The sequence below is a fragment of the Enterocloster sp. genome (assembly GCF_057861365.1).
The window spans coordinates 1-115,343 of record NZ_DBMACH010000008.1 but is presented as its reverse complement, the minus strand read 5'-3'; the positions used below and the strand labels follow the sequence as shown (position 1 = coordinate 115,343).

General features: G+C 47.4%; 111 protein-coding genes and 2 pseudogenes (1 of these 113 running past the window's edge). 41 read left to right on the top strand and 72 right to left on the bottom strand.

Translation table 11 applies throughout. From position 1 onward, the window contains the following. The 13 genes from ACZM6M_RS10475 to ACZM6M_RS10415 form a co-directional block, all read right to left on the bottom strand. Nucleotides 1-130 carry the beginning of a methylglyoxal synthase gene (locus ACZM6M_RS10475; protein ID WP_066544843.1) on the bottom strand. Its footprint begins 335 nt before the window's first position, so 130 of the gene's 465 nt are visible here — the first part of the coding sequence; its start codon is at nt 128-130; its stop codon lies off the left edge, out of view. 37 nt (nt 131-167) lie between these two features. Further along, on the bottom strand, nt 168-1,064 hold the full coding sequence (locus ACZM6M_RS10470; protein ID WP_066544845.1) for a fumarylacetoacetate hydrolase family protein: 897 nt from the start codon (nt 1,062-1,064) through the stop codon (nt 168-170). Nucleotides 1,065-1,162: 98 nt separating this feature from the next. Then, nucleotides 1,163-3,793: a cation-translocating P-type ATPase gene (locus ACZM6M_RS10465; RefSeq protein WP_489490356.1), complete on the bottom strand. Its 2,631-nt coding sequence runs from the start codon at nt 3,791-3,793 to the stop codon at nt 1,163-1,165. 137 nt (nt 3,794-3,930) lie between these two features. Further along, nucleotides 3,931-5,079: a M20/M25/M40 family metallo-hydrolase gene (locus ACZM6M_RS10460; RefSeq protein ID WP_489490354.1), complete on the bottom strand. Its 1,149-nt coding sequence runs from the start codon at nt 5,077-5,079 to the stop codon at nt 3,931-3,933. After that, the gene (locus tag ACZM6M_RS10455) at nt 5,069-6,991 is read right to left on the bottom strand and encodes an alpha-amylase (RefSeq protein WP_489490353.1); all 1,923 of its coding nucleotides are present in this window, start codon (nt 6,989-6,991) and stop codon (nt 5,069-5,071) included. Before ACZM6M_RS10455 ends, ACZM6M_RS10460 begins: the two co-directional genes overlap by 11 nt. Before the next feature lie 30 nt (nt 6,992-7,021). Then, nucleotides 7,022-8,845: an ABC-F family ATP-binding cassette domain-containing protein gene (locus ACZM6M_RS10450; protein ID WP_417300971.1), complete on the bottom strand. Its 1,824-nt coding sequence runs from the start codon at nt 8,843-8,845 to the stop codon at nt 7,022-7,024. 25 nt (nt 8,846-8,870) lie between these two features. After that, nucleotides 8,871-9,626 carry an exodeoxyribonuclease III gene (locus ACZM6M_RS10445; RefSeq protein ID WP_340275042.1) on the bottom strand — a complete coding sequence of 252 codons (756 nt, stop codon included), beginning with the start codon at nt 9,624-9,626 and terminating at the stop codon, nt 8,871-8,873. A gap of 29 nt (nt 9,627-9,655) precedes the next feature. Next, complete coding sequence (locus tag ACZM6M_RS10440; protein WP_337434163.1) at nt 9,656-10,141, bottom strand: S-ribosylhomocysteine lyase; 486 nt, start codon at nt 10,139-10,141, stop codon at nt 9,656-9,658. Between the two features lie 191 nt (nt 10,142-10,332). Next, a complete protein-coding gene (locus ACZM6M_RS10435) occupies nt 10,333-11,970 on the bottom strand; it encodes an ABC-F family ATP-binding cassette domain-containing protein (protein ID WP_337434164.1) in 1,638 nt (545 codons plus the stop codon). Nucleotides 11,971-12,131: 161 nt separating this feature from the next. Next, a complete protein-coding gene (locus ACZM6M_RS10430; protein WP_407408498.1) occupies nt 12,132-12,758 on the bottom strand; it encodes a hypothetical protein in 627 nt (208 codons plus the stop codon). Between the two features lie 201 nt (nt 12,759-12,959). Further along, nucleotides 12,960-13,721, bottom strand: a complete 762-nt coding sequence (locus ACZM6M_RS10425) for an amino acid ABC transporter ATP-binding protein (protein ID WP_066544856.1) — start codon at nt 13,719-13,721, stop codon at nt 12,960-12,962. 19 nt (nt 13,722-13,740) lie between these two features. Next, the gene (locus ACZM6M_RS10420; RefSeq protein WP_066544862.1) at nt 13,741-14,400 is read right to left on the bottom strand and encodes an amino acid ABC transporter permease; all 660 of its coding nucleotides are present in this window, start codon (nt 14,398-14,400) and stop codon (nt 13,741-13,743) included. A 16-nt stretch (nt 14,401-14,416) separates the two neighbouring features. Beyond that, entirely contained in the window at nt 14,417-15,292 is an 876-nt protein-coding gene (locus tag ACZM6M_RS10415) for an amino acid ABC transporter substrate-binding protein (RefSeq protein ID WP_419043311.1), read from the bottom strand. A gap of 228 nt (nt 15,293-15,520) precedes the next feature. On the opposite strand from ACZM6M_RS10415, the gene ACZM6M_RS10410 reads away from it, so the two are divergent. From ACZM6M_RS10410 to ACZM6M_RS10390, 5 genes are all read left to right on the top strand, one after another. Further along, the gene (locus tag ACZM6M_RS10410; protein ID WP_418494373.1) at nt 15,521-16,303 is read left to right on the top strand and encodes a hypothetical protein; all 783 of its coding nucleotides are present in this window, start codon (nt 15,521-15,523) and stop codon (nt 16,301-16,303) included. 53 nt (nt 16,304-16,356) lie between these two features. Then, nucleotides 16,357-16,953, top strand: a complete 597-nt coding sequence (locus ACZM6M_RS10405) for a sugar O-acetyltransferase (RefSeq protein WP_418494372.1) — start codon at nt 16,357-16,359, stop codon at nt 16,951-16,953. A 90-nt stretch (nt 16,954-17,043) separates the two neighbouring features. Continuing rightward, nucleotides 17,044-17,262: a DUF6578 domain-containing protein gene (locus ACZM6M_RS10400; RefSeq protein ID WP_066544879.1), complete on the top strand. Its 219-nt coding sequence runs from the start codon at nt 17,044-17,046 to the stop codon at nt 17,260-17,262. Between the two features lie 214 nt (nt 17,263-17,476). After that, complete coding sequence (locus tag ACZM6M_RS10395) at nt 17,477-17,758, top strand: hypothetical protein (RefSeq protein ID WP_066544881.1); 282 nt, start codon at nt 17,477-17,479, stop codon at nt 17,756-17,758. A 107-nt stretch (nt 17,759-17,865) separates the two neighbouring features. Further along, nucleotides 17,866-18,408 (top strand): flavodoxin family protein, encoded by a 543-nt coding sequence (locus ACZM6M_RS10390; protein ID WP_337434171.1) that lies wholly within the window; start codon nt 17,866-17,868, stop codon nt 18,406-18,408. An 80-nt stretch (nt 18,409-18,488) separates the two neighbouring features. Here the strand turns inward: ACZM6M_RS10390 and ACZM6M_RS10385 are convergent, their stop codons facing one another. The 9 genes from ACZM6M_RS10385 to ACZM6M_RS10345 form a co-directional block, all read right to left on the bottom strand. Then, the gene (locus tag ACZM6M_RS10385) at nt 18,489-19,769 is read right to left on the bottom strand and encodes a dihydroorotase (RefSeq protein WP_489490350.1); all 1,281 of its coding nucleotides are present in this window, start codon (nt 19,767-19,769) and stop codon (nt 18,489-18,491) included. A 35-nt stretch (nt 19,770-19,804) separates the two neighbouring features. Then, nucleotides 19,805-20,521, bottom strand: a complete 717-nt coding sequence (locus tag ACZM6M_RS10380) for an MBL fold metallo-hydrolase (protein WP_417300964.1) — start codon at nt 20,519-20,521, stop codon at nt 19,805-19,807. A 94-nt stretch (nt 20,522-20,615) separates the two neighbouring features. Next, a complete protein-coding gene (locus ACZM6M_RS10375; protein ID WP_418763308.1) occupies nt 20,616-22,295 on the bottom strand; it encodes an FAD-dependent oxidoreductase in 1,680 nt (559 codons plus the stop codon). A 17-nt stretch (nt 22,296-22,312) separates the two neighbouring features. Then, nucleotides 22,313-23,821, bottom strand: a complete 1,509-nt coding sequence (locus ACZM6M_RS10370; protein WP_418496851.1) for an AAA family ATPase — start codon at nt 23,819-23,821, stop codon at nt 22,313-22,315. Continuing rightward, nucleotides 23,818-25,260: a vWA domain-containing protein gene (locus ACZM6M_RS10365; RefSeq protein ID WP_418496849.1), complete on the bottom strand. Its 1,443-nt coding sequence runs from the start codon at nt 25,258-25,260 to the stop codon at nt 23,818-23,820. The genes ACZM6M_RS10370 and ACZM6M_RS10365 overlap by 4 nt, the downstream gene beginning before the upstream one ends. Further along, nucleotides 25,257-25,655, bottom strand: a complete 399-nt coding sequence (locus ACZM6M_RS10360; protein ID WP_489490415.1) for a DUF3783 domain-containing protein — start codon at nt 25,653-25,655, stop codon at nt 25,257-25,259. Before ACZM6M_RS10360 ends, ACZM6M_RS10365 begins: the two co-directional genes overlap by 4 nt. Nucleotides 25,656-25,962: 307 nt before the next feature. Beyond that, nucleotides 25,963-26,415 (bottom strand): D-aminoacyl-tRNA deacylase, encoded by a 453-nt coding sequence (gene dtd, locus ACZM6M_RS10355; protein ID WP_296036542.1) that lies wholly within the window; start codon nt 26,413-26,415, stop codon nt 25,963-25,965. Between the two features lie 146 nt (nt 26,416-26,561). Beyond that, nucleotides 26,562-27,209 (bottom strand): GTP pyrophosphokinase, encoded by a 648-nt coding sequence (locus ACZM6M_RS10350; RefSeq protein WP_296036545.1) that lies wholly within the window; start codon nt 27,207-27,209, stop codon nt 26,562-26,564. Nucleotides 27,210-27,226: 17 nt separating this feature from the next. Continuing rightward, nucleotides 27,227-27,988: a S1 RNA-binding domain-containing protein gene (locus ACZM6M_RS10345; protein ID WP_418926453.1), complete on the bottom strand. Its 762-nt coding sequence runs from the start codon at nt 27,986-27,988 to the stop codon at nt 27,227-27,229. A 236-nt stretch (nt 27,989-28,224) separates the two neighbouring features. On the opposite strand from ACZM6M_RS10345, the gene ACZM6M_RS10340 reads away from it, so the two are divergent. From ACZM6M_RS10340 to ACZM6M_RS10315, 6 genes are all read left to right on the top strand, one after another. Next, nucleotides 28,225-29,016, top strand: a complete 792-nt coding sequence (locus ACZM6M_RS10340) for a phosphatase (protein ID WP_143331326.1) — start codon at nt 28,225-28,227, stop codon at nt 29,014-29,016. Continuing rightward, entirely contained in the window at nt 29,013-29,975 is a 963-nt protein-coding gene (locus ACZM6M_RS10335) for a LysR family transcriptional regulator (protein ID WP_066544903.1), read from the top strand. The genes ACZM6M_RS10340 and ACZM6M_RS10335 overlap by 4 nt, the downstream gene beginning before the upstream one ends. A gap of 98 nt (nt 29,976-30,073) precedes the next feature. Continuing rightward, nucleotides 30,074-30,502 carry a Fur family transcriptional regulator gene (locus ACZM6M_RS10330; protein ID WP_066544904.1) on the top strand — a complete coding sequence of 143 codons (429 nt, stop codon included), beginning with the start codon at nt 30,074-30,076 and terminating at the stop codon, nt 30,500-30,502. A gap of 109 nt (nt 30,503-30,611) precedes the next feature. Beyond that, entirely contained in the window at nt 30,612-31,157 is a 546-nt protein-coding gene (locus tag ACZM6M_RS10325) for an NADH peroxidase (RefSeq protein ID WP_066544905.1), read from the top strand. A 240-nt stretch (nt 31,158-31,397) separates the two neighbouring features. Beyond that, complete coding sequence (locus ACZM6M_RS10320) at nt 31,398-32,738, top strand: sodium-dependent transporter (protein ID WP_066544916.1); 1,341 nt, start codon at nt 31,398-31,400, stop codon at nt 32,736-32,738. A 21-nt stretch (nt 32,739-32,759) separates the two neighbouring features. Then, complete coding sequence (locus tag ACZM6M_RS10315) at nt 32,760-34,175, top strand: MATE family efflux transporter (RefSeq protein WP_489490345.1); 1,416 nt, start codon at nt 32,760-32,762, stop codon at nt 34,173-34,175. Nucleotides 34,176-34,242: 67 nt separating this feature from the next. Here the strand turns inward: ACZM6M_RS10315 and ACZM6M_RS10310 are convergent, their stop codons facing one another. Together ACZM6M_RS10310 and ACZM6M_RS10305 are read right to left on the bottom strand one after the other, a co-directional pair. Continuing rightward, nucleotides 34,243-34,980 carry a hypothetical protein gene (locus ACZM6M_RS10310; protein ID WP_418926456.1) on the bottom strand — a complete coding sequence of 246 codons (738 nt, stop codon included), beginning with the start codon at nt 34,978-34,980 and terminating at the stop codon, nt 34,243-34,245. Nucleotides 34,981-35,024: 44 nt separating this feature from the next. Then, nucleotides 35,025-35,231 carry a hypothetical protein gene (locus ACZM6M_RS10305; RefSeq protein WP_489490343.1) on the bottom strand — a complete coding sequence of 69 codons (207 nt, stop codon included), beginning with the start codon at nt 35,229-35,231 and terminating at the stop codon, nt 35,025-35,027. A 230-nt stretch (nt 35,232-35,461) separates the two neighbouring features. Here ACZM6M_RS10305 and ACZM6M_RS10300 point away from each other — a divergent pair, with 230 nt between their 5' ends. Then, nucleotides 35,462-36,007, top strand: a complete 546-nt coding sequence (locus tag ACZM6M_RS10300; protein WP_066544923.1) for an NADH peroxidase — start codon at nt 35,462-35,464, stop codon at nt 36,005-36,007. A gap of 170 nt (nt 36,008-36,177) precedes the next feature. Here ACZM6M_RS10300 and ACZM6M_RS10295 read toward each other — a convergent pair whose 3' ends face one another. From ACZM6M_RS10295 to ACZM6M_RS10265, 7 genes are all read right to left on the bottom strand, one after another. After that, nucleotides 36,178-38,826, bottom strand: a complete 2,649-nt coding sequence (locus tag ACZM6M_RS10295) for a cation-translocating P-type ATPase (RefSeq protein ID WP_317438066.1) — start codon at nt 38,824-38,826, stop codon at nt 36,178-36,180. A gap of 400 nt (nt 38,827-39,226) precedes the next feature. Next, entirely contained in the window at nt 39,227-39,727 is a 501-nt protein-coding gene (locus ACZM6M_RS10290) for an ECF transporter S component (protein ID WP_337434212.1), read from the bottom strand. 109 nt (nt 39,728-39,836) lie between these two features. Further along, nucleotides 39,837-40,955 carry an anaerobic sulfatase maturase gene (locus ACZM6M_RS10285; RefSeq protein ID WP_489490341.1) on the bottom strand — a complete coding sequence of 373 codons (1,119 nt, stop codon included), beginning with the start codon at nt 40,953-40,955 and terminating at the stop codon, nt 39,837-39,839. 18 nt (nt 40,956-40,973) lie between these two features. Continuing rightward, complete coding sequence (locus ACZM6M_RS10280; RefSeq protein ID WP_489490340.1) at nt 40,974-41,804, bottom strand: purine-nucleoside phosphorylase; 831 nt, start codon at nt 41,802-41,804, stop codon at nt 40,974-40,976. Nucleotides 41,805-41,820: 16 nt separating this feature from the next. Then, the gene (rpiB, locus tag ACZM6M_RS10275; RefSeq protein ID WP_066544961.1) at nt 41,821-42,261 is read right to left on the bottom strand and encodes a ribose 5-phosphate isomerase B; all 441 of its coding nucleotides are present in this window, start codon (nt 42,259-42,261) and stop codon (nt 41,821-41,823) included. 2 nt (nt 42,262-42,263) lie between these two features. After that, nucleotides 42,264-43,379 carry a chorismate synthase gene (gene aroC, locus ACZM6M_RS10270; RefSeq protein ID WP_417045501.1) on the bottom strand — a complete coding sequence of 372 codons (1,116 nt, stop codon included), beginning with the start codon at nt 43,377-43,379 and terminating at the stop codon, nt 42,264-42,266. 2 nt (nt 43,380-43,381) lie between these two features. Beyond that, entirely contained in the window at nt 43,382-44,440 is a 1,059-nt protein-coding gene (locus tag ACZM6M_RS10265; protein ID WP_317438058.1) for a lactonase family protein, read from the bottom strand. Between the two features lie 228 nt (nt 44,441-44,668). Here ACZM6M_RS10265 and ACZM6M_RS10260 point away from each other — a divergent pair, with 228 nt between their 5' ends. The 8 genes from ACZM6M_RS10260 (at nt 44,669) to ACZM6M_RS10225 (ending at nt 51,399) form a co-directional block, all read left to right on the top strand. Next, the gene (locus ACZM6M_RS10260; protein WP_317438057.1) at nt 44,669-45,202 is read left to right on the top strand and encodes a helix-turn-helix domain-containing protein; all 534 of its coding nucleotides are present in this window, start codon (nt 44,669-44,671) and stop codon (nt 45,200-45,202) included. Between the two features lie 65 nt (nt 45,203-45,267). Then, entirely contained in the window at nt 45,268-46,344 is a 1,077-nt protein-coding gene (locus ACZM6M_RS10255; protein WP_337434184.1) for an ABC transporter ATP-binding protein, read from the top strand. Then, the gene (locus ACZM6M_RS10250) at nt 46,337-47,176 is read left to right on the top strand and encodes an ABC transporter permease (RefSeq protein ID WP_066544971.1); all 840 of its coding nucleotides are present in this window, start codon (nt 46,337-46,339) and stop codon (nt 47,174-47,176) included. Before ACZM6M_RS10255 ends, ACZM6M_RS10250 begins: the two co-directional genes overlap by 8 nt. Then, nucleotides 47,176-47,967 carry an ABC transporter permease gene (locus ACZM6M_RS10245; RefSeq protein ID WP_418926907.1) on the top strand — a complete coding sequence of 264 codons (792 nt, stop codon included), beginning with the start codon at nt 47,176-47,178 and terminating at the stop codon, nt 47,965-47,967. The genes ACZM6M_RS10250 and ACZM6M_RS10245 overlap by 1 nt, the downstream gene beginning before the upstream one ends. Before the next feature lie 34 nt (nt 47,968-48,001). Then, a complete protein-coding gene (locus tag ACZM6M_RS10240) occupies nt 48,002-49,111 on the top strand; it encodes an ABC transporter substrate-binding protein (protein ID WP_317438054.1) in 1,110 nt (369 codons plus the stop codon). Between the two features lie 49 nt (nt 49,112-49,160). Continuing rightward, nucleotides 49,161-50,276 carry an ABC transporter substrate-binding protein gene (locus tag ACZM6M_RS10235; RefSeq protein WP_066544977.1) on the top strand — a complete coding sequence of 372 codons (1,116 nt, stop codon included), beginning with the start codon at nt 49,161-49,163 and terminating at the stop codon, nt 50,274-50,276. A 153-nt stretch (nt 50,277-50,429) separates the two neighbouring features. Beyond that, nucleotides 50,430-50,837 (top strand): metal-dependent transcriptional regulator, encoded by a 408-nt coding sequence (locus ACZM6M_RS10230; RefSeq protein ID WP_179297077.1) that lies wholly within the window; start codon nt 50,430-50,432, stop codon nt 50,835-50,837. Beyond that, nucleotides 50,830-51,399 carry a nitroreductase family protein gene (locus ACZM6M_RS10225; protein WP_340275096.1) on the top strand — a complete coding sequence of 190 codons (570 nt, stop codon included), beginning with the start codon at nt 50,830-50,832 and terminating at the stop codon, nt 51,397-51,399. The genes ACZM6M_RS10230 and ACZM6M_RS10225 overlap by 8 nt, the downstream gene beginning before the upstream one ends. Nucleotides 51,400-51,557: 158 nt before the next feature. On the opposite strand, the gene ACZM6M_RS10220 is transcribed toward ACZM6M_RS10225, so the two are convergent. The 18 genes from ACZM6M_RS10220 to ACZM6M_RS10135 form a co-directional block, all read right to left on the bottom strand. After that, complete coding sequence (locus tag ACZM6M_RS10220) at nt 51,558-53,483, bottom strand: heavy metal translocating P-type ATPase (RefSeq protein ID WP_340275098.1); 1,926 nt, start codon at nt 53,481-53,483, stop codon at nt 51,558-51,560. 38 nt (nt 53,484-53,521) lie between these two features. Beyond that, a complete protein-coding gene (locus tag ACZM6M_RS10215; protein WP_066544984.1) occupies nt 53,522-53,740 on the bottom strand; it encodes a cation transporter in 219 nt (72 codons plus the stop codon). A gap of 28 nt (nt 53,741-53,768) precedes the next feature. After that, nucleotides 53,769-54,128, bottom strand: a complete 360-nt coding sequence (locus ACZM6M_RS10210) for an ArsR/SmtB family transcription factor (RefSeq protein ID WP_066544985.1) — start codon at nt 54,126-54,128, stop codon at nt 53,769-53,771. A gap of 167 nt (nt 54,129-54,295) precedes the next feature. Beyond that, nucleotides 54,296-56,089: an aspartate--tRNA ligase gene (aspS, locus tag ACZM6M_RS10205; protein WP_066544987.1), complete on the bottom strand. Its 1,794-nt coding sequence runs from the start codon at nt 56,087-56,089 to the stop codon at nt 54,296-54,298. 283 nt (nt 56,090-56,372) lie between these two features. After that, on the bottom strand, nt 56,373-57,638 hold the full coding sequence (gene hisS, locus ACZM6M_RS10200; RefSeq protein ID WP_066544988.1) for a histidine--tRNA ligase: 1,266 nt from the start codon (nt 57,636-57,638) through the stop codon (nt 56,373-56,375). A 113-nt stretch (nt 57,639-57,751) separates the two neighbouring features. Next, on the bottom strand, nt 57,752-59,299 hold the full coding sequence (gene hemZ, locus ACZM6M_RS10195; protein WP_418926910.1) for a coproporphyrinogen dehydrogenase HemZ: 1,548 nt from the start codon (nt 59,297-59,299) through the stop codon (nt 57,752-57,754). A 21-nt stretch (nt 59,300-59,320) separates the two neighbouring features. Next, nucleotides 59,321-59,962, bottom strand: a complete 642-nt coding sequence (locus ACZM6M_RS10190; protein ID WP_066544994.1) for an MBL fold metallo-hydrolase — start codon at nt 59,960-59,962, stop codon at nt 59,321-59,323. 12 nt (nt 59,963-59,974) lie between these two features. After that, nucleotides 59,975-62,260, bottom strand: coding sequence for a RelA/SpoT family protein (locus tag ACZM6M_RS10185; protein ID WP_337933792.1), 2,286 nt, complete (start codon nt 62,258-62,260; stop codon nt 59,975-59,977). 197 nt (nt 62,261-62,457) lie between these two features. Continuing rightward, nucleotides 62,458-64,341, bottom strand: a complete 1,884-nt coding sequence (locus ACZM6M_RS10180) for an ABC transporter ATP-binding protein (RefSeq protein WP_337933791.1) — start codon at nt 64,339-64,341, stop codon at nt 62,458-62,460. Further along, the gene (locus tag ACZM6M_RS10175) at nt 64,331-66,067 is read right to left on the bottom strand and encodes an ABC transporter ATP-binding protein (protein ID WP_337933789.1); all 1,737 of its coding nucleotides are present in this window, start codon (nt 66,065-66,067) and stop codon (nt 64,331-64,333) included. The genes ACZM6M_RS10180 and ACZM6M_RS10175 overlap by 11 nt, the downstream gene beginning before the upstream one ends. Continuing rightward, complete coding sequence (locus ACZM6M_RS10170; protein WP_337933787.1) at nt 66,060-66,551, bottom strand: MarR family winged helix-turn-helix transcriptional regulator; 492 nt, start codon at nt 66,549-66,551, stop codon at nt 66,060-66,062. Before ACZM6M_RS10170 ends, ACZM6M_RS10175 begins: the two co-directional genes overlap by 8 nt. Before the next feature lie 195 nt (nt 66,552-66,746). Further along, nucleotides 66,747-67,271: an adenine phosphoribosyltransferase gene (locus ACZM6M_RS10165; protein WP_066545009.1), complete on the bottom strand. Its 525-nt coding sequence runs from the start codon at nt 67,269-67,271 to the stop codon at nt 66,747-66,749. 42 nt (nt 67,272-67,313) lie between these two features. Further along, nucleotides 67,314-68,306, bottom strand: a complete 993-nt coding sequence (locus ACZM6M_RS10160) for a LacI family DNA-binding transcriptional regulator (RefSeq protein ID WP_337933784.1) — start codon at nt 68,304-68,306, stop codon at nt 67,314-67,316. Nucleotides 68,307-68,321: 15 nt separating this feature from the next. Then, on the bottom strand, nt 68,322-69,872 hold the full coding sequence (locus ACZM6M_RS10155) for a glycoside hydrolase family 28 protein (protein ID WP_066545011.1): 1,551 nt from the start codon (nt 69,870-69,872) through the stop codon (nt 68,322-68,324). Nucleotides 69,873-69,949: 77 nt separating this feature from the next. After that, nucleotides 69,950-70,801: a carbohydrate ABC transporter permease gene (locus ACZM6M_RS10150; protein ID WP_066545013.1), complete on the bottom strand. Its 852-nt coding sequence runs from the start codon at nt 70,799-70,801 to the stop codon at nt 69,950-69,952. Nucleotides 70,802-70,807: 6 nt separating this feature from the next. After that, nucleotides 70,808-71,701, bottom strand: a complete 894-nt coding sequence (locus tag ACZM6M_RS10145; protein ID WP_066545017.1) for a carbohydrate ABC transporter permease — start codon at nt 71,699-71,701, stop codon at nt 70,808-70,810. A gap of 28 nt (nt 71,702-71,729) precedes the next feature. Beyond that, entirely contained in the window at nt 71,730-72,032 is a 303-nt protein-coding gene (locus ACZM6M_RS10140; RefSeq protein WP_337933782.1) for a hypothetical protein, read from the bottom strand. A gap of 64 nt (nt 72,033-72,096) precedes the next feature. After that, complete coding sequence (locus ACZM6M_RS10135; RefSeq protein WP_337933780.1) at nt 72,097-73,455, bottom strand: ABC transporter substrate-binding protein; 1,359 nt, start codon at nt 73,453-73,455, stop codon at nt 72,097-72,099. A 455-nt stretch (nt 73,456-73,910) separates the two neighbouring features. Here ACZM6M_RS10135 and ACZM6M_RS10130 point away from each other — a divergent pair, with 455 nt between their 5' ends. From ACZM6M_RS10130 to fsa, 3 genes are all read left to right on the top strand, one after another. Beyond that, nucleotides 73,911-75,053: a glycoside hydrolase family 88/105 protein gene (locus tag ACZM6M_RS10130; protein WP_337434213.1), complete on the top strand. Its 1,143-nt coding sequence runs from the start codon at nt 73,911-73,913 to the stop codon at nt 75,051-75,053. A 5-nt stretch (nt 75,054-75,058) separates the two neighbouring features. Beyond that, complete coding sequence (locus tag ACZM6M_RS10125; protein ID WP_337933778.1) at nt 75,059-75,808, top strand: DeoR/GlpR family DNA-binding transcription regulator; 750 nt, start codon at nt 75,059-75,061, stop codon at nt 75,806-75,808. Between the two features lie 227 nt (nt 75,809-76,035). Beyond that, nucleotides 76,036-76,689 (top strand): fructose-6-phosphate aldolase, encoded by a 654-nt coding sequence (gene fsa, locus ACZM6M_RS10120; RefSeq protein ID WP_066545026.1) that lies wholly within the window; start codon nt 76,036-76,038, stop codon nt 76,687-76,689. A 68-nt stretch (nt 76,690-76,757) separates the two neighbouring features. Here the strand turns inward: fsa and phoU are convergent, their stop codons facing one another. The 7 genes from phoU to ACZM6M_RS10085 form a co-directional block, all read right to left on the bottom strand. Next, nucleotides 76,758-77,420, bottom strand: a complete 663-nt coding sequence (gene phoU / locus ACZM6M_RS10115; protein ID WP_066545028.1) for a phosphate signaling complex protein PhoU — start codon at nt 77,418-77,420, stop codon at nt 76,758-76,760. Nucleotides 77,421-77,453: 33 nt separating this feature from the next. Next, nucleotides 77,454-78,215, bottom strand: a complete 762-nt coding sequence (gene pstB / locus ACZM6M_RS10110; RefSeq protein WP_296036642.1) for a phosphate ABC transporter ATP-binding protein PstB — start codon at nt 78,213-78,215, stop codon at nt 77,454-77,456. Nucleotides 78,216-78,245: 30 nt separating this feature from the next. Then, nucleotides 78,246-79,148, bottom strand: a complete 903-nt coding sequence (gene pstA / locus ACZM6M_RS10105) for a phosphate ABC transporter permease PstA (protein ID WP_066545032.1) — start codon at nt 79,146-79,148, stop codon at nt 78,246-78,248. After that, nucleotides 79,138-80,073 (bottom strand): phosphate ABC transporter permease subunit PstC, encoded by a 936-nt coding sequence (gene pstC / locus ACZM6M_RS10100; protein ID WP_337933772.1) that lies wholly within the window; start codon nt 80,071-80,073, stop codon nt 79,138-79,140. Before pstC ends, pstA begins: the two co-directional genes overlap by 11 nt. A 27-nt stretch (nt 80,074-80,100) precedes the next feature. After that, complete coding sequence (locus ACZM6M_RS10095) at nt 80,101-81,027, bottom strand: phosphate ABC transporter substrate-binding protein (protein ID WP_418926911.1); 927 nt, start codon at nt 81,025-81,027, stop codon at nt 80,101-80,103. Nucleotides 81,028-81,233: 206 nt separating this feature from the next. Then, on the bottom strand, nt 81,234-81,662 hold the full coding sequence (locus ACZM6M_RS10090) for a zinc ribbon domain-containing protein (protein WP_337434200.1): 429 nt from the start codon (nt 81,660-81,662) through the stop codon (nt 81,234-81,236). Nucleotides 81,663-81,696: 34 nt separating this feature from the next. Beyond that, nucleotides 81,697-81,915, bottom strand: coding sequence for a hypothetical protein (locus tag ACZM6M_RS10085; protein WP_337434201.1), 219 nt, complete (start codon nt 81,913-81,915; stop codon nt 81,697-81,699). Nucleotides 81,916-82,050: 135 nt separating this feature from the next. On the opposite strand from ACZM6M_RS10085, the gene murG reads away from it, so the two are divergent. Further along, nucleotides 82,051-83,121, top strand: coding sequence for an undecaprenyldiphospho-muramoylpentapeptide beta-N-acetylglucosaminyltransferase (gene murG / locus ACZM6M_RS10080; protein WP_418763709.1), 1,071 nt, complete (start codon nt 82,051-82,053; stop codon nt 83,119-83,121). A gap of 6 nt (nt 83,122-83,127) precedes the next feature. Here murG and ACZM6M_RS10075 read toward each other — a convergent pair whose 3' ends face one another. The 9 genes from ACZM6M_RS10075 to ACZM6M_RS10035 form a co-directional block, all read right to left on the bottom strand. Further along, nucleotides 83,128-83,676, bottom strand: a complete 549-nt coding sequence (locus ACZM6M_RS10075; RefSeq protein WP_337434203.1) for an RNA polymerase sigma factor — start codon at nt 83,674-83,676, stop codon at nt 83,128-83,130. Beyond that, complete coding sequence (locus ACZM6M_RS10070; RefSeq protein WP_418493922.1) at nt 83,673-84,101, bottom strand: HIT family protein; 429 nt, start codon at nt 84,099-84,101, stop codon at nt 83,673-83,675. Before ACZM6M_RS10070 ends, ACZM6M_RS10075 begins: the two co-directional genes overlap by 4 nt. 210 nt (nt 84,102-84,311) lie before the next feature. Continuing rightward, nucleotides 84,312-85,100, bottom strand: coding sequence for a hypothetical protein (locus tag ACZM6M_RS10065; protein WP_489490329.1), 789 nt, complete (start codon nt 85,098-85,100; stop codon nt 84,312-84,314). 15 nt (nt 85,101-85,115) lie between these two features. Next, complete coding sequence (locus tag ACZM6M_RS10060; protein WP_489490328.1) at nt 85,116-85,328, bottom strand: hypothetical protein; 213 nt, start codon at nt 85,326-85,328, stop codon at nt 85,116-85,118. Nucleotides 85,329-85,384: 56 nt separating this feature from the next. Further along, the gene (gene gnpA / locus ACZM6M_RS10055; RefSeq protein ID WP_489490326.1) at nt 85,385-87,610 is read right to left on the bottom strand and encodes a 1,3-beta-galactosyl-N-acetylhexosamine phosphorylase; all 2,226 of its coding nucleotides are present in this window, start codon (nt 87,608-87,610) and stop codon (nt 85,385-85,387) included. A 31-nt stretch (nt 87,611-87,641) separates the two neighbouring features. Next, the gene (locus ACZM6M_RS10050) at nt 87,642-88,688 is read right to left on the bottom strand and encodes a glycoside hydrolase family 88/105 protein (RefSeq protein ID WP_489490324.1); all 1,047 of its coding nucleotides are present in this window, start codon (nt 88,686-88,688) and stop codon (nt 87,642-87,644) included. A 102-nt stretch (nt 88,689-88,790) separates the two neighbouring features. Further along, a complete protein-coding gene (locus ACZM6M_RS10045) occupies nt 88,791-89,636 on the bottom strand; it encodes a carbohydrate ABC transporter permease (protein WP_066545055.1) in 846 nt (281 codons plus the stop codon). Nucleotides 89,637-89,639: 3 nt separating this feature from the next. Then, complete coding sequence (locus ACZM6M_RS10040) at nt 89,640-90,530, bottom strand: carbohydrate ABC transporter permease (RefSeq protein WP_066545056.1); 891 nt, start codon at nt 90,528-90,530, stop codon at nt 89,640-89,642. A gap of 102 nt (nt 90,531-90,632) precedes the next feature. Beyond that, the gene (locus tag ACZM6M_RS10035) at nt 90,633-91,991 is read right to left on the bottom strand and encodes an ABC transporter substrate-binding protein (RefSeq protein WP_066545058.1); all 1,359 of its coding nucleotides are present in this window, start codon (nt 91,989-91,991) and stop codon (nt 90,633-90,635) included. Nucleotides 91,992-92,219: 228 nt separating this feature from the next. Here ACZM6M_RS10035 and ACZM6M_RS10030 point away from each other — a divergent pair, with 228 nt between their 5' ends. The 16 genes and pseudogenes from ACZM6M_RS10030 (at nt 92,220) to ACZM6M_RS09955 (ending at nt 107,165) form a co-directional block, all read left to right on the top strand. Continuing rightward, a complete protein-coding gene (locus ACZM6M_RS10030; RefSeq protein WP_489490321.1) occupies nt 92,220-93,287 on the top strand; it encodes a hypothetical protein in 1,068 nt (355 codons plus the stop codon). 806 nt (nt 93,288-94,093) lie between these two features. After that, nucleotides 94,094-96,013, top strand: coding sequence for a tetracycline resistance ribosomal protection protein Tet(32) (tet(32), locus tag ACZM6M_RS10025; RefSeq protein WP_002602099.1), 1,920 nt, complete (start codon nt 94,094-94,096; stop codon nt 96,011-96,013). Between the two features lie 81 nt (nt 96,014-96,094). Further along, a pseudogene (locus tag ACZM6M_RS10020) lies at nt 96,095-96,549 on the top strand (helix-turn-helix domain-containing protein). 213 nt (nt 96,550-96,762) lie between these two features. Beyond that, nucleotides 96,763-97,530 (top strand): class I SAM-dependent methyltransferase, encoded by a 768-nt coding sequence (locus ACZM6M_RS10015; RefSeq protein WP_002602097.1) that lies wholly within the window; start codon nt 96,763-96,765, stop codon nt 97,528-97,530. Between the two features lie 204 nt (nt 97,531-97,734). Then, entirely contained in the window at nt 97,735-98,181 is a 447-nt protein-coding gene (locus tag ACZM6M_RS10010; protein WP_002602096.1) for an RNA polymerase sigma factor, read from the top strand. Beyond that, entirely contained in the window at nt 98,171-98,374 is a 204-nt protein-coding gene (locus ACZM6M_RS10005; protein ID WP_002602095.1) for a helix-turn-helix domain-containing protein, read from the top strand. Before ACZM6M_RS10010 ends, ACZM6M_RS10005 begins: the two co-directional genes overlap by 11 nt. A 533-nt stretch (nt 98,375-98,907) precedes the next feature. Beyond that, nucleotides 98,908-99,306 (top strand): plasmid mobilization protein, encoded by a 399-nt coding sequence (locus tag ACZM6M_RS10000; protein ID WP_002602094.1) that lies wholly within the window; start codon nt 98,908-98,910, stop codon nt 99,304-99,306. Beyond that, nucleotides 99,278-100,900 (top strand): relaxase/mobilization nuclease domain-containing protein, encoded by a 1,623-nt coding sequence (locus ACZM6M_RS09995; RefSeq protein ID WP_002602093.1) that lies wholly within the window; start codon nt 99,278-99,280, stop codon nt 100,898-100,900. The genes ACZM6M_RS10000 and ACZM6M_RS09995 overlap by 29 nt, the downstream gene beginning before the upstream one ends. A 186-nt stretch (nt 100,901-101,086) precedes the next feature. After that, nucleotides 101,087-101,278, top strand: a complete 192-nt coding sequence (locus tag ACZM6M_RS09990; protein ID WP_006058351.1) for a hypothetical protein — start codon at nt 101,087-101,089, stop codon at nt 101,276-101,278. Beyond that, the gene (locus ACZM6M_RS09985; protein WP_002605636.1) at nt 101,268-102,026 is read left to right on the top strand and encodes a phage replisome organizer N-terminal domain-containing protein; all 759 of its coding nucleotides are present in this window, start codon (nt 101,268-101,270) and stop codon (nt 102,024-102,026) included. Before ACZM6M_RS09990 ends, ACZM6M_RS09985 begins: the two co-directional genes overlap by 11 nt. After that, a complete protein-coding gene (locus tag ACZM6M_RS09980) occupies nt 102,023-102,880 on the top strand; it encodes an ATP-binding protein (RefSeq protein ID WP_002605635.1) in 858 nt (285 codons plus the stop codon). The genes ACZM6M_RS09985 and ACZM6M_RS09980 overlap by 4 nt, the downstream gene beginning before the upstream one ends. After that, on the top strand, nt 102,877-103,059 hold the full coding sequence (locus ACZM6M_RS09975; protein ID WP_002605634.1) for a transposon-encoded TnpW family protein: 183 nt from the start codon (nt 102,877-102,879) through the stop codon (nt 103,057-103,059). The genes ACZM6M_RS09980 and ACZM6M_RS09975 overlap by 4 nt, the downstream gene beginning before the upstream one ends. Before the next feature lie 100 nt (nt 103,060-103,159). Next, the gene (locus tag ACZM6M_RS09970; protein ID WP_489490316.1) at nt 103,160-104,770 is read left to right on the top strand and encodes a recombinase family protein; all 1,611 of its coding nucleotides are present in this window, start codon (nt 103,160-103,162) and stop codon (nt 104,768-104,770) included. A 21-nt stretch (nt 104,771-104,791) separates the two neighbouring features. Beyond that, nucleotides 104,792-104,881, top strand: a pseudogene (locus tag ACZM6M_RS09965) (Maff2 family mobile element protein); the annotation flags it as partial. 80 nt (nt 104,882-104,961) lie between these two features. Next, nucleotides 104,962-105,669, top strand: coding sequence for a sensor histidine kinase (locus ACZM6M_RS09960; protein ID WP_489490314.1), 708 nt, complete (start codon nt 104,962-104,964; stop codon nt 105,667-105,669). Further along, entirely contained in the window at nt 105,663-107,165 is a 1,503-nt protein-coding gene (locus tag ACZM6M_RS09955) for a response regulator transcription factor (RefSeq protein ID WP_337434215.1), read from the top strand. Before ACZM6M_RS09960 ends, ACZM6M_RS09955 begins: the two co-directional genes overlap by 7 nt. Here ACZM6M_RS09955 and ACZM6M_RS09950 read toward each other — a convergent pair. Continuing rightward, nucleotides 107,150-108,112, bottom strand: coding sequence for an AraC family transcriptional regulator (locus ACZM6M_RS09950; RefSeq protein ID WP_066545066.1), 963 nt, complete (start codon nt 108,110-108,112; stop codon nt 107,150-107,152). The genes ACZM6M_RS09955 and ACZM6M_RS09950 overlap by 16 nt on opposite strands. Before the next feature lie 195 nt (nt 108,113-108,307). Between ACZM6M_RS09950 and ACZM6M_RS09945 the strand changes: the two genes are divergently transcribed. Beyond that, nucleotides 108,308-109,711, top strand: a complete 1,404-nt coding sequence (locus ACZM6M_RS09945) for a family 4 glycosyl hydrolase (RefSeq protein WP_317438019.1) — start codon at nt 108,308-108,310, stop codon at nt 109,709-109,711. 8 nt (nt 109,712-109,719) lie between these two features. On the opposite strand, the gene ACZM6M_RS09940 is transcribed toward ACZM6M_RS09945, so the two are convergent. The 6 genes from ACZM6M_RS09940 to ACZM6M_RS09915 form a co-directional block, all read right to left on the bottom strand. Next, nucleotides 109,720-111,171: a DUF6382 domain-containing protein gene (locus ACZM6M_RS09940; RefSeq protein WP_489490310.1), complete on the bottom strand. Its 1,452-nt coding sequence runs from the start codon at nt 111,169-111,171 to the stop codon at nt 109,720-109,722. Beyond that, a complete protein-coding gene (locus ACZM6M_RS09935) occupies nt 111,149-111,550 on the bottom strand; it encodes a hypothetical protein (protein WP_066545069.1) in 402 nt (133 codons plus the stop codon). The genes ACZM6M_RS09940 and ACZM6M_RS09935 overlap by 23 nt, the downstream gene beginning before the upstream one ends. Before the next feature lie 18 nt (nt 111,551-111,568). Further along, nucleotides 111,569-112,072, bottom strand: a complete 504-nt coding sequence (locus ACZM6M_RS09930) for an A24 family peptidase (RefSeq protein WP_066545070.1) — start codon at nt 112,070-112,072, stop codon at nt 111,569-111,571. Then, nucleotides 112,072-112,932, bottom strand: a complete 861-nt coding sequence (locus tag ACZM6M_RS09925; protein WP_407407803.1) for a TadE/TadG family type IV pilus assembly protein — start codon at nt 112,930-112,932, stop codon at nt 112,072-112,074. The genes ACZM6M_RS09930 and ACZM6M_RS09925 overlap by 1 nt, the downstream gene beginning before the upstream one ends. A gap of 232 nt (nt 112,933-113,164) precedes the next feature. Continuing rightward, nucleotides 113,165-115,102 carry a DUF5702 domain-containing protein gene (locus ACZM6M_RS09920; protein ID WP_489490307.1) on the bottom strand — a complete coding sequence of 646 codons (1,938 nt, stop codon included), beginning with the start codon at nt 115,100-115,102 and terminating at the stop codon, nt 113,165-113,167. After that, on the bottom strand, nt 115,102-115,251 hold the full coding sequence (locus ACZM6M_RS09915; RefSeq protein WP_418497060.1) for a Flp1 family type IVb pilin: 150 nt from the start codon (nt 115,249-115,251) through the stop codon (nt 115,102-115,104). Before ACZM6M_RS09915 ends, ACZM6M_RS09920 begins: the two co-directional genes overlap by 1 nt. Nucleotides 115,252-115,343: the final 92 nt, after the last annotated feature.

Here is a 115,343-nt window from a genome sequence, read left to right as displayed (position 1 = left end):
CGCACAGAAAATGCTTTGACAGTGCTTCCTTATGCTCCAGACACCAGTCCATCAGTTCATGCTTTTTCTGGTCGTGTGCAATCAACGCAATGTTTTTCTGTTTTCCAATGGTCATTGATAAGTAATCCATTTTCCCGGCCTCCTTTTATGCTGTGCCTGTTTCTTTTCTACTCTGAAACCCGGTTTACCAGGGTTCCTATTCCCTCAATGGAGCACTCCACCACATCCCCGGGCTTTAAAAAACGGGGCGGATCAAAGCCCATTCCCACACCGGCCGGCGTTCCTGTAGCGATAATGGTGCCTGCCTTCAGGGTCATTCCGGCAGAAAGCTCGCTTACCACATGGTCAATGCCAAATATCATAAGCTCTGTACTGCTGTCCTGGCGAAGCTCTCCGTTTACCCTGGACTGAATGGAAAGCCTGGGCGGATAGGGAAATTCCTCCGCGGTAACAATACAAGGCCCCATGGGAAGAAATCCATCCAGGCTTTTGCCGAAATACCACTGCTTATGACGGGTCTGAAGGGTTCTGGCGCTCACATCATTGATCACCGTATAACCGAAAATATAATTTTTCACCTCGGAGACAGGCACATTTTTTGCGTCCTTTCCAATAATAACCGCCAGTTCAGCTTCGTAATCCAAATCCTGCACTAACTCCTTATGACTGGGGATTTCAGCGCCTGTACCCGTAGCTTCGCTGACCCGTTTTGAGAAATATACGGCAAAGGGGCGCTCTCCGCCAAAGGCCTCCTTCTTATAGCGGGCCGATTCCTCTGCATGGGCCATATAATTGATGCCCAGGCAGATCACATCCTGCACAGGATGAGGAATAGGCGCAAGAAGGATAGCCTCCTCTGCGGGAACTGCCCCTTTGATTTTATAAGGATCCTGTCCTGACACATACTCCAGAAGCTGCTTTTCAGACTCACTGATGCCCTCGATCAGCTCCTGCATGGTTTTATAATCCATATCCAGAGAGCGCAACGGATAGATCCATGTTCCATCCCTGTTTATAACGCCCAGTCTTCTCTTATGTTCAATCTCATATGTAACAAATTTCATTGACGGCCTCCTGTATTCTGCACTCACTTATTGTCTACTGTACCACATTTTTCCGATTTTTTCTACTTTTCGGCTCTGATTTCTATTTTTTCAGTCTCTTACTGCTGCGCATCCCTGAAAATCCTTCCCAGCTGTATCACCACTGTAGGAAGAAATGCAGCCATTCCTACAGCCGCCGCCTGAACTGGCATGAGATCGGATGCAGCAAAAAACATCTGCAGCCCCGGCACAAAAAGAACCGCTGCCAAAAGAATGCTCCCAAGCATAAATGCCGCCAGACTGCCCGGATTGCTGAGAAGGCCAAGCTGTATGATCGAATAGCTGCTGCGGCAGTTAAAGCCGTGAAACAGACGCGCCAGTGTAAGCGCAGAAAATGCCATGGTACAGGCCAGAGCTTCTCCCCCCTGTCTCATTCCCAGGCTCCAGGCCCACATGGTTGCTCCCGCCATCAGGCCGCCCTGAAAAAAGATCTGTCCGACAAAGCTGGGAGTCAAAATCCCTTCCTTCGGGTCTCTGGGCGGTTTCTTAAGCAGTCCATCCTCTGCCGGCTCCATCCCAATGGCGATTGCCGGGAGAGAATCGGTGATCAGGTTGATAAACAGCAGATGAACCGGAGCAAAGGGAAGGGGAAGCCCCAAAAGCGAAGTGTAAAGGACGCACAGAATCCCTGCCATATTTCCAGACAAAAGAAACTGGATGGCATTTTTAATATTGCGGTATACGTTTCTTCCATTGGCAGCAGCCTTGATAATCGTAGCAAAATTGTCATCCGCCAGAATCATGGAGGCGGCATCCTTTGACACCTCTGTTCCTCCCAGACCCATAGCAATGCCGATATCTGCTTTTTTCAGGGCGGGAGCATCATTTACCCCGTCGCCCGTCATGGCTACGATATGCCCCCGGTTCTGCCATGCTTTTACAATGCGTATTTTATGCTCCGGAGATACGCGGGCATAAACAGAAATCTGCGGCAGCTTTTTTTCCAGTTCTTCTTCTGTCATCTGATCCAGCCGGGCTCCTGTAAGCGCCAGATCTCCGGGCAAAAAAATGCCGATCCGGCCTGCTACAGCCATTGCCGTTGTCCGGTGATCTCCTGTGATCATCACCGTGCGTATTCCGGCCTGACGGGCCGCAGCCACTGCCGGGCGTGACTCCGGCCGGGGCGGATCCATCATTGCCGCAAGCCCCAGAAACACAAGGTCTGTTTCCGGATCCTCCTGCCATTTGGCTCCGGACCGGCAGGCAAATGCCAAAATTCTGAGCCCCCGTAAGGACCATTCCTGATTCTGATTTAAAATCGCCGCCCGGTCGGAAGCAGAAAGCTGTCGTGACGGAACAAGATCTGCTCCGGCAGGATTTATGATCCGTGTGCAACGCTCCAGCAGCACATCCGGAGCACCCTTAACAAACATGATTTCTTCCCCCTGCACCTCATGGATGGTCGTCATTCTCTTTCTTGCAGAATCAAAGGGAATCTCCCCTTTTCTTGGACAGCACAGGCGCAGCTGTTCCGGGACTGCTCCGGCAGCCTGAACCATATGAAACAGGGCCAGCTCCACCGGATCCCCCTCCTTATCCCCGGCAGATGGAGATGTATTATTATTTAAAGCGGCTGCCATTAAAAAGAGCTTCGCATCCTTTTTTCCTGATCCCGCATACTCTTTCAGCTGATCCGTCTCCATTTCTCTTCCATTGATGTAGACCGCCTCTGTTTCCATACGGTTCTGAGTCAGCGTTCCCGTCTTATCAGAGCAGATCACAGATACGCAGCCAAGGCTTTCCACTGCCTTTAAATCCTTGATGATCGCGTGCTCCCTTGCCATTTTCTGGGTTCCCATGGCCTGGACAATGGTAACAATGGAGCTTAATGCTTCCGGGATTGCCGCCACAGCCAGAGCCACAGCAAACATCAACGCGTCCAGTACAGGTTCCTTCCGGTAAACACTGAGTCCAAAAACCAAAACACAGATTCCCATAATGCCAAGCGCCAGATGACCGGAAAAATGGTCCAGGCTGATCTGCAGGGGTGTTTTCTGTACCTCTGCCCGGTTCATCAAAGAAGCGATCGAACCGATCTCCGTATTCATTCCTGTGGCTGTAACTACTGCGGCAGCCCGCCCGGAGGTAACCAGAGAACCGGAAAATACCATATTGACCTGATCTCCGGGAGACAGCCGCTCTCCTTCCGTTCTCAGACACCCGGTATGTTTTTCTGCGCTGAGCGATTCTCCGGTAAGAGAGCTTTCATTCATCGTAAGTCCATAAACTTCCAGCAGCCGGCCATCTGCCGGTACCAGGCTTCCGGCCTCTAAAATCATCAGGTCTCCAGGCACTACGTTCGAGGAAGGAATGGTAACCGACTGTCCCTCTCTCACTACCCTGGCCTCAGGAGAGGACAGCTTTTGAAGGCTTTCCAGGGATTTTTCCGCCTTCCTGTGCTGGATCGTTCCCAACAGGGCATTTAAAAACAAAACCGTAAAAATAACCAGAGCGCTCTCCGGATCTCCTGTAGCCATGGATATCCCGGCAGCGATCATTAAGATCACTACCAGAAGATCCTTAAACTGACTTAGAAAAATCTGCCACCAGGGTACAGCCTCCCGCTCATATAGAACATTTTTCCCATATTTTTCCAGCCTGGAATGGGCCTCTGCATCGGTCAGCCCCCGGCGGCAGGAGGAAAGCTCCCTTAAAACCTCTTCCTCTGATCTGCTGTACCATTCTGTCATTCCGGCTCCCCCTTTTATACTCTGGATCTGTAAAAACCGCAACGAAAAATGCTCCCGGGACCATCCTTGAGCGGCCCCGGAAGCATCCGGTCTGTACACTCTGTTTAATTTATGAAAAAGGGAGGTCTGTTATGACATCAGCCAAATATCATGCCAAATACGACCTTCATCCCCTCGGATATGGAGGATTTTTCAATGTATTCCTCTCTGGTATGAGCGCCTTTGCCCCGGTAGCAGCCCGCGCAGACGCTGGGGATTCCCAACGACATGGGGATATTGCAGTCTGTGGAACCGGAGCCTGTCTGGGGGCGCTGCCCTGTAACCTGCGCTGCAGCCATGCAGGCCCGCTCTAAAAGAGTCCTCTGGCGCTCCGGGTCAATGCTGCCGGAGCAGGGACGAATCCCTAAAACCTCCGTTTCGATCTCCATCCCCTGCGCTCTGGCCTGTTCGATCACTTTATCAAACTGATCCTGCATATAGTCCAGATGTTCCCTCCGGTCTGAACGGAACTCATAAAGCATATGAGCCTCCTGAGCAATGGTATTAACCGATGTTCCGCCCTGGATCTGGCCTACATTAAAAGTCGTTTTTCCCTGCTTAGGAATCTGGATCCGGTACAGCGCTCCAATGATGCCTGCCAGCCTTTCAATGGCATTTTCCCGGCCGAAATCATTAAAGGAGTGTCCTCCTTTCGTGCGCACTGTGACCTTAAATCGCTTAGATCCCACAGCCTGGTCTACGATCTTATCCAGCTGGCTGTCAAAGGTACAAAAAGCTGTGATCCGACCGGCATAATCCTCGCATATGTTCCGGACGCCCTTTAGATTTCCCAGCCCTTCTTCCCCGGAATTGCATACAAACAAAAGCCCCGGGCGGTCAGAGGGATACACCTCCTCAAGGCGCCCTTCCCGGATGGCCTCTGCCAGATACTTTGCCCCAAGGAGCAGGCAGACAAGACAGGCTGTATCATCCCCAATGCCCGGACAGAAGATACGGTCTCCTTCCTCTTTTAAAGGCAGCTCCTCCTCATCAGGAAATACCACATCCGTATGGGCCATATAGACCTCCAGGCCATTTTTTTCACGGATCACGGCCGGCCAGACAACATTTAATGCCTCATCTATATATACCCCTTCTGCCCCCTGCTCTTTTAACCACCGGGAACAGAATTCCGCCCGTTTTTCCTCATGGTTTGAGGGCGCAGGAATCCTGGAAATAGTTCTTAAAAGTTCCAGGGCCTCCTCCTCATGTTCTCTGATAAACACTTCCATTGACTCACTGAGCATCTTTTTTTCCTTCTTTCTCCCGGACCGTTTTTTCAGGCAGAACCTCCGGGTTCTCCATAAATACACAGACTGCCCGCGCTCCGATCATAACCTTTTTCTGATCCTTTAATACAGGGCCTTTTCCCTCCGGCCAGAAACCGTTTACACTGTCCTCGGCTGTATTGAAAACCATCTGCCATGCCCTTCCTTTGGGGAGATTCGGCAGCGCAAATTCATGTGGCTCCCAGTGCATATTATAGGCTGTATAAAAGCTGGTTTTTTCTGTATCCTCTGAATAATCTCCGCAGTAAAATGCGCCGAACTGACGGCTGCACCGGTCAAATTCCGGCTGCCATGCCTTCTCTCCGTGATAGGACAGATCCGGCAGTCCCAGCCCCCGGTAATCCATCAGTCTGGGTTCTTTCGCCATATGGAACAAATCATGGGACTTTCTGAATGAGATCACCTGTTTTACAAAGGCAAATAGATCCTTATTACGCCGTATAAGCCCCCAGTTCAGCCAGGAAATTTCATTGTCCTGACAGTAGGAATTGTTATTTCCCTGTTTGGTCTGCCCAAACTCATCACCAGATAGAAGAAGGGGCGTTCCCTGGCTTAAAAACAGAAGAAGCAGGGCATTCTTTAACTGACGAAGCCGCAGACTGAGAACTTTTTTCTTTCTCACCGGCCCCTCTGCCCCGCAGTTCCAGGACTGATTCTGGTCTGAGCCGTCCTGATTATCTTCCCCATTGTCCTCATTATGCTTTTCGTTATAGGAAACCATGTCCATCATGGTAAAGCCGTTTACATTTGCCATGTAATTGATGACTCCCATATGATCCGGATTGTGGCGGATATGGTAGGACAGCGCACTTAACATCCCCTCATCGCCCTTTAAAAAGCGTCTCATATCCATCATAAAGCCGGAATTATACTCACAGATGCGGCGGGAATCCCCCTCCTTCCAGCCTTCTCCCCACAGCTTTAAATCCTTTAAATAAGGGTCTTCCGCCAGCAGGGAAAGAGGTGCAAAACCTACCAGATGAACGCCGTCTACATGGTATTCCATCGCCCAGAAGCGCACCACATCCAGCACATATCCCGGCGCTTCACTTCCGTCAAAATACAGTTCGATCACCAGTTCAATCCCTGCATGGTGAAGAGCCTTTACCATCCGTTTAAACTCTGCCGACGGATCCACGGATGAACAATAGGAGGCCTTGGGAGCAAAATAAAAGCCGCTGCAGTAGCCCCAGTAATTAAGCTTTACAGGCTCTGTATGAGAATGCCTTTCTTCCTGATCTTCTCTCCGCATCCCCTGGGGAAGACCGAAAATTTCGGATTTTTCCGGAAAGATAATTTCATTAAATTCCACCGGAGGCATCATTTCCAACGTGGTAATCCCCAGCTCTTTAAGATAGGAAATCTTTTCAATTACTCCTTCAAAGGTTCCCCTCTTTTCCGGACTCAGACCAGAAGAAGCATGCTTTGTAAAACCTCTGGGATGGATCTTGTAAATGATGCAGTCCTGAGCAGGAACAGCCGGAAGACGGTCATCTTCCCAGTCAAAATCCGCACCTTTTTTCGGAAATACTGTATGGATCCCGCCTGTTCCCCGTTCTTTATGGCCCCAGCGTCCGCAGCCTGCAAACTGCCGTCCAAACGGATCTGCTGCCTCCTTTCCATCCTCCTCAAAGGCGTATTCCAGACCCTCAAACTCTCCCTTTACGGTCATAAAGTGTACATTTCCCATCCGTCCCTCATGGGGGAAGGGGATTCTGGCGACAGGCTGCCTGCTCCCTTTTTTGAAGAGAAGCAGCCCGCAGCTTTCTGCCTCCGAAATAAAACACACATCAAAGCCATCCCCATTCGCCGCCACACCAGGCGGATAGATCCGGCTTTTGTCTGCCACCGCAATATAATCCTGTTTCATCTATATACCGCCTTTCACTGAATTCATACTCTACTGCTCTGCAATCTTTGCAGCCAGCTCTTCCAGATACATCCACCGCTCCATCTTCTCCTCTAAAGCGGCTTCCGCCTCCTCCTTCTCTGCCATGAGCTGGTTCAATTTTACAAAATCATGGGCTGAAGCCTGGATTTCCTGTTCCAGAGAGGAAATCCTCTCCTCCAGGTCTGCCATCTCACCTTCGATGGTTTCATAGTCCCTCTGCTCCTTATAGCTGAATTTCAGCTTCTGGGGGCCGCGGGTGCGCTGGGTTTTTCCGTTTGTACGGACTTCGGTTTTCCCTTCCTGTCCGCCTCCCGGCTGTCCTCCTTCTGCTTCTGCCCTTTTTAGGCAGGCATTCTGATAATCCGTATACCCGCCTTCATACTGCTGTACCCTTCCATCGCCCTCAAAGGCAAATATCCTGTTTACAACGCGGTCCAGGAAATACCGGTCATGGGATACGGTAATCACAATCCCCGGGAAGGTGTCCAGATAATCCTCCAGGATCACCAGCGTCTGAATGTCCAGGTCATTGGTAGGCTCGTCCAGAAGGATCACATTGGGCGCTTCCATCAGGATACGGAGCAGGTACAGCCTGCGCTTCTCTCCTCCGGAAAGCTTCCCGATCACCGTATACTGAACACTGGACGGAAATAAAAACCGCTCCAGCATCTGGCTGGCGCTGATGCTTCCATCTTTTGTTTTCACATATTCTGCAGCGTTTTTAATATAATCAATGACGCGCAGGCTCTCGTCCATGGCTTCATTTTCCTGGGAAAAATAACCCAGCTTTACCGTCTGTCCGATTTCTGTTGTACCGGAATCCGGCTGTACCCAGCCTGCAATGATCTTCATCAGAGTAGACTTTCCGCTTCCGTTGGGGCCGATAATACCCACACGGTCATTTTTCAGGAAAATATAGGTGAAATCCTTTAAGAGCACCTTATCTCCGTAGGACTTGGAAATATCCTTCAGCTCTACCGTAGTCCGTCCCAGACGGCTGGCAATGGACTCTAACTGTACATTTCTGTCATACTGGGGCCCCTCCTGGTCACGCAATGCCTCATAGCGCTGGATATGGGCCTTCTGCTTGGTTGAACGGGCTCTGGCCCCTCTCTGCATCCAGGCGATCTCTGTCCTTAAAATGGACTGGCGCTTGCGCTCTGTGGCCTCTGCCATCTCTATCCGCTCTGCTTTAAGTTCCAGGTATTTTTCGTATCCTCCCTGATAGCTGTAGAGCTTTCCCTTGTCCAGCTCCACGATCCGGCTGGTTACACTGTCCAGAAAATACCGGTCATGGGTGATCATCAAAAGAGCGCCCTTAAAGGCCTTTAAATATGCCTCCAGCCACTCTGCCATGCCGCTGTCCAGATGGTTGGTCGGCTCGTCCAGAATCAGCAGATCTGCCGTACTTAAAAGAACACTGGCTAAAGCTACCCTCTTTCTCTGTCCGCCGGAAAGAGTATCTATCTTTGCCTCGCAGTCCGGCACCTCCAGACGGTTTAACATAGAGCGGGCCGCTGCCTTTAACTCCTCCTTTGAGGAAAAATGAGGCTCATTTTCATTTTCACGCACAATGGCCTCCAGCACGGTTTCTCCATCCTGAAATTCCGGGATCTGGGGCAGATACCGGATATACAGGCTGCGCCCCTTTACCACCGATCCCTCATCCGGCTGCTCCAAGCCTGCTGCAATCCGAAGGAGCGTGGACTTTCCGGTTCCGTTGATTCCGATCAGGCCGACCTTTTCCCCCTCATTGATGGAAAATGCCGTATCGTCAAACAGCAGACGTTCGGTATATGATTTCGTTAAATGCTCAATGGTAAGAAGATTCATGGATCCGTTTCCTTTCCCTCATTTGCTATTCAATCACCAGTTCTACCGGACAATGGTCCGAGCCAAATACCTCTGTATGGATTCCTGCGCTTACCAGACGGTCCTTTAAGGCCTCGCTGGTACAGAAATAGTCGATGCGCCACCCGGCATTCTTCTCTCTGGCCTTAAAACGGTAGGACCACCAGGAATACACGCCCTCTGTATCCGGATTAAAATAACGCCAGGTATCAATAAAGCCGGCATCCAGAAGCTCTGTAAATTTTCCCCGCTCCTCATCGGTAAAACCGGCATTTTTCCGGTTAGTTTTGGGATTTTTCAGGTCAATCTCTTTGTGGGCCACATTCAGATCCCCGCAGAAAATCACCGGCTTTTTCTCCTCCAGCTGCTTCAGATAGGCTAAAAATGCTGCTTCCCATTCCATGCGGTAATCCAGCCTTGCAAGGCCGTCCTGAGAATTGGGAGTATAGCAGGTGACAACGTAATAATCGCCAAATTCAGCCGTGATCACACGGCCCTCATGGTCATGCTCCTCAATCCCCAGTCCGTATGATACAGAAACCGGCTCCTCCTTACAGAATAAAGCCGTTCCGGAATACCCCTTCTTCTCTGCATAATTCCAATACTGAAAATACCCCGGAAGCTCAAGGTCAATCTGTCCCTCCTGAAGCTTGCTCTCCTGAATACAGAATACATCTGCATCCGCCTCCTTAAAAAAGTCCAGGAACCCTTTTCCCACACAGGCCCGCAGGCCGTTTACATTCCATGAAATCAGTTTTTTCATACAGAACTCCTTTCCTGATCCAAAAAGCCCTACTGCGGATACTCCAGTCTGGATTCCGGATAGCTGTCAATCTGTTCCAGCACCTTTAAGTATCTTGCAGCCAGATACTTTGCCATCCCCAGATTCATATCCAGATAATTGCCGCAGTCCCTTGCAGAAGCCCCAGGCACCTCACCCTCAAAATCCCGGATAAAGGCAAATAGCTCCACCATCAGAGGCAGAATCTCCCTTGAAGCCAGATTGCCTGCCAGAAGCAGATAAAAACCGGTACGGCAGCCCATAGGACCAAAGTAAATGGTACGGCTTCCATACTCCTTATGGTTTCTTAAAAAGGTAGCTGCCAGATGCTCAATGGTATGCATCTCCGCCGTATTCATCACCGGTTCCTCATTGGGAGAGGTCATACGCAGGTCAAAGGTCGTAATCACCTGATCCCCTACCTGATCCTTTCTTGAAACATATACCCCCGGCTGAAGCCGGATATGGTCGATGGTAAAACTTGCAATTTTTTCCATTTTGACTCTTCTCCTTTTCTTCGTTATCTCGCTGCCTGCGGTGTGCACTGCGGTTTGGGCCTGAGGGTGAAAACCGGAGCCCTCAGGGCCAAACCGCAGTGCACACCACAAACCGCCTCTTCTTCCATCCGAAAAGGCAGGACCCTTTGTCCAGATCCTGCCTCCATCTTGTGCCAAAACGCACCTTATAATCAATCATCCTGCTCGTCGCTTTCAGCAACGGTAAATGTAAATCTCTTTCTAGCCATCTCATCGCTTTCCAGATACTCATCATATGTGGTGATCTTGTCAATGAGCTTTCCATTGATGATTTCCATGATGCGGTTGGCTGTTGTCTGTACGATCTGATGGTCACGGGAGGAGAAGATCATCACACCCGGGAACTTGATCATACCACGGTTTAACGCATCAATAGACTCCATATCCAGGTGGTCTGTAGGCTCGTCAAGCATCAGTACATTTGCACCGGAAATCATCAGCTTGGACAGCATACAGCGAACCTTCTCGCCTCCAGAAAGAACCTTTACCTTCTTTACACCATCCTCGCCCGCAAAAAGCATACGGCCCAGGAAACCACGCACATATGTTACATCCTTTTCAGGAGAATACTGGGTCAGCCACTCTACGATAGTATCGTCATTTGCAAACTCAGCGGAGTTGTCCTTGGGAAAATAAGACTGGGTAGTTGTCAGACCCCACTTATAGCTTCCCTCGTCGGGTTCCATCTCACCTGCAAGAATCTTAAAGAGAACGGTCTTTGCACGCTCGTTTGGCCCTACCAGAGCAACCTTGTCCTCTCTTCCCAGAATAAAGGAAATGTCGTCAAGAATCTTCTCGCCGTCAATGGTCTTGCTTAAATGCTCTACGGTCAGAACCTCATTTCCGATCTCACGGGAGGGACGGAAGTCAATGTAAGGATACTTTCTGCTGGATGGCTTAATATCGTCCAGCTCGATCTTTTCCAGGGCGCGCTTACGGGAGGTTGCCTGCTTGGACTTGGAAGCATTTGCAGAGAAACGCTGGATGAACTCCTGCAGCTCCTTAATTTTCTCTTCCTTCTTCCGGTTGGCTTCCTTCATCTGCTTGATGATCAGCTGGCTGGACTCTACCCAGAAATCGTAGTTTCCGGCATACAGCTGAATCTTGCCATAGTCGATATCTGCAATCTGTGTGCAGACCTTATTTAAGAAATAACGGTCATGGGATACCACGATAACGGTATTTTCAAAGTTAATCAGAAACTCTTCCAGCCATGCAATGGCGTCCAGATCCAGGTGGTTGGTAGGCTCGTCCAGAAGCAGGATGTCAGGATTTCCGAATAATGCCTGTGCAAGAAGCACCTTTACCTTCTGTGCGCCCAGAAGATTTCCCATCTGGGAATAGTGGAACTCAGGGCCGATGCCAAGGCCGTTTAACAGGCTCTCTGCATCAGACTCTGCTTCCCAGCCGTTCATGGTGGCAAACTCGCCTTCCAGCTCTGCCGCCTTGATGCCGTCCTCGTCTGTGAAGTCCTCCTTCATGTAGATGGCTTCTTTTTCCTTCATAATCTGGTACAGTCTGGCATTTCCCATGATAACCGTATCAAGCACTGTATACTCGTCATATTTGAAATGATCCTGCTGTAAGAAGGAAAGTCTCTGTCCCGGTGTAATGGCAATCTCACCGCTGGTCGGCTCTAACTGGCCGGACAGAATCTTTAAAAATGTAGACTTTCCCGCACCGTTTGCACCGATCAGTCCATAGCAGTTACCCTCGGTGAATTTGATATTCACTTCCTCAAACAATGCCTTCTTGCCTACGCGAAGGGAGATATTATTTGCACTAATCATGTCTCTTACCTTTCTTTGGAATCTTATTTTTATCGTTCCTCGTCAAAAGAGGGGTCAGAATCTGGCCCCTCTTTTTATGTTTCTCTCAATATCAGATTGTACAGGGAAAACAGGGTTTTTGCAAGGGGATTTTCGGAAAAAATAGGACATTTTGCATCTCCCTACTGTCCCTTCACAATCTCCACTGGAAAATTCATCCCCTCAGAGGTCACATACGTCACCCAGATCGAATCTCCGCTGTCCTCTGACAGCGCACCGTCCTCTATGGGGCAGTTATCCTTTAAAAAGCTCAGTTCTCTTCCGTCCGCTGTTTTCATCGCAAAGGAACTCATGGCATTAGCCGTGGTGGTTCCTTCCTCTGTGGAAATCGTCCACTCTTCCTGCTCCGGCAGGGCCACTACCAGATCCACATCCTCCAGTTTTCCAAGCGGCTCGCCGATATAGGCAATGGCAATCTGGACATCCTCTGCAATCTCCGTCTCTACATCCCGGATATCGCTTAGGGAAATCTCATACTCTTTCCCATCATCTGCCAGAAGCGTAAAGGCAGAACCATCTTCTTTTTCCTCAATCACTGTTCCCTGAAGCATATGATAGCGCCCGGCTTCTGCTGGTTCCTCTGTCTGTGCCGGGGTTGTCTCTGTCTCAGAGGATGCCTCCGATTCTGTGGCTGTCTCTGTCTGCGGAACCGATGAAGACGGCATCTCATCCTGATTTTTGCTGCATCCCGAAGCAAGAAGAACTCCTGCCATCACTGCCACAGCTGTCATATATACCTGTTTTCTCATATTTTTACCTCCGATCTTCCGTCAAAAAACAGAATTTCCATACTTTTACCCAGATGTTACCATCCCTGTCTGAAAAATACAAGAAGTTTTCCCTTACAGTTTCTTAATATTATGCACGGAACGCGCCTATTCCTCAACAAAAACAGACAGCGCCGGAGGATGCTTTTCTCCTCAGGCACTGCCTGCCATTTATTTTCTCTATCAAATCGTTCCATATCTCCCCAGAAAGCTCTGCGTCCGCTCATTATCTGAGGAAAATACCTCCTCTGGTGTTCCCTCTTCCACGATCACCCCTCCGGCCATAAAGACGACCCTGTGGGAAATATCTCTGGCAAAGGCCATCTCATGTGTTACGATCACCATGGCAATATGGAGATCTGCCAGGGAGCGGATCACCTTCAACACCTCTCCCGTAAGCTCCGGATCGAGAGCTGAGGTAGGCTCATCAAAAAACAGGATCCTGGGCTTTAAGGCCAGGGCTCTTGCGATAGCAACCCTCTGGCACTGACCGCCGGAAAGCTGGTATGGATAGGCGTCTTCTTTATCTTCAAGTCCCATCTTTTTTAACAGCTCTCTGGCTTCTGAATAGACCTCCTCCTTATTGCGCTTCTGTACATGGATCGGCGCATCTGTGATATTTTTCATCACCGAAAAATGAGGAAACAGATTAAAATTCTGAAATACCAGACCATACTGGCTGCGGATTTCCTTTAATTCTGCAGGAGATGCATACTGAATGGAGCCGGAATCATTTCCCCATACCGCCTTTTTTCCCAGATAAACCACCTCGCCCCGATCCATGGTTTCCAGCATGGTGGCACAGCGCAGGAGGGTTGATTTGCCGGAGCCTGAAGGGCCGATGATGGAAACGATCTCCCCGTCCTCCACGCTCATTGATATATCCTTTAATACCTTCAGATCGCCGAAGGACTTTTCCACATGATTCAATTCCAAAAGCTTCATTTTCCACATCCTCCTGTTTCTAACGGTAATACTCCAGCTTTTTTTCCATCCATTCCATGGTGCAGGCCACAATCAGATTGAAGATGTAATAGAAAAGGCCGGCTGCCACAAAGGGAATCATACTGGTCTGAGAGGATGCCAGCGCCTTTGCAACTGAAAACATCTCCACTACGCTTAGGGTAAACGCCAGCGACGTGTCTTTTACCAAGGTAATCACCTCATTGGTAATCGAGGGGAGGATCCGCTTGATCACCTGAGGCAGAATGATCTTAAAAAAGGTCTGGAACCGGCTGTAGCCCAGGATATAGGCCGCCTCATACTGTCCCTGAGGCATAGACTGAATGCCGCTGCGGTAAATTTCCGCAAAATAGGCGGCATAGTTAATCACAAACCCGATAAAGGTAGCCCAGAGACGGTAGCCGCTTCCTACACGGATGCCGAAAAGATAGTAAGGGCCAAAATAAACCACCATGAGCTGCAGCATCAGGGGCGTTCCCCTCATAATAGAAATGTAAACCTTAACCAGATTTCTAAGGAAACCGTTTTTCGTCATACGGCCAAAAGCCACTATGAGACCCAAAGGCAGAGAAAATACAAGCGTAACCACAAATATCTGTATGCTGGTTCCCATGCCTCCTGCTAACTGTGCAACCATCTGGGAAAGTGTCATTTTACCCATTTTAAACTACCTGCTTTCATTTTCCAATTGTCGTAATGTCCTTGCCAAACCATTTTTCAGAGATGGTCTTTAAGGTGCCGTCCGCAGCCATCTCCTCCAATGCGCCCTGGACTTTATCCTTTAACTCTGTGTTTCCCTTCTTAAAGCCGATCGCATACTCCTCTGCCGCCAGCGAATCCTCCAGTATAACAAAATCTGCGTTTCTCTGGCTGATCTGATATCCGGCCACAACTACATCCATGGCAATGGCGTCTACTGCGCCCTGCTCCAGATCCATAAAGGCTGTGTTGTAATCTGCGGTAGTAAGAAGCTGTGCAAAGGTGGCTGTCAGATCAGGAACCTCCTTTAAGGCTGCTTCCGCGGAGGAATCCACCTGACACTCCACTACCTTTCCTGCAAGGTCTGCCTGGCTTTTAATTCCGGAATCCCCTGCCACTACAAACACCTGAGAATTTTCCATGTAGGGCTCGCTCCATGTATATCCGTCCTCCCGGCCGGTCATGGTAAAGCCATTCCAGATACAGTCAATATTTCCCGACTCCAGTTCCATATCCTTTGCATCCCATGCGATAGGCTGGGGCTTATACTCCAGACCCAGGCGCTTTGCAGCCTCCTGTGCCAGCTCCAGGTCAAAGCCTGTATACTCGCCATCATCTCCCATAAATCCCATCGGCGGGAAATCCTGATCAAATCCCACGATCAGGGTACCGCCTTCTACCTTTGTTTCTCCTTCTGCTTCAGCGGCTTTTTCTGTGGTCTCTGCTGCCTCTGTTTTTGCTTCTGTGGATTCAGCCTTTGTCTCAGCCGGTGCAGATACGGCTCCACCGGAGCAGGCTGCCAGTGACATGGTCATTATAGATACAAGTGCGGCACATACAACTCTTTTTTTCATAATCGTTTCCTCCTCGATGGCGAGCCTTTGGCTTCCTGCTTTTAATCTCCATAAATCGTGTCGGCTCTTATTTGCTAATGTGTTATCATATTAGCATACTAAAGTATTTTTGTAAAGGAGAAAATGAAAATTATTTCCGCTTCCGTACTTCCGAAGTTATTTTCCCGCAGCCTTTCCATGGTGGTGGAAGTGTGGTATCATGGTTTTTAGAAGAATGGAGTGAACGTAATGAAAATAGTAAGTCCTAAAACATTTATCGTTTCATTACTGCTTGGAATACTTGTTCTCTATAAAGTGTTGTCCATTGATGGCTTTACCGACATACTGTGGATTAGTCTGATGGGATATTGGACCATAAGGGGAATGCGGGTTGCATTTTCACAGGAGTCGGCTGTTTTAATCTTTGCAGCGGGCTATGCAGTGTGGATTGCTCTGTATATTTCAAAGCATAAGAAAAAAGCGGTTGAAACCGGAAGTTGGGAAACTGGAAAATTAAATGCCGATAATGAACGGGCATGGAAGCTCTCAGATCTTTGTCATAATGTTATATATTTTATTGCCGCTGTGTTTCTGATCTTTTATTTTATTTTCGGGGATCCGATGATTTATATAAATAATTACAGGCTGAGGACAGCAATGACAAAGATACAGAATGACCGGGTTACACTGGAAGAAACCGTACCATTTCAATGGACCAGAGTATACTCCTTTGGACCCTATTTCCCTTTAAAGGATATCGAACGAATTACCAGATCAAAAAGCCCTGCGCTTGATGACAGCATTAGTGAAGGAATGGTAAGCCTGATATTTATGAATCACAGCAGAGTCGTTTCCAGTGTATGCAGATATCCTTCGTCTACAGGGTATTCATTAAATCTTGCTGTTAATGCTGCTTCTGATTTTGATCAATATGATAACTATTCAAGGATAGATTATGGAGATTTAATCGAGTTTGAAGTAACCCTGGAAGATGGAATTGTTAATCTGACAGCTGCTAAACCGGATATTTAGAGGGGATCTGCTGCGTATGAACCGTGGTAAAAATTTAAGGATGAGGGAATGAAATGAACGAATGGAATAAAGCTCAGGCAGGCTATTTATATGACGCCAACTATGACAGGGAAGTTGTGGAAAACAGAACGAAATGCGCTGATCTGTGCTATGAATTTAATCAGTGCAAACCATCGGATACAAAAAAACAGGCGGAAATTATAAAGAAAATAATTGGATGTATTAAAGGAGACTTTGTAATTACAGCGCCCTTTTACTGCGACTATGGGAGCAATATAACGATTGGGAATAATTTCTACACAAATCACAACTGCACAATATTGGATGGGGCTAAGGTTACCTTTGGCGATAACGTATTTATTGCTCCTAATGTTGTTTTTTCAACAGCTGGTCATGCCATAGATGCAGGGCAAAGAGCAAAGGGACTGGAAATCGCACTTCCAATTACTGTCGGTGACAATGTATGGATTGGTGCAAATGTATCTGTGCTGCCGGGAGTTTCGATCGGAAGCAATACAATAATAGGTGCTGGAAGCGTTGTTAATAAAGATATACCTGATGGAGTAATTGCCGCAGGCGTTCCCTGCAGGGTAATTCGCAGAATAACGGAGAAAGACAAGCAAAAATATCCAGAGTATATAGAAATATAGCGAATTTTCTGGTTTACGGAATTGGGAATTGACTGGGCTGAAAGCTAAAATAGAAACAGGAAAGTCGAAAGCTGTAAGGTGACAGTGAAAATGAAATGTACAGTATTTTATGAGAGTTGGCAGCTGGAATGCTGTGGTAAAGCTTTTTCTATAGGTGATATAGTGAAGTGGTTCGTTTATAAAATAGAACGTGAACAGATACTTGCCCCTGTAGACCTCGGAACGATTGACTATTGTTATGAAGCTCATGATGAAAATTGGGAAAAATTATTTGTTCGAAAGGCTTTGAAAAGAAAATCGAAGATATGAGAGCAACAGGGTATATTGTTGAGTTAAATGAATGTTCAATCAGACATTCCAAACAGGAAGAAGTTACATTCAAATAGCTTCCGTTTTTGAAGCTGCCTTTTGGGTGCAGTATAGTCTGTAATATCTTAGCGTTTCTTGATGTTATTATGTGGTATGATTTATAAGTAAAAAACAACAAATTGGAATTTTCACATATAAAATAGGAGTGGACAAAATGAGAATAAGTGGCATAAAGTTTAGAGAGACTTTATTAAGTCAAATGAAGGACTATCTGGATGGAAGAATCACGAAAGAAGAATATTACAATCAAGCAGAACCCTTTTATACTGAATACGCAAATACTTATGAAAATCCACTGTTTCACAAGTGCTTTATGGATAAAGTTCCAGACGCTTGTTTGCTTTATATTGATGAGCCTGGGCTTACTCCAGAAATAAAAGAATCGAGATTCCATGAAGCATTGCAGGAAGCGTATGTGACCTTGGAGAAACTGTGATGTGGCGTAGAGATTTTAATATAGTTGATTAAAATAATAAGGGACAGATGATACAAGAGGACATCATATTCCAGCTTATCAAATAATCAATCAAAGGAGAAAACCGTATGCCCAAACACATTTTAGTAATCTCTACAAGCCCAAGAAAAGGCGGCAACTCAGAGACTCTTGCAAACGAATTTATCCGAGGAGCAGAGGAGTCAGGAAACCAGGTAGAAAAGGTATGCTTATACGATAAAACCATCAGCTTCTGCAAAGGCTGTCTGACCTGCCTGAAAACCAGAACGTGTATCATCCATGATGATGCAGAAATCATTGCACAGAAAATGAAAACAGCAGATGTGCTGGTATTTGCCACTCCGGTTTACTATTATGAAATGAGCGGACAGATGAAGACCATGCTGGATCGTGCAAATCCGCTGTATGATTCTGATTATCAGTTCCGGGATGTTTATCTTTTGGCAGCGGCCGCGGAGGATGAGGATACCGCAGTTGAGGGAGCCGTACACGGACTTTCCGGTTGGATTGCCTGCTTCCCCAAATCCCGTCTGGCAGGAGTCGTATTCGGCGGCGGCGTTGGTGCAGTTGGTGAAATTGCAGGAAATCCAGCTCTTGAAAAGGCCTATGAAATGGGAAAAGCAGTCTGCTAGAATCTACGGAATATACATAGAAAAATGGATGCCGCAAAGTCCGGGCGGCATCCTCTTTTTCTTATATAGCGGTATTTATGCTAATCCTGATACACTACCTTTCCCTCACAGATGGTATACTTCACCTTTCCTGTCATAGACCGGCCCAAAAATGGGGTGTTGGATGCCTTTGATGCAAACTGATCTGCCGTCCATGTTTCATTTTCATCAAAAATAACAAGATCCGCAGGTGCGCCCTCGCAGATCCGGCCACAGTCCAGCTTGTATAATCTGGCCGGGTTTAAGCTCATCTTTTCCATCAGCTCCAGCAGGCTCAAATGGCCAGGCTTCACCAGTTGTTCAATTCCCAGAGAAAGGGCTGTTTCCAGTCCGATAATGCCGCTGGGAGCTTCTGTAAGGGGCTTATCCTTCTCCTCCTTACTGTGAGGCGCATGGTCTGTAGCGATCAGGTCAATGGTTCCGTCCTTTAAGCCGGCAATCAGCATCTGGCGGTCCAATTCCGTACGCAGAGGAGGATTCATCTTCGCAAGAGTTCCGTGTTCCAGCACTGCTTCCTCGGTGAGCGTAAAGTGATGAGGCGTTACCTCAGCCCACACATCTGCCCCCAGCTTCTTTGCCAGACGCACCAGCTCTACGGAATAGCCAGAGCTGATATGCTGAACATCGATCCTGGCTCCTGTTTCCAGAGCGATCATACAGTCTCTTGCTACCAGGGAATCCTCTGCCAGAGAAGGGGAACCATAAATCCCGAGCTGATCGGATACAACGCCATGGTTGATGCCATTTTCACGGATAAATGATTTATCTTCCTCATGGAAGCTGATCACTGTATCCAGTCTGGCGGCCTCCTCCATAGCCTTAAGCACAAAGGGGCCGTCCATTAAGGGGATTCCGTCATCTGTAAAGCCGGCGGCTCCTGCAGCCAGCAGGCCCTCCATATCGGTCAGTTCTTCGCCCTTAAATCCCTTTGACACAGCGGCACAGCTGAGTACATGGATTCCTGTCTTTTTCCCCTCTTCAAGAACATAGCGCAGCGTTTCCTCATTATCAACTAACGGCTTTGTATTTGCCATACATACTACAGTAGTAAAGCCTCCTTTGGCAGCTGCAGCCGCTCCTGTATGAATATCCTCTTTATAGGTCAGGCCCGGATCTCTGAAATGGACATGAACATCCACCAGACCCGGAGCCGTCACCAGACCCGTTCCATCGATTATCTGTTCATATTCCGCTTCTGTTCTTCCTCCCAGCGTATCCGGAGGGCAGATTTCTCTGATGATTCCATCCTCAATCACAAGATCTGCTCTGCTGTCTGTCTTTCCCGCCGGATCCAGTACCCGGCTTCCCTTGATAAGTATCATATAACTGTTTCTTCCTTTCTTTTCCGCAATTTATACTATAACTGAAAGCTTTCCCCCTGACAACGAATTTCCATAATCTTTTCTGCATAGTCAGCTGCACAGGGCAGAGTCTTAAAACGCTCTGTCACGCCAAAATCTCCCCAGAAATGCATGGGAAACACAATATCAGCTCCCACCATATGCATAAAATCATCCATTCCCAGATAAAAGTCCTTTCCTTGCCGGGGATCCAGCAGCATAAAAGCCACATCAATATGATTTCCAGCTATTTTCAGAAGTTCACTGTGAAATGCTTCGCTCATTCGGCAGTTATATTCCTCCGGTTCACCCTCCCAGACCCAGTTATTCAGATCTCCTGCGTGATAAAGAACCTTTCCCTCTGCTTCAATCAGAAAGGCTACTCCCTCATCTGTAGATTTAAATGCTTTGACCGTTACAGGCACCTTTTCTCCTGTCTCCTTCTGAAAAGAAAATTCCTCTCCCGACCCCAAAAAACTGGTCCGACACAAAAATTCCTCCGGAACTCTTTTTCTCCAGATATCGTCCGAAAGGACAAACCAGATTTTGGGATGATTCTCTGCCAGATCAAAAATTCCAGGCGAGAAATGATCTCCATGACGATGGCTGGCAAACACAATCAGCAGCTGATCTTGTCGGATTTCAGGGATCTCTCCCTCAAAATAATCAAAGAGCAACGCAATCTGCTCCATTTCCACCAGAAAACTGCTGTGGTGGATATAGGTAATCTTCATATTCTGCCTTCTCCTTTCGGATTATTTCACATAAAAACGCGGAATGTGTCTCATTACAAGCCTACCGCAACACACATTCCGCGTCAATACTTTATTACAGTTCCTTTCCGCACTCCGTACACATGCCGGCTACTGCCGCCATAGCTGCCTCATCCTTCTTTACCATTTCATAAAGCCGGTAACCGCCGCTTAAATTCCAGGTCTTAAACCCAGCCTGATCCAGAATTCTCTGGGCCAGATAACCTCTTAAGCCGATCTGGCAGGTGATATATATATCCTTTTCCCGATCAAGCTCACCCATGCGTTCTCTTAAGGAATCCAGAGGAATATTGATAAACCCTGGTATCATACCTCTCTGGCACTCTTCCGGGGTACGCACATCCAGGCGCACTGCATCTTCCGGGATCTGATCCAGATCTTCCACATAGAACGGTTTCATAAGGCTCTCTATTACGTTTCCAATTACATATCCAGCCATATTTACCGGATCCTTTGCTGATGAGAATGGCGGAGCATACGCTAACTCCATCTCCTGCAGATCAAAGCCTGTAAGGCCAAAGCGAACTGCATTTGCCATATCATCAATACGTTTGTCTACACCCTTTCCGCCTACAATCTGTGCACCCAGAATACGGCCTGTATCCGGCTCAAACAAGGTCTTTACTGTCATCATCTCACCGCCGGGATAATATCCAGCCTGAGAAGCAGAAGTGGTGATTACCTTACAGAAAGCACGTCCCTGAGCCTGCAGGTTTTCTTCCTTTTCACCTGTCACAGCCACCGTAAGACCGAAAAATTTCATGATGGAGGTACCCTGACTGCCCCTATAAGCCGTTTTTCTTCCACAGAGATTATCTCCAACAATACGCCCCTGCTTATTGGCCGGGGAAGCCAGAGGAATCAGGACCTGTTTTCCGCTTACGATATGACGTACACTGGCTGCATCACCCAGAGCATAGACATCAGGCGCACTGGTTTCCATGTAGGAATTTACCAGGATTTCCCCTCTGGCTCCCAATTCAATTCCGCTGTCCTTTAAAAATCCGGTATCAGGACGTACTCCTATACTTAAGATAACCATATCAGCCGGGATTTTCCTTCCGTCCTTTAAGATTACTCCATCCTTGTCCATAGCAGTACAGGTCTGGCCCAGATAGAGGTCAATTCCCTGCGCGCGGATATAATTATGCACCTGATGAGCCATATCCATATCAATGGGGGGCATCACATGAGAAGCACCCTCTACAACTGTTACATGCACACCTCGTTCTGCAAGATTTTCTGCCATTTCCAGACCGATAAAGCCTGCTCCGATCACCGCACAGCTTCTGGGCGCAGTTTCCTTTATGTGGTCGTAGATACGATAGGTATCGGGAATATTTCTCAGGGTAAATACCTTATTTTCCTCGATTCCGGGAATTGCAGGACGGATGGGAGCTGCACCGGGAGACAGCACCAAACGGTCATAGCTTTCCTTATAGGTTTCCTCCCCATGACGTACTGTTACCGTCTTACCTGCTGTATCTACCGCTGTAACCTCACTCTCTGTCCTCACGTCCACATTAAATCTCTGATGAAAACGCTCCGGTGTCTGCAGCTGCAAAGCCCCCTTATCTGTGATCACTCCTCCCACATAGTAAGGAAGGCCACAGTTTGCATAGGAAATATACTGCCCCCGTTCAAACATGATAATCTGTGCGTTTTCATCATTTCTGCGAAGTCTGGCTGCTGTGCCTGCTCCTCCTGCCACGCCTCCTACGATCAATACCTTCATATAGAATACCTCCTTTTTTATTTTTTCTCCAAAAGCCGTCTCACGTCTGCCTCCTGTTCATCAAACAACAGTTCTTTATTATAATGGTAATACCGTTCGCACTCATATTCCTTTAAAAACTCTATGCTGCAAGGACCTGTATTTAATGAGGTAATAAAAATAACCATCTCCTGACCATTTCCAAAGGCCGTTTCCATAAAGTCAAATGCGTGTTCCAATGCTTTCGCGCAGGCCTCCTTCTGATTCTCATAGCTGTCGCTGCGCTCCATAAACTGCTCTCTGGTCCACTGCCAGGCCGCTTCTGCCTCATTTAAAGAAGCTCCCTTCATCTCCTGAACCCAGCTTTCTAACCGGGCAGCCACTCTGCGGTACCGCCTGTCCTCTCTCCGGTCTGACAGCCCGCTGTCCTTTCTGTGGATTCTGGTAAGCTCTGTCTCTTCCGCCACACTGGCCAGACGCACAGCCGGGACTACATCCTGAGAACAATCCAACTCCCGTTTAAATTCCTTTAAACGGGCCATCAAAAGTTCCATTTCCGCCTTATTTTCATAAAGCTCCCGGAAACCGTCCGTCAGCTTTGCAAGGAGCAGATCCACAACGCTGAGGCGCTCATCAAAAGGCGCCCGCTCCAGCCTTGTACATACCTCTTCCCGGATCACTCCTTTTAAGATTTCCTCTACCTGATACTCATTCTGATATTTATAATACAGTTCCAGGTAATTGGCAAAATCCTTTGCAACCGCCGGATGCTGGAGATACTGCCCTGCCACTTCCCGATCTGCCCTTTTATCCAGATTTTCATAGACTGTAATGAACTGGGACAGATCTTCCCAGCCTCTGGGCGTAACAAACCGCTTTCCATCCACGGTGGTCTCTACCTGGCAGAAATACTGGGGACGGATGTCCAGATAGGATAAAACGGCCGGATGGAGATTCTGCGCATAGGCATATTCCTTCCATACCTTCAGATCCGGCTCTACGGTAATTTTTTTGATTCGATCCAGTGTTACCACGTCAAATTCCCGGACAGATTTATTGTACTCCGGCGGGTTTCCCGCTGCCACGATGATCCATCCCTCCGGTATCTTATGGGTTCCGAAGGTTTTGCACTGAAGAAACTGCAGCATGGCAGGAGCCAATGTCTCCGATACGCAGTTGATCTCGTCGATAAAAAGGATCCCTTCCTTAAGCCCTGTATCGCGGATCCTGTCATACACCGAAGCCACAATTTCGCTCATTGTGTACTCCGTCACCGCATATTCCTTTCCTCCGTAAACCTTATGTTCAATAAACGGAAGACCCACGGCGCTCTGCCTTGTATGGTGAGTAATGGTATAGGCAACCAGACCCAAACCGCATTCTCTGGCAATCTGCTCCATAATCTGGGTTTTTCCCACTCCCGGCGGGCCGATCAAAAGCACCGGCCGCTGGCGGATGGAGGGGATCACATATTCTCCGCAGTCATCCTTTAAAAGATAGGCTGCTGCGGTATCCTTTATCTCTTCCTTGGCTCGTTTAATATTCACTCTCTGTCCTTCTTTCTCTTCGAATCTCCCCCCGAAATCTCCATAAGCTGCTCCTCCTCCAGAACCACCTTCATCGCCCAGGCAGGCACTGATTCATCGGAATATAAATGTTCAATAAATACAAAGGCAGCATCATAAACCGGAGCCTGAACCGGATAGATTCCTTTTCCATCCGTAAAGTAGATCAGTCCCCGAAGCCTGTCTACCTCTCTTTTGGCCCGAAGCTCATTTACATATTCAAAGGCCGGGCGGAAATCCGTTCCTCCAAAGCCAGTGATCTGAAAATGCTCCATATAAGCCTTTAGATCCTCTGCACATTCAATCAGCACATCCGACTGCACCTTATCGTCACACTGCAAAATATGAATCCGTATCTTTCTGAAATAAGTATCTGACTCAGAAAGCACATCATATGTCTCCTCTAAAAACCTCTGAACCAGTTCCCCGGAACAGGACATACTGGTGTCAATAACAATCACAAAATCCTCAATCCGAAATACCTCTTTTGTTTCCAGAGGCTCGATCAAAGGCATATTTCCATAAAGGGACATTCCATAGGAATAAAAAACCGGATCAAAAGAGTCCGGATCCACCTCAATTTCCTCTTTAAGCACAGAAAAACGCCGGAGAAACTGACGGTAATCGTACCGCTCCCTGTTTTCTGCCTGAAGCATATCCTGAAGACTTTCATTTTCCTGTGACTCATCCTGAGAACCCATAGTTTCCATCTGAGTCTGCATTTTTTCCCGTTTATCATTCCACTGGTTCTGGCGTGTAATGGCCTGACGGGAATTCTCATCCTGTTCCCAGAGATCATGGTCGTCCACCTTAAATTCTGCCTGAAGCTGTCCCAGTCTCCGTTCAGAAAGCTCCATCCGGCTTAAGGCCCGGTAAATGCGCTCTGCCGTAAGAACCTTGCTGCCGGTTCTTCCCTGTTTGGGAATACCATCTCTGCCATCCAGCCTTTCTGTCTGAATTTTGTTTTTCTCCTCCGGCTCCTCCATCTGACGTTTCAGGCGCAGGTAGGTTTCGCGGCGAAGAGGGCTTTGAGGCACATGGACGCATTTCTGGTACAGGCCGTCGATCACCGCTTCCATCGCAATATCGCAGGCCAGATCCCACAGCTCCTTCTTTCGCCCCTTTCTTGTATACATATGGCAGAACAGGCAGTGAAACACCATATGCAGATAGGCACGGTTGACGCATACACGGCCCTTTTTATAGAGGTTTAAAAGAAATTCCGGATCATAAAAGATCACCGCCCCATCTGTGGATATACCATTCCGGCCCCAATCTGCCTCAAAACCCAAGCTGCTTAAGGACACATCCAGAAAGTGCATATTTACATACAGCTCGCTTCTGGCCTGATACAAGATCCGGGTACAGATTCCAACCGTATCCAGTTCCTGAAGCTGTCTCTCTCTTACGGGATCAATCATAAAGGACCTTCTCCATCAGACGCTCCGGCCTCCATCTGCGACGCCCGGGCCTGCTCTGTCATCAGCCGGTGCTCCTCCTTAAGCTCCTCATACAGCTTATAAAAGCTCCATCCGCAGTTGTGCTCCGTCACAATGGCTTTTAAATCGATCTTAGGCACCCCGGCTTTTCTTAACTGGTATAACAGGGTGTCGATCCGGCTGCCGGTAAAATCCTTCATCACCAGCATCTGTTCCGGGATCACAGGAAGAGGCTCATCCACGTTCTTTCGCTCCTGAAAGCCCGGCATGCCAGCCAGACAGCCTATGGTTTCCATAACCTGCTCCGGTTTTACATTGCGGATTTTCACACCCATACGCACCAGAACGCTCTTCATCATCATTTCATGCTTTTTCATTCCGGGATCATTCGTCCCATAATATAATACAAGCTCCACTGTCTTTCTCCTTTCCTGAGTTTCCTCATTTTACGCTGTGCTCTGGCAGTTGGTGTACAGGGCGACTTTGGAGGTCATTAGAAAATCTTAGAGGATTAAATTTTTCGTTAAGAGTCATATCAAACCTGTTTGAGCGCAGCGAGTTTTTGATATGGCTCTTGTTTTTAGAAAAATTTCAGCCTCTTAGTTTTTCTTATGACCGGAAACCGGAGCCCGGAACACCAGACTCCAGAGCACGGTGTAAAATGAGGAAACTCAAACCTTCGATTTATTTAAACAGCTCCTCACTGTCCAGCATCAGCGTAAAGGGACCGTCATTTAAAAGCTCCACCTTCATATCAGCGCCAAACTGCCCTTTTTCCACCACGTCCGCCTGTTCCCGGCACCGGGCCAGAAAATGCTCGTAGAGCTTTTCCGCCATCTGAGGTGCTCCTGCCTTTACAAAGCTGGGGCGGTTGCCCTTGCGGCAGTCTGCATAAAGGGTAAACTGGCTGATTACAAGAAGCTCTCCTCCCACATCCGCCAGACTTAAATTGGTTTTTCCATTCTCATCCTCAAAAATACGCAGGCGGCAGATTTTGTCTGCCATCTTTTCCGTCAGCTCTCTGGTATCCCCATCAGCCACGCCCAGAAGAATCAGAAGGCCTTTTCCAATTCTTCCCAAAAGTTCTCCGTCTACTGTAACACTTGCCTGGGTCACTCTCTGAACAACTGCTCTCATTTTCTCTCGTCCTCCTGTGTGTGATACATTCTCATCCTCTCCTGCACTTCTCCCGCGTTTTGCAAAGCACCGGAAAAAGAAAGAGCCAGCCGGTTCCATAAGGCCGCCGGCTGGCGCAGGTTTTATTTTTCTCCCGGAGCTCCGGGCTATTCTTCCTGCTGGTTTTTCGCAAAGGCTATGATGGCCTCATTTAACGAAAACATCTTTTTATCCAGCATATCTACCATATCCGCACAGTCTTTTAATTCCATCAGAAGGTTCTCCGGAGCGTTTCCTTCAAATTTGTAAGCAATTTTGTGCTCTAAACTGGCCCAGAAATCCATGGCAACGGAGCGGATCTGGATCTCCACTTTTGTTTCCACGGCTCCGTCTGAAAGGTAAACCGGCACAGTTACCACCATATGGTAGCTCTTATATCCGTTGGGCTTTGGATATTTGATATAGTCCTTTACATGAAGAACTGTAACATCCCTCTGCCCCGCAATAATCTGAGCGATCTGATAAATATCAGATGTAAAGGAGCAGATAATGCGGATACCCGCAATATCGCTCAGATACTCCTGCATATTTTCAATGCTTACCTCACGCCCGTCCTTTTTCAGTTTATTTACAATACTGTCCGCTGTCTTCAGCCTTGATTTAATATGCTCAATCGGATTGTAATCATACCTGTTTATGAACTCATTATTTAGGATTTCAATCTTTGTATTCATCTTTTTTAAGGCTGAATCATAGAGAAACATCACAGAACGCCACTGGTCGATCTGTTCGTTCGTTTTGGGGATATTGATCATTCCTATCCCTTCCTCTCCTACAGCTTCAGTCCCTTTAACAGATCCCCCAGGCCTGTGGTGGCTGAAGCGGTCTCTTTATAGTTGAAGGTTTCATGCTCTTCACGCGCAGTCTCCTGCTCGGCCAGAACCTTCATGCTCAGGCTGATCTTTCCGTCTGCAATGGAAAGGATCTTTACCTTTACGGTCTGTCCTTCCTTGAGAACAGCTCCCGGATGCTTGATGCGCTGGGTACTGATCTGGGAAATATGCACAAGTCCGTCTACGCCCTCTGCCAGCTTCACAAAAGCGCCGTAATCCTTTAAGCTGTCTACGGTGCCCTCTACTACATCACCCGGCTTAAACTGAGCCAGACGCTCTTTGCGGGTCTCTTCCCTCTTCTGGCGTTCCACCTGACGGCCAGACAGAACCAGTCTCTTCTTTTCCGGATCTACTGTAATGATCACAGCCTCCACATGCTTGCCCTGCCAGTCCTCCAGCTTTTCTACATAATCCGCTGACAGCTGAGACGCCGGGATAAATGCTCTTACCTCATCTACAAAGGCAACAACCCCGCCCTTTACAGCCTCGGAAATCTTTACCTTGAGAACGGTCTTATCCTCCATCATCTGAGCAAACTCAGCCCACTTCTGTCCTTCAGCGCTGTCGTCTTCCGGCATATCTCTTCTCTGATCCAGAGCCGCATAGGAAGCCTCCAGTTCAGCCGCATAATCCTCCATGGTTTCAACAGGCTCCTCTGCCTTAACCTCTGTCTCCAATTCCTTATTCATGTCTTCGCTCATGTTCTTCTCCTCACCTTCCGCTTTTCATTCCCTGTCTCAGTCTGTTTTGATCCTTTCAGACTGTCTGGATATTCAGCTTTTTACATTATATCAGCAAACCACCTGATATTTCTATACTTTTTCAGAAAAATTATTCCTGTTTTTTATTTTTGCTGTTTTTTCCTTTGTACCGGAAAGTTTCCTGTGCTATATTTTAGGAAGAACACTTGCATTTATTTCATAAGGAGGATATTTTCATGATCGATCTTTTAGATCTTCATACACATACCATCGCCAGCGGCCATGCCTACAACACGCTTTATGAAATGGCCCAGTCCGCTGCCGAAAAAGGACTGGCCCTTTACGGCTGTTCCGAACACGCTCCCGCTATGCCCGGAAGCTGCCACAAATTCTATTTCAGTAATTTTGACGTGATCCCCAGAGTGATCCGTGGAATCCCGGTTTTAATGGGAACCGAGCTGAACATTCTTGATCATACAGGACGAGTAGACTTAGAGGATCATTACCTGCAAAAAATAGATTACGCGATTGCCAGCCTCCACACCCCCTGTATCGACAATCACGGCACTGTATCCGACTATACAAATGCCTATCTGGGCGTCATGGAGAACCCTCTGATCCACATCATCGGCCATCCCGATGATTCCCGCCTGCCTGCCGACTGGACCGCAGTAGCTGCTGCGGCTGCAAAGCATCATAAACTCCTGGAACTCAACAGCCACTCTCTTGCTCCCAACTCTTCCAGAAAAGGTGCCAGAGAAAATTATGAACAGCTGCTGACTGCCTGTATGCGCTATGGGACCTCTATCATTATAGACAGCGACGCACACTGTGAAAATGATGTGGGAAACCACGAAATGGCCCACAGGCTTTTAGCTGATCTCCATTTTCCCGAGGAACTGGTAGTAAATACCTCTCTCTCAAAAGCCGCAGCCTTTATCCCGTCTCTGGACCGGCTTTTAAAGGAAGAACCGGAGCTTTTTTATAACGCATTATCTCATCCTCAGGGAGGAAACAACCGAACATGATCAACTTTTTAAATCTGGAATACTTTCTGGCAGCTGCCGAAGAGCTGAATTTTACGCGGGCCGCCAAACGGCTCTATATTTCCCAGCAGTCCTTAAGCAATCACATTTCCAATATGGAAAAGGAATTTGACGTTGTCCTTTTTAACCGCACCTCCCCGCTGACTTTGACCTATGCGGGGCAGGCCCTAAAGGTTCGGGCCAGAGAACTTTTGGATTTAAAGGATGAAACCTACCGGGAAATCGCTGATATCAAGGATTTCTCCACCGGCCAGCTTTCCATCGGCGTTTCGCACACAAGAGGCCGTTTTATCCTGCCGGAAATCCTTCCTACCTACCAGTCTGAATTTCCGGGCATCGAACTTCATCTGATCGAAGGCAATTCAAGCGAACTGGCAAATGACCTCCTCCATGGAACCATCGACCTGATGATCGATCTGCTTCCCTTTACGGCAGAAAATGTAGACACCGTACCCATCTGCCAGGAGGAGATCCTTCTGGTGGTTCCGGATGAAGTCCTGAAAAAAGCCCATCCCGATGGGTGGGATGAGCTTCGCAAAAAGATGGAGCAGGGCGCCGATGTACGTCTCCTTGAAAACTGCCCCTTTGTACTTTTAAATAAGGGAAATCGGGTGCGCACCATTGCAGATGAAATTTTTGAAGATGCTCAGGTAACTCCCCATATCGCTCTGGAGACGGAAAACATAGAAACGGCACTTGCACTCAGCGTCAAGGGAATGGGGATCACCTTTTATCCCCGGATGTTCATGTCCCCGGATCATGCCGCAAATACCAACAAAAATCCCCTGACCCATCAGACGGGGCTGAATCTCTATCCATTAAACTACTCCCGGGCCCACGGCACTCTGGGGCTGGGCTACCACAAGGGACACTATATGTCCAGGGCAACCCATGAGTTTATCAGGATTGCGTTGGAGAGGATTCCTTACAAGAATGACTGAAGCTGATGTTTTTATCTGTTTTGCCTTGACATCAAAAGCAGAACTCCTTATAATATAAACAGTAATTATTATCATTATTATATTAGAAGGAGACGCCTATGAAAGTTTTAAAGTATAGCCGTCAGAGGGAAGCCATCAAAGCCAGCTTGATGAACCGGTGCGATCATCCAACGGCAGACGCCCTATACGCCAGCATTCGGGAGGAATTTCCCAATATCAGCCTGGGAACCGTTTATCGGAACTTAAATCTGCTGGTGGAGACGGGCGAGATCCGTAAATTAAGCTGCGGAAGCGGAGCAGACCACTATGACGGCGATGTATCGCCCCACTACCATTTTGTATGCAGAGAATGCGGCCATGTCTATGATATGGATATTCAGGAAATGGATGAATTAAATGCAGCAGTCCAGAGCCATGCGCCGGGACATATTGATTCTCATTCCATTCTGTTTTTTGGCCAGTGCCAGTCCTGTATGGATATGGAAAATCCAAAAAAAGATCAAAAAACTATTGACAAAACAGCATAAATCATTTATATTGATATCAGTAATCATTACTATTATCGATTCGCAATGTTAACAGGGTTCCGGGGCATCCCCGGTTCCCACACACTATATAATAAAGGAGATCAAGACTATGAAGAAATGGGTTTGTACAGTTTGCGGTTACGTTTATGAGGGTGAGCAGGCTCCTGAGAAATGTCCTCAGTGCGGCGTTCCTGCTTCCAAGTTCAAGGAGCAGGCTGCTGATCAGATGGCTTGGGCTTGCGAGCATGAGGTTGGCGTTGCTCAGGGTTCCCCTGAGGATATCATGGCTGACTTAAGAGCTAACTTTGAGGGTGAGTGCTCTGAGGTTGGTATGTACCTGGCTATGTCCAGAGTCGCTCACAGAGAGGGCTATCCTGAGATTGGCCTGTACTGGGAGAAGGCTGCTCTGGAAGAGGCTGAGCATGCTGCTAAGTTTGCTGAACTCTTAGGCGAGGTTGTTACAAGCTCCACCAAGAAGAACCTGGAGATGAGAGTTGCTGCTGAGAACGGCGCTACTGCCGGCAAGTTCGATCTGGCTAAGAGAGCTAAGGCTGCTAACCTGGATGCAATCCATGACACTGTTCATGAGATGGCTAAGGATGAGGCTAGACACGGCAGAGCATTTGAGGGTCTGTTAAAGAGATACTTTGGCTAATTAAAATTCGATAAACCTGATATCTGAGAGGGAAAGGATTCGTCTTTTCCCTCTTTCTTCATTTTCCAGCATCCATGCTGTATACTGTTATTTCCCTCCTCTTCGCCTTCCATCACCTGATAGACAAACGTTCTGTTTGGGGTTACAATAGAATTGGTGGATCGTGATATATGCGTTTTCACTGAACATATCATTTTTCAGCGCCTCATCACTCCTTTATGGCGCTACAGGAGGTTTTTTGTGAGTCACTCAAGTACAACCCATCGGGATTCCTGGAAGTCCAACTGGGGGTTCGTCCTGGCCTGCATCGGCTCTGCAGTAGGCATGGGCAATATCTGGATGTTCCCCACCAGGGTCTCAAAGTACGGAGGCGGCACCTTCTTGCTGCCCTATTTTCTTTTTGTAATCATCATTGGTCTTTCCGGCGTCATCGGTGAAATGGCATTCGGGCGGGCCACCCGTTCCGGCCCCATCGGAGCCTTTGGCCAGGCCATAGCAAGCCGCGGGAAAAATCCCAAGATCGGACAGGCGATCGGCTATCTTCCCGTGATCGGATCTCTGGCTCTGGCGATTGGTTATTCTGTCATCGTTGGCTGGATCCTCAAATACGCTGCAGGTTCCCTTACCGGCTCGGTGCTGGCCCAAGCAGATATTGAAGGCTTCGGACAAGCCTTTGGGCAGATGGCAGCTCCCTTTGGCAATAACTTCTGGCAGACTGTAGGCATCGTAATAACCTTTATCATCATGGTCTGTGGTATTTCAGGAGGGATTGAAAAAATCAATAAGGTTATTATGCCCCTGTTCTTTTTCCTGTTTTTGGGGCTGGCTGTATATATGGCTTTCCAGCCGGGGGCGGCAGAAGGATATCGTTACATCTTTCGTATTGAACCGGAAGGACTGGCAGATCCCATGACCTGGGTTTTTGCCCTTGGACAGGCATTTTTCTCCCTGTCTCTGGCAGGAAACGGCACTCTGATCTACGGCTCCTATTTAAAAGACAGCGAGGATGTTACCAGTGCAGCCCGCAAAGTGGCCTTCTTTGACACCATGGCCGCTCTTCTTGCAGCCCTTGTTATCATTCCCGCCATGGCTACCACCGGTTCTCAGTTAAATGAAGGCGGTCCCGGACTTATCTTTATTTATCTGCCCAACCTGTTTAAATCCATGCCCGGGAGCCGCATCCTGGTAATCGTTTTCTTTACAGCCGTATTTTTTGCCGGTATTTCATCCATTATCAACCTGTTTGAAGCTCCTATTGCCACTTTGGAACAGCATTTTAAACTGAGCCGCCGTGTATCTGTCACTATTGCTGCGTCGCTGGCTCTCGCAGTAGGCCTTTGCATCCAGGGAATCGTATCCGGCTGGATGGACTTCGTTTCTATCTATATCTGTCCATTGGGCGCCGGCCTGGCAGGAATCATGTTTTTCTGGGTATATGGCAGCGATTTTGCAAAAAAAGAAGCGGAAAAGGGCCGCCCAAAACCCCTTGGTCCCTGGTTCCGCTTTATGACCGCCTATGTCTTCTGCGGACTTACCATCGCAGTATTTATACTGGGAATTATCTTCGGAGGCATTGGCTGATACAAAAGAGAGGTATCTAAAATGAATCAATTTCCATCACAGGGACAGACGGGATCAGCTTCCAGTGTCCCTGCAAATCCCCTGGGCACTCTGCCTATTAACCAGCTTTTAGCCCGCTTTGCCATTCCCAGCATCATAGCCATGCTGGTCAGTGCCCTGTATAATATCGTAGATCAGTTTTTTATCGGCCGCAGTGTGGGAATGCTTGGAAATGCTGCTACCAATGTTGCATTTCCTCTAACCATCACCTGTACCGCCCTTTCCCTGATGTTTGGCATCGGCGGCGCAGCTAACTTTAATCTTTCCATGGGCCATGGCGAACGGGAAGATGCTGCCCGTTATGCGGGAAATGCTGTTTTTATGCTGTTTTTTACAGGATTGATCCTCTGTCTGGGAGTACGCTTATTTTTAAAGCCTCTCATGATAGCCTTTGGAGCCACAGCAGAAGTTTTAGATTACTCTCTTGTATACACAGGCATTACTTCCCTTGGTTTTCCATTCCTGATCCTTACTACTGGAGGCTCTAACCTGATCCGGGCAGACGGAAGTCCCCGTTTCTCCATGGTCTGCACACTTACAGGCGCACTGATCAACACGATCTTAGACCCTTTGTTTATCTTTACTTTTCATATGGGAATGGCCGGTGCTGCTCTGGCAACCATTATCGGCCAGATTGTATCCGGTATCATGGTAATCATCTATCTGACCCGCTTTAAAACAGTCCATTTGACATTTGACTACCTTCGTCCCATTCCTTCCCACATTAAAGCGATCATATCCCTGGGAATGGCACCCTTCTTTAACCAGATTGCAATGATGGTGGTACAGATTGTTATGAATAATGTACTTCGCTATTACGGCGGACAGTCTCATTACGGCAGTGAGATTCCTCTTGCCTGTGCCGGGATCATCAGCAAGGTAAACATGATCTTCTTCTCCCTGGTCATCGGTCTTTCCCAGGGACTGCAGCCCATTGTCAGCTTTAACTACGGAGCAGGAAAATACCGCCGTGTACGTTCCGCCTATCTGAAAGCGGTATGTATCGCCACCTGTATTTCCTCTGTATCCTTTTTATGCTTTCAGCTGATCCCCAGACAGATCATCTCCATTTTCGGTTCAGGAAGTGAGGAATATTTCCGCTTTGCAGAGCAGTATTTCCGTATTTTCCTTTTCTTTACATTTTTAAATGGCCTTCAGCCCATTACGGCCAACTATTTTACCTCCATTGGAAAAGCAGGTACGGGTATATTTATATCCCTCACACGCCAGATTATCTTCCTTCTGCCTCTAATCCTCATTCTTCCTATGTTCTTAGGAATTGAGGGCGTTATGTACTCGGCTCCTGTGGCAGATCTGATGGCCGCTGTTTTGGCAGTCTTCTTTGTGTCCAGAGAGCTAAAGCGAATGAAACAGATGGAGCATCTGTCTGAAGCATAAAATCCACACAGCCCCGACAGTATCATTGTATATCTGCCGGGGCTGTATGGATTTTACATTTATCTGACTATAGCTGTTTTAAAAGCTGTTCATACCGTTCCCGGTTTTCCCTGGGAATCTTAAGGGCATCCATCGCCTGACCGGAGGACCAGCTCATGGTCTCCATCAGATTGCGGATGGAGGAAAGAAGACCATGTTCCATGCCCTGTTCCAGCCCCTGCTCCAATCCTTTTTCCATTCCCCTGTCTTCAATTCCTTTACTAAGATTACACATGAGCGATACCTCCCGTTCTAAATCCCTTGTCATCTTAACTGAAAAATCTTCCTCTAAAATATGTTTCTTCTTCTGCGGATCCTGCTCATCAGAAAGAAGGACATCTAAAAGCTTTATAATACCTGAATAATGTTCATTCTCTGAGTCTCCCAGACAGATTATAACTGCCGTCATCAGGTCATAATTTTCCTTCTTCTCCTTTTCCTCTCCTACCATGCACTCTTCTGTAATCGAATATCGGTTAATCGTATTTTTCCGCCGTTTAGGTGGATTCATACAGATCCAGATCGAGTAAACCTTGCATATCTTTTCATAGTGTCCATCTGTAAATTCTGACCCGTACTGCGAAGAAATCATTCGGCTGCAATAATAAATTCCTCTTTTGATAATCGGATATCCCGGATAAAAATCATTCTGCGCTTCCACATTGATAATCAAGCGGATCGGCTCTCCTGTACCGGGTACTGCTGCAAGGAAGCGTATATCATAGGTAATTGTTCCTTCTTCCAGTCTGGCATCTTCTGTACTCATTCCCCGAATCGTATCGGAACCATTCGCGGACCGTTCATCCGAATTTACTGCTGTATGGGCAATCTGCGGTTCCCCTTCAATATAATACTCTGCAATGTCTTAACACTGCATTCTCTATATTCCTCAATACAGCTTTTCATAATCCAGGCTAAAATCTCTTTATTAGCCAGAAGCCGTTTACAGGCCGCGTCATAAGATGCCTTATCTGCAGCAAAATCCAGATTTCTTGCTAAAGTATTTTCTGTTTTCACTTGCCTGCATCCCCTTTCAACCGTTTTCCTTCTTAAATTCTACCATACTATCAATATCCACGCCAGACTATGAAAACGAAATTTAAATTTTTTAAAAAAAGCTGTTGACAAAACAGCATAAATCATTTATATTGATATCAGTAATCATTACTATTATCGATTCGCAATGTTAACAGGGTTCCGGGGCATCCCCGGTTCCCACACACTATATAATAAAGGAGATCAAGACTATGAAGAAATGGGTTTGTACAGTTTGCGGTTACGTTTATGAGGGTGAGCAGGCTCCTGAGAAATGTCCTCAGTGCGGCGTTCCTGCTTCCAAGTTCAAGGAGCAGGCTGCTGATCAGATGGCTTGGGCTTGCGAGCATGAGGTTGGCGTTGCTCAGGGTTCCCCTGAGGATATCATGGCTGACTTAAGAGCTAACTTTGAGGGTGAGTGCTCTGAGGTTGGTATGTACCTGGCTATGTCCAGAGTCGCTCACAGAGAGGGCTATCCTGAGATTGGCCTGTACTGGGAGAAGGCTGCTCTGGAAGAGGCTGAGCATGCTGCTAAGTTTGCTGAACTCTTAGGCGAGGTTGTTACAAGCTCCACCAAGAAGAACCTGGAGATGAGAGTTGCTGCTGAGAACGGCGCTACTGCCGGCAAGTTCGACCTGGCTAAGAGAGCTAAGGCTGCTAACCTGGATGCAATCCATGACACTGTTCATGAGATGGCTAAGGATGAGGCTCGTCACGGAAAGGCATTTGAAGGTCTGTTAAAGAGATACTTTGGCTAATACTTCCATAATCATTACACACTCTCCATTCATTATAACAGAGATTATTACAGCTCCGGCACATGCACTGCCGGAGCTGTTTTTCATTAAATTAAAACAGCGCCCGCAACAGAATTTCCTCTGCCGGAGCGCTGTTTTCAAAACATATTTATAATCGGGATTGTAAGTCTTTACACTCCCATCTTCCTCTGAACAAACTTTACAACTTCCATAATCGGAATGATCAATACTGCCAGTCCCAGAGCAATAATATACTCATGGAAATCAATAGGAGTAAACTCAAATGCCTTTGCAAGGAACGGAACCTCGATTACTGCGGTTGTCAGAATCAGGGATACGATCATTGCACCGTAAAGGAAGGTATTTCCGGTCTTCATGGTGAAGATAGAACCTCTGCGGCTTCTCATATTCAGAGAGTGGCAGATCTCAACCATGGACAGGGTCAGGAATGCCATTGTTGTTCCGTCAGGGCTGTTTACAAATTCCCAGACGCCGCTTTCAATATAATGGCCTATGATATAGGAAACCATTACAAGGATCGTTACAACAAAACCCTGGAAGAATACGTCAAATCCCATACCGCCGGCAAAAATGCCTTCTCTCGGGTCTCTTGGAGACTGCTTCATAATGTCAGCCTCGCTCTTTTCCATACCCAGAGCCAGAGCAGGGAAACAGTCTGTGATCAGGTTGATCCACAAAAGATGTACCGGCTCCAGAATCGTAAAGCCGATCAGCGTTGCAAAGAAGATTGCCAGCACCTCTGCCAGATTGGAGGCTAACAGGAACTGAATCGCCTTACGGATATTTGCGTAAATGCGGCGTCCCTCTTCTACTGCGGATACGATTGTTGCAAAGTTGTCATCTGCAAGAACCATGTCTGCTACATTTTTGGTTACGTCTGTACCCGTGATACCCATTCCCACGCCGATATCCGCGCTCTTGATAGAAGGAGCATCGTTTACACCATCACCGGTCATAGCTGTAATACGGCCCTTTGCCTTCCAGGCATTTACAATGCGTACCTTATGCTCAGGCTGTACGCGGGCATAAACGGAGTATTTTTCAATATCTGTCTTAAACTGCTCGTCGCTGATCTCATTTAACTGAGCGCCTGTAATCGCCTGGCTGGCATCCTCGATGATTCCCAGCTCCTTTGCAATGGCTACCGCTGTATCTTTGTGATCACCGGTAATCATAATAGGGCGGATTCCTGCCTCACGGCACTCAACGATTGCCGCCTTTACCTCAGGACGTACCGGGTCGATCATGCCGGAAAGTCCTACATATACCAGATCCTGCTCCAGATTGGAGGCGTCTGTATTCTCAGGCAGTGCCTTCCATTCTCTCATGGAACCGCAGAGTACGCGGAGCGCCTTATCTGCCATGGACTTATTATTCTTTAAAATGCTGCTGCGGATTTCGTCGGTCATTTCCACGATCTGTCCGCCCACATAGGCCTTTGTACAGCGTTTTAATACTTCATCCGGAGCGCCCTTTGTAAACTGGATGAAACGTCCGTCCGCAGTCTGATGAATGGTTGTCATCATCTTACGCATGGAATCAAAGGGAGCCTCAGCCACACGGACATATTCCTTTTCCAGCTGATCCTTTGGAAGTCCATTCTTTGCAGCATCATTTACAAGAGCACACTCGGTAGGTTCTCCCACTGCCTCGCCGCTGTCAGGGCTTAAGGAAGCATCGGAGCAGAGTGCCATGGCAGTTTCTAAGAGCTTCTCATCATCTGCCACATGCTCCACAACGGTCATCTTATTCTGAGTCAGAGTACCCGTCTTGTCGGAGCAGATAATCTGAGTACATCCCAGAGTTTCCACTGCTGTCAGCTTACGGATAATAGCATTTCTGCGGGACATATTTGTAACGCCAATGGAAAGCACGATGGTGACAACCGCTGCCAGACCCTCAGGAATCGCAGCTACTGCCAGAGAAACCGCTACCATAAATGTACTTAAGATCGTATCGCCTGTAATGCCTTCTGCGCTTCCCTGAGCACGGAACAGGCCTACTGCAAAGATAACCACACAGATCCCCACCACCAGCATGGTCAGGAACTTACTCAGCTGATTCAGCTTGATCTGAAGAGGCGTTTCCTCATCCTTAGCCTGAGCAAGAGCATCTGCAATCTTACCCATTTCTGTATCCATACCTGTCGCTGTGATGACAGCTTTTCCACGACCATATACAACGGTTGATCCCATGTATACCATGTTTTTACGATCGCCTAAAGGTACATCCTTTTCTCCGCCCAGATTTAACACCTGGATGATCTTGTCTACCGGAACAGACTCTCCGGTCAGAGCCGCTTCCTCGATCTTCATGCTGGCGCACTCGATGATTCGTCCGTCTGCCGGTACGGAATCTCCCGCTTCCAGGATGACCACATCACCGGGTACCAGCTCCTCACTCTTTAATGTAACAAGCTTTCCGTCGCGCAGCACCTTACTAGTAGCTGCAGCAATCTCCTGCAGGGCTGCAATCGCCGCCTCTGCCTTGCTCTCCTGAACAACGCCCAGAACTGCATTGATAATAACTACCGCCATGATGATGATCACATCTGCAAAGGACTCGCCCTCATAGTAAGCGGTAATACCTGAAATAACAGCCGCCACGATCAGAATAATGATCATGGGATCTGCCAGTTCATCAAGAAACTTCTTAAGCAGGGAATCCTTTTTCCCCTCCTTCAGCTTGTTATGCCCGAATTTTTCCAGACGGCCTGCAGCTTCCTGAGAAGAAAGTCCTTCTTCTGAGGTATTCTGCTCCTTTAGCACATCCTGAATACTGGACAGGTATTCTTTCATTGCTTTTTCCTCCTTTTATTATCTGGAAGTGTCTTTCTTCATCATGCCCGCCCGCTTCCTCAGCTATACATCTTCCGGCAGGTACATCCGGCGTATTTCCTGTATTGGTACAAACAAAAACGAGACCTACCAGAAGCCCCTTCCATTGAAGAAGACTTCCGATAAGTCTCGTCATTTAAAACCAAGCCACGGACACGCTCCGATGCTGTTGACTTCGCTACACGGTTCCCGGCCTGAAAACTGCCGGTCAACTGCGCTGACTACTCCCTTACTGCCCATAATGCTATCACGGACAGGGGAAACTGTCAAGATTCTATTTTCAGGAGTTTTTATGTTCCTCTAAAAAATGGCCCGCGTATTGCCATATATTCCGTATCCATCGGAAGTTCTCTCACTGTATTTAAAGCAGCCTCTCCAACCCCGGATACAGCGCTCCCGCTATCACCAGTCCGCTGATCCCCTGGATCCCATTGGCAGAGAGACTTAAAAGAGCGGCTGCCGAGCCATAGAGAACGCTTTCAAAAAGAAAGTATCCTCCTGCAACCAGCAAAATATCAGCTATACCACCATATAAAACTGCCAGCTTCCTGCTTTTTCCTTTACTCACTACATGACAGTATACTACAGATGTGACAGCTGCCACAAGGCCTTTGACTGCAAATGTAATCGGTACATAGATAAAATATCCGCCCAGTAAATCCGCCATACAGGAGCCAATTCCGGCTGCCAGAAATGCAGTTACCGGATCCAGAAAAATCCCGGACAGAATAACCACGGCATCACCCGGATGAATATATCCTCCGGTACCTGGTGTTGGAATCCGGATTGACATGGTAAACACACAGATCAGGGCTGCAAACAGGGCTGCTGTTACCAGTTTTTTTACAGAAATATTCCGCATCATACGTTCCTCCTTGATTTTTCACGGTTTCCCGTAGTATAGCAGAATTATGGACCGGTTAAAATATCCATTTCTGTTATTTTAAACCAGTCCAGTTCTTTGTTTCCTGTTATCTTTTCATTCCTGTCTTTGCCATGTCTTTTATCCTGTCCATACAATGCTCAAAAAAACTCTTATACGCCTGACAAAAATAGTTCTTATAATAATTGCTTCCCTCCACAGGATCCCTGTAGCGCTGGCATCCGCCCCGGCAGAGGAAGAAATAGGGACATTCCCGGCACTGGGGATCCAGCTGGTGGGAGCGCTTTATAAAGCCAGTCTCCTGACGACGTTTATCCATCTCTTCCATCGTATTCTCATTGAAATTCCCCAGACGGTATTCATCCAGCATATAAAAATCACAGGGATAGACACTTCCGTCCGCTTCTACCACATACTGGATCCCGCACTCGCCTCTCTGGTCGCAGGCCTCAGGGTAATACCCCATCAAAAGGGCAATGTAATTTTCAAACTGGCGGATATAAGGCTGCCTGTTTTTCTGCCAGTCCTTATACCAGAGATCAAAGAGCCGGGTGAGAAATCTGCCATAGTTCTCCGGCGAAATAGCATATTCTGTCTTCTGATGGCCTTCACCCAGAGGATCCAGGCAGGCAATATACTGCTGATAGTTCCATCCTCTGCGGCTGTATGCCTTATAGATTTCCTCTATCTGTCCGGCTGTTTTTTCTGTCACAACCGTAAGAATATTATACTCTACGCCGTAAGCATCCATAAGCTCTGCGGCTTTTATCACCACATCATAGGTCCCATTTCCCTTTTTATCATGGCGGCAGGCATCATGGGTTTCTTTCGTTCCGTCAACAGAAAGTCCTACCAGAAAATGATTTTCAGCCAAAAAGCGGCACCATTCCTCATCCAGAAGAGAGCCGTTGGTCTGGAAGGCATTATGTACCTGTATTCCTCTGCGGTTGTACTTATTCTGAAATTCTACCGCTTTTCGGAAAAAGTCCAGCCCCCTCAGCGCAGGCTCTCCCCCCTGATAGGCATAATTAACCTGCCTCTGTGCATGGACCATGGTTCTTCGAATCACATTTTTCAGTGTTTCCTCAGACATAAAACCATAGGATTCCTGCTCTCTTTTCTGCATCTCATCGCAGTAAAAACAGTAATCGCAATGCATATTACACAGGCCTGAAGATGGCTTCATCAAAACACTTGGATCCGGCATACGTTATCTCCCCATTTTTTAAAATACTTCTCTGAGTACCAGATCCACTACCTTTTCAAAGGTCTGCTTTACCCTTGCAGCCGTTTCTACTACCTCTGCATGATTTAAAGGCTGATCCAGAATGCCTGCTCCCGGATTCGTGACACAGGAGATTCCCAGTACCGGGATACCGCAGTGGCTGCACACAATCGCCTCCGGAACCGTAGACATTCCTACCGCATCTGCCCCCAGAAGCCCTGCCATGCGGACTTCTGCCGGCGTCTCATAGTTCGGGCCAGAAAACATCATGTATACGCCCTCTTCCAGATGGATTCCGTTTTCCTGAGCTTTTTCCTTCAGACATGTTCTGAATCCTGCGTCATATACGCAGCTCATATCCGGAAAACGCGGGCCATCCTCCTCAAAATTAGGACCGATCAGCGGATTGGAGCCGGAATAATTGATATGGTCTTTAATAACCATCAGTGTTCCCGGCTCATAGGAGCGATTTACGCCTCCAGCCGCATTAGTGAGAAGAACCTTCTTCACGCCCAGACGCTTCATGATGCGGATGGGAAGGGTGATCAGTCTCTGACTGTATCCCTCATAATAATGAACTCTGCCCTGCATGGCAATGACCTTCTTTCCCATACAGGTTCCCAGTACAAACTGGCCCGCATGGCCCGCCACAGTGGATACCGGAAAATCCGGGATATCATGATAGGAAATCTTTACCGGATTTTCAATCTTATCCGCATAATCACCCAGTCCGCTTCCCAGAATCATACCGATCTCCGGCTCAAAATCTGTCCTTTCGCGGATGATGCGGACAGAATCCTCAATGATCTTTATCTCTTTTTCGTTTGTCATGGATGATACGCCTCCCTTACCGATTCTCAATCTCCATCAGCATATTCACCCGTCTCTCATGTCTGCCGCCTTCAAACTCAGCGTCCAGCCATGCTTCGGTGATCATCTTTGCCATCTCGCTTCCCACTACTCTGGCGCCAAAGGCAAGGACGTTGCTGTTATTGTGCATACGGGACAGCTTTGCGCTGTAGGGTTCGCTGCATACACAGGCGCGCACGCCCTTTACCTTATTAGCTGCCAGTGAAATGCCTACGCCGGTGCCGCAGATCACGATACCCAGATCTGCTTCTTTGGAAGCCACAGCCCGTCCTACCTTTTCACCATATACAGGGTAATCGCAGCTTTCTGTAGAATTGGTACCCAAATCAATAACCTCGTAGCCTTTTCCCTCTACAAACTCCTTAATAATATTTTTAAGCTCAATGGCTGTATGGTCGTTTCCCATTGCAATTTTCATTTTCATTTTCTCCTCATTCTCTCAAAAAATTCCTCCATCCGGTCAAGCCGGGAGGTCATGGACATAAGCAGCAGATCTGCCGCAGTAAGCGCTGCCATGGCTTCTGCCACCACAACTGCCCTTGGAACGATAATGGGATCGTGACGTCCATGGATCTCGATCTCCCGTTCTTTCCCGCTCCGGTCCACCGTGGACTGAGGCTGGGCAATGGACGGAGTAGGCTTAAAGGCCGCCCGTATTACAACCGGGCTGGAATCGCTCATCCCTCCCAGGACGCCACCGGAGTGATTGGTTCGCTTGGACGGGTGGCCCGCACTGTCAATGCAGAAGCTGTCGTTATTCTGTGAACCGGCGGATACTGCCGCCTCAAATCCGTCTCCGATCTCAACGCCTTTCACTGCTCCAATGGACATCATGGCTTTTGCCAGAGCCGCATCCAGCTTGTCAAACACCGGCTCTCCCACGCCTGCGGGAAGCCCCTCGATCACACACTCTACCACACCGCCGCAGGAATCCCTTCGAGCCATCATATCCTCTAAATAACTCTCTGCTTCCTTTGCCGCAATGTCATCAGGCATATAAAGACGGTTTTCCCACATTTTGGAAATCTCCATCCGGGACCGGTCGATGCTTACAGGGCCGATTGCGCTGGTATAAGCAAAAACCCTTACCCCAAGGCGCTCCAGAAGCTTTGCGGCCACTGCTCCGGCTGCTACCCGGCCAATGGTCTCCCGTCCGGAGGAACGGCCGCCTCCTCTGTAATCCCTGAAGCCATACTTTTGATCAAAGGTGAAATCTGCATGACCGGGGCGGTATACATCCATGATATTGCTGTAATCGTGGGATCTCTGGTCTGTATTCCGCACCTCCAGGGCAATCGGCGTTCCGGTTGTCTTTCCTTCAAAGACGCCAGAAAGGATTTCCACCTGATCGCCCTCCTGTCTGGCTGTGGTAAAGCGGCTCTGCCCCGGCTTTCTCCGGTCTAAATATCTCTGAATATCTTCTTCATCTAAGGGCAGACCTGCCGGACAGCCGTCTATGACCACGCCAATGCCCTTTCCATGGGACTCTCCCCAGGTGCTGACGCGAAAAAGCGTCCCGTAAATTGAACCCGCCATGACTAATCTCCAATCTTTACAATCGCACAGCAGTTTGGTTCATTAACCGGAATGCTTCTTCCGCTCATGACCAGAAGTCCCTTCTCATAGTCTACCTTAAAGAAGGAAATGCTGCCGCTGTCATGGTTAATGGACGCAATATGCTTCCCATCCGGGAAAACAGCCACGTCCTTAGGATATTCGCCGCTGATCGGCAGGCAGCAGATCATGGAAAGAAGTCCTGTTTCCTCATCCCTGCTGTAGATACTTACCGTATTCTCTCCCGCATTGGTGCAGTAAACATACTTCTCATCCCAGGACATACGCATCGCGCAGGCTGCCGTAAGATTGCCCGGATTTTTCGTCGAGGTAGTAGAAATCGTCTGGATCTTCTCGATTACGGGAGCTCTGTCCCCTGTCTCATAAGTAAATACATCAATTACATTTTTAAGCTCGTACATCAGATAAAGGAAGCGTCCGTCCCTGCTGAACCGGAAATGTCTGGGCGCAGATTCCAGGTCGCAGCGGATGGCGTCTACCTGAACCATCTTCTGTTCCTTATCATTAAAGCGGTAAATCTTTACCTGATCCACTCCGTTATCCACACTGAGGACGTATTTATTGTCCGGCATCCGGCGGGTGCATGTCACGTGAGGGCGGAAATTACGCTCTGCCACGCTTCCGTATCCTTTATCATATACACCGTCCACGATCCCCCCTACAGAGCCGTCTTTGTTCAAGCTCAGGATCGTGGTCTTTCCGTCATGATAACCGGATACGAAGATAAACTTGTCCTCCAGATCGCTGCACAGATGACAGCCCCTCATTCCGCGGATGGGCGCGCTGTTTAAACGCGCCAGGGCGCCGTTCTGCAGGATCCGGAAAGACACCACTCCTTCATCGGCAATGGAATACAATGTCTTTCCATCGCTGGAGGCAATTACATAGGAAGAATTATTTACCTCCATCTCGCATCGCTCCTTAAACGTTCCCTTCTCCACATCTACGTCAAATACTGTGATTCCCTTTGCTTTCCCGGTATAGGAGTAGGATCCCACATATGCCATATATCTGCCGCTCATACCTGTATTTACCTCCTGAAAATAAGTCCGATTTTGTTAAAACCTATCATATCATAATTTTTATTATTTGTTAACCGCTAACTTTCAGAAAAGGTATTGACACCTGATTTATTTCATGTATAATGAAATTCGCCTTGTTTATTATTACTAAACTTTTTGATTATTTATATATTGGGTTAGTATTGCTAAACTTTTTGTATATTTTGCAGCCGTGCAGGGAGGAATTGTATGGATATCGGAAACAGACTGAAGGAGCTTCGTGTCTTAAAGGGACTGACTCAGGAGGAGCTGGCCGACCGCTCGGAGCTTTCCAAGGGGTTTATCTCTCAGCTGGAACGCAATCTGACCTCCCCCTCTATCGCTACTCTGATGGATATTCTCCAGTGTCTGGGAACTACCATCGGGGAGTTTTTTACGGAAGAGCCTGAGGAACAGATCGTATTCGGCACTCAGGACTACTTTGAAAAAGTAGATCCTGAATACAACAATGAAATCAAATGGATCATTCCCAATGCTCAGAAAAACACCATGGAACCCATTCTCTTAACGCTCAAAGCCGGCGGTTCTACCTACCCGGATACACCTCATGAGGGAGAAGAATTTGGCTATATTCTGAAGGGTTCTGTTTCCATCCATCTGGGAAAAAAGACATACCATGCCAAAAAGGGAGAATCCTTCTATTACACAGCAGATAAAAAACACTATCTTTCAAGCAAAAACGGCGCCATGCTCATCTGGGTAAGTTCACCTCCCAGTTTTTAATACGGCCTCCGTTGTAAAAAAGACAATGTTATGACCCACTTCACTTTATAAAGGAGAAAAGACAAATGAGCCAGCCATTGATTGATTTACAGCACATCTCAAAAAGCTTTGACGGCGAGCTGATCCTGGATGATCTGAATCTCTCCATCAGGGAAAACAGCTTCGTCACCTTACTTGGTCCCAGCGGCTGCGGAAAGACCACTACTCTGCGTATCTTGGGAGGCTTTACCAGTCCCGATACCGGAAGGGTTCTCTTTGATGGTCAGGATATCACAAAGCTTCCGCCCAACAAGCGGCAGTTAAATACGGTTTTTCAGAAATATGCCCTGTTTCCTCATATGAGCATTGCAGACAATATTGCCTTTGGCCTGAAAATAAAAAACAAGCCCAAAAGCTATATTGATGACAAAATCCGCTACGCATTAAAGCTGGTCAATCTCTCCGGCTACGAAAAGCGCGATGTAACCTCTCTCTCCGGCGGTCAGCAGCAGCGTATTGCCATTGCAAGAGCCATTGTAAACGAACCGAGAGTGCTGCTCCTTGACGAGCCTCTGGGCGCTCTGGATTTAAAGCTGCGCCAGGATATGCAGTATGAACTGATCCGCCTGAAAAATGAGCTTGGCATCACTTTTATCTATGTAACCCACGATCAGGAAGAGGCTCTTACCATGTCAGACACCATTGTTGTTATGAACCAGGGCTATATCCAGCAGATGGGATCTCCGGAGCAGATCTACAATGAGCCGGAAAATGCCTTTGTAGCCGACTTTATCGGCGAAAGCAACATCGTCCACGGCATCATGCTTCAGGACGAGCTGGTTGAGATCTTCGGAGCAAAATTTGCCTGTGTGGATAAGGGCTTTGGCACAAATAAGCCAGTGGATGTCGTGATCCGTCCTGAAGATATCGACCTTGTAGAACCGGAAAAGGGCACGCTTGTCGGCACAGTGACCCATCTGATCTTCAAGGGTGTTCACTATGAGATGGAAGTTACTACCCCGGACGGCTTTGAGTGGCTGGTTCACTCCACTGATATGTTCCCCGTTGGAAAGCAGGTGGGAATCCATGTAGATCCCTTTGATATCCAGATCATGAACAAGCCTGCGTCTGAGGATGAGGAGGCGCTGGGAGTCGATGAATAAGGAAAAGAAATATCTCGATCTGGGGAAATCCCTTCTCTCCGGCCCCTATCTGGTCTGGATGACCGGTTTTACTATTATTCCTCTGCTCATGATTCTCTGGTATGGACTGACGGGACGTGACGGAGCTTTTACATTGGAAAATATCCTGTCAATCGCAGAACCGGATCATATGAAGGCTCTGGTGCTGTCTCTGGGTTTATCCCTGATCAGCACTCTGCTGTGCCTTTTTCTTGCATATCCTCTGGCTATGATTTTAAGAGGACGGGGAAATAAGGCCGGCAGCTTTATCGTATTTATTTTTATCCTCCCCATGTGGATGAATTTTCTGCTGAGAACCCTTGCATGGCAGACGCTTCTGGAGAAAAACGGCGTAATCAACGGAATCCTTTCCTTTTTCCATCTGCCCGGTATCTCCATTATCAATACTCCGGCAGCTATTGTACTGGGTATGGTATACAACTTCCTGCCCTTTATGGTTCTTCCGATTTATAATGTACTTGCCAAGATTGACGACAGCGTTATCAATGCGGCTCAGGATCTGGGAGCCAATACCTTCCAGACCTTTATAAAGATCTGGCTTCCTTTAAGCCTTCCGGGAGTCATCAGCGGAATCACCATGGTATTTGTGCCTTCTCTGACCACATTCGTTATCTCAGACCTCTTAGGCGGCAGCAAGATCCTTCTCATCGGAAATGTAATCGAGCAGGAGTTCACACGCGGAAGCAACTGGAACCAGGGAAGCGGTCTTTCCCTGGTGCTGATGATCTTTATTCTGATCAGCATGGCTATGATTGCCAAATATGACAAAAATGGAGAAGGGAGCGCATTCTGATGGTAAAAAGCAGAAAAATGATACGGAAGATCATTTCCGATTTCTATATGGTGCTTATCCTGATCTTTTTGTACGCACCCATCCTCACTATGATGATATTGTCCTTTAACCAGTCCAAATCCAGAGCACGGTGGGGCGGTTTTACTCTTGACTGGTATCTGCAGATGTTTGACAGCCGCTCCATTATGAGCGCCCTGTCAACCACCCTGATCATTGCCTTTGTTTCAGCCCTTGCGGCAGCTGTTATCGGAACAGCGGCAGCTATTGCCATTCAGTCTATGAGGCTGGTTCCCAGGACAATTATTATGGGAATCACAAACATTCCCATGCTGAATGCAGATATCGTTACAGGCATTTCACTGATGCTGTCCTTTATTGCCTTTGGCGTATCATTAGGCTTTAAAACCGTGCTGATCGCTCATATCACCTTTAATATACCTTATGTGATTTTAAGCGTCATGCCCAAGCTGAAGCAGACGGATAAGAGTACCTATGAGGCGGCTCTGGATCTGGGAGCTACTCCCCTTCAGGCATTTTTTAAAGTGGTCTTCCCGGATATTCTGCCCGGAGTGCTGTCCGGCTTCCTTTTATCCTTTACCATGTCCCTTGATGATTTTATTATCACCCATTTTACAAAGGGCGCAGGCATCAATACTTTGTCTACGCTGATTTACAGCGAGGTACGCAGGGGCATTAAGCCATCCATGTATGCCCTTTCCACAGTCATTTTCCTGACTGTACTGATCCTTCTGCTGATCGTAAATTTTCGTTCCTTTAAGAAAAAGAACTGAAACAACTCATTACTATTAAAAAGGAGAGCGACCCATGAAACGAACACCCATCCTCCTCACAGCAGGAGCACTGGCTGCCCTGATGACCGCAGGTCTTCTGACCGGCTGCGGCGGTTCCGGCAAAAATGGTTCTTCGGGAGATGACAACAAGCTTTATGTATACAACTGGGGCGAATATATTGACGAAAGCGTCATCGACGACTTTGAAAAGGAAACCGGTATTCAGGTGGTCTACGACGTATTTGAAACCAACGAAGAAATGTATCCTGTAATTGAAGCCGGAGGCGTAAGCTACGATGTGGTATGTCCCTCCGACTATATGATCCAGAAGATGATCGAAAACAACCTTCTGGCTGAAATCAACTTTGACAATATCCCCAATTACAAAGAAATCGGACAGGAATATCTGGATATCTCCAAAGGTTTTGACCCGGAAAACAAATATTCCGTTCCCTACTGCTGGGGTACCATGGGAATCCTCTACAATACGCAGATGATCGAGGAGCTGGGCGTTCCTGCTCCCACCAAATGGGCCGATCTGTGGGATGAACGTCTGGAGGGAGAAATTCTCATGCAGAACAGCGTCCGCGACGCCTTTACCGTAGCTTTAAAGAGCCTTGGATATTCCTTAAATACCCAAAATCCTGATGAACTGCAGCAGGCAAAGGATGAGCTGATCCGCCAGAAGCCTCTGGTTCAGGCTTATGTAATTGATCAGGTAAGAGATAAGATGATCGGCGGAGAAGCAGCCGTGGGAGCCATCTACTCCGGAGAAATGCTCTATATCCAGAATGCAGTTAAGGAGCAGGAAGCTGATTTTACTCTGGAGTATGTAATTCCGGAGGACGGAACCAACTACTGGGTTGACTCCTGGGTCATTCCCGCCAATGCAGAGCACAAAGAAAATGCAGAAAAATGGATTGACTTTCTGTGCCGCCCCGATATCGCAAAGAAAAATTTTGAGTACATTACCTATGCCACTCCCAACAAAGGTGCCTATGAGCTGCTGGATGAGGAGCTGAAACAGAATAAAGCTCTGTTCCCGGATCTCTCCGCTCTCACCAACTGTGAAATCATACAGTACCCCGGCGAAGAAGCCGACGCCCTTTATAACGAGCTCTGGAAAGAGGTCAAGGCAAACTGACGGACTGCTGCGGCTGTCCCATCTACGCGTTTACTAATGGAGGATAAGAATGAAAAAGAAAACAGCTGTTTCACTGGGCATGCTCTCTCTGGCCCTTGCCGCCGGTCTTCTCACTGCCTGCGGTTCCGGCCAAAAAACCGGGGCTGAGGAAGGCTCCGGCGAAGACAACAAATTATATGTATACAACTGGGGCGAATACATTGACGAAAGCGTAATTGACGAATTTGAGGAAGAAACAGGAATCGAAGTCGTATACGACCTTTTTGAAACAAATGAAGAAATGTATCCCATCATAGAAGCGGGAGCGGTAAAGTACGATGTGATCTGTCCTTCCGACTATACCATCCAGCGTATGATCCAGAATAACCTGCTGGCTGAAATCAATTTTGACAATGTACCCAATATCAAAGAAATCGGCCCGGAATATATGGATATGGCAAAGGATTTTGATCCGGAAAACAAATATGCCGTTCCCTACTGCTGGGGCACAGAAGGAATCCTCTACAATAAGCAGCGCTTTGATGAGCTTGGCATCCCATATCCCACCAAATGGGCAGATCTGTGGAATCCTGAGTTAGAGGGCGAGATCCTGATGCACAATACCCTGCGCTATGCATTTATGGCCGCATTAAAGATCAAGGGCTACTCTTTGAATACCACAGACCCGGATCAGCTGGCTGAGGCTAGAGATATGCTCATTGAGCAGAAGCCCCTGGTTCAGGCCTATGTAATCGACCAGGTAAGGGACAAGATGATTAACGGCGAGGCAGCTGCTGCCATGCTCTACTCCGGTGATCTCCTTTATATTCAGGATACCGCAAAGGAACAGGGTTCTGAATTTGATCTGGAGTATGTGCTTCCCGAAGAGGGAACCTCCTACTGGATCGACTGCTGGGTCATCCCTGCCAATGCAGAGCACAAGGAAAATGCCGAGAAATGGATTAACTTCCTGTGCCGCCCTGACATTGCAAAAAAGAACTTTGAATACATTACCTACGCTACCCCTAACAAGGGCGCCTTTGAGCTACTGGACGAGGAGCTGCAGAATAACAAGGCTGTGTTCCCGGATCTTTCCCAGCTGAAAAACAGCGAGAGCGTTCAGTATCTGGGCGAGGAAGTAAATGATATGTACAATGAGATGTGGAAGCAGGTAAAGGCAAACTAAACAGCTGTCTGTGAAAGAGCCGGGCATATCATCAGTGGACAAAATGAATCATGGTTTGCTTGTCAATCCTTTTCTTCTATGATACACTGAAGAGGTAGCAGTTCCCGTTTTTCAGGCAGACGGGAAAGAAAACCGTAAGGGGGAATGTTTGTTTTGAAAATACAGGAATCCGCTGAAAACTACCTGGAAACGATTTATATGCTGAGCCGCCATAAACCCTATGTCCGCTCCATTGATATTGCAAATGAACTGAGTTTTTCAAAGCCCAGTGTCAGCGTAGCTATGAAAAACCTGAGGGAAAACGGCTATATCCGCATGGATGAACAGGGTCACATCACACTTACTGAGACTGGACAGTCCATTGCTGACGTTATGTACGAACGCCATATTCTTTTGTCCAACTGGCTGATCTATCTGGGTGTGGATCCTCAGACAGCTGCAGAGGATGCCTGCCGTATGGAGCATGTAATCAGTCCGGAAAGCTTTGAAGCAATTAAGAAACATATTACCCAGGGAAATGAGCTTCCAAAGGAGCTTAAGGAGGAATCTATTCATGCTTAAAGACCTTGTAAAAAGCTGCCGCTCCTATCGGCGGTTCTATGAAGATATATCCATTCCGCAGGAAGAGCTGACAGATATGGTCGATACGGTGCGCCTTACAGGCTGCACAGCCAACTGTCAGCCCCTAAAATACCGCATCATCCGTACTCCGGAGGAATGCGCGGCAATTTTCCCCTGCCTTTTGTGGGCAGGCGCCCTGAAGGACTGGGACGGACCGGAAAAGGGAGAACGTCCCTCTGCCTATATCGTCATTCTCTGTGATCTGACTGTGGCCAAAAATAAACAGTGGGATGAGGGAATCGCCGCCCAGACGCTCATGCTGTCAGCTGCAGAAAAGGGCTATGGCGGCTGCATGATCGGAAGCTGCAGGCGCAGTGAGATTCTGTCCATTTTAAAGCTTAATCCGGAAAACTATTCTGTGGGCCTGGTTCTGGCCCTTGGAAAACCCAAAGAGGAAGTCCGGCTTGTACCTGTAGGGGATGATGGAAGCACAACGTACTACAGGGATGAAAATCAGGTGCATTATGTTCCCAAGAGAAGTCTGGAGGATGTGCTGGTTTGATTTCTTCCGTTTTACAGAGATAAATTCTGCTTTTGACATTTTCATATGACACCTAAAAAGGACGCCGTTCTGCCTGAGCAGATGCGTCCTTTTTTCATTCCATTATATCGTTTTTATCTACCAATCAGCTTCATAAACAAAGGAATCTGTCTATATAATTATCCCTTCAGAGCCCTCATGGCATTCAAAATCGCGATCACGGACACTCCCACATCCGCAAACACAGCTTCCCACATATTAGCCGCGCCAAAGGCTCCCATCGCCAGAACGATCAATTTCACGCCCAGGGCAAAGACGATATTCTGCATCACAATTCGGAGTGTTTTACGAGAAATACGGACAACGGCTGCAATCTTTCTGGGATCATCATCCATAAGGACAATATCAGCCGCCTCGATAGCTGCGTCCGATCCCATGCTTCCCATAGCGATTCCCACATCTGCACGAGAGAGCACCGGGGCGTCATTGATGCCGTCGCCTACAAAGACCAGCTTTTCCTTTCCCTTGCATTCTGCCAGCAATTTTTCTACCATATCTACCTTGTCGCCGGGGAGGAGCTCTGCATGAACCTCATCCAGGCCGATTTCCTTTGCTACCGCTTCCCCGGTTTTACTCCGGTCGCCTGTAAGCATCACTGTCTTTGCAGCACCGGCCTTTTTAAGATCGCGTATTGCTTCTGGAATGCCTTCTTTTATTACATCGGAAATAAGAATGGAACCCAGAAAATTTCCTTCCTCTGCTAGATAAACCACCGTTCCCACGCCCGGACATGGCTTATAGGCAATATTTTCCTTCTTCATCAGACGGTCATTTCCTGCCAGCACAGTGCGTCCATCTGCCTTCACACGGATTCCATGACCGGGAATCTCCTCCGCATCTGCGATCCGCGTATGCTCAAAAGAATGCCCCCAAGCTTCACGGATAGACCTGGAAACAGGATGGTCAGAGGAGCTTTCTGCCAAGGCTGCCAGTTCTAACAGAGCCAACTGGGAAGCCGACCAGCCGTCAGCTTTATCTGTATCCTGCCTTTTCTCTATTGTTTCCTGAGCCGCATCTCCGGACGGATAAATGCCTGTCACCTTAAATTCTCCCTTAGTAAGGGTTCCCGTCTTGTCAAATACCACTGTATGGACATTTGCAAGAGCCTCCAGATAATTACTTCCCTTTACCAATACACCTTTTTTAGAAGCCGCTCCGATTCCGGAAAAGAAGCTCATGGGAACGGAAATGACCAGTGCACAGGGACAGGAAATCACCAGGAAAGTACAGGCTCTGCGTATCCCTTCGCTCCATGTCTGTCCAAAAAACAGCGGAGGAAGAATAGCAAGAACTACTGCCGCAATCACCACAACCGGAGTATAATACCTTGCAAACCGGGTAATAAAGTTCTCCACCGGCGCCTTTTTGCTGCTGGCATTCTCTACCAGTTCCAGAATACGTGCTACTGTGGAATCGTCAAATTCTTTCGTAACCTCTACCCGCAGCAGTCCGCTTCCATTGACGCATCCACTGATCATCTCATCTCCTGCTCTGACTCTTCTCGGGACGGACTCTCCTGTAAGAGCAGATGTATCGATCATGGAGTCTCCGGAAATAACCCTTCCGTCCAGAGGGATCCTCTCTCCGGCCTTTATGACAATTATATCCCCCACTGATACATCATCCGGATCCACCTGCTTTAGCTGTCCGTCTTCTTCAATATTGGCATACTCCGGGCAAATATCCATCAGGTCTGAGATTGACTGGCGGGAACGGTTTACGGCATAATTCTGAAACAGCTCCCCTACCTGATAAAACAGCATCACCGCAACTGCTTCTGAGTACTGTTGTACCGCAAATGCTCCTACTGTAGCCAGAGCCATCAGAAAGTTTTCATCAAACACCTGTCCGTTTCTGATATTGCGCAGAGCCCGGTAAATAATATCCCATCCAATGAGAAAATAGGGGATCAGATACAGCGCCGGCCATACCGGGCTTTTCTCCCCAAACGGCAGAAGTCCCAAATGCTCTGTTACTGTGAGGGCAATATAGATTCCAAAGGTTCCAAGGATACGTATAAGCATACGCTTCTGCTTTACTGTCATGTTCCGTTATTCCTCCTGATGCATCATTCTCAACGGCTCTACATCTGAATTGTACAGTCCGGCTCTACTTTTCTGCATACAGACTGCACTTCCTCCATAATCTCATCAAAACGGCTGTCATCCGCTTCAATCGTCATCTTCTGAGTCATAAAGCTCACATTGGCATCCCTTACCCCGTCAATCTTTTTAATGGCGTTTTCCATCTTTGCAGCGCAGTTCGCACAGTCTAAATTAGTTAATTTGAATTTCTTTTTCATGTTCTTATTTTCCTCCATTTTTATATTCTTACTCTGATATGTGATCCATACCCTGACTGAGTATGGTCTTTACATGGCTGTCTGCCAGAGAATAAAATACGGCCTTTCCTTCCCGCCGGTTCTTCACCAGACGGTTCTGCTTTAAAATCCTAAGCTGATGGGAAATAGCGGACTGATTCATGTTTAAAAGCTGGGCAATATCGCACACGCACATCTCTGATTCAAACAATACATACAAAATCTTAATCCGTGTGGAATCGCCAAACACCTTAAAAATCTCCGCCAGATCGTACAGCTGATCCTCATCCGGCATCTTATCAGTCACGGACTTTACCACATCCTCATGAACCTGATAAAAATCACAGCACTCTACATCATTTAATGCCATTTTTTTCCTCCTCTCCTTCGGCCGCTTAATATATGAATAAATGTTCATGTGTTTATATAAACAGTATAGTTCTTTTTTTCTGAATGTCAATAGTTAAATTTAAAAAATAAAAAAGCAGTGCCCTGAGATCTCATTTCTCAAAAGGCACTGCCTCAAATTTTAAAATATTACTGTTTTTCTTCTTCCGCAACCTGGATTCCCAGCTCTTCCAGCTGTTTTCCATCTACAGGAGCAGGAGCTTCCGTCATCAGACAGGATGCGTCCTTCACCTTAGGGAAGGCAATCACATCACGGATGCTGTCTGCGCCTACCATCAGCATAACCATACGGTCAAGGCCGTATGCCAGACCTGCATGAGGAGGAACGCCATACTTGAACGCTTTTAACAGGAAGCCAAACTGTTCCTGTGCACGCTCAGGAGTAAAGCCCAGAACCTCAAACATCTTTGACTGGATATCGGCCTGATGGATACGGACAGAGCCGCCGCCCATTTCCACGCCGTTTAATACTATATCGTAGGCCTTTGCCCGAACACGACCGGGATCGGAATCAAGGTACTGCAGATCCTCTTCCATAGGCATGGTAAATGGATGATGCATTGCCACATAGCGGTCCTCTTCCTCAGAATACTCAAGAAGCGGGAACTCAGTTACCCACAGGAACTTAAAGTCATCTTTTTTCAGCAGATCCAGCTGTCTTGCCAGCTCCAGACGCAGGTTGCCCAACACGTCGAATACAACCTTGTCCTTATCTGCTGCAAAGAGAAGGAGATCGCCCGCTTTTCCGTCCATGGCAGCGATCAGGGCAGCCATTTCCTCTTCCTTCATAAACTTTGCAAAGGAAGACTTAAAGGTGCCGTCCTCATTGATGGCAATGTATGCAAGACCCTTTGCCCCAAAGCCCTTTGCATACTCTACCAGAGCGTCGATTTTCTTTCTAGGCATATGGCCCTGGCCCTCAGCATTGATGCCGCGGACAGAACCGCCATTTTCCAGAGCGCCCTTAAATACCACAAATTCGCAGTCCTTCACAACCTCGGAAACGTTCTTTAATTCCATTCCAAAGCGCAGATCCGGCTTGTCGGAACCGAAGCGGTCCATCGCCTCTCTCCATGTCATGCGCTGGATGGGAAGCTGCAGCTCATAACCGCAGATTTCCTTAAAGAGCTTCTGTAAGAGACGCTCATTTACATCCAAAACATCATCTACATCCACAAAGGACAGCTCCATATCGATCTGTGTAAATTCCGGCTGGCGGTCTGCACGCAGATCCTCGTCGCGGTAGCAGCGGGCCAGCTGGAAATAGCGGTCATAGCCGGATACCATTAACAGCTGCTTAAACAGCTGGGGAGACTGGGGCAGAGCATAGAAAGAACCGGGATGCACACGGCTGGGAACCAGGTAATCTCTTGCGCCTTCAGGGGTGCTCTTAATCAGAGTAGGAGTCTCAATCTCAAGGAAGCCCTCTTCTGCCAGAAATGCTCTTGTGAGAGTTGCCACGCGGCTGCGGGTAATCAGATTGTGCTGGATATCAGGCCGTCTCAAATCAAGGAAACGGTACTCCAGACGCAGCTCTTCCTTTGTCTTGCTCTTCTCCTCAATAGGGAATGGCGGTGTCTCAGACTCAGCCAGGATCCGCAGGGAATTGGCACGGATCTCGATGGCTCCTGTAGCCAGATTTTCATTTACAGCGCCGGAACGGGCCTCTACGCGGCCTTCTACTGCCACTACAAACTCGCTTCTTAACTTCTCAGCCTTTGCGAAGTTCTCAGCGCCGCAGTCATTTTCCTCGAAAATCAGCTGTAAAATACCGGAACGGTCTCTTAAGTCTACGAAAATAATGCCGCCTTTATTTCTGCTCTTCTGAACCCAGCCCATAACGGTGACATTTTCACCGATCTGCGCTGCAGTTACCTCTGTACATCTGTGGGTACGCTTCAACCCAGCCATTGATTCTGCCATGATTATTCTCCTTTATCATCGTAAAGATTTATCGCATTCGCGCATTTTGCAGTAAGCTCCTGAACTATGAACATTCAGGTGACTTTGGAGGCTGTTAGAAAGCCTTAGAGGGTTAAACGTTTCGTTAAGAGCCATATCAAACCTGTTTGAGCGCAGCGAGTTTTTGATATGGCTCTTGTATTTAGAAATGTTTCAGCCTCTTAGCCTTTCTTACAGTCGTAAACCAGAACCTGAATGTTCTGTTCAGAAGATGGCTGCAAAATGCGCAAATGCATTTTCGCCCTTAATGCTTCAGGCTCTCTCTGTAAAACTCCTTAAACTCTCCATAGCCCTCTTTGCCAAGCTGCTCCTTCTGGAACTTCTTGTTTTTATTCATCTGGGCTACCAGCACCTGAACGCCGTTCTTTCTCTCCTCCATGGCCTCACGGATCACTGCTGCCAGAGCTGCGGAATCGATGCCCTTTTCAAAGAGATATGCCTTCTTTTCTCCGGCTCCCGGAACGGTAAAGCCGTTATCTAAGAGGATGGTGACAATGCGCTCAAAACCGATGGAAAAGCCGCAGGCCGGCGTTTCCATGCCAGTGAACTTTCCGATCATCTTATCGTAGCGTCCGCCGCCTGCCACAGAACCGCCGAAGCCCTCCATGGATACCTCGAAAATAGTGCCTGTGTAGTAGGACATACCACGAACCAGAGTGGGATCAAATACAAGTCCAAACTCAGTTTCAGCCACATCCTTAACGGTCTCCATAATGTGTACCAATCCCTGGCATACTGCCGGATCCATTACATCCTTTAAGGTCTCGCCCAGAGCCTTTACACCCTCTGCATCTCTTGTAACGGTACGGAGAAGCTCCAGATAACGGTCTACGCTTTCCTTTGCATTTCCATTTTCAAGAAGCTCCTTCTCCACACCCTCAAAACCGATCTTGTCCATCTTATCCAGGGTAATCAGAACACTGTCCATAGCCTCCTCAGAGAAGCCGCAGTAGCGGGCCATGCCAAAAAGGATACCACGGTCGTTGATACGGACGGTAAAACCATTGTCAGGGCAGATTTTTCCAAGAGCGGTTGTAGTGGCTAAAATCAGCTCAATCTCTGCCAGATTGGTAGCATCACCCAGAATGTCAATATCACACTGGGTAAACTGACGGAAACGGCCCTTCTGGGGACGGTCTGCCCTCCATACGCTTCCCATCTGCAGCGCCTTAAAGGGGCTTGGAAGGCTGGATGCATTGTTTGCATAATAGCGGGACAGCGGCAGTGTCAGGTCGTAGCGCAGACCGCTGTCGGTTAAATCATTTTCATCCTGTGCGGTTTCCAGATTTAACTTGTCGCCTCTTTTTAATACCTTGAAAATCAGTTTTTCATTGTCTCCGCCCTGCTTGCTGGTCAGGTTCTCAATGTGCTCTACACAGGGAGTTTCGATCTGGGAAAAGCCAAAGCTCTTATAGGTTTCACGGATCTGGTTCATAACATACTCACGGATCTGCATCTCGGCAGGCGTGATATCTTTCATTCCGGTTACTGGTTTTTTCGTTAACGGCATAGTATTTTCTCCATAATTTGCGTTTTGTTTCGTGATTACTATTGTAGTGTACTTTTTCTATTTTGCAAGTGTTTTGAGGAAATTCGCGGGAAATCAGGGCTGGAATATACCGTTTACCCCAATATCCTCTCCTTCCGCCCGATCATCTCATCAATCCTGCTGATATACTGCTCTACTTCCTTCACATTCTCGCACCGTTCCCTGCGGTTTTCTGCAGGGAATACAACCTTTGTGGTGGTGCCTGCGCCGCAGGCGGCGATGGTCTGAAGCTCCTCCATGATGAGGATATTGTAAATGCAGGCTTTGCCGGGAAGGGAATAGCCTACGTTTTCAAAATTTCCGGCCATGTTTTTCTGGCGGTAAAGATAATAGGGTTCCATGCCAAGGCGACGGGCGCAGGCCTCGCTCATGGCGATCATCTCAGGTGTATTGTTTATCTTTAAGCCGCTGTACTCTTCCTTAAACATATTTAAACGGGCAGCCCGCTTGATGGCCAGGGAATGAACCGTAAGAGAATCGGGCCTGAGAGCCTCGATCTCTTCCAGTGTGTGGCGTACATCGTCTAAATCCTCCTCCGGAAGCCCCATGATCAGATCCATATTGATATTGTCAAAGCCCAGCTCTCTTGCCATGAGGAACTTTTCCTTTACCATCTCCACCGTATGGCGGCGGCCGATCAGATCCAGAGTCTTCTGGTTCATAGTCTGGGGATTTATGGAAATCCTGGTGATGCCATGGTCTCTCAGCACCCGAAGTTTTTCCTCTGTGATACTGTCAGGCCGCCCTGCCTCCACCGTAAATTCCAAAGCATTCTCCGTATCAAACAGCTGATCCAGCTTTGTCAGGATCGCGTCAATGTCCTCTGCCGGCAGAGCAGTTGGGGTTCCGCCTCCAAAGTAGATGGTATCCAGAGGGCGTCCCTTCATCTTGTCTGCCACATATTCCATTTCCTTAAATAATGCTTCCAGATAAAGGCCGGTGCGCCCCTTCCATTTGCTGATGGGATAGGAGGTAAAGGAACAATAAAGGCAGGTGGTGGGACAGAATGGGATTCCCACATACAGGCTGTATCCCCTGTCATAATCCAACGGCTCTAAAAGCATTTTCTCCCTTGCGGCAATTTCAATGCTCAAATCAATCTTTTCATCGCTCGCCAGATAGTTTTTTTTCATAAAGGAGCGGATCTCTTCCTCCTTCCAGCCCTCCTCCAGACGGCTTAAAGCAATCTTGGTGGGCCGGATTCCCGTGAGGGACCCCCAGGGCAGCTCATGGCCGGTGCGTTCTGTGAGCATACGGTAAAATAGCTGCTTTACCACATTTTTCGTCTCGCTGTGGTCGGAAAGATCCGAATATCCTCTGGAGGATGACGCAAGGTGAAAGTCCTCCAGTCCTTCCGGCACTGGAAAATAAGGACTGCAGCCTGCGGCCTCTCCCTCTTTTATCTGTTCCCAGAGGGCAATCCCTACATTCCATTCCTGTCCGGCCGCATCCTCCTCCGAGGCAGCGCAGCCGTCCTCTTCCTTCTGTATGAGACGGGTCTGCACATAAAAATCCACTCCGTCTTTTATTTCATGGGCATATGTTTCGCCCGGATAAAAAGACATCAGAAGTTCTCTGATGTCCTGTTCGTATGCATTATCCTGTATCAGTAAACCGATCATTTTGTTCCTGCTTTCTATTTTCTATCTATAGCATGCAATAGGATTGTTCTGCGCCTCATAACCAATGGTAGTGGGCTCTCCATGGCCCGGATAGACCATAGTATCTCCCGGCAGTATAAACAGCTTCCTAAGTACAGAATCCACCAGCGCTCTGCTGCTTCCTGTCGGCAGATCTGTCCGTCCATAGGAATCCTGGAACAGAGTATCTCCAGACAGAAGCACCTCTTCTTCCGGCAGATAATAGCACACAGAGCCTGCGGTATGGCCGGGAGTTGCAATGACTTTCCACTTATATCCCAAAAGCTCCAGCTCATCCCCGTCATGTACCAGCCTGTCTGCATGAAAACTCAGAGAATGGCCTGTAAAATGAGCGGTCAGATTCAAAGACGTATCCGCCAGCATACCATCCTCGGTTTCCGATGCATAGATGGGAATGGTAAAGGCCCTTGCTATCTGAAGAGCCGCTCCGATATGGTCAAAATGCCCATGGGTCAGAAGCACAGCCTGAAGCTTTATCCCAAGCTCACTGCATTTATTTAAAATATAATCTCCGTTGTCTCCGGGGTCTACTGCCACAGCCTCTTTGGTTGTGTCGTTGTAAACCAGGTAACAGTTCGTGCTTACCGGCCCCAATACGCAGGTTTTGATTCTGAAATCGCTCATACGCATCCTCCTTTAGCCCGTGGTTCTCTGGATATCCAGCACGCCTTCAATCTGGCGGATCTTATCTGTGATCCGGTTCAGTTCTTCCGTGCCGTGAATGTCAAAGGTCATGATAATGGTTGCCTTGCCCTGCTTGCTGGTTCTCACATTCATAGAAGTAATATCAATCTGCTTCTCTGTAAATACCTTGGAAATATCCGCAAACATGCCAATGCGGTTATTGGCGAAAATCTGAATTTCCGTAGAGTACTGCTCCGTACTTCCCGCTGTTTCCGCCACCTGCCATTCTGCATCGATCAGACGAACTCTCTCTTCCTGAGGAAGATTGATCACATTAATACAATCTGTACGGTGGATCGACACACCGCGGCCTCTGGTGACAAAGCCTACGATCTCATCGCCGGGAACCGGATTGCAGCAGCGTGAAAAACGCACTGCCAGGTCATGAAGTCCCTTCACCACAATGCCGCTCTTATTTTTGCGCACCGTCGCTTCTCCGGAGCGGCCGTCTGTATCGGCAATGCCGCCCAATACGTCTGCATCTGTGATCTCACGCTTGCGCTTCTTCTCCCGCTCCTCCATCATCTTATTGATGACCTGGCCTTCCTTCAGGCCGCCGTGGCCGATGGATGCCAGCACGGAATCCCAGTCCTTAAAGGCATACCGGTGCATAACCTTTTCCATAAACTCCGGTTTTCCAAGCTCCGCCCAGTTGATGCCCTTGGCCTTGCAGTAGCGCTCTACCGCCTCACGGCCCCGGATGATATTGTCCTCCTTCATCTGGGTCTTAAACCACTGGTTAATCTTGTTTTTGGCCTGGGTGCTCTTTACCACCTTCAGCCAGTCGCGGCTGGGACCCTTGCAGTTCTGGGAGGTGACAATCTCGATCTGGTCGCCGTTCTGGATCACATACTCAATGGGAACCAGCTTTCCGTTTACCCTTGCTCCTACCATCTTGTTGCCAACCGCACTGTGGATGCAGTAGGCAAAGTCAATAGGCGTAGAGCCGCTTGGAAGGGTCTTTACATCACCCGAGGGCGTAAAGCAGTATACGCTGTCGGAAAACAGATCCAGATCGCCCTTTACCATATTTAAGAATTCTTTGGAATCATCCGTATCCTTCTGCCACTCCAGGATCTGGCGCAGCCAGCTCATCTTTTCTTCTTCCTTGCCTGCTGCTACCTGTCCGCTGCCGCTTTCCTTATATTTCCAGTGAGCCGCAATACCGTACTCCGCCGTGCGGTGCATTTCGTAGGTACGGATCTGGATCTCAAAGGGCTGTCCTGTGCTGCCGATCAGAGTGGTATGGAGAGACTGGTACATATTTGGCTTCGGCATGGCGATATAGTCTTTAAAACGACCAGGTATCGGCTTATACATCTCGTGGATGACGCCAAGAGCCGCATAGCAGTCCTTCACCGTTTCTACCATGATGCGCACGGCAAAAAGATCGTAAATCTGATCCAGGGTCTTGTTCTGCTTGACCATCTTTTTATATATGCTGAAGAAATGCTTCACCCTGCCGCCTACGGAAGCCTCGATGCCCGCCTCATCCATATGCTCTTTTACCTCAGATACAATGGACTGGACAAAGGCCTCTCTGGCGTCCTTTCGCAGATCCACCTTTTCTACCAGATCGTAATACACATCCGGATGGAGGAATTTTAAAGACAGGTCATCCAGCTCGATCTTAATCTTGGAAATACCCAGACGGTCTGCAATGGGAGCATAGATCTCCAGTGTCTCTCTGGCCTTTTCCTTCTGCTTCTCCGGCTTCCAGTATTTTCCAGTCCGCATATTGTGGAGACGGTCTGCCAGCTTGATAATGATGACGCGGATATCCTTTGCCATGGCAAGAAACATCTTCCGCAGGTTCTCCGCCTGGATCTCCACCTTATCCTTATCCCAGTTTAACTGGGTCAGCTTGGTAACGCCGTCTACCAGAAAGGCTACCTCAGAGCCAAACTCCTTTGTCAGCTGCTCAAGGGTCATAATGGTGTCTTCAACCACATCATGGAGAAGGCCCGCTGCAATGGTCTCCTTATCCATTTCCAGATCAGCCAGAATGATCGCCACGCAGAGCGGATGGATAATATAGGGCTCTCCTGATTTGCGCTTCTGCTCCTTGTGAGCCTCATCAGCGATTTTATATGCCTTTTCGATCATGGTAAGATCATCCGACGGATGGTACTTTTGGATGGCGCGGATCAGATCCTGATACAGTACCTCCGGACTGGTAAAATCAGCCGGCGCTTCCAGTTCAATATCCAGTTTTTCTTTTGTTCCCTCTTTTCCCATATGTGTGGTCACCTTTTTCTTAGAAATAATTAGTTATCATTATAATTTTATTTCTGTGAAAAAGCAAGGCCGTCCTTGAAAATATGGCGTCCATGACCGAAACAAATAAAAATTCAGGGATATCCATACATCTTTTTCATGTACAGTTATCCCTGAATCCATATGTTTATTTCATGCTGTCAGCGCCAAACGGGCCTTTATGACAATTCCAGCTTTCCCGTATAGAGCTGATAATACGTTCCCTTTAAGCGGATCAGATCCTCATGGTCTCCCCGCTCGATGATCCGTCCATGATCCAGCACAATGATCGCGTTGCTGTTGCGGATGGTGGACAGACGGTGGGCGATCACAAATACGGTGCGCTCCTTCATCAGATTGTCCATACCTTTCTGCACAATACTCTCGGTTCTGGTATCAATACTGGAGGTTGCCTCGTCTAAGATCAATACTGGCGGATCTGCCACCGCAGCCCTGGCGATAGATAAGAGCTGTCTCTGGCCCTGAGACAGCTCCTCGCCGTCTCCGCTTAACATGGTATCATAGCCCTGAGGCAGCATACGGATAAACTGATCCGCATGGGCCAGCTTTGCAGCCGCATATACCTCTTCATCTGTAGCGTCCAGCTTTCCGTAGCGGATATTTTCCCGGATTGTCCCTGTAAATAAATGGGTATCCTGAAGCACGATTCCCAGAGAACGCCTTAAATCGTCCTTCCTGATCTTCGTAATATTGATGCCGTCATAACGGATCTTTCCATCCTGAATATCGTAAAAACGGTTGATCAGGTTGGTAATGGTGGTCTTTCCGGCTCCTGTAGAGCCTACAAATGCCAGCTTTTGACCGGGCTTTGCAAACAGGCTGATATCATGGAGGATCACCTTTTCATCATCATAACCAAAGGTCACATTCTCAAACCGAACGTCGCCTGTAAGCTCTGTATAGGTCACACTGCCGTCGCCGTGGGGATGCTTCCAGGCCCACATGCCGGTACGCTCCTTACATTCAGAAATCACCCCGTCCGCATCCTTTCTGGCATTGACCAGAGTTACATAGCCTTCATCCTTTTCCGGCTTCTCATCAATCAGGGCAAAAATACGTTCCGCGCCTGCCAGAGCCATGATAATGGCGTTAAACTGCTGGGCCACCTGCATAAAGGGCTGGGTAAAGCTCTTTGTAAACTGCAGGTAGGAAGCCATCACACCCAGGGTAATGCCGCCGACTCCCAGCACAGACAGGAAACCTCCCAGCACTGCCGTAAGCACAAACTGCATATTTCCAATGTTTCCGATCACAGGCCCCATAATGTTGGCAAAGGTATTGGCCTGAGAAGCACATTCAAAAAGCGCTTCATTTAATTTGTCAAACTCCTCCTCGGATTTGCGCTCATGGTTAAATACCTTAACCACTCTCTGGCCGTTCATCCGCTCTTCCACAAAGCCTGTTATGTCCGCTACAGCCACCTGCTGGCGCACAAAATATTTTCCGCTGTTTCCTCCGATCTTTCTGGATACGAAAAGCATGACAACAATAACCAGTACAGCCAGCACCGTAAGAGCAGGGCTTAACACCAGCATGGAGATAAAAGTTACTACGATCGTAAAAAAGGAAGACAGCGCCTGGGGGATGGACTGGCTGATCATCTGGCGCAGCGTGTCTGTATCGTTGGTGTAAAGACTCATGATAGAGCCGGTTGTATTCTGATCAAAATACCGGATCGGAAGGGTCTGCATGTGCTCAAACATATCGTCACGGATCCGTTTTAACACACCCTGTCCGATATAGACCATCAGTCTTGTATAGGTAAAGGCGGCAAGTACACCCGCAACGAAAATACAGGCCAGCGTTCCCAGCGCCCGGTACAGCCCGGCAAAATCCGGCGTCTGCTGTCCGATCAGCGGGATAATAAAGTCGTCCAGCAGAAATTTCAGCGACAGAGATACGGAAATGCTTGCTCCTGAACTGATAAAGATACAGACAAATACCAGAAAAAAGCGCAGCTTATACGTTTCTGTCACATATTTTAAAAGACGCTTTGCGGTCTGAGCCGTGTTTTTGGAAATCTGTAGTTTCTTACTGCTCATTCTCTTCGCCTCCCTTCATCTGAGACTCATATACTTCACGGTAGATCTCATTGGTGCGCAGAAGCTCACTGGAAGTACCCACGCCCACAATCTGTCCTTCCTCCAGAACAATGATCTGATCTGCGTCCTCAATGGAGGAAACCCGCTGGGCAATAATGATCTTTGTAGTATCGGGAATCTCCTCTCTGAAGGCCCTGCGAATGAGAGCATCCGTCTTTGTGTCTACCGCACTGGTAGAATCATCCAGGATCAGGATCTTAGGCCGCTTTAACAGCGCTCTCGCAATACACAGGCGCTGCTTCTGGCCGCCGGATACGTTGTTTCCGCCCTGAACGATCATAGTATCATAACCGTGAGGAAACTCCTTTACAAACCCGTCCGCCTGAGCCAGACGGCATACCCGCTCCACTTCCTCATTGGAGGCCCTTTCATTGCCCCAGCGGATATTCTCATAAATGCTTCCTGTGAAAAGCACATTTTTCTGGAGCACCATGGAAACCTGGTCTCTCAGAACCTCCAGGTCGTACTCTCTTACATCAATTCCGCCTACCTTTACGCTTCCCTTTGTCACATCATATAATCTGGGAATCAGCTGTACCAGCGTGGATTTGGAGCTTCCGGTCCCTCCGATAATGCCTACGGTCTGTCCCGGCTTGATGGAAAGATTTACATCCTTTAAGGAAAGAGGGCCGCCTTCACCTGCATAGCTGAAATCTACATGCTCAAAGGTGATGCTTCCGTCCGCAACCTCCTTCACCGCCTGCTCCTTTGCCTGCATTTCAGGCACTTCCGTAAGGACACTGGTAATACGGTCTGTGGATGCCTCAGCAATCATGATCATAACAAAGACGAAGGTAACCATCATCAGGGACATCATGATCTGCATAGCATAGACGATCACGCTTGTCATCTCTCCTGTCTCCATGGTTCCAAAGACAATGCTCCTGCCGCTGATTGCTACCAGAAGGATGATCACTATATAAATTACCGTCTGCATTACAGGAGAATTCCATGCCACAATCCCTTCAGCCTTTGTAAAAAGCTTGTAAACGTACTTGGATATATCATGGAACTTACCGATTTCATAATCTTCCCGTACAAAAGATTTTACCACTCTGGAAGCGTTTACATTTTCCTGTACAGAATTATTTAAAATATCGTACTCGTCAAAAACCTTTACAAAATGGGGATGGGCCTTCTTCGCAATAAAAATCAGGGCGCCGCCCAGAACGGGGATCACAACTAAAAATAAAAGCGCAATCTTTGGATTGATGGTCAGAGTCATAACCCATGATAAAGCTACCATGATGGGCGCTCTGGCTAACAGGCGCAGGCTCATCATATAAGCCATCTGAACATTGGTAATATCCGTAGTCATACGGGTTACAAGACCTGAGGTAGAGAAATGGTCGATATTCTTAAACGAAAACTCCTGAACCCTGTAAAATATATCATGGCGCAGATTTTTTGCATATCCCGCCGCCGCGATTGCCGCCGTCTTTCCGGCTGTTACGCCGAAATACAGGGCAAGCATTGCCATCACAACCAGTATGAAGCCCCTCTGGATGATGTAAGGCAGATTGCCTCCTGCGATTCCAATGTCAATGATCTTTGCCATTTCCATGGGGATCATAACTTCTAACAGCACCTCCAGCAATACAAATATGGGAGTCAGTATAGACTGCTTTTTGTATTCCCGGACCGACTTTAAAAGTAATTTATTCATCCTTTTCCTCTTCCTCCTTTATGTTTTTATTTGTTTTAGACGCTTCCTCCTCCGCTTTTACAAGATTGCCGAACATCCGGCACATCACACTGCGCCAGATATGAAGCTCTTCTTCCGGGATTCCCTCCATAAGAAGGGCTTCCGTTCTGCCCAGCTGCTCTAAAATCTGGGGACGCAGTGACTCCGCCCTGGCTGTCGGCACAATGCGCTTAAGCCTTGCATCCTGAGGAACGCTTTCTCTCCTGATGAATCCATTTTTTTCCAAAAGCTTCAGGATCCCTGTTACCGTTGATTTGCGGATACGGAACTCTTCCTCGATATCCTTCTGATACACATCCGTATGAAGGGTCCGCAGAAGGATAAACTTCATAATATGCCGCTGAGACCCGGTCAATCCCTCATCCATCAGCTCCTCCTGGATGTTCCTGCGCTTTAACTGATGAGAGAGCATATGGATCATCCTTCCCATATGCATTGTTTCCATTCTGCATTCCATATCCTGCATCATTTCACCTCTTCGTATGCACTGCTTTCAGATAGTTAGCGTCCTAACTTTTGGTATTATACAGACTTAAAAATTTAATGTCAAGATAGTTTCACAGGGGAAAATGTGAAAAATATGTGTTCAAAAAAGCGTCCATCCCATTTTTCAACAGAATGAACGCTTCTGGACGGAAAATTACTTTCCCTCATAAACGATTGCAGAGTCCACTGCATAATCCTTTAACTTCTCTCTGCCCTTTAATCCGGCCAGTTCCATTACAAAACAGATTTTTACCACCTGGCCTCCCAGCTGTTCGATCAGCTTTATAATCGCCTCTGTAGTGCCTCCGGTGGCGATCAGATCGTCTACGATCACAACCTTCTGGCCCGGACGGATGGCGTCCTTATGGATCTCGATCTCTGCAGTTCCGTATTCTAGTTCATACTCTGCAGAAATGGTCTCGCAGGGAAGCTTTCCCTTTTTGCGCACAGGCACAAAGCTCTTATGCTCTGCATAGGCCACCGGTACGCCGAAAATAAAGCCTCTGGACTCCGGCCCAACGACTACGTCATAATCCAGATCCTTCACCATGGCGCGCAGGCTGTCTACTGCCAGCTGCAGTCCGTCTGCATCCTGTAAAATAGAGGTTACATCCCTGAAAATGATTCCCGGCTCCGGGAAATCAGGAATGCTTCTTACATATTCTTCCAGTTTTTTCATGTCTGCCTTCTCCTTTTGTTTGATCTGCAATCGGTTCACGGACTATTCTTCCTTCAGGTTCCGTACCGTATCCCGTATGATAAGCTTATTATCCAGATAAATTCTCCTGTTATCCACAATTCCATCGTCCAGACGGCGCAGAAGCACTCTGGCGCCCTCTCTGGCGATATCTCCCATGTTTCTCTCCACCGTAGTCAGATGCATATCGGAATAACCGGACAAATCCCAGTTATCAAAGCCGATCAGAGAAACGTCTCCCGGCACGGACAGCCCCGCCTCATCGATCGCTGTCCTTGCTCCAAAGGCCATCTCATCATTAAAACAGAGAATTGCCGTAGGCTCATAGGAAAGGAGCTGTTTTGCTGCGCTGTAGCCGCTTCCGTAACGATAGTTTCCATTAATCATAGGCACCTGATCGGGATCCAGCCCGTGCTTTCGCATGGAGATCCGCCAGCCTCTGTGGCGCAGGCGGGTAGAATCCAGCTCTGGCCTTCCCTCGATGACTGCCAGCTTCCGATGGCCATTATCCAAAAGGTAATCCATGGCCCGTTCCATGGCCCTGGCCTCGTCTGTTGTCACATTGGGCGCATCGATATCCACGGAACGGCAGATAACCGTCATGGGAATCTTCTTTGACAGAACCTCATCCATAAATTCCATATCCTCATTTTTCTGAGACAGAACAATGATCCCGTCAAAATAGCTGGGATTTAAGGTACCCGGTTCATGCATATCAATACCCTTTACCACTACATTATACTTGCTTCCCGTAATACTGTAAACCCCTGTAAGTACATCGTGAAGCACATAGGGAGAAGTCATTTTGCTGATCGTTGAAAAATACAGTCCGATCACATAGGAACGTGATTTTTTCAAGTGGATCGCTGCCTGATTGGGTACATATCCCATTTCAGACGCCAGACGGCGGATCCTGTCTCTTGTCTCGGAATATCCCCCCACTCCGTTTAAGGCCCTGGAAACCGTTGAATAGGAAACCTCCGCCTTTTTAGCGATATCCTTGATCGTTACTGCCACTTTATCCCCTCCGTTTTACATATTCCCGATATTTTCTGTGACAACTGCAGGCCCTTCCTGGCCGCTTATCTCCACATCCTTTAATATAAGCTCTTCGATATTATTTGCATAGATTCCCTGGCGGCAGGTGGTCTTACTGCAGCCCTCCATCATGGCCGGCTGGCCGCACATAGGTTCATCTGCATAAGTTACCCGCACATGCTCCATCTCTACCCGTCCGATCTTCTTTTCCGGCAGGCCGTACATATAGGCAGCAGCCACATGGCAATTTCTGGCCTCAATATTTCTAAAGGTAAGGGTAGCGATCTCCGGCAGGCGGTCATCCACCGGTCCGGCTTCCTTGCTGCGGACATACTCAGAATGGCCATCCGGATCGCAGAAATAGAAACAATTGATCACAAAGGGAGTCATTACATGATCCATTGTGATATTTTCAAATAAAATACCCTGAACTACCGCATCCTTTCCACGTCCTCTTCTGGTCTTGATCCGCAGTCCCCGGTCCGTATGAAGGAACATACAGTCTCTTACGGTCAGATTCTTCACGCCTCCGGCCATCTCGCTTCCGATGGTAATGGAGCCGTGGCCGTCGCGCATACAGCACTGACGGATGGTTACATTTTCACAGGGACGCTTATAGGTAGATCCCATATAGATTTTTCCTGATTTTAAAGCAATACAGTCATCGCCCAGAGAGAAATACACACCTGTAATTTCCACATTTTTACAGGACTCCGGATCCAGGCCATCAGTGTTGGGAGAATCCTTTGGATTTAATACCTTCATGTCCAGGAAACGAAGGTTGTCGGAAAAATAAGGATGGAGATTCCAGCTTGGGCTGTTCTGTACCGTGATACCCTGGAGAACTACATGTTCACACCGCTCTAAAAATACCATTCTGGGGCGGAATGCGCCGTTCATGATCTTGGGATCCTTCCACCAGTTCTCTCTGTCTGCATTTCCATCTATCGTTCCCTGTCCGTAAATCGTTACATTTTTTACGTTCACACCTGTAATAATAGCTGTAAACATAGGAAGAGGATTTCCCTCCCAGGTACCCAGATTGTACTCATCCTTTTCATTATAACTCTGGATCATCCCTTTGAACACAGGAAAACGGCTGCGGTCTGTAAAAGCAGACAATACGGCTCCCTCATCCAGCTCAATGGAAACATCATCCTTAAGGAACAGAGAGGAGATCCGGTAGGTTCCTGCCGGGATCAGCACACGGCTCTCTTTCGGGCAGGCCATGATCGCTGCCTGGATAAAAATCGTGTCATCGCTCTCCCCATCTCCCTTTGCGCCAAAGTCGCGGACATTTAAGGTAACAAACTCATAGTCTGTAGCAAAGTAGGACATAATCCTCTCTCCGGCCTCATTGACCGCCTCTACTTCGTACTGGGTATCGGGAGTCAGATGATACAGGCTGGTGACCGCCTTGTCTGTTTTTGCCGCCTCTTTGTGATTTAAGTAGATAGTCCAGGAAGAGGCTGTATGGTAGCGTCCTCCGTCTTCAATTTCAATTACCGCACATCTTGCGTTCTTGTAGATTACTTTTAATTCCATAGCTTTTGTCTCCTTTAACAAAAATAGAGGAATCCCCCGAAAGAGAATCCTCCGTTTTTTAATGTACCATGCAACATTTAACCCTTTACACCGCCGGCTGCGATACCGTCAATAAAGGAATCCTGGGCGCAGAAAAATACCACCAGGGAAGGAATAATGGAAATCAGGGACATTGCCAGAATCCGGTTCCACTGGAAGCCTACGTCGCCGTCCATAGACATACGCAGATATACGGAGTTGGTATATTTATCCATATCAGCGATATAGATCAACGGGCCCTGGAAGTCATTGTTGGTCCACATGAACTGGAACAGCGCACAGGATACCAGTGATGGCTTTAACATAGGCACAATTACATACCACAGTGTTTTTAAGGTGTTGCAGCCGTCAATCTTAGCCGCCTCCTCCAGCTCTTTTGGTACGCCTCGTAAGAACTGGATCAGCATGAATACAAAGTAGGTATCAGCTGCAAATAAGGACGGGATAACCAGAGGCAGGTAGGTATTTACCCACTTCCAGTTGTTGAACATGATGTACTGAGGTGCGTTTAATACAACCTGAGGAAGGAACAGGGTAGACATCAGCAGTGCAAAAAAGATGTTCTTTCCTTTAAAGTTGAAACGTCCAAAGCCATATGCTGTGATCGTTGCGGATACAACGGTAAAGATAACCTTCGGAATAACGATCTTGTAGGTATTGATCAGAGATTTAACCAGATCGATCTTTCCTCCGTAACTCTTAAATGCATTGTCATAGCCGTCGAATACAGGATTCTTCGGGATAAACCATGCGCTGGTGAAGATCTCGGAGTTGGTCTTAAAGGTTGCTCCCACCATCCAGATCAGAGGATACACCATGATAATCCCTACCAGGATCAGAAGGGTGTAGCGGATCACAGTACTGATTTTTCTTCTTGTCTCTCTTGTCATCTGATTCTACCTCCCATCCTCATCTGAATAGTAAACCCACTTCTTCTGGCTGACAAATGCAACAACGGTCATAGTCATAGTAATCAAGAACAGGATCCACGCCTGGGCGCTTGCCATACCCATCTTGTGGCGGAGGAATGCGTTGTTGTAGATCAGCATGGAGATCAGGGTGGTTGCTCCGTTTGGTCCGCCCTTGGTTACAAGGAACGGTCCGTTGAACTCCTGGAATGCCTGGCATAACTGGGTAACCAGGTTGTAGAAAATAACCGGTGTGATCAGGGGTACGGTAATCTTAAAGAACTGTGTCCACTTGCCGGCGCCGTCGATGGAAGCCGCCTCATAAAGATCCTCAGACACGCCCTTTAAGGCTGCCAGGAAGATAACCATAGCGGAACCGAACTGCCATACACGGAGAAGTACGATCACCATCAGGGCGCTCATGTCGCCGGCCATCCAGTTGATCTCCGGGATACCGAACGCGCCTAAAACGGTGTTGATCAGACCGTCTGTGTTAAATACAGCTCTCCACAGGATAGCGATCGCGATGGAGCCGCCCAGAATGGAAGGGATGTAGTAAGCGGTTCTGAAGAAGTTTACGCCCTTTAACTTAAAGTTTAAGATGTAGGCAATAAACAGAGCGAACATCAGCTTTAAGGGCACGTCAAAAATGGCGTATTTAAACGTTACCACAAAGGCGCGGATGATATCGGGATCCGTAAAGATCTTCTCGTAATTCATCATGCCGTACTTGGTAATGCCATTGAAAAGGTCGTAGTTGGTGAAGCTGTAAAAAAGGGATGAGAGGAAGGGATATACCTTAAACAGGATAAAACCAACCAGCCAGGGCAGGATGTACAGAAGGCCGATATTCAGCGCCCAGAATCCTTTCTTGTTTTTCATACGGTTACCTCCATAATATTTCGTACTTTTATACGCGGTCCGCATACTTTTCTGCCAGGAGAGTGCCCAGGGCGCAGCCCTTTTTTATGGCGTATGCGAGCTGCTCGCCGGAAGCCCCTTTGGAAGCTTCCAGATGTTTTCTTATGCCTTCACGGAACATGTCCTGGAGCGCTCTGTAATGCTCATAGATCTCCGGAGACATCTCCTCTATCATGTCGATCAGCAGGGCCAGATCTGCCTCGCTGAGAGTTTTCTGTATTTTAAAATAAGTAACAATACTGCTGTAATTTTCTTTGTTTTTAACTGCTTCTCTGATTTCTTTTTCTGTCATATTCACTGTTCCCCTCAAAGGGAGGCAGCGTCTGAAAGGGACGCTGCCGTTTATTTCTTGCGGATTAGTAGTTGCTGTAGCACTCATCAATGCCCTTAAGCAGTTCCTCGGCAGCCTCGGCAGATGTCGTGTTGCCTGCGGACAGCTTACCGAATACCTTGTAGTATACGCCGTCAGGGTTAGCCTTTAAGTCATTATGCTCGAAGTAGGGATCCAGAGGGAACTTGCTGTATGCAGTCACCTTGGAGTTTGCTTCCTTAACCATCTCATCGCCGATTCCCTTCTCATTGAGAATCTCAATTGCCTTCTTGGAGCAAGGGATACCTCTCTCAGTACCGGAGATTTCGATGCCTTCATCCTCATTTAACAGGAAGTTGATCAGCATGGCTGCTTCCTTCGGATGCTCAGAATTTGCTGCAACTGCAAATGCCATGGATACCTTGGTAAATCCGCCGTTGTGATCGCCGAACTTGATGAAGTCGCCGATTACCAGCTCCTGTCCAGGCTTATCTGTACTCTCTGCGATCGCCTGCTGGAACTTGCTTACAGAAGAATCCCACTCAAGGATACCTGCATACTTACCGTTGATCCACTTAGCGTTCTTGTCAAGAGAGTCTGCCATATCGCCCTGAAGTGTAGCCAGAGTAGGAATTACATGATTCTCTTCCAGCTTTGTGATGAAATCCATACCTTCCTGGATCTCTTCCTTTGTATACTGAACAGCTCCGTCCTCTACCCAGGCCTTGCCGTACTTGCTCTCTAAGTAGTATACCAGGAAGATCGCACGGTCGTACTCGCCCAGTGCCAGAGGATAATAATCGTCGCCGTATGCCTTAAATGCCTCTCCGGCTGCCAGTAAGGATGCCTCGTCTGTAGGAAGCTCGCATCCGATCTCATCAAATGTGGTCTTATTCCAGTAGAACAGACGGCCTGTCAGAGAAATCGGAACTGCCATCAGCTTTCCGTCTGCCTTACACTGATCCAGAACCTCCTGGTCAAACTGTGTCAGGTCGATCACATCGCTGTACTCGTCCAGATTTACGAAATTCTTACCGTTTCCGCTATAGGATGTGATCCAGTTCCAGTTGATCTGCATTACGTCAGCTGCATTGCCGCCCTGGATTGCCAGAGCCTGCTTCTCTTCCCAGCCGGTCCATGCGCCATACTCAGCCTCAACCTTGATGTTTGGATACTTTTCCATGAAAGCGGCGATTGCCTTTTCTGTTGCCTCATGACGGGCATCACCGCCCCACCATGAAAACTTTAAGGTAACTTCCTCATTGCTCGCTGCGCTGTCGCCGCCCTCAGCCTTACCTGCTGCAGTTGTATCTGTAGATGCGGACGTACCGCCGCAGGCTGCCAGAGATAATGCCATGGTAGATGCCAGAGCCAGAGATACTGCTTTTTTGAAATTTCTCTTCATTTTACTCTCTCCCTTTCTTTTCCCCTTCGCATACACATTTTGCAAAGGTTTGCAACATTGTTCTGAAAATTGTGCACATCCGCTAGGTAAGCGTTTACAAATTTGTATGCTTTTAAGCAAACGTGCTTATTTCTCATGGTAATTTCATAATATCATTAACCCTATCAGTTGTCAATTATGTATTATGTATATTTTTACACTTTCTTTTTATGCAATATGTCTAGTTTTCTTCTCTATTTTTTTGTGATAAGATGGTTTCAAGACAGAAAATGAAATTTTTAGTGGTAATGCAAGTATTTTTTACCAAATTAAGGGAAATTAGATCCAGACAGTCATGGCATTTATTACCCGTTTTTGGGCTGCAAACGTTTACATATCATTTTCTTTCATACTGTCTTTAAAAACCCTTATATATGTGTTACTATTTTTAAAGGATAAAGGAGAATTATATCATGATGAAGATTTTGGACCATTACATTGACCAGCTGTTAGACAAGAGTACGCCTCAGGCTCCGGTCTGGAACATCGAAAAGATCAAAAACGGCGGAGCTTCTACCTGGAACTACATTGACGGCTGTATGATCAAGGCCATTCTTGAATTGTACCATATTACCCGAAATGGAAAATACCTGGAATTTGCCGATGCCTTTATCGACTACTTTGTGCAGGAGGACGGCTCCATCACTTCCTATGATCCAAAGGAATATAATCTGGACAATGTAAATGCCGGCAAAACCCTTTTCGATCTCTATGAGCTTACCGGACGGGAGAAGTACCGCAAAGCCATCGACACAGTATACAGCCAGCTGAAAGGGCAGCCAAGAACCACAACAGGCAACTTCTGGCACAAGATGATCTATCCAAACCAGATCTGGCTGGATGGCCTGTATATGGCCCAGCCCTTCTATATGCAGTACGAAGTAACCTATAATAATGGTGCCAACTGCCGGGACTCCTTTGAGCAGTTCCTTCATGTATATGACCTCATGAAAGACACACGCAACGGCCTGTACTACCACGCATATGATGATTCCAGAGAATCCTTCTGGTGCGACCCCGTCACAGGCCTGTCAGACAATTTCTGGCTGCGCGCACTGGGCTGGTATGCCATGGCCCTGATCGATACCATGGAGGTAATGCCGGGATCCATGGCCCAGGAGAAGGAAAAGCTGGGCGCTATTTATAAGGAACTGATTGACGCCATGCTGCCCTATCAGGACAAGGAAACCGGTATGTGGTATCAGGTTGTAAACAGAGGCCGCATTAAGCCAAACTATCTGGAAACCTCCGGCTCCGCCATCTTCGCCTATGCAATCATGAAGAGCGTGCGTCTGGGCTATCTGGATGAAAGCTATTTTACCTTTGGAGAAAGGGCATTTACCGGCATCTGTGAAACATATCTCTCTGAAGAAAACGGAGAACTTCAGTTAGGCGGCATCTGCCTGGTTGCAGGACTTGGAAATAAAGAAATGCGTGAAGGCACCTTTGACTACTATATGAGAGAACCCATTGTAAAAAATGAGGCAAAAGGCGTAGCCCCTCTGATCCTTGCTTACATTGAAATCCTGCTCCGCGAAAAGGCAGGCACACAGGAGTAGATTTTATGCTGAAAGAAGAACGACAGGCACTGATCTTAAACAAGCTTCATACATCAGGAAAGGTTGTGGTAAGCCAGCTGGCAGCCGACCTTAAGGTTTCCGAGGATACAGTCCGCAGAGATCTGCTGGATCTAGATCAAAAAGGACTGCTAAAACGGGTGTTTGGAGGGGCAATCCCTCTGGAACGTCCGGTCATCGGTTTTTTCGACCGGGAAGAGGCAGACGTAGAGCTGAAGCAGAAGCTCGCCGAAAGAGCCCTGGGCTTTCTGGAGCCCGACCAGCTGGTAGCCATTGACGGCAGCAGCACCAATCTGCAGTTTGCTAAGAATATCCCTTCCGATATGAAACTTACGATTTTAACAAACAGCTACAGCATCGCCCATGTGTGTTCCATGAAGGAGCAGGTAAAGGTGATCGTTCTGGGCGGGGATCTGTTAAAGGATTCCATAACAACCGTAGGTGAAACGGCAGCTGCTCAGGCAGCCGCCTACCATCCGGATCTGTGTTTTATGGGCGTTTATGCCGTACACCCCGAATACGGCATGACGATTCCCTATCCTGAAGAGGTAAGTATCAAGAGCCAGCTGATCCGATCCTCCAGACGGGTCATCGCTCTGGTGGATCCCGTGAAGCTGAATACCGTATCACGATATCATGTGTGCGGGATTGAAGCCTTTACAGCCCTTATTACAGACGGATCTGTGGAAGGCGAGATGGCTTTGGGATACCGGAACCGGGGACTGGATTTTATATAAAAACGGCCTGCAAAGCCTCTCTTTGCTCTTTTTGCGTTTGTTTGCGTTAGTTTTTCTTTAATTCGTGCGTTAGTTTGCGTTTTTAATAATTTATGTATTCACATGATTTTATTTTTGCGCAAATTAACGCATTTTTTTGCGATATTATGCTTGACATTGTGCTGTATGGCGCTATAATAAATGTATAAACCAGTATGAAATACAGCAATTTGAGGAGGATTTTGTTTATGAGATTTTTCGTTGATACTGCTAATGTAGAAGACATCCGCAAGGCAAACGATATGGGGATCATCTGCGGAGTTACAACCAATCCGTCTCTGATCGCCAAAGAAGGCCGCGACTTTAAGGAAGTAATCTCTGAGATCACATCCATCGTAGACGGCCCTATCAGCGGCGAGGTAAAAGCTACAACCACAGACGCAGAAGGCATGATCGCAGAAGGCCGCGAGATCGCTGCCATCCATCCAAACATGGTTGTAAAAATCCCCATGACCGTAGAAGGCTTAAAGGCTGTAAAGGTGCTTTCCGCAGAAGGCGTTAAAACAAATGTTACTCTGGTATTTTCTGCTGCACAGGCACTGCTGGCCGCCAGAGCAGGAGCGACTTATGTATCTCCTTTCTTAGGCCGTCTGGATGATATCTCCATGCCGGGCATTGACCTGATCTACGATATCACGGAGATTTTCCAGATGCACAATATCGAAACAGAGATCATTGCAGCCAGCGTGCGCAATCCAATCCATGTGATCGACTGCGCCAAAGCCGGAGCAGATATCGCTACCGTTCCCTACAAGGTGCTGGAGCAGATGACAAAGCATCCCCTTACCGATCAGGGAATTGCAAAATTCCAGGCAGATTATAAGGCTGTGTTTGGCGAATAATGATATGAAAAATGCCAGCTCCGTTTTCGCTTGCGGGGCTGGCATTTTTCATATTAAAACAGTTTCTGTTACATGATCCGCACATGCTTCAAAGCGCCTGTCTTTGAAAACTCGGTCCATTCGCACACATTTACGGCATGGTCTCCGATGCGCTCCAGATATTTGGCGACCATCAATAGATCGATTCCCTGATCTGCCTGATCCGGCGATGTTTTCAGCAGGCTGATCACATCTGTCTTTACCTGATTAAACAGGCTGTCTACTCGATCATCCATACGGATGATTTTTTCAGTTTCTTCCAGATCCTGGGAAATAAAGGCCTCTACCGCATCGTGAACCATTTTCCTGGCTTCTTCCGCCATAAGAGGAAGATGCTTTACAATGTGATAAGCGTGTTCGCTTTTAATCCTCAAGATCAGCTCTGCTATATCGGAAGCATGATCTCCGATACGCTCCAGATCCGTAACCACCTTTAAAGCGGTGGAAATCTGGCGCAGGTCGCAGGCTACGGGCTGTTGGCGCAGGATCAGAGACAGGCAGCGGGATTCTATAGCCCGCTCCATATCATTAACCGTCCGATCCCCCTTGATGACATCTTCTGCAAGTGTATAATTCTGATCCTCAAAAGCCACAAAGGTCTGCTCAATGGCCTTTTCCACCATGAACGCCATTTCTCTTAAATCCTTATTCAACTCTTCCAACTCATGTTCATAAGTTATGCGAACTGTCATATCTTTTCCTTTCCGCCGCGGTTTTACTGTCTATCAGCCGAAACGTCCTGTAATATAGTCCTCTGTACGCTTATCCTTTGGCATGGTAAACAATTCGTTTGTAGAAGCATATTCTACCACCTCTCCTACAAGGAAAAAGGCTGTATAATCTGCAATACGGGCCGCCTGCTGCATATTATGAGTTACAATAGCCACTGTATATCTGCTCTTTAAATCATCCATCAGATCCTCGATCTTCAACGTGGAAATGGGATCCAGGGCAGATGTAGGCTCATCCATAAGAAGAACCTCCGGCTCTACCGCCAATGCCCTTGCAATGCACAGACGCTGCTGCTGGCCGCCGGACAGTCCCAGAGCAGATTTCTTTAAACGGTCTGAAACCTCATCCCAGAGAGCCGCCCCACGCAGGCTTCTCTCCACTATCTCGTCCAGTTGGGCCTTATTTTTAATCCCGTGGATCCTGGGGCCATAAGCAATATTGTCATAGATACTCATTGGAAATGGATTGGGCTGCTGAAAAACCATTCCCACCTTTTTGCGCAAAAGAGTCGTATCTACCTGGGGATCATAAATATTTTCATCATCCAGAAGAACCGTTCCTTCGATTTTTACATTGGGAACCAGATCGTTCATTCTGTTTAATGTTTTTAAAAAGGTCGATTTTCCGCAGCCGGAAGGCCCGATAAAGGCTGTAATCTTATTTTCATATAAATCCAGATTAATATTTTTTAAAGCATGATTTTCTCCATAGTACAGATTTAGATTCTGTGCGGAGATTTTTACCTTGTTTTCCACAGTTTTTCTCCTTTTGACTGCCTCCGGCGCTTATCGGGTTTCCACATTAAAGCGATGGGACAAATATTTTGCAAGACCGTTAATACCCAGAACGATTACCAGAAGTACCACAGCTACTCCAAATGCCTCATTATATTTTGCCTTCTGCATAAACAGATATAGCTGAATCGTCAGCGTTCCTCCGGACTCAAAAATCTTGCCAAGAATATTTTTGGGCAGATAGTAACCGCTTCCTGCAGTGAATAAAAGAGCCGCAGATTCTCCTACAATACGTCCGATAGCCAGGATCACGCCCGTAACAATACCCGGCATAGCACTGGGAAGAAGAATCGTACGGATCATGTACCATTTGGTAGCTCCGATCCCAAGAGCGCCATGACGGTAACTGTCCGGCACCGTCTTTAAAGCCTCCTGTGTCGTTCTCGTGATCAGGGGAAGGATCATCAATGTCAGCGTCAGGGAACCGGTAAGAATGGAATAACCCAGACCAATGGTATTTCCAAAAAATACCATTCCAAAAAGTCCAAAGATAATGGAGGGAATACCCGAAAGGGTTTCTGTCGTAAATTCGATCATCCGGACAATCTTCCCCGGCTTTGCATATTCATTCAAATAAACGGCAGAACCTACGCCGATGGGAGTAGCGATCAACAGTGTAATTACCACTATGTAGATCGTATTAATAATATTTCCCAGAATACCAAAGGTTCCCTTGACCGCACTGGAAGCAGTGCTTAAGAAAGACCAGGTCACATGAGGAATCCCTCTTACAAATGTATATCCCAGAATGCCCACAAGAATAAGCAGAGAAACAGCGGTACAGCCATAAATAAGACCTGTGAGCAGCATATCTGACGAACGGACATGCTTTCCGTAAATGCTTTCTCTGACTTCAGAATATTTATTAAGCCTGACGGCTGCTTCACCTGTCATTCTTCTTATCTCCCTTCTTAAGAATTCCTGTAAGGCTGATATTGATCAGCATAATAAATACAAAAAGTACAAGTCCAATAGTAAAAAGCACCTGCCTGTGGAGACCGGAAGCGTATCCCATTTCAGCCACAATAGCGGTTGTCAGGAAACGGACAGAATTAAAGGGCAGCGGAAGGTTCACCGAGCTTCCGGATACCAGACTGATGGCCATAGCTTCTCCAATGGCGCGGCCCGTTCCCAGTACAATAGCTGTGATAATACCTGACTTGGCCGCCGGAAGCACCACATGGAAAATTGTCTGGATCCTGGTAGCGCCCATTGCCAGAGAAGCGCTTCTGAAGTGCAGAGGCACAGCTCTCAGAGCAGACTCGCTGATGTTGATCACTGTAGGAAGAATCATCAGAGCCAGCACCAGCACTGCTGAAATCAGGTTTGCTCCTCCGGTAAACTGGTGATCTGTTCCCTTAAAAATGATCAGCTCCAGCTTATACATCAGCGGATTTAAAATCAGAATACCAAGAAGTCCATAAATAACAGACGGAATTCCAGCCAGAAGTTCTACTGCCGGGCGCACTACGGATGCAATCTTTTTCGGTGCGATTTCCGCCAGAAACACAGCGGTCATCACTCCAATAGGAACTCCGATCAGGATCGCAAGGAAGGTTCCCACAATAGAAGTCAGGATAACATATAAGATACCAAAGCTGGGATCTGCGGCATCCGGCTTCCACACAGAACCGAACAGGATATCTGTAAGACCCACCTGAAACAGGGCGGGAGTGCCGCTGATAATCATATACAGTGTAATGGATGCAACAGCCAGAACAGCGAAAAAGCCGCAGGCGGTGAAAATCACCTGTGCAGCTTTTTCTACGCCGGACTTGCTGCCATGATGGGAACGTATGGAACAGGTTTCCGTTGTCATTGCAGATCGTCTCCTTTCCAGCCCGGATTATTTCTCTACAGAAATCAGTCCTACAGACTTTACAAGTTCAGCGCCTTCCTCAGAATAAATGAAGTCAAACAGAGCCTTTACCAGATCATTCTGCTCAGAAATCTCACCCTTGGTAGCCATTACGAAGGGACGGCTTAAGAAGTAGGTTCCAGCCTTGATGTTTTCTTCTGTAGGCTCTGCGCCCTCCAGCTTTACTGCTTTTACCGTATCATCCAGTACGTCTAAGGACACATAGCCTACGGCTCCGGGAGTAGAAGCAACCTTTGCCATGACAGCTCCTGTGCTGTCCAGCTCATTTGCATATTTGCACTTATCTTCCAGCTCTAACAGTTCTTCAAAAGCGGTTCTGGTACCGGAACCGGACTCACGGCCTACGACTACGATCGGAGCGTCATTTCCGCCTACATCCTTCCAGTTGGTTACTGTTCCGTCATAAATGCCGGCCAGCTGATCCTTTGTCAGATCTTCTACCGTATTAGAAGGATCAACAACCACTGCAATACCGTCGATTGCTACTATATTCTCAGCGATTCCCTTTGCTTTTTCCTCGTCTTTTAAGTTCCTGGAAGCGTTTCCGATATCTGCTGTTCCATTTGCAGCTGCCTCAACGCCTGCACCGGATCCTACAAACTCTGCCGTCACAGTGACCTTAGGATATTTTTCCATGAATGTTTCACTGAGTGCATTTGCGAACTTCTCCATAGAAGTAGAACCTACCATGCTGATGGTTCCGCTTAAATCAGCAGCAGCCTCTGTTTTCTCCTCTTTCTTTGCTTCCGTGGTATCAGCAGCCTTGCTGTCTGCCACTGTTGTTGTCTGTGCCGCTGTTGTCTCTTTAGAAGAACTTCCGCAGCCTGCCAGCATACCTGCTGCCATCACTGCTGTACCAACTGCTGCCAGAATCATTTTGCTGTTCTTTTTCATAATATTCTTTCCTCCACGTTGCGCTCTGCGCTTTATTTTCATTGTGTTGTGTTCTTCGCTACATGGAGGAGTATACAAAAGTTTTACATTGAGAGAAAGCAAGGAAAGGTATAAGTTTTGTAAATTCTATGTAAACTAACGCGTTTTATGGAAAAATAACAAAAAAATACCGGCAAAAGCAGTCTTTGCTTTTCCGGTACTACAGTCTATTTTTTCGCGCCTGTGTTTTTTATAAAATCATGGCCGCATTTGGGACAGCGGATGCTGACCTTCCCATGATTTCTGGGAATACGTATCTTCTGTTTACAGCCTGGACAGCTGAAAATCTTATATCTGCGTCTCTCCTCCAGATGGAAGCGCCAGCCTTTTAAGCGCTCTGAAACCTGAAAATGCAGGCGGATATACGCATTATTTTCCTGACTGCGCCTGGTAATGTTCCGGGAAAAAATCCGAAAATAAAGAATTGCCAAAAGGATGATCAGCACACTGCGGATCAATGAGCCAAACCAGTAGGAACGTATAAAGAAGCTTACTGCTGCCAATATGACAATTACAATCGACAGAAATCTTCCCAGCTGGTCTGCGCCGTATCGGCCAATCATAAAACGCTGAAATTTTTCTTTTAGGTTTTGCATGGGGTGTGTCCTTTCTTGCACTGAAAATGATATTTCACAAAAATCCGTCAATCTGTTCCATTCTATTTTCCTTTTCTATCCGCTGGCAGATCTGTTCAAATTCATTTTCCGGTGGGGGAGGCAGGGGGATCGTACTTTTCATAGCCTCCTCAAACTCCCTTAAAACCTGTTCATCTGAAAAACCGCTTATTTCTCCCGGCTCTCTCTGCATATTATCATTCTGATCTGGTTTTTTGCTGTTAAATTTTTCCACGGGTCACCTCTGTTTGCCAAATCTCCTTAAGTTCCCTGATGCTTTAGGGTTGACTTTTTGCAGTTAACGCTTACTATAATACTATAGCACCTCTGTTTTCCGTGCTGTTACAGATACTCATTCAGGAGGTCAATTATGAAAAAAATCATTCTGACCGGCGGTGGCACTGCCGGCCATGTCACTCCAAACCTGGCCCTGCTCCCATCTCTTAAGGAAGCCGGGTATGAGATCCGTTATATCGGTTCTTATCAGGGAATAGAGCGAAAACTTATTGAAAATGCAGGCATTCCTTATGACGGAATCTCCTCCGGTAAGCTGCGCCGGTATTTTGACCTGAAAAATTTTTCAGATCCCTTCCGTGTGATCAAGGGCTATGCCGAGGCAAAACGCCTCTTAAAACGCTATAAGCCGGATGTTGTATTTTCAAAAGGCGGATTTGTAGCCGTTCCGGTTGTACTGGCCGCGAAACACTATAAAATCCCCACCATTATCCATGAATCTGATATGACGCCGGGACTGGCAAATAAAATCTGCATCCCCTCTGCCGCAAGGGTTTGCTGCAATTTTCCCGAAACCATGAAATATCTTCCCGCCGACAAGGCAGTTCTCACCGGCTCTCCCATCCGCGCAGAGCTTTTAAAGGGAGAACGGACTTCCGGACTGGCTTATGCGCACTTAAAAGAAGAGAAACCAGTCCTGCTGATCATAGGAGGCAGTCTTGGGTCTGTGGCTGTCAACACCGCTGTGCGCCGTATACTGCCCCGTCTTCTGCCCTCTTTCCAGATCATACATATCTGCGGTAAGGGCAATCTGGATGAATCTCTCATCGGCACCGAGGGATATGTGCAGTATGAGTATGTAGACGCTCCGTTAAAACACCTCTTTGCAGCGGCAGATATCGTTATTTCCAGAGCCGGAGCCAACTCCATCTGCGAGCTTTTAGCCCTCCGCAAGCCCAATCTGCTGATCCCGCTGTCCGCAGCTGCCAGCCGGGGCGATCAGATCTTAAATGCAAATTCCTTTGCAAAGCAGGGCTTCAGCAAGGTTTTAGAGGAGGAAGTCATCACAGATGATAGTCTCTGTGAAGCAGTAACTGAACTTTATGCCAATCGTTCCTCCTATATCAGCGCCATGGAAACAAGTAAATTAAACCATGCAGTGGAAACTATCATGACGCTGATCAATGAATGTTCCGAAGGAAAATAATCGCTTCTACGGCCACATTTCATTTCCGAGAAGGGTTTCCATATACTTTCTGATACGGCTCACTCTGGAGTAGCAGGCCTTTTCTGAAATATTCAGGATCTGGCATACCTCCTCTGTGGGCCTTCCCTGTATCAGTTTTAAATTTGCCACCTTCTGCCAGTTATCAGGCATATTCTCAATTGCATCCAGTATGGCGATACATCGCTCTTTACTGGCTACATACTCCGGAATACTCTGCTTTCTATTCTGTATCCTGAAGTCTTCCATTATAAAATCATCATTATCTACATCCTCACAGGTTCTGTTTTCAAGCCTTCTGCGGTAATCTACACAACGGCTTTTCACAATCCGGCCAAGAAGTATCCTCTTGCCCGTTTCTGTCTGCTCCAGAGAATAATCATACTGGGCATAGGAAACAAATGTATCCTGAACAATGTCGTCTATATAATCTACAGGAATATTATATCCATAGGCAAGTCTGCGGACGGTACCTTCATACTCCTGGTACATCTGCTCAAACCGCCTTCTGGCTTTTTCATCCATCTTCTTAATCATTCCTGCTTTCGAAAACTGCCTTTTATTTTTTCTGCCAGCTCTGTAAGATCATCTCCGGAAACAGCTCCGGGTGTCCAGCTGACTATATTGGGTCCCCCCTCATAGCGGGGGATCACATGCATATGAAAATGCATCACGGTCTGTCCGGCTGCCTCTCCATTATTCTGAACCAGGTTAAAACCTGCACAGCCTAATCCTTCTTTCATCGCTGCGCCGACCTTTGCTCCTATAGTAAGCACTTTCGCAGCTGTTTTCTCATCCAGTGCGCATACATCCGCAAAATGATTCTTGGGCAGAATCAGGGCATGGCCTCTGGTCGCCGGTCCCAGATCCAGAATAACCCGAAACATATCATCTTCATATACTGTTGCGGACGGTATCTCTCCGTTTGCAATTTTGCAGAAAATACACTTATCGTCTGTCATTTTGACATTCCTCCCTCCTGCGGCCCGAACCGCTTTTCATACCATACGATAAAAGCATATCCGGAATGATTATCCATTTTCAATGTCGTTTACAATCATTTCCAGATATGCTTAATATTAACATAACTTTAATCTCTTGTTAAGTGGGTTGCATTCCCAATATGGAAAATTCTCCCCATCCCCTGTAAAAATCGCCCAATTAAGGAAGAATTATGTAAATTTTTCACAGTACAAATTTACCGTCATTTGGATTGCCTCTGCTCTGGTTACAACTCGGTTCATATCCTGGCAGGTATCTTTGATCCATCCCAGTTTTTCTGCCTCCCGGATGCATTCCAGACTTCCAATCCTTCTCTGCTGTTTGGGGCGGAATGCCCTGACAGTAAAGCTTATGAGTTCTCCCAGTGTCAGCGGATCATCCGGACGGAAGCGATCATCCGGTGTAGTCTCTGGATCAATAAGGTTTTCATCCCAGGCCGCCTGAATCTGCTCCGCATCATACTCATAACGGCTTAAGTCACAATACTCACCCTGCCAGGGGCGTCTGAGCGTTGGTTTCACTGCTTTCAGGAACAGAAACACAAACTGCGCCCGTGGCATTTCCTCCAAGGGATGGAGATATCGCACGCAGGGGTCTAAAAGACCGCATTTCATCGCCTGCTTGAGCATTTCCACATCCTTTTTGGTCAGGCTGCGGCAGTCCTCATAGGGGAGCTCCGGCAGATCCATGCTCAGATTAGGCCGCTCCTCAATCTTGCTGCTTTCTGCCTGTCCCTGAGGACGAAGGGACAGATCCGGTTCCCAGCCACCAGAAACGGTATGGTTCATATGACTGCACGGCGGCTCAATTCTCAGCCTCCGTATTTCTTTTACCATCATATCGGCCAGAAGAGCTCCGCCGTAATCATTTACATGGGTGGTATCATTAAAATAATTCTGGCAGGTCTCCGACCCCATGGAACAGAATGCTTCAAAAGTCAGGCTGTGAAGGTCAATCACAGGAATGTTCATCTCCTACCCCACACGTCGGATACTGTCTGCATGAGCCTCCAGCAGATCATACCAGCCCTTTTCGTCCCGAACCGGAATCCGGCTCATAGGGGTAACAAGCACCGGTACAGCGCCCAGCCTCCTGGTTTCCATTACATAGCGGCGAACATTGGACGCAAACTGATCATAGGCCTTTAAATTCCTGCGCTTCTGGTCATTTTTCCGTAGCATTTTCAAAGCATTGATCTGTAAATCTGTACTCTGCCATCTCTTTTACCTGCGCTTTTTTATGATTATATTTCTATCATGCAGCTGCCGCAGGGCTCCAGATCCACTTCCTTTACGGCACCGCCCAGGATGATCTTCAAGTGCTGAGGCCGATCAGAATTATTGACTGCCACTGCCTTTCCTGAACAGGGGAAATAAGCTGCTTCACAATATATGTTATCTCCCAGCTGCGCTTTTGCCTCTTCCTTTCCCGCTGCCTTTAAGAGCAGTTCCAGAAGAAAACGGCTGTTTTCAACGCTGTATGTAAAATGTGACAGGTAAATGCCGCAGCCCTTTCCATAAGGGTGATAGGTCAGCTTAGGGCTATGTACCTCTTCTCCAATCGGGCTGTAGGCCACATCCTCCGCCAACACCTGTACATTAAAATCTGTAAGATAAATACCTTCCGTTCCTTTCAGGCTTCCTGCAATCGAATCAAGCTCTCTTTTGCTGAATACACTGTCATCTCCAAAGAATTTCTCTGCCTTTTTATAAGAAATCCGCCCATGACAGCACCGTTCGCCCGTATCCTGATCTACGCCCAGCACATCTGCCAGACGGAAATTCGTCATATATCCTTTTATCATAGAAGGCTGGCATACTCCCAAGATACATCCGCCCTCCTCTGCATAGCTTCTGAGTTTTTCCAGTACCCGGCTGTCGTTCCACTGCTCTCCGCCGCTCCATGCGCTTCCTGCAAAGCCTGCATTGATAATTACATCATAGTCAGAAAGCTCCTGCTCCCTTATATCCTCAAAATCAATGTAATCCACCTTTACCGGCCAGCCGGACAATGCCTCATTGATATGTATCAGATCATTCTGCCAGGTCTCATGGAAATGGCCGGAAAGTGTCCAGGAGCGTGTTTTTCCCCAGGCAGTCAGCACTCCCACATGAAGGCGCAGAAGCTGGGGCTCTCCCTCCTCATGAAGAGCCTTTATGGCTCTGAATTCATCTGCAGTCCGGCTGATATATTCCACAAAATCAGGATAATCCTCTAACAGATGCAGGTACCCTCCCAAACCGATCCGGTCAATTTTTGCCCGGAGCATGGCTCTTCTTGCCGCAATCCAGTATTTTTCAGCATCTCTTTTGGGATCTCCATTTCCGGAAAAGGTAGGCGCCCCTCCAAGTCCCACAGGGAACAGATAGGGATGAAGGCGAACCTCATGAACCGGAGCGTCCACACCTGCACACAGGCGGACCTCATAGCCTGAAAAGATACATTTGATGATACCGTCAAATCCAAATTCTGTAAATGTTGGGAAATAAGGCTCCAGTCCTACCCAGCTGTCATCATAAAACACATAGGCCTTTTTTCCATAGGAATGAACCAGATCTACCAGCTGCTTTCCAAAAGAAATCACAAAACGGTTGGTGAATTTCATATAATCCAGCTGCTTTTTGCCGGGAGCCATATGAGTCGCGTGAAGGCGTCCCTGATTGATAAAATCCTCAGAGGTCAGGCCATAGCCGTATTCCTTCTCAAACCCCTTCAAAGCCCTGGGGCTTACGGTGAAGTCATAGGAGCCCCAGTCTGTGAAATGGTTTCTATGGCGTTCATCCTCTCCCCAGATCCAAACGAAGTTGTAGAAAAGAGAGGTAAAACGTACCACCGTGGTATCTGGATTTTCCCCGCACCAGTTTTTCAGCCAGGAAAGCAGATATTCCTGCGTATCCGGGTAACGGGGATCAACGGGCATCAGATGCTCCTTATCCCAGTGATTTGTAACATGATTATACATATTGATCTCTTCCCAGATCCGATATGCCAGGAAATTCACCGTATAATCGTGATATGCCCTGATTCCTGCAACCGTCACAGTGCCCTGCGCCTCATCAAAGGTCCACTGCTCTCTGGGAACCTCTGCATTGTCCGTGCGGTCAAACACCTGCCAGAATTCCAGAGAATCCTCTGAACCATTTACAAGAAACTGCTCCTTAAAATAGCCGTCCAGAAGGCCGATTATTACTGTATCTGCTTTTGCAGTTTTGGGAGCAGACATGAGAAATGTCTGCTGCAGACGGTCCATATGGGCTCTGGCCCATTCATTGTGGTCCCGGATGATGCAGATCGTGGAATAGATCCCATAGCCTGCATTTACGATTTCATCTGAAAGCCTGGTTCCGTCTGAATCACGGATCACATCTGCCCCCCATTGATCTGCCAGCTCCAGTGTCAAAGCCTCGCAGCCTGCCTCTCCCGGAAGTGTAAAGCTGCCCTTTGTATGCGGATATTTTGTATGTTCCATTTTCTCTGCCTGCCCTTTGGCACTCTCCCTCCTACAGCGCTCCGTCGCCTGTAAATTTTTCATAATTAAGGACCGTACCGAAGAATGCCAGCGCCATTCCCTGGCCCCATCCCTGGATCCAGCGTTTGGAAATGCTCCGGTAGCCCTCTCTGTCCTTCATCACTGCTGTTCCGCCGGATACATTCATTACCTTTCCATCCTCAGAAATATTTTCCAAAATTCCTGTGATGGCTTTGTTAATATATTTAATATGAAGAGGATTTCCCTTTAACACCATAGCTGCTGCGATTCCGGAAGAGGCAGAAACCTCCTCATAGGACTCCGGATCATCCAGAATGGTTCTCCAGAGGCCATTTTCCGTCTGCAGCGTCTTTAAAACAGCCAGCTGTTCATTTAAACTTCCTACTATTTCCAGATACTTTGGATAGAGATAGCACTGAGGAAGGATATGAGCCACCTGAGACATGGTAAAAGCAGCCCAGCAGTTGGCTCTTCCCCAGTAAAATCCGCTCATGTGATCCTTTGCAATATTGTCATATCCATGATACCAGAGGCCGGTGCGCTCATTCTGCAGATACTGGATATGCCAGTACCACTGGTTTAAAGCATCCTCCACCAGTTCTGGACGTTCAAACATAACGCCTGCCCGCAGCATGAAAAATGCAGCCATAAACAGGGTATCTGCCCAGCACTGTTCCGGAAAATCATTATTTGCCGATACGGTGTGCTGAAGGACATGATCCCCAAAGCGCAGAGCATGGTTTGTGAGGTAATCCAGCTTATCGTCTATGATCTTTTTATAAATCTCATCACCCGTTTCCTTATAGAGCGTCAGAAGCACATGGCCCATGGCGCAGGTATTTACCGTAAAGTCCGGAAGCCCCAGGCTGATCAGCTCATCTACCCTCTCTTTTACCATATCAAGGTACTTCTTATTTCCTGTCGCTTCATAAGCCTCCGTTATGCCGTAATAAGCTACACCGCAGGGCCAGTCCCAGGTCATATCCATGTTCATGGTGCGCTCTGCCACTTTGTCTACAACCGCCTCAAGCTGAGCTTTATCATAGTTCAGTTTCATTTTCCTTTCCTTTCTGTACCGGGCAATTTTGTGTCTATACCTCGGTTTTTGTCCATTTTAATACGGTATTTTCTCTTTTTCTATCACTATATTGCTCTTTTATCATCCCTTTAGTCCAGATGTGCTGATTCCCTCTACCAGATATCTCTGGAAGAAAATAAAAATCAGAACGGAAGGAAGAATAGAAAGAGAGGCCATGGCAAACATGGCACCATAGTCGGAGGATGAGCCGGGATCGCAGAACAGTTTTAATGCCAAACTCACCGGATACTTGGCTGACTTATTTACATAAAGCAGTGCGGAAAGGAAATCATCCCATCTCCACATAAAGGAGAAAATCCCAGCTGTAACAAGAGCCGGTTTAATCAGAGGCAGGATGATCTTTGTAAAAATAGATACATAAGAACAGCCGTCAATCTTTGCGGCCTCATCCAGATCTCTTGGGATTCCTGAAATAAAGTTAGAAATCAGGTATACGAAAAAGCCCTGGATAGCAAAGAAATAAGGAACGATCAGCGGCATATAGCTGCCCACCCAGTTAAGTTTCTGATACCACAGATACTGAGGGATCATAAGAACCTGGGCCGGAAGCATCATGGATAAAAGCATGGCGGAAAACAGAAGCTTTTTCCCCTTAAACTTAAATCTGGCAAATCCGTAAGCAACGATGGCAGAAGAGATCACTGTTCCAATGGTAGCCACTACTGAAATAAACAGGGAATTTTTAAAAAATGTGGCGAATGTTACCTTCGCAAAGCCTTTCCAGCCATTTATATAATTTTCAAAGGTAAATGTTTCTGGAATCAGGCTTCCTGCTGTCTGAAAAATGGTATTGGTTGGTTTAAAGGAGCTCATTACCATCCAGATCAGAGGATAAATCATAACCAGGCCAACAGCAAATACCAGTATATGATAGATAACCGCTTTGACTGCTCTTTTCTCTTTCATTGCTTAACCCTCCTCATATACCCAGAATTTTTTGGTTGCAAACAGCAGCAGCGTAATAGCTCCGATAATAGCAAGCATTACCCAGGCTAAAGCAGCACCGTAGCCGGTATTGTAAAACTCAAAGGATTGCTGATACATATAAACGGTGTAAAACAGCGTGGAATTCATGGGCTTTCCCTGGGTGATAATGTAGCTCTGAGTAAATGCCAGAAATCCATTGATCATCTGCATCACCAGATTAAAGAAAATGGTAGGAGTAAGAAGAGGAAGGGTAATCCTGAAAAACTTCTGAATTCCATTGGCTCCATCTACCTCTGCCGCCTCATAAAGCTCCTTTGAAATCTGCTTTAACGCAGATAAAAAAATCAGCATGGAGGATCCAAACTGCCATACAGCCAAAAGAATCAAAACCCAGATGGCAGTTTTTGTATTTCCCAGCCATGCAAAGGTAGTTTCAATTCCTACAGCGCCCAGCAGACGGTTAACTACACCATCCGTAGCAAACATTCTCTTCCACAGAATCGCCACAGCTACGGAACCTCCGATAATAGATGGAAGGTAGTAGGCTGCACGATAAAAGCCGCTCATCTTTGAATTTTTTAACAGCAGCATTGCTACGATCAGCGCAAAGACCAGTCTTAAAGGCACAGATACCAGTGCAAAATAAAAGGTAACGCCGATTGCTTTATAAAAGGTCTCATCCTGAAACATCTTCACAAAATTATCCAGTCCTGTAAATACAGGCGGAGAAAGAATATCATATTTGCAGAATGAGTAGTAAAGGGATATTCCCATTGGTACGATCATAAACAGCAAAAATCCAATGGTAAATGGAAGGGTGAAAATAATACCTGCCGTACTTTCTTTGCTTAAGGCTTTTTTGAATGGATTCATCCTATTTCCTCCTCTAAAAACTTCTGCCTGCATACGTTTATAACCGCAGCAGGCAGAACCCTAAGAAACCTGTTTTATTTCTATTTCTGAAAATGAAATTTATTATTTGGAAGCCATAATCTCATTTCCTTTAGTAAACAGCTCCTGTGCTGCCTCCTCTGATGTCATCTGGCCATATGCCACCTTCTCCTCTAACTGCAGCAAAAGCTCTGTAACCTCGCTGGAGCCGTTTGGCATTGGAGGATCAATCTGTGAAGAAGCAGGTGATACAACCTCATTGATAAACTTAATACTTTCCTGAATCGCAGGATCAAGGCTTGGAGACAGTTCGGCAGCTACCTTCTCAGACAGCGGCACTCCGCGTTCTGCCAAAAGAATATTGTTTGCATCCATACTGTTGATCCAGTAGTCGATAATCTTTACTGCTTCCTCCGGATTTGCTGCATTGGCAGATACAGAGAAAAACTGAGCAGGCTTCAGGAAATCCGATTTAGCCGGATCAGCAGAAGGCCAGGTAGTAATGCCGATTTCAGGCATATCCTCCGGCTTGCAGTTCTCATATGCCCCAATCTGATTAGACCAGCAGAATACACACCAGGATCTGGAATCTTCACTTGCACCATATACGAAAGGATCCTGTTCTACAGAGCCTGGGGTAATCTCAGCGTAGATGCTCGGATCTACATGCCAGCCTTCCTTTACGCCATCCTCAAATACCTTAAAAATGGGTACAAATTCATCTGCGCTTTCCACATTTAATTTGCCTTCACCATACATAGAATGACCGTTTGCACGAATCATGTACTGGACGATTTCCTGCGTTACGCCGTATGCCATATTGGTACGGTAGCCTGTTTTTTCCTTAACAGTTTTGCAGACCTCAATAAACTCATCCAGAGTCATATTATCCTTGATCGTAACACCTGCTGCATCTGTTACTGCCTTGTTGTACAACAGGGCCGGTGCGTTAATGCCAATGGGTACGGCATAAAGCTTTCCGTCTACCTTACCGGAATTTAAAACATCTGCATTCGCATCATCCAGGTTCAGAGTACCATCTTCCACATAAGGAGTCAGGTCTAAAAGCAAGTTATTCTTTGCATACTGATCCAGATATGCATAATCCATCTGAACTACATCCGGAAGGGAATTTCCTGCAGATGCAGTTGCCAGTTTATTCCAGTAATCACCCCATTCAGAAAACTGTCCGTCCAGTGTAACTCCTGGATTCAGCTCTGTATATTTATCTAATGCTGCCTGCGTTCTTTCATTGCGGACCTGATTGCCCCACCATGCAACAGTCAGGCTCTTTTCACCACCATCCGCTGCTTCAGAACCGGCTGCTTCTGTCTTGGCTGCTCCATCAGCCGAAGCCTCTTCTTGCGCTCCTCCTGAACACCCAGTCAGACTCATTGCGGCCATCAGACCTGCCATCACCAGTGCAATGTTTCGTTTTTTCATAAGACATACCCTCCTGTTTTATTGTGCATCCGCTGTCTGCACCTTTAAGCTTCGTTTCAACTGCTGATTTTATTATACTCCTCCCTTTTCCGATTCCGTGATAGGTAAAACCAATATTCGTGTTCAAAAAACAGACCTGTTTTCTGTATTGATTGCATAACTTCTGATTTATATGTATACTAAATCCTGTTACAGAATTACACATCTTTTACAGGAAAGGCATCCCTTATGAGCTATGGTTCCCACGGTTTTATATCCTTTGCAGCCCGTTCAATCCGGTATCGATTAAACAATCTTCCTTTATTTCAGAAGATACTTTTTATTGTGTTAAATAATGTATTTCTCATTATGGTTCTCTCACTCTTTGGTCTACGCCTATACACAGGAGCCTACAATGAACTTCTTTATAAGACCACAGCCGGCAATCTGACCCACTCAGCCTATACGATTTCTGACAGCCTGAAAAGTATTGAAAACGTATCCTCTACCATCCTTGCTGCTCCAGAAATCCAAATTTCTCTCTCTGCTATTGCAGAGCTCAATGACCGGGCCGCCTGGACAAACGCCAACCGGGTCATCATCAATTCTCTTCAGACCTATCATTCCTCTGTAAAAGACAACGGCGCATCTTTTCTGATGATCCAAAATGAACATTTCCATAATTCTACTTATACCATGTGGAAAAGCAAGCTTTCCGAAGAGCGCCTTCAGGAGGCTATCGAGGTGGCTGAACAAAAAAAGGGCGCTGTGGTATGGATCCCCGCTGATCCCGGAAGCAATGCCCTCCTCATGAGCCGCGAAATCCGGAAGGTAGATAATCTTTCTCTGAAGCATCTGGGAACTCTGGTGGTTTATGTAGATTTAAATAATATTATCCGCAAGGCAAACGCTGCTGCGACTCAATACTCCGACAGCCAGTATATTCTTTGCAGCAAAGACCAGAAAATCTATGTGCCGGAAGAATTTTCTGATTCTCTTGCGGACAAGATCATTTCTTCCTCTTCAGAAAAATACCAAACGTTAAAACTGGATTCTCATACCTATTTTACAGTGCATAATACGATTCCCGGTTACGGACTGGAATACTACAGCCTGGTTTCCTATGATGAAATCATACATACCCTTCACACCTCTGCGGCATTTATTCTTTTTATCCTGTTTGCAGGCGTTGTCCTGATTGTTTTTATTTCCTATTGCCTGATCCGCTCTATTTTAAAACATTTTAAAATTCTGCTGAAAAAAATGGACAAATGCTCATGTACGGTAAGGAAGCAAGCAACCGAAAACAAGAGATAGACCGCCAGCACTACACTATTCCGAACCAAAGACCAAAAGATAAGCATTGTGGGAAAATCTAAACTTTTGGATTTTCCTACAATGCCGACTACGGCGGAATCCTTCCCACTCCTTATATCTTTATTTCCGTATACATTGAATTTGTATTTAGTAAATGCTATAATGTCCCTATTCAAATTATAAATGTGTTGAATTAGTTACATGTACATATTTTTTGTGCCGCATAAATACCCTGTTGAGGTTGTCGTTCTTTGTCCAGATGTGGAAACAATAAAAGGAAGGGAACGATACAGGGAGAAAACAGGCTATTCCGGCTTTACGGTTGAAACCTTATACGATACATTTATGCAGACAACACCACGGATCGGCTTTTGGCTGGACAATTCCAACCAAACACCACAGCAGACAGCAGAAACCATTCTGAACGCCAGAAAGTCGGTATGATTGTTACATATAAGGGGAAGAAAAATTTCTTTTAGGTACTTTCTTTCCTAAAACTAATGTGATATAATAGCATCATTCCAAAAAAGGAGTAAAAAATATGCGGCAAGGTATTCTTAAATAAAACTATAATCAAATAGTGGGAACAAAGGATTATGATAGTCCCTTTTGTGGGGGCTTGGTTTTTTGTACCCAATTTAAGAATACTTTTGCCTTATCAATTTTGACATATCCGAAAAACAGCAATCACAAACAGGTGTATGCTGTATATGTGTATGTCCGCAAATTATAATCCCCAGTGGTAAAAGTATTTTACTGCTGGGGATTTTTATGCCCTTTTGGGGCTGTAAAAGGAGGACAATCACATGAAAATAATCAATATTGGAATTCTCGCCCATGTAGACGCAGGAAAAACAACATTGACGGAAAGCCTGCTGTACACCAGTGGAGCGATTGCGGAACAAGGAAACGTGGATAAAGGAACTACAAGAACAGACACTATGATTTTGGAACGGCAGCGCGGAATTACCATTCAGACAGCGGTTACTTCTTTTTGCTGGAATGATTATAAAATCAATATCGTGGACACTCCCGGTCATATGGATTTTTTAACCGAAGCATACCGCTCTTTATCTGTCCTTGACGGAGCTGTTTTAGTCATTTCGGCAAAAGACGGCGTACAGGCACAAACCCGTATATTATTCCATGCGCTTCAGAAAATGGACATTCCGACAATTATCTTTATAAATAAGATAGACCAAAATGGGATCGACCTGCGGCGTGTTTACCAAAGCATTAAAGATAAACTTACCAGTGATATGATTGTCATGCAGGAGGTTTCCCTGTCGCCAAAGATAACCATGACCGATATTTCTGATTTGGACAAATGGGATATGATTATTTCCGGAAGCGATGAACTATTAGAACGATATGTTGCAGAGGATTCTTTGGATATACAGGAATTACAATATGAAAAGTGCAAAAGAACCAGATGCTGCTCTTTGTTTCCTGTTTATCATGGGAGTGCAAAAGACAATTTAGGAACAGAAAAACTGATTGAAGCGATTACAGAAACTTTCATTACAGAAACAGACGATATTCAGTCTGAATTATGTGGATATGTTTTTAAGGTTGAGTATACAGAGCGGAAAAAACGGCTTTCTTATTTACGCCTGTATCATGGGACGCTCCATTTACGGGATACCCTGCTGCTGTCAAAAAAGGAAAAAATAAAGATTACAGAAATGTGTATTCCGTCAAATGGTGAAATCGTCCCGGTTGACCATGCCTGTCCGGGAGAAATTGTTATTTTAGCTGATGATACTTTGAAACTGAACGACATTCTGGGAAATGAAAAACTCCTGCCTCACAAAACACGGATTGATAATCCCATGCCATTACTTCGGACAACGGTAGAGCCGCAAAAGCCGGAGCAAAGGGAAGCCCTGTTAAATGCCCTCACAGAGATTGCTGATACAGACCCTCTTTTGCATTTTGACATTGATACTGTTACACATGAGATTATATTATCTTTTTTGGGAAAAGTACAGTTAGAAGTTATTTGTTCGCTATTAGAAGAAAAATATCATGTGGGCGTGGCTATGAAAGAGCCTTCGGTTATTTATCTGGAAAGACCGCAAAAAAAAGCGAGCTACACGATTCATATTGAAGTGCCGCCGAATCCGTTTTGGGCATCTATTGGTTTGACTGTAACACCGCTTCCTGTTGGAAGCGGAACACAATATAAAAGCGAGGTATCTCTCGGCTATTTAAACCAAAGTTTTCAAAATGCCGTCATGGAGGGTGTGCGTTATGGAATGGAGCAGGGCTTATATGGCTGGGGAGTGACAGACTGCCAAATTTGTTTTGATTATGGAGTTTATTACAGCCCGGTCAGCACCCCCGCTGATTTTCGTTTTCTTGCGCCTGTCGTGTTGGAGCAGGCATTGAAAAAAGCAGGAACACAACTGTTGGAACCATACCTTTCCTTTACCCTTTTTGCACCGCAGGAATATCTTTCACGGGCTTATAATGACGCACCAAAGTATTGCGCAATCATTGAATCAACCAGACTTGAAAAAGATGAAGTTATTTTTAAGGGGGAAATCCCTGCCCGTTGTATTGGTGAATATAGAAATGATTTGAATTTTTATACAAATGGAAGAAGTGTCTGCATTACAGAATTAAAAGGGTATCAGGAAACTTCCGGCGAGCCTGTGTTTCAGCCACGCCGCCCGAACAGCCGTTTAGACAAGATCCGGCATATGTTTCAGAAGATAATGTAACATCTTGCGCAATGCAAACGTTCATTGCTGGCTATTGCGAAATATCATTGATAAAATCAGCATCAGAGAGGAGGAACCATTTTGAACCAGAAACAGACGGATATTACAACAGGAAAGCAAATACGTCATCTGCGAACACAATCGGGAATGACACAGGAAGAACTGGCTGGGAAATTGAATGTTACCCGGCAGGCGCTATCGAATTGGGAGAGAGATGTTAATGAACCCGATTTAAATACGTTGAAAAAAATTTGTTTTCTTTTTGGAGTCCACATGGACGATTTTGCGAAGGAGGTAATAACAAAAATGGAAACATGTGAAAAAAAGAGAAACGACAATTTAATAAGTATGATATGGCAATTGGACTTTTTTATGGTGTCGGGATATTTCTTGGCATTGGTATTTTCTTTGTTGGCGGTTTTATGACAATGTCGGGTGCAGGGTGGGGAGCATCACTATTTGGCGGTGGCTGTTTTTCTCTTGTATTTGGCTTGATATGCCATGCAGTTATTACATTGAGAAGAAATGACAAATGATGACATATCCTGCTTTCTAGTCTTTTCGGTCATATCGCGTAAAAAAGCCGCTGCTTTTGGCTTTCCAATAGCGGCGGCAAAGGGAAATATCCTTTGAATACCTTACAGAAGAAAAGTTTTGCAGCATTATAAAAATAAAAGCCTATACCATTTTGGAAAGAAAAGATACATAATAGTCAAGACGGCAACAATCAGAAGTTATGGAGGGTAACAATGGAATATAGTAAGGAAGATTTAATGGAAGCAAAAAGGCAAATTTTGGGAGTGGGAGAGAACATGGGAACAGAGGAAAGCAAAAAGATCTGGGAGAAAAACGCACAATTTTGGGATGATGCAATGGGTGACGAATCCAATGAATTTCACAGAGAGGTAGTACGTCCCAAAGTAACGGAACTTCTCTCTCCTGATCCTTCGGATTACATTTTGGATATTGCGTGCGGCAATGGAAATTATTCTTCGTATCTTGCACAGAGAGGCGCTTCGGTCGTCGCTTTTGATTACAGCAAAAAAATGATAGAATTGGCTAAAAGACGGCGATCACAATATGCAAAACAAATTGAGTTTTGCGTAGCGGATGCGACCAATAGAGAAAGCTTATTAGGATTAAAAAGAAATCGAGCCTTTACGAAAGCAGTTTCTAATATGGCAATTATGGATATTACGGATATTGAACCGCTTTTTATGGCTGTTTATGAACTATTGGAGGAAAACGGGATTTTTGTCTTTGCAACGCAGCACCCTTGTTTTATCACATTGACTGAAAAATATATGACACCGCACAGTTACTATGATATAGCGATCGAAGGGCAGCCGGAGGAGCAGATTTATTATCATCGTTCCATACAAGATATTTTTAACCTTTGTTTCAGAGCTGGATTTGTCATTGATGGATTTTATGAAGAATGTTTCAAAAACAATAAAGAAATTCCTATGGTAATGATAGTAAGGCTTAAAAAGGTAAAACGTGATAGCTTAAAATAAATTCAAGTTTGCCGGATAAATAGCAAACCCGGCCGAGCCAGTCAACGGTCAAGATGAACGGGCTTCGCCCGCCGTTGACAGCCCCGCCCGGTTTTGCAGTTAGGCAGTCAAGGAGCGACAGCCTAAAGTGCTGCCGCCCCTTACTATCATAAAAAGCAACTACTAACCAGCCACAGCCCTTTTGGGAGGAAAGGGGGATTTTCCATGACCTGTACAGAAGAATATCGGGAACATATCGAGTACACTTTCCATGCCTTTTGCAAAGTCGTTATCCGAAATGCAACGATCAACGCAGCGAGGACACGGAGCAGGAAGCACAAAAGAGAAATATCCCTTGAATACCTCACAGACGAAAAGCACTACCCTTTAGGCACGACAGATGAATATTTCCAAGCCCCGGAGCCGGACGAGGAATACATACTTACCCTTTGCGGCGATACGGTCATTTTCAGCAGCGGTTTACTTGCGGAAGCCCTGTCACGGCTGGACGAACGGGAGCGGGAAATGATTTACCTGTCCTTTTTCAAGCGTATTCCACAGCACGAAATTGGCAGACAGTACGGGCGCAGCCGCAGCACAGCGGGCTACCATATCCGAAAAGCCCTACGGCAGCTCCAAGCGGAAATGGAGGGAATGGCATATGAGAAATAATAGGCTTCTCCCCTATGAAACAATCGTCCAAGCCGCCAGCGGGGAGCCGGAAGCGGTGGGAACTGTATTGCAGTATTACCGCCGCCGCATACAATGTGCCGCCCGTGTGAATGGACGGGTAGACCAAGATACAGAGGACTACATCACCCAGACGCTTCTCACAGCTATTTTCAAGTTCCGCTTTGGGAGATAGCCCTACCGCCTACAACTGAATAACCGCCGCTTCGCCGGCAACCAGAAAGCAGTAAATCTATTCAACAGATTTGCTGCTTTTTTTCGTTCCTGTTTGGCATTTTTGAAAATCCCCAGTATGAAAAAACAAAAGGGAAAATAGCCGCCGCAGTTGGCAAAATCCCTTACTTATCCGTAGAGGGTATCAAAGAAAAAAATACTGCCATTGTCCGCCTATTCCGGCTTGCGTGGTGTTGTAGGGAATAGAGGGGAAATTCTAAAAATCTCCGTCCATTTTGCTTTGCGTGGTGTTGTAGGTAGTGAAAGGAAAATTTTCAAGATAAGCCGGAATAGCGGGTAGCAAAGCCCTTTTGAAACGTTTTGTTAGCGGAAAGGACGGGAGCCGGGGAACGCCGGAGTTTTTCAGAGCAAGATTCTACCGAGGTGCCAAAATTCGCTCTCCGCTTATTTTTGCCCCTGCGGGAATCTTGTTGGGGAGTGCCTTCCCCAAACCCTGCTATGCGCCCTGTCGGGCGAGAAAGGAGGTCACAGACCATGCGAAAGAAATACAATACGCCCCACCGCCGTCATGTGGTAAAGACCCGCATGACCGATGAAGAATACGCCGACTTCACCGGGCGGCTGGCGGCTTATGAAATCAGCCAGTCCGAGTTTATCCGGCAAGCCATACGGAAAGCGACCATACGCCCCATTGTCACCGTTTCCCCGGTCAATGACGGGCTGCTTGCCGCCCTCTCCAAGCTCACGGCAGAGTACGGGAAAATCGGCGGCAACTTAAACCAGATTGCCCGGAGCCTGAACGAATACGGAAGCCCCTACCGGGGGCTGGAAAAGGAAGTGCGGGGAGCCGCCGCCGACCTTGCCGCCTTGAAGTTTGAAGTCTTGCAGAAAGTAGGTGAAGCCGTTGGCGATACTCAAACATATCAGCTCTAAAAATGCCAACTACGGGGACGCTGAAAAATACCTCACATTCGAGCATGACGAGTTTACCATGAAGCCCACCCTTGACGCAGACGGGCGGCTCATACCGAGGGTAGACTACCGCATATCCTCTCTGAATTGTGGCGGGGAGGATTTTGCCGTTGCCTGTATGCGCTCCAATCTCCGCTACGGCAAGAACCAGAAACGGGAGGACGTAAAGAGCCACCACTACATCATCAGCTTTGACCCACGGGACGGCCCGGACAACGGCTTGACCGTTGATCGGGCGCAGGAGCTGGGCGAGAAGTTCTGCGCCGAGCATTTCCCCGGACACCAGGCCCTTGTCTGCACCCACCCGGACGGACACAGCCACACCGAAAATATCCATGTGCATATCGTCATTAACAGTCTGCGGATTGCGGAGGTTCCCATGCTGCCCCACATGGACAGGCCAGCGGACAGGAAAGCAGGCTGCAAGCACCGCTGTACGGACGCAGCTATGAACTATCTGAAAGCCGAAGTCATGGAGATGTGCCACAGCGAGGGGCTTTACCAGATAGACCTTTTGAACGGCAGCAAAGAACGCATTACCGAGCGTGAGTATTGGGCGCAGAAGAAAGGACAGGCTGCCCTTGACAGAGCCAACGCCCCTATTGCTGCGGACGGTATCGCGCCCCGGCAGACCAAGTTTGAAACGGATAAGGCGAAGCTGCGCCGGACTATCCGGGAAGCCCTTGCCGCTGCTTCCGGCTTTGATGAGTTTGCCGCCCTGCTTCTCCGGCATGGTGTGACCGTCAAGGAGAGCCGGGGGCGGCTAAGTTACCTCACGCCGGACAGGACGAAGCCAATTACCGCCCGGAAGCTGGGGGACGATTTTGACCGGGCTGCTGTCCTCTCCGTTTTGGAGCAGAACGCCGCCAGAGCCGCCGAAAAACCCGCAGCCATAGCGGAATACCCCGGCAGTATCAAAGACCGCTTACGGACGAAAAAAGAAGCGAAAAACGCCCCGAACAATGACGCTGTACAGCGCATGGTAGACATAGCCGCCAAGCGAGCCGAGGGGAAAGGACGGGGCTATGAGAAGTGGGCGACCATGCACAACCTCAAACAGATGTCGGCTACCCTCATGCTCTACCAGCAGTATGGCTTTTCTTCCCCGGACGAGCTGGACGCTGCCATTTCCGCAGCCAACACCGCCACGCAGGAGAGCCTTGCCGGACTGAAAGGGCTGGAAGCCGCTATCCGGGAGAAAAAGGAATTGCAGCGCAACCTTTTGGGCTATATCGGCACGAAGCCCGCCCGTGACGGTCTGAAAGCGCAGAAATCGGAGAAAGCCCGGAGAGCCTACCGGGAACAGCACGAAAGCGATTTTATCATAGCGGACACAGCCGCCCGTTATTTCCGGGAGCATGGAATAACCAAGCTGCCAGCCAGCAAAGCCCTGCAAAGGGAGATTGAGCAGCTTACCGTCCAGAAGAACGCCGGATATAACGACTACCGGGAGAAACGCCAGCGGGCGCAGGAGCTTCAGACAGTCAGACGCAATATCGACCAGATTTTAAGGGGCGCACCGAGCCAGCAGAAAAAGCGTGAACAGGAGCGTTAAAGACCGCCCCGAAATGATACCGAAACCCTACAAAAATACAGGTATGATATGAACCCTTACCGCAATACTCCCCGACTTCCAAACGGGGCTTACAGGGCAGAAAAAGCCCGAAAATGATACCGAGAACATACAGAAAATGCCCCCTATCCCGCTACACCGATAGGAACGGCAGAAAGGAGCTTACCATTGCCGAGAATGAGCAAGAAGCGGCGGCTGGAATGGTCTTTCTTCCTCAACCACCGCAACCGTATCACTTACAACGACCTATGCCGGGGCTGCACCCGTGACTGCAAACAGAGCTTCCGGGCGGTTATCATACTATGCCCTCGCTATTATTCCAAACGCTGGAAAAAGGAGGACGCAGCCTATGGCAGATAACCGCAAATATTACTACCTCAAGCTGAAAGAGAGCTATTTTGACGATGATGCAATCGTTCTGCTGGAAAGTATGCAGGACGGCGTTATCTATTCCAACATTCTCTTGAAGCTGTACTTGAAATCGCTGAAAAACGGCGGGAAATTGCAGCTTGACGAGAATATCCCCTACACCGCCCAGATGATTGCGACCATTACCCGCCAGCAGGTAGGTACCGTAGAGAGAGCTTTGAAAATCTTTATGAAGCTGGGGCTTGTGGAGCCTTTGCCAAGCGGCGCACTCTACATGAGCAACATTGAGCTTTTAATCGGCCAGTCCTCTACCGAGGGGGAGCGCAAGCGCAGGGCGCGGCTGGCTTTGCAGGAACAAAAAGCCCTGCCGCAGACAGGGGCGGACAAATGTCCACCATATCGAGCGGACATTTGTCCACCAGAGATAGAGATAGAGAAAGAGATAGATATAGAAATAGAAAAAGAGAGAGAGTTAGAAACGGGACACCCCGCCCCCGCCGCCTATGGCAGATACCACAATGTCATTCTTTCCGATACGGAGCTTGACGGGCTGAAAACAGAGCTTCCCGGCAAGTGGGAGTATTACATTGACCGCCTATCCTGCCATATCGCTTCCAGCGGGAGGAAATACAAGAGCCATGCAGCCACGATTTTCAAGTGGGCGCAGGAGGACGCAGCCAAGAAAGCCCCGAAAAAGGGCATACCCGATTATACCTGTAAGGAGGGCGAGAGCTTATGACGAATGGATTTGATGAAATGATTTTGAATATGACCGACACCACGCCGGAGCCGGAGGACTACACCGGCGAGGACGGGCTTTTATACTGCGGGAAGTGCCACAAGCCCAAAGAGGGCTATTTCCCCAAAGAAACCGCCGCATGGCTGGGGCGTGACCGCCACCCGGCAGAATGTGACTGCCAGCGGGCAGAGCGTGAGGAACGGGAAGCCGCAGAGAAACAGCGCAGTCACCTTGAAACTGTCGAGCGGTTGAAGCGGCGGGGCTTTACAGACCCGGCTATGCAGGGCTGGACGTTTGAGAACGACAACGGCAAGTGCCCGCAAATGGAACACGCCCATTTCTATGTGGAGAACTGGGAAACCATGAAAGAGCGCAACATTGGCTATCTGCTATGGGGCGGCGTTGGCACAGGCAAGAGCTATTTTGCGGGCTGTATCGCAAATGCCCTTATGGAGCGTGAAATCCCCGTGTGCATGACAAACTTTGCATTGATATTGGGTGACCTTGCCGCCAGCTTTGAGGGCAGGAATGAATATATCTCCCGACTTTGCAGCTTCCCGCTGCTTATCCTTGACGATTTTGGAATGGAACGGGGAACGGAATACGGCTTAGAGCAGGTCTACAACGTGATTGACAGCCGTTACCGCAGCGGCAGGCCGCTGATCGTCACGACTAATCTCACGCTGGAGGACTTGCAGCACCCGGAGGACACCGCCCACGCCCGCATTTATGACCGTCTGATTGAAATGTGTTCTCCTGTCCGCTTTACCGGGAGCAACTTCCGAAAAGCCACGGCGCAGGAGAAAATGGGACAACTGAAAAAGCTAATGAACAGAAAGGAGAGCCGCCTATGACCAACACCCCAAAGAATGACCGCAGCACCCGCCGCCCGGATTGCGTGACGGAAATCCGCATAGGTAATTCTGTCCTTGTCGTTTCCGGCTATTTCAAGCAGGACACCACCGCCACCGCCGCCGATAAAATGCTGAAAGTGCTGGAAGCGGAAGCTGCTACACAAAAATCGGCAATTTGACGGGACGTAAAGAAGCAGAAAGGACTGTACAGCCAGCCCCGGCGTGTGGTATGATAGTCATACGGAATAGTGGGGCTGGCTGTCGGAAATGGAGGACACTATGTTAAGACAGACCACCCGAAACCTTATTACCGCCCTTTATCCGAGATTATCCCACGAGGACGAGCTGCAAGGTGAGAGCAATTCTATTTCAAACCAGAAGCGTATTCTTGAAACCTATGCGAAGCAGAACGGCTTTTCCAATCTGCAATGGTACACAGATGACGGTTATTCTGGGGCGAACTTCCAAAGACCCGGTTTTCAAGCCATGCTTGCGGACATTGAAGCCGGAAAAGTCGGCACCGTTATCGTCAAGGATATGTCACGGTTAGTGCGAAACTATCTGCAAGTGGGAATGTATACGGAAATGATTTTCCCACAGAAAGGCGTCCGCTTTATCGCTATCAATGACGGAGTGGACAGCGCACAGGGCGACAATGATTTTGCCCCTCTGCGGAACATTTTTAACGAATGGCTGGTGAGAGATACGAGCAAGAAAATCAAAGCAGTAAAACGGTCTAAGGGTATGAGCGGGAAGCCCGTCACGAGCAAACCCGTATACGGCTACTTTATGGACGAGGACGAAAATTTTATCATTGACGGGGAAGCCGCCCCTGTTGTGCGGCAGATTTACAGCTTGTGCCTTGCCGGGAACGGGCCGACCAAGATAGCCCGTATGCTCACAGAGCAGGAGATCCCCACGCCGGGAACGCTGGAATACCGTCGGACGGGAAGCACCCGCCGCTACCACCCCGGCTATGAGTGCAAGTGGGCGACCAATACCGTGGTACATATCCTTGAAAACAGGGAGTACACGGGCTGTCTGGTAAACTTCAAGACGGAGAAGCCGTCCTACAAGACCAAGCACAGCGTAGAGAACCCCATTGAGAAACAGGCGATTTTCGAGAACCACCATGAGCCTATCATTGACACCCAGATGTGGGAGCGTGTGCAGGAGTTACGCAAGCAGCGCAAACGCCCGAACCGCTATGATGAAGTGGGCTTATTCTCCGGCATACTCTTTTGTGCCGACTGCGGCAGCGTCCTTTACCAGCAGCGTTACCAGAACGCCACCCGCAAGCAGGATTGTTATATCTGCGGGAGCTACAAGAAGCGTACCCGTGACTGTACGGCGCACTTTATCCGCACCGACCTGTTGACCGCCGGAGTGACCGACAATCTGCGGAAAGTCACCAGCTATGCAGCGAAGCACGAAGCCCGGTTTATGAAGCTGCTGATCGAGCAGAACGAGGACGGGGGCAAGCGCAGGAACGCCGCAAGGAAAAAGGAGCTGGAAGCCGCCGAGAAGCGTATCAGCGAGTTATCCGCTATCTTCAAGCGGCTGTATGAGGACAGCGTGACCGGGCGCATTTCAGACGAGCGTTTCACGGAGCTGTCGGCAGACTATGAAGCCGAGCAGAAAGAACTGAAAGAGAGAGCCGCCGCTATCCGGGCAGAGCTTTCCAAAGCGCAGGAAGCCACGGTAAACGCAGAAAAGTTTATGAATGTTGTCCGCAAGTACACCAGCTTTGAAGAACTTACCCCTACCCTTTTGCGTGAGTTTGTGGAGAAAATCGTTGTGCATGAGTGCAGCTATGACGAGAACGGCACACGCAGACAGGACATTGATATTTATTACTCTTTCGTTGGCAAGGTAGACCTGCCCGAATGACCGCCCGACCTATCCGGCGCAATGCGCAAACGCCGGATAGGAACGGCAAAATTTTTTACACTTCTACTACTTCTTTATCACACATCAGCAAATTCAGCCGGGATGAAGCAGCGCTTTTAAGTACAAAATACGATTCCGAATATGCCTACCGCAAGGATGAAATCGGGCGGCTCCATCAGGGTTTTGAACGTATGACCGCACGAATCCAAAATCTGGTAAATACAAATTATGTTAATGAAATCCTTGCAAAAGAGGCACAGATTAAAGCCTTAGAATCCCAGATCAATCCCCATTTTCTCTACAATACGCTGGAATCCATCAACTGGCGGGCAAAGGCGGTCAACAATCGGGAGATTTCTCTTATGACAGAATCCCTTGGCTCTCTTCTGAGAGCTACTTTAAGCAACAAAAAATCTCTTGTTACACTGTCCTATGAGCTTAATCTGATTCTGTCCTATATCACGATCCAGCAGATCCGTTTTGAGGAACGCCTGGACTACCGGGAACAGGTTCCCGATGGACTGAAAAATGCCTTGATTCCTCCCCTTACGCTGCAGCCTCTGGTAGAAAACGCCATACACTATGCCTTAGAAGAAATGACTGAAACCTGCTATATTACCATTTTAGCTGCAGAAACAGATAAAACAGGAAAAAACGGGGAGCGCTGTATCCGCATCTCTGTAACGAACAGCGGCTCAAGCTTTGATGAAGATCTCCTGGAACTGCTTAAACAGCATAAAAAACAGCCCAGCCGTTCCGGAATTGGTCTTTTAAATATTGACAAACGTATTAAACTGTTATTTGGTGAAGACTATGGTTTGTCCCTGTTTAATCAGGAAGACTGCGCCGTAGCATCCATTACTATTCCATATCGCACGGAGGAAACTGTCTCATGTTAAAACTTATTATTGCTGATGATGAACGCATCATACGTGAAACCATTTCCACAATTATCAATTGGAAGCAATATGATATTGAACTGGTAGGCCTTTGCAAAAATGGTCTGGAAGCCTATGATACAATCCTGGATGAAACGCCGGATATTGTATTGACTGATATAAGAATGCCCGGAATGGACGGTCTAGAGCTGATTCGTCGGATTTCCGAAACAGATCTGAACACCCAGTTCATTATCCTCTCTGGTTACGGAGAATTTGAATATGCGAAAATGGCCATGAAATATGGAGTCCGCCATTATCTGCTCAAGCCCTGCAGTGAAGTGCAGATTCTTGAAAGCATACAGGAAATTGCTCAGGATTGTTACCGAAAAAGCAGTCTGGAACGCTCCTATCCCGCTATGAGCAGTATAAGGCACAATGTTATTTTTACAATCCTTAACAATGCCATCTGCCAAAACCGTCCTTATGATGAAATTATGCGCGCCTATGATCCGTATATGGATTTTTATTTTTCATCCTATCATCTTTTCTATATCTATTTTCTGGAACAGAAGGATCTGGAGGAGTTTTTACAGCAGCTTAAACCCTATGCTGACAGCCATTTTCCCGAAGTTACCATACATGGCATCTACGTCAACTGTACGCTGCTGCTGTTTTTTAAGGAATTTGCAGGAAATTATCAGGATCTGTCCCAATTTTTTTCCAGCATAAAATTCCCCGGACGCAGCCCTTCCCTTGAAACAGAGGATTTGTCCTTTAAAAATCTTCAGACTCTTCTGGAAACTGTTTTAGATAAAGTAAAACGTTTCAGTATGATCTACTATATCAATGACTTCCGCATCCTATCCAGCTGCAACTACAGCTTCATTATGGAAGAAGCGGAAAAACAGCTGTCAGAGGCTTTGCAAACTGGACGAACAGAGTCTGCCGACAGTCTGATTAACTTGCTTTCAGAAGTAACTGATCTGTCATTTCTCAAGCAGCTTTCCAATTCCCTGTTGCTGAAAATCACAGCTTCTGACAACCGTCTTTCCACCATTGATCTGACGGAATGGCTTTTAAATGTAAACAGAGAACGGAATTTAGAGCAGCTTAAGCTTACCCTTGCAGAAAAGCTGAGAAAGCTCTTATCGGCTAAGCCTCAGACTTCCTCCATCAGCGCCATGACCCAGCAGATCTGCGACTATGTAAACGAACACCTCTCTGATCCCAACCTGACCCTAAAGCGGATTGCAGAGCAGCATCTGTTTATGAACACAGACTATGTCAGTAAAAAATTTCAAAAGGAAACTGGCACCCGTTTTTCCAGCTATCTCACCGATGTCCGAATAGAACGGGCCAAACAGCTGCTTGTCTCTGCCGAAAGCGATAAGATTCAGACCATAGCAGAGCAGGTGGGCTGCGGAAACAGTCCGCAATATTTTTCTCAGCTGTTTAAGAAAAAAACCGGCATGACCCCCAGTTCCTATATAGCCCGCATTCACGGTGAAGGGTGAGATTTTTTATACTGCATAGGAGTCTGAGCGGTAGCCTTGCGGAATACCCGTTCAAAATAGGGAAGGCTTCCAAATCCTGTTTCCATTGCTATCTCTGTCATAGTCAATGACGTCTCCCTGAGCAGAATCTGGGCCTTTTTAATGCGGCAGATATTTTGATATTCATTGACTGTAAAACCTGTAACTGTTCGGAAAATCCGTGTCAAATAGGAACGGCTGATAAAAAAATGGGCTGCCAGATCATCTAGGCAGAGTTTTCCTGCGGAATGATTCTGCAGATAAATCGCAATTTCATGAACCTTCTGATACATTCCCGTATGAACTATATTGGTCTGTCCTGGCTCCTTCCATCCTTCCGCCTCTGCCCTGCTTCTGGTTCGTATCAGAATCAGAAGCAGCTGAGCCGTATACAGCCGCACCATCCCCTCCGCCGTTCTCTTTTCCGTATCTGACCATCCGGGTGCACTTTGGGACATACTCATTTCGTTTTTTACCTTTTCCAGCTGCTCCAGCACCTGTTTCCATTCGCCGTCCGAAAAACAGGTAATTCCCCGATACTGCTCTCCAAACTCCAAAAGTCCCCGGAAACCGCAAAGTTTCAAAAGGCAGCTTAAAGCTTCTCCCTCTAGCTGTAAAAGAAACCGGTGATGACTTTTTCCGTTTCCTGCCGGACAGGTTTTATGAATCTGGTTTTGATCGACCAGAATCGCCATCTGCTCCTTCATGTGATAGGTATCCTGCTCTACAAAGTAAAACCGCTCTCCTTCTAAAAGGAAATACAGCTCCAGACTCTGGTGAAAGTGACGGCTTACCATGGAAAAACTGTGCCTGCGCACTGCTTCTTCTGCAAAAATACCGGAAATCTCCTCCTGAAATAAAATTTCCGGTTCCTCTCCCAACTGTTCGGAGGTGAGATAGATCGTATCCTTTTCTGTATTTTCTCCCATCTTCTGACCTGCCTACTTTATTTTTCTGCTATTATACTGCAAGTTCTTCCGATTTTCTACGCTTTTTGTAGCCGATTAGATAATAACATTAAAAAATCATCTGATTTTATTAGCATTCACCACATCCATTGAGTAAAATATAAATCAGAAAATACTTATAAACATTCGTACAGAGATTTTTAGGAGGGTAAGATCATGAACTACAGCAATAACAAAGTATCGGATATTCAAATTGCCTATATCGGAGGCGGTTCCAGAGGCTGGGCCTGGACCTTTATGACGGATCTGGCTCTGGACGATCAGATCAGCGGAACCATCAGACTTTATGACATTGACCGTCAGGCAGCGGAAAACAACGCAGTGATCGGAAATCACCTTATGAGCCGGGAGGACGCAAAGGGTGACTGGAAATTTGAAGTAAAGGACAGCTTACAGGATGTTCTGACAGGCTGTGACTTTGCCGTTATCTCCATCCTTCCAGGTACCTTTGATGAAATGGCGTCCGATGTTCATCTTCCCGAACGCCTCGGCATCTATCAGTCTGTAGGCGATACCGCAGGCCCCGGAGGCATGATCCGTGCCCTGCGCACCATTCCCATGTTTGTTGAAATCGCAGAAGCCATCCGGGATTATGCGCCGGACTGCTGGGTTATCAACTACACCAACCCTATGTCCCTGTGCGTAAAAACTCTTTACCACGTATTCCCGGAGATCAAGGCCTTTGGCTGCTGCCATGAGGTATTCGGTACACAGAAGGTATTAAAGGGAATCTATGAAGCAGAAACAGGAAATACCATTGAAGACTGGCACGACGTTCATGTAAATGTAGTAGGAATCAATCACTTCACCTGGTTTACGGAAGCAAATTATAAGGGCGTTGATCTTTTCCCCGTATACAAAAACTACATTTCCAAACACTTTGAAGATGGCTATGAACTTGAAGGTGAAAACTGGATGAATTCTTCTTTCAAATGCGCTCACCGGGTAAAAATGGATCTCTTTAACCGTTTCGGTCTCATTGCTGCCGCAGGCGACCGCCATCTGGCTGAATTTATGCCCGGAAACGAATACCTGAATGATCCAGAAACCGTACATTCCTGGAAATTCGGCCTGACTACCGTGGACTGGAGAAAGAACGATTTACAGAAGCGCCTGGAGAGAAGCCACAGACTGGCAAATGCTGAGGAAGAAGTAACTTTAGAGCCTACCGGTGAGGAGGGCATCCTTTTAATCAAAGCCCTTTGCGGTCTGGATCGTTTTGTAAGCAATGTAAACATCCCCAATACAGCCCTTCAGATCCCCAATCTGCCTGCTAACGCCCTGGTGGAAACGAATGCGCTCTTTGACTTAGACAGCATTCATCCGGTTGCCGCAGGTGCACTTTCTGAAGACGTGAAAGCTCTGATCATGCCTCATGTAGAAAACCATGAGCGCATCTTAAAGGCTGCCCTTACCTGTGACGAAGAACTGGTAGTAACCGCCTTTATGAACGATCCGATCGTAAAGGGCAAAAATCCTTCCGAACAGGAAATCCGGGAACTGGTTCACGATATGCTTGTAAATACAAAAGCTTACCTGCCGGAGGGTTGGAAGCTGTAAAAACAGGCTTATTTCCACACAAACCGCAGATCCGCAATCCGTACCTCATCTCCCGGATTCAGTTCTGCGGTTTCATTGGCCGCCAGCAAAACACCTGCTACGGTAGTTCCGTTCGTAGAGTTTAAATCAGTGACTGTAATTTTGTCTTCTGTACGGTCAAGGCGGAGATGAAACCGACTGACTGTTTTATAATCGAGAACATAATCTGCCAGTTCTTTATGCTTCCCAATAACAAAGGGATAATAGGGAATTTCTATGGAGGATATTTCCGGATGGAGGGCTGTAAGGCAGTGACACTCTTCTGCTTCCGGATGGACGGACAAAACCGTAGTCTGGAAATCCTCCGGAGGCGGGGAAGCTATTGAAGCAGCGTTTGTTCTTAAAGAAGACTCTGTACTGCTGTTTTCTATTTCTTCCTCTTCCCCCTCCTCATCTTCATACAGAATACGCCAGGGATCCTCTTCATCCCTGGTATTTTTTATCTGTCTCTCTGTATCCGCCGGTTTCTTTTCTCTTCTTTCCCAGAAAATGACTGCCAAAATCGTAAAAACCTCTGCCGCAGCTGCGCCTATGACCAGATAAAAGCTGAGATTTAAAAGTGTTTCTATTCCTCTCAGAAACCAGATTCCCAGAGAGATCAGGCTGAACATGCCTGCTGTGGCTGCCATACGTTTTAAAAGCTGTTTTCCAATATTTTTTTCAGACTGCCTTTTCTTTTCGCATAATTCAGTCTGTCCGGCAGCCTCCTGCGGTAAATCCGTGGAAGTTTGCCGCGGCAAAGCTGTTTTATTCGATCTTCCTTCTGCTTTTTGCAATGCTCCCGAAGTATCCCGTACTTCATCCTCCCCGGTCTTTTGTATCCCCTTAATCCGTTCCGCCTTTTGACCAGCCTCCTGCGGCGGACGGCCTGTTTTCTCCTCAGCCACAATCTTTACCAGATCTTCAATCCCATAATTTTCCTTTAAGCTCTCCTGATACAAACCATAAGCCAATACCACACAGTCCTTGTCCCTATGATCCACATGTTTTAAAAGGTATTGGAGAAAATGGCTGAGTTCTGCTGCAAAATCTCCCTTTCCTCCCGGAACTGCACAGAGCCCTATTTCAAAACGCTCTGGTTCCGCATAGATCAATTCCGGCGTTAGAAGAATCCCTCCACTCTCTAAAAGATATTTTTCCATCTCCTCCAAAGCCCGGTAAAGCTGCCAGAACAAACTTCTGACCTGCTCCCCTGTCATTGCATGAGTTTCCAATATCCGCTCCAGCGGCTGGCGGGATGTGATATCGTAACAGTAAATTTCCCTTCCTTCTTCATAACGCACTCTCATGGGAAGCAGTCCCCGGATTCTGTTCTGTTCCAGCATTCCTGCCTCCCAGGCTCCCTTTTCCCTCTGCTCCTCATCTTCTGTTTCAATGGTAAGATAGCTGCGCTTCATCTCACGGATATAGCTGATCTTCATCCTCTTCCCCCAGTTTCTCTATCAATGTAATCTTCCGCAGAAATGTTTCCGGGCGAAAGCGTCGGAGCCGGATCTCCTTTTCCCAGTTTTCTGCCCGCCCTGCCGCACGAATCCATTTCCCCTCTTCTCTCAGAGAAAGCCGGTCATCCTTCATGTGGAGCCTCAATCCTTTGTTTTTCTGAAAAAAGGCCTCTATTTCTTCTAAATCCACAGTTTTCTCATGACGTGCCTTTTCTGCCGCCTCATGAACGGTCATTGCACACGATACCTGATCATGGATTCTGCCTGCCTCTGTAATGATCGTACCAATCCCAAATAAAATCACTGCCATCACACCGGCTGCTTCCACGGTAAAGCTTCCCTTTAAATGCTTTTCCATTTTCCTGCCTCCCCTCTGTCACCAAAAAAGTAAAAACACCGCTGCCAAAAGAACAAAGGGTAAAAAGGGAAGGCGTTCCTTTCCCCGATCTGCTGCTTTATCTCCTTTCCATATCCGACGAACCATGAGAAAGGAGCTCACAGGAAAACACAGCAGAAGACTGGCACTAAAAAGAAATACTGTCTTTATAAACCCCAGATAACATCCGGCAGCCAGAAAGAAAAAACCATCCCCAAGACCCACGGCCTCCTGGGTAACATAGGCCAGGGAAAGAAGAAAGATCCCTACACAGGCCGCTCCCAGCAGCTGTAAAACAGCATAGGCCGGAGTACAAACTGCCCTCCAGCTGCCCAAAGCACCCGATACAGCCGCAAATCTTCCTGCCTGCAAGAGAATCCCCGTGGCTCCTCCAACAATGAACGTTCCGATATGAATGGAACCCCATTTTAAATCCTGCCAGGCCGCCAGAGCTGTGAATGTCCAGAAAGCTGTTACGATTGCTGTTTCAAACCACTGTTCCATTATTTGCTTCCCCTTCCGCAATAACTGCACTCCCCCAGATGCTCCACTTCGCTTAAGGGCACGGTCTGCACATACGCACGAATCGCCCCGCACTGTCCCGTACTGTGATATCTTGTTCCCCATGGCATGATAAAAAAAGGCCCTTTTGAATCAGCCGCTTTACAGGATGGACATGGATAATACCGTTTCCCCTCCTGATTACGCAGTCCATCCATCTCACCTGCCTGCACCTGTTTTAAATCATTAAACAGATAATGACAGTTCCTGTTTCTATGATACCGTGTCGAATTACGGCCAACATAAACCATTTCCTCCATTTCGTCCTCTCCCGGCAGCAAATTTCCCTTTCGGTTTCCCTCTGCTCCGGTCCACAGACGTCTGACACACACCGCTTCTGCCTTTATGCTGTCTATACGAAATACAGAAAATGGAAGCGGCATCCTGTAGGTCATTACAATATGAACCATGTCATTTTCTATAGCTGTTCTCATAAATGAAACATCTCTGACCCATTTTTTATCTATCCGTCCCAAAACCATTGCTTCAATCCCTGCCTGGGCAGCAAATCCAAAAATATCTTTCATACCATCTGGGGCCAGCTCATCCCTGCTCTCATCCATCTGCCCCTCTCTTCCCTTTCCCAAAAGCCAGGCACTGTATGCATACTGGCTGATCTCTTCCCCCACAGTTTCTACCGCTGCCTGAATCTGTCTCTGCCGGTCCATCATCCTCATAGGGATCAGAAGTATGACACAGAGAAACACAAACAAAGGAAATACCAGTGCCGCCTCCAGCGTCAGACTGCCGCGGATTCGGTTGCCCGCATGATATTTCTTTATATGACAAGGAATCCGTTTCATCTGAAAGGCCCATGAGGATACTCTTTTTTCGGAAACTCGGATCCTTTTTAAATAGTTCTGCATATCTGTGTCTGTTCGTACTTGGAGAGGTGCGATTTTCATTGAATGATGGTTCTGACAGGTATGTTCCTGATGGATCATTGATCGTAAGGAGTAGCGTGTTATATGAAGTTGTGTTGGATTCCGAAAAAAGAGCATCCTCATGAGCCTCCTTTCCTAAAGATTATCTGTTTTATTCATCATCCAGATAGCTGCCAGAAACAGCCATCCGTATTTTTTGTCTGTCTTTCCACGAACCGCCGGAAAAAAACACAGGTTTTCCACAAAACTCCGCTTCCATTTCCACCATGCAGGTACAACCTGCCATGCAGAAATCCGGTTGTTCCGTTCTGAGTTCTGTCTGTATCACATCCATCATACGGTAAACCCGTTCTTCACTGTATCCGCCAAAAAGCATCAGCCGAAGATAGCCTTTGTGATCCAGACCATCTTCCTCTTTCTCCCCTTTCCCTATCCCATCCGGCAGACGGCCTTTGGCCCCCAGATCAAGAAGGCCCTGTAAATCCAGCTTCCACTGAGAACTGCTTTTTACAAGAGGTACCTTTCCGCCTTCCAAAAGACAGCGCACATCCGCCAGCGCCTCCCCCAGCGCCCAGACCGTCATAATGAAAAATGACAATACCGCTGCAAGCGGAGCCATCCCTGTACCTCCTGCAATCACTATGGCAAGGGAGCGGGCTTCCTCCCTTTTAACAGGATCCCTCAGAATATGAGCCAGATTCATCCCCTGGCGCAATGCTGTCAGACGAAGGACAGAAGCCTCCAGATTCTCCCTGTCTTTCTCCTTCCCATACAGAATATACTCCAGCTGGTAAAAGGATGGCGGCTCTGGCTTAAAGGCAGAAAAATAACGGATCCCGTATTCAGACACGAGAAGGCGGTCCAAAAGAGTTTGTACGCCAAGGTTACGCTTCCCTTCTCCGGCTGGATTACCTGGTGTTCTCTCCTTTGAAGGAAACCCATTCAGCTTTAAACTGCGCCCTGATACGACCGTCCCTTCCGGAAGTACCAGTTCCAAAATCCCTTTGGACGCCAGATCGCCGATCCGTTCCAGCCATCCCTCCTTTTCCTTATCCTTTACGCCAAATTCCATTCCCAGGCTCAGCATGGGATATCGTGAAAAATGACTGCGCACCGGGGCCCACAGAGCTTCTTCATCCATTTCGTCATCTTCATCATCCGGCTCCCAGCTGTCAATATAATCCATGACATCCTCCGCTTCCCGGATAATATTTTCCAGAAAAAGGATATTTTCCTGGCTTTTTTCCCGTAAAGCCCCAATCTCCATCCGCCTCTGCCCATCCTTTTCGGTATATGTTTTATACTGGGCGAATTCCTCCCTTAAAGCCTCTCTTGATCCATCGCTCAGATCCTCTCTTGACTCAAAATCCTGCCGGCTTTCCTTCAAAGCTTCGTTTAAACGGTCCGCTCTCTTTTCATAGGCCGTTACCAGAGAAGGAAGCTTTTTTAATATTTTTATCATGCTCTCTGCCCTGCGGATCAAGCCGCTTCCATCCAGATCGTCCAGACAGCGCTTTCCCTGTTCCCAGTTCTGTCTTTGTTCTTCAAGCCTCCCGTTTATCTTTTCCAGCGCTGCCTCCACACGGACCGCTTCTCTGGTATGGCCTTCATAGCGGACAGAACAGCCATTTATCCCCTCTGCATCCTTAAACTGGCTGAGCATTTCTCTGGCTCCATTTTCATCCATGCTGTCCCAGATCATGTCTATAAGCCCAAACTTCATATAGTCCAGGATTTCCTGCTCAAAGTAGGCTCCCTGTCCCTCTGTAAGCATTACTGCATCCTTCCTGTCTGTGTCCACAAGAGTTACCGGATACCAGTTTTCCGCCTCTGCATAAGGAGCAAAAAAATCGCCGAATTCCTGTTCCAGTCTTTCCTTTTCCCCTGTTTCAAGTCCCAGGATCCGGTAATTCTCCCACAGCCCCCTGTGGTACTGCGCCATCACCGAATCCATAGAAGAATCTGCCGCCATCCGCAGATACAATCTGGCTCCCGTCTCTCTGGCCGATTCCACAACTACCAAAAGAAGCGTCATGATACTGACCAGGATCATCGTGAGAAAGACCGTCACTTCCCCCCTGTGCCTCATCAGTAAACCTCTTTGGATTTGCTGTTGATCTGTTTGAAAATGTTTTCCAGCAATGTATTGATCTGCTTCTTAAAAATGATTACAAGGCCTATAAGGACGACCATAAAATCCAGTACCTGCCCCGGAATGCTTGAAAATACTTGTCTCATCTTTCACATCACTCCGATGTGTAAATTATTTTTCTTTTTAATTTAGTAAAAAAGCAGGCTCTTGGATATCCTCTTGTCCAAAAGTCTGCTCT

Excerpts from the sequence above, each read along its gene's own strand:
- ACZM6M_RS09950 (WP_066545066.1), bottom strand. The coding sequence starts at position 108,112 with ATGGGAGAAAATACAGAAAAGGATACGATCTATCTCACCTCCGAACAG.
- ACZM6M_RS09925 (WP_407407803.1), bottom strand. The coding sequence starts at position 112,932 with ATGAAACGGATTCCTTGTCATATAAAGAAATATCATGCGGGCAACCGA.
- ACZM6M_RS09915 (WP_418497060.1), bottom strand. The coding sequence starts at position 115,251 with ATGAGACAAGTATTTTCAAGCATTCCGGGGCAGGTACTGGATTTTATG.
- ACZM6M_RS10365 (WP_418496849.1), bottom strand. The coding sequence starts at position 25,260 with ATGATTGATCCCGTAAGAGAGAGACAGCTTCAGGAACTGGATACGGTT.
- ACZM6M_RS10290 (WP_337434212.1), bottom strand. The coding sequence starts at position 39,727 with ATGCGGAATATTTCTGTAAAAAAACTGGTAACAGCAGCCCTGTTTGCA.
- ACZM6M_RS10030 (WP_489490321.1), top strand. The coding sequence starts at position 92,220 with ATGAGCTATGGTTCCCACGGTTTTATATCCTTTGCAGCCCGTTCAATC.
- ACZM6M_RS10330 (WP_066544904.1), top strand. The coding sequence starts at position 30,074 with ATGAAAGTTTTAAAGTATAGCCGTCAGAGGGAAGCCATCAAAGCCAGC.
- ACZM6M_RS10210 (WP_066544985.1), bottom strand. The coding sequence starts at position 54,128 with ATGGCATTAAATGATGTAGAGTGCTGTGATTTTTATCAGGTTCATGAG.
- ACZM6M_RS10350 (WP_296036545.1), bottom strand. The coding sequence starts at position 27,209 with ATGATCAATATCCCCAAAACGAACGAACAGATCGACCAGTGGCGTTCT.
- ACZM6M_RS10385 (WP_489490350.1), bottom strand. The coding sequence starts at position 19,769 with ATGATACTTATCAAGGGAAGCCGGGTACTGGATCCGGCGGGAAAGACA.
- ACZM6M_RS10450 (WP_417300971.1), bottom strand. The coding sequence starts at position 8,845 with ATGAATCTTCTTACCATTGAGCATTTAACGAAATCATATACCGAACGT.
- phoU (WP_066545028.1), bottom strand. The coding sequence starts at position 77,420 with ATGACAGTTCGCATAACTTATGAACATGAGTTGGAAGAGTTGAATAAG.
- ACZM6M_RS09945 (WP_317438019.1), top strand. The coding sequence starts at position 108,308 with ATGAACTACAGCAATAACAAAGTATCGGATATTCAAATTGCCTATATC.
- ACZM6M_RS10410 (WP_418494373.1), top strand. The coding sequence starts at position 15,521 with ATGAAAATAGTAAGTCCTAAAACATTTATCGTTTCATTACTGCTTGGA.
- rpiB (WP_066544961.1), bottom strand. The coding sequence starts at position 42,261 with ATGAAAATTGCAATGGGAAACGACCATACAGCCATTGAGCTTAAAAAT.
- ACZM6M_RS10240 (WP_317438054.1), top strand. The coding sequence starts at position 48,002 with ATGAAACGAACACCCATCCTCCTCACAGCAGGAGCACTGGCTGCCCTG.
- ACZM6M_RS10460 (WP_489490354.1), bottom strand. The coding sequence starts at position 5,079 with ATGCTCAGTGAGTCAATGGAAGTGTTTATCAGAGAACATGAGGAGGAG.
- ACZM6M_RS10010 (WP_002602096.1), top strand. The coding sequence starts at position 97,735 with ATGACCTGTACAGAAGAATATCGGGAACATATCGAGTACACTTTCCAT.
- ACZM6M_RS10310 (WP_418926456.1), bottom strand. The coding sequence starts at position 34,980 with ATGAGTACAGAAGATGCCAGACTGGAAGAAGGAACAATTACCTATGAT.
- ACZM6M_RS10380 (WP_417300964.1), bottom strand. The coding sequence starts at position 20,521 with ATGAAGATTACCTATATCCACCACAGCAGTTTTCTGGTGGAAATGGAG.
- ACZM6M_RS10155 (WP_066545011.1), bottom strand. The coding sequence starts at position 69,872 with ATGGAATTAAAAGTAATCTACAAGAACGCAAGATGTGCGGTAATTGAA.
- ACZM6M_RS10390 (WP_337434171.1), top strand. The coding sequence starts at position 17,866 with ATGCCCAAACACATTTTAGTAATCTCTACAAGCCCAAGAAAAGGCGGC.
- ACZM6M_RS10395 (WP_066544881.1), top strand. The coding sequence starts at position 17,477 with ATGAGAATAAGTGGCATAAAGTTTAGAGAGACTTTATTAAGTCAAATG.
- ACZM6M_RS10215 (WP_066544984.1), bottom strand. The coding sequence starts at position 53,740 with ATGAAAAAGAAATTCAAATTAACTAATTTAGACTGTGCGAACTGCGCT.
- ACZM6M_RS10035 (WP_066545058.1), bottom strand. The coding sequence starts at position 91,991 with ATGAAAAAACGAAACATTGCACTGGTGATGGCAGGTCTGATGGCCGCA.
- ACZM6M_RS10170 (WP_337933787.1), bottom strand. The coding sequence starts at position 66,551 with ATGGAAACAATGCATATGGGAAGGATGATCCATATGCTCTCTCATCAG.
- ACZM6M_RS09975 (WP_002605634.1), top strand. The coding sequence starts at position 102,877 with ATGACCAACACCCCAAAGAATGACCGCAGCACCCGCCGCCCGGATTGC.
- ACZM6M_RS10090 (WP_337434200.1), bottom strand. The coding sequence starts at position 81,662 with ATGCAAAACCTAAAAGAAAAATTTCAGCGTTTTATGATTGGCCGATAC.
- ACZM6M_RS10415 (WP_419043311.1), bottom strand. The coding sequence starts at position 15,292 with ATGAAAAAAAGAGTTGTATGTGCCGCACTTGTATCTATAATGACCATG.
- ACZM6M_RS10335 (WP_066544903.1), top strand. The coding sequence starts at position 29,013 with ATGATCAACTTTTTAAATCTGGAATACTTTCTGGCAGCTGCCGAAGAG.
- ACZM6M_RS10255 (WP_337434184.1), top strand. The coding sequence starts at position 45,268 with ATGAGCCAGCCATTGATTGATTTACAGCACATCTCAAAAAGCTTTGAC.
- ACZM6M_RS10375 (WP_418763308.1), bottom strand. The coding sequence starts at position 22,295 with ATGAAGGTATTGATCGTAGGAGGCGTGGCAGGAGGAGCAGGCACAGCA.
- ACZM6M_RS10405 (WP_418494372.1), top strand. The coding sequence starts at position 16,357 with ATGAACGAATGGAATAAAGCTCAGGCAGGCTATTTATATGACGCCAAC.
- ACZM6M_RS09955 (WP_337434215.1), top strand. The coding sequence starts at position 105,663 with ATGTTAAAACTTATTATTGCTGATGATGAACGCATCATACGTGAAACC.
- ACZM6M_RS09980 (WP_002605635.1), top strand. The coding sequence starts at position 102,023 with ATGACGAATGGATTTGATGAAATGATTTTGAATATGACCGACACCACG.
- gnpA (WP_489490326.1), bottom strand. The coding sequence starts at position 87,610 with ATGGAACATACAAAATATCCGCATACAAAGGGCAGCTTTACACTTCCG.
- ACZM6M_RS09920 (WP_489490307.1), bottom strand. The coding sequence starts at position 115,102 with ATGAGGCACAGGGGGGAAGTGACGGTCTTTCTCACGATGATCCTGGTC.
- ACZM6M_RS10135 (WP_337933780.1), bottom strand. The coding sequence starts at position 73,455 with ATGAAGAGAAATTTCAAAAAAGCAGTATCTCTGGCTCTGGCATCTACC.
- ACZM6M_RS10345 (WP_418926453.1), bottom strand. The coding sequence starts at position 27,988 with ATGAGCGAAGACATGAATAAGGAATTGGAGACAGAGGTTAAGGCAGAG.
- ACZM6M_RS10190 (WP_066544994.1), bottom strand. The coding sequence starts at position 59,962 with ATGAGCGATTTCAGAATCAAAACCTGCGTATTGGGGCCGGTAAGCACG.
- aroC (WP_417045501.1), bottom strand. The coding sequence starts at position 43,379 with ATGGCGGGTTCAATTTACGGGACGCTTTTTCGCGTCAGCACCTGGGGA.
- ACZM6M_RS10245 (WP_418926907.1), top strand. The coding sequence starts at position 47,176 with ATGGTAAAAAGCAGAAAAATGATACGGAAGATCATTTCCGATTTCTAT.
- ACZM6M_RS10140 (WP_337933782.1), bottom strand. The coding sequence starts at position 72,032 with ATGACAGAAAAAGAAATCAGAGAAGCAGTTAAAAACAAAGAAAATTAC.
- ACZM6M_RS10420 (WP_066544862.1), bottom strand. The coding sequence starts at position 14,400 with ATGGGTAAAATGACACTTTCCCAGATGGTTGCACAGTTAGCAGGAGGC.
- ACZM6M_RS10250 (WP_066544971.1), top strand. The coding sequence starts at position 46,337 with ATGAATAAGGAAAAGAAATATCTCGATCTGGGGAAATCCCTTCTCTCC.
- ACZM6M_RS10360 (WP_489490415.1), bottom strand. The coding sequence starts at position 25,655 with ATGAAAAAGCATGAAATGATGATGAAGAGCGTTCTGGTGCGTATGGGT.
- ACZM6M_RS10150 (WP_066545013.1), bottom strand. The coding sequence starts at position 70,801 with ATGACAAGAGAGACAAGAAGAAAAATCAGTACTGTGATCCGCTACACC.
- hemZ (WP_418926910.1), bottom strand. The coding sequence starts at position 59,299 with ATGATCGGTTTACTGATACAGGATAATGCATACGAACAGGACATCAGA.
- ACZM6M_RS10050 (WP_489490324.1), bottom strand. The coding sequence starts at position 88,688 with ATGAAACTGAACTATGATAAAGCTCAGCTTGAGGCGGTTGTAGACAAA.
- ACZM6M_RS10145 (WP_066545017.1), bottom strand. The coding sequence starts at position 71,701 with ATGAAAAACAAGAAAGGATTCTGGGCGCTGAATATCGGCCTTCTGTAC.
- ACZM6M_RS10440 (WP_337434163.1), bottom strand. The coding sequence starts at position 10,141 with ATGGAAAAAATTGCAAGTTTTACCATCGACCATATCCGGCTTCAGCCG.
- ACZM6M_RS10300 (WP_066544923.1), top strand. The coding sequence starts at position 35,462 with ATGAAGAAATGGGTTTGTACAGTTTGCGGTTACGTTTATGAGGGTGAG.
- ACZM6M_RS10220 (WP_340275098.1), bottom strand. The coding sequence starts at position 53,483 with ATGACAGTAAAGCAGAAGCGTATGCTTATACGTATCCTTGGAACCTTT.
- ACZM6M_RS10130 (WP_337434213.1), top strand. The coding sequence starts at position 73,911 with ATGAAGATTTTGGACCATTACATTGACCAGCTGTTAGACAAGAGTACG.
- ACZM6M_RS10225 (WP_340275096.1), top strand. The coding sequence starts at position 50,830 with ATGCTTAAAGACCTTGTAAAAAGCTGCCGCTCCTATCGGCGGTTCTAT.
- dtd (WP_296036542.1), bottom strand. The coding sequence starts at position 26,415 with ATGAGAGCAGTTGTTCAGAGAGTGACCCAGGCAAGTGTTACAGTAGAC.
- ACZM6M_RS10455 (WP_489490353.1), bottom strand. The coding sequence starts at position 6,991 with ATGAAACAGGATTATATTGCGGTGGCAGACAAAAGCCGGATCTATCCG.
- ACZM6M_RS10015 (WP_002602097.1), top strand. The coding sequence starts at position 96,763 with ATGGAATATAGTAAGGAAGATTTAATGGAAGCAAAAAGGCAAATTTTG.
- ACZM6M_RS09985 (WP_002605636.1), top strand. The coding sequence starts at position 101,268 with ATGGCAGATAACCGCAAATATTACTACCTCAAGCTGAAAGAGAGCTAT.
- ACZM6M_RS10430 (WP_407408498.1), bottom strand. The coding sequence starts at position 12,758 with ATGAGAAAACAGGTATATATGACAGCTGTGGCAGTGATGGCAGGAGTT.
- ACZM6M_RS10045 (WP_066545055.1), bottom strand. The coding sequence starts at position 89,636 with ATGAAAGAGAAAAGAGCAGTCAAAGCGGTTATCTATCATATACTGGTA.
- ACZM6M_RS10465 (WP_489490356.1), bottom strand. The coding sequence starts at position 3,793 with ATGACAGAATGGTACAGCAGATCAGAGGAAGAGGTTTTAAGGGAGCTT.
- ACZM6M_RS10325 (WP_066544905.1), top strand. The coding sequence starts at position 30,612 with ATGAAGAAATGGGTTTGTACAGTTTGCGGTTACGTTTATGAGGGTGAG.
- ACZM6M_RS10185 (WP_337933792.1), bottom strand. The coding sequence starts at position 62,260 with ATGGGAAAAGAGGGAACAAAAGAAAAACTGGATATTGAACTGGAAGCG.
- pstC (WP_337933772.1), bottom strand. The coding sequence starts at position 80,073 with ATGACAACGGAAACCTGTTCCATACGTTCCCATCATGGCAGCAAGTCC.
- ACZM6M_RS10095 (WP_418926911.1), bottom strand. The coding sequence starts at position 81,027 with ATGAAAAAGAACAGCAAAATGATTCTGGCAGCAGTTGGTACAGCAGTG.
- ACZM6M_RS10340 (WP_143331326.1), top strand. The coding sequence starts at position 28,225 with ATGATCGATCTTTTAGATCTTCATACACATACCATCGCCAGCGGCCAT.
- ACZM6M_RS10295 (WP_317438066.1), bottom strand. The coding sequence starts at position 38,826 with ATGAAAGAATACCTGTCCAGTATTCAGGATGTGCTAAAGGAGCAGAAT.
- ACZM6M_RS10165 (WP_066545009.1), bottom strand. The coding sequence starts at position 67,271 with ATGAAAAAACTGGAAGAATATGTAAGAAGCATTCCTGATTTCCCGGAG.
- ACZM6M_RS10070 (WP_418493922.1), bottom strand. The coding sequence starts at position 84,101 with ATGACAGACGATAAGTGTATTTTCTGCAAAATTGCAAACGGAGAGATA.
- ACZM6M_RS10280 (WP_489490340.1), bottom strand. The coding sequence starts at position 41,804 with ATGACAAACGAAAAAGAGATAAAGATCATTGAGGATTCTGTCCGCATC.
- aspS (WP_066544987.1), bottom strand. The coding sequence starts at position 56,089 with ATGGCAGAATCAATGGCTGGGTTGAAGCGTACCCACAGATGTACAGAG.
- ACZM6M_RS10285 (WP_489490341.1), bottom strand. The coding sequence starts at position 40,955 with ATGCCGGATCCAAGTGTTTTGATGAAGCCATCTTCAGGCCTGTGTAAT.
- ACZM6M_RS10445 (WP_340275042.1), bottom strand. The coding sequence starts at position 9,626 with ATGAAAAAACTGATTTCATGGAATGTAAACGGCCTGCGGGCCTGTGTG.
- pstA (WP_066545032.1), bottom strand. The coding sequence starts at position 79,148 with ATGACAGGTGAAGCAGCCGTCAGGCTTAATAAATATTCTGAAGTCAGA.
- ACZM6M_RS09940 (WP_489490310.1), bottom strand. The coding sequence starts at position 111,171 with ATGAAGATCAGCTATATCCGTGAGATGAAGCGCAGCTATCTTACCATT.
- ACZM6M_RS10435 (WP_337434164.1), bottom strand. The coding sequence starts at position 11,970 with ATGATTAGTGCAAATAATATCTCCCTTCGCGTAGGCAAGAAGGCATTG.
- hisS (WP_066544988.1), bottom strand. The coding sequence starts at position 57,638 with ATGCCGTTAACGAAAAAACCAGTAACCGGAATGAAAGATATCACGCCT.
- ACZM6M_RS10425 (WP_066544856.1), bottom strand. The coding sequence starts at position 13,721 with ATGAAGCTTTTGGAATTGAATCATGTGGAAAAGTCCTTCGGCGATCTG.
- ACZM6M_RS10175 (WP_337933789.1), bottom strand. The coding sequence starts at position 66,067 with ATGAATAAATTACTTTTAAAGTCGGTCCGGGAATACAAAAAGCAGTCT.
- ACZM6M_RS09960 (WP_489490314.1), top strand. The coding sequence starts at position 104,962 with ATGACCGCACGAATCCAAAATCTGGTAAATACAAATTATGTTAATGAA.
- murG (WP_418763709.1), top strand. The coding sequence starts at position 82,051 with ATGAAAAAAATCATTCTGACCGGCGGTGGCACTGCCGGCCATGTCACT.
- ACZM6M_RS10000 (WP_002602094.1), top strand. The coding sequence starts at position 98,908 with ATGCGAAAGAAATACAATACGCCCCACCGCCGTCATGTGGTAAAGACC.
- ACZM6M_RS09930 (WP_066545070.1), bottom strand. The coding sequence starts at position 112,072 with ATGGAACAGTGGTTTGAAACAGCAATCGTAACAGCTTTCTGGACATTC.
- ACZM6M_RS09970 (WP_489490316.1), top strand. The coding sequence starts at position 103,160 with ATGTTAAGACAGACCACCCGAAACCTTATTACCGCCCTTTATCCGAGA.
- ACZM6M_RS10260 (WP_317438057.1), top strand. The coding sequence starts at position 44,669 with ATGGATATCGGAAACAGACTGAAGGAGCTTCGTGTCTTAAAGGGACTG.
- ACZM6M_RS10470 (WP_066544845.1), bottom strand. The coding sequence starts at position 1,064 with ATGAAATTTGTTACATATGAGATTGAACATAAGAGAAGACTGGGCGTT.
- ACZM6M_RS10265 (WP_317438058.1), bottom strand. The coding sequence starts at position 44,440 with ATGAGCGGCAGATATATGGCATATGTGGGATCCTACTCCTATACCGGG.
- ACZM6M_RS10315 (WP_489490345.1), top strand. The coding sequence starts at position 32,760 with ATGAATCAATTTCCATCACAGGGACAGACGGGATCAGCTTCCAGTGTC.
- ACZM6M_RS10040 (WP_066545056.1), bottom strand. The coding sequence starts at position 90,530 with ATGAATCCATTCAAAAAAGCCTTAAGCAAAGAAAGTACGGCAGGTATT.
- fsa (WP_066545026.1), top strand. The coding sequence starts at position 76,036 with ATGAGATTTTTCGTTGATACTGCTAATGTAGAAGACATCCGCAAGGCA.
- ACZM6M_RS10180 (WP_337933791.1), bottom strand. The coding sequence starts at position 64,341 with ATGAGCAGTAAGAAACTACAGATTTCCAAAAACACGGCTCAGACCGCA.
- ACZM6M_RS09935 (WP_066545069.1), bottom strand. The coding sequence starts at position 111,550 with ATGGAAAAGCATTTAAAGGGAAGCTTTACCGTGGAAGCAGCCGGTGTG.
- ACZM6M_RS10125 (WP_337933778.1), top strand. The coding sequence starts at position 75,059 with ATGCTGAAAGAAGAACGACAGGCACTGATCTTAAACAAGCTTCATACA.
- ACZM6M_RS10005 (WP_002602095.1), top strand. The coding sequence starts at position 98,171 with ATGAGAAATAATAGGCTTCTCCCCTATGAAACAATCGTCCAAGCCGCC.
- ACZM6M_RS10075 (WP_337434203.1), bottom strand. The coding sequence starts at position 83,676 with ATGATTAAGAAGATGGATGAAAAAGCCAGAAGGCGGTTTGAGCAGATG.
- ACZM6M_RS10400 (WP_066544879.1), top strand. The coding sequence starts at position 17,044 with ATGAAATGTACAGTATTTTATGAGAGTTGGCAGCTGGAATGCTGTGGT.
- ACZM6M_RS10235 (WP_066544977.1), top strand. The coding sequence starts at position 49,161 with ATGAAAAAGAAAACAGCTGTTTCACTGGGCATGCTCTCTCTGGCCCTT.